This window comes from Fructobacillus parabroussonetiae (assembly GCF_018437265.1).
GTDB lineage: Bacteria > Bacillota > Bacilli > Lactobacillales > Lactobacillaceae > Fructobacillus > Fructobacillus parabroussonetiae.
Genome location: NZ_JAAMFL010000001.1, coordinates 1 through 112,971 on the forward strand (window position 1 = coordinate 1; position 112,971 = coordinate 112,971).

Here is a 112,971-nt window from a genome sequence, read left to right on the forward strand (position 1 = left end):
CAGTCCCTCGCAAGGAACAATAATTAGTATACTGACTTTGCAGGGGCAGGTCAATGGTTTTTTTGCTTTTTTTATTGGACTTTTTGATTTATTTTCTTTAATCCTTTTTTATTATACTTTTTACTTTATTTTATTTAATATTTTTATTATTTTTCTCTATTTATTGATTTTTTTAAATAATTATCCACTTTTCGACCATTTCTTTCGTATAATGTAGGTAGTTTATTTCGTTTGAAAGGAGCTCGCCTATGCCTTGCTACATTCTGTCGGACAATGGCAATGCCCGTCGTCTATTAAAGAAAGTTTTGAATCAACCAATCTTTTTTGAAACACCTTCCGCCCTCCTTCATGCCCTTGGCCGAGTGAAGAAAGGACAGGTTGTTCTTTTGGATTCTGCCATTCGCGGTTACGAGTCAGCTGGTTTGCAGACGGCACAATTGATTCGTCAACAAGATCCCGATGCTCAGCTCATCATGATGTCAGATAACGCGGCGATGGCCGCACGTTGCTTTGAGGCCCAAGTCGGCCTGATCGACTTTATTATCAAACAGGATTTTAACGCTCGTTTCTTTGATCGGCTTTTACGTGCGATTTCAAAGGCGAATTCAAATCTTCGCCGAATTCTCAATTTACGTCCAGTGCCGATTCGTCTGCCAGATGGTCGGAGCACTCGACTCTTTGATTTAACACGAATCGTTTATTTCACAACGGACAGTGGCAGCCATCATCTGATCATCCACGAAGTCGACCATCAATCGCGCATTCGTGCCTCGATGCGTGATTTAGCTGCCTACCACCAAAATCTATACCGCGTTCATTCTTCTTACGTGATCAACATTGCCTACCTCCATCTCTATCAGCCAAGTAAACATTCTCTGACAATGGTGACTGGCCATCAGATTCCAGTTTCGCGTCACTATGCTGGAGCACTTCGACAGGCACTACGCTGGCCGACTAACAAACAAGGGCTAGCAGAACCGGTTAATATTCACTAAAAAAGTCGTTGGGACAATGTCCCAACGACTTTTACTTTGATCGTTTATTCTTCTGTTGTTTCGTCAGAAGCCGTTTCATTTTCTTCGGCTTCCATTGGTTCCAACTTAGTAAATGTTGCAACCTTCGCATCATCTTCTAGGCGAATCAAACGAACACCCTGCGTTGAACGACCCGTGTTCGAAACATCGGCGATGGCAAAGCGAATCATCACACCATAGTTTGTTGTCACCATGATGTCTTCGTCACCATCCACCGTGACCATGCCGGCCAACGGTCCGTTCTTTTCAGTGATTGTCGCGGTCTTGATACCCTTACCGCCACGACCCTTCACTGGGTATTCACTCGCTGCGGTCTGCTTTCCGTATCCCTTTTCGGTGATGACCAAAACGTTTTGATCATTCATCAAGATGTCAGCTCCGACCACTTCATCACCTTCACGGAGGTTGATACCACGAACACCTGCTGCAGCACGTCCCATCAAACGAACGGCTTCTTCAGCAAAGGTGACGGAATAACCATTATGTGTGGCAATAATAATGTTTTGCTGACCATCCGTTTCCAAAACCTTCAAGATTTCATCGTCTTCACGAAGTGTCAACGCCTTTAATCCTGAAGTTCGAATGTTGGCAAAGTCTTGCACCTTCGTTCGCTTGACCACACCCTTACGTGTGACAAAGAATAGGTTATCTTCACTCTCCGCCGGGTTTCCGTGAACCGTCAAGAGACTCTGGATGCCTTCATCCTGATCAAAGTTCAACAGGTTAATCACCGGAATTCCCTTGGCCGAACGACCGTACTCAGGGATTTCATACCCCTTCATCCGGTAAACCTTCCCCTTATTTGTAAAGAAGAAGAGTGAGTCGTGCGTCGACAAGTTGGCTAATTGCGCAACAAAGTCTTCATCGTTCAAGTTCATCCCTTGCACACCACGACCACCGCGGTTTTGCGCTTTGAATTCAGAAGCAGCAACGCGCTTAATGTATCCATTGTGCGTTAACGTGACGATAACGTCTTCTTCTTCAATCAAATCTTCGTCTTCGATGCTTGTCACATCACCGACCTGCAATTCGGTACGACGAGCATCACCAAAACGGTTTTGAATTTCAAGCAATTCATCATAAATCACTTGATCAATTCGTTCTTGGTGAGCCAAAATATCCTTCAAATCGGCAATCAAGGCGATTAATTTCTGATACTCGTCTTCGATCTTGTCACGTTCCAGTCCGGTTAAGCGAACCAAACGCATATCCAAAATCGCTTGTGACTGCTTGTCTGATAAGTCGTAACCGTCGATCAAACGGCCCTTCGCTTCGTCTGACGTCTTCGAAGAACGAATAATATGAATAATTTCATCAATGTGATCAAGGGCAATTCGCAACCCTTCCAAGATGTGCGCGCGGGCTTCCGCCTTCTTTAAGTCGAACTGTGTTCGACGACGCACAACGGAACGTTGGTGCTCTAAGTAAGCTTCCAAGATTTCTTTCAAGGAAAGAGTCTTTGGCGCTCCGTGGCTAATGGCCAACATGTTGAATGAAAAACCAGTCTGCAAAAGCGTTTGCTTGTAAAGGTTATTCAAGATCACGGAAGCCGAAGCATCCCGTCGAACATCAATGGAAATCCGCAGACCATCACGATCTGATTCATCACGAATTGCCGTAATCCCATCGATTTTCTTGTCACGAACCAATTCGGAAATACGTTCGATCAGGCGCGCCTTGTTAACGGCGTAGGGCAGTTCGGTCACAATAATCTGTTCGCGACCTGTCTTTGTTTGTTCGATATCGACTTTGGCACGAACGGTAATCGTTCCACGACCCGTTTCGTAAGCCTTTCGAATACCGGCCTTTCCCATGACGATACCACCGGTAGGAAAGTCAGGACCAGGCAATGCTTCCATCAAATCAGCCGTCGTGGCTTCCGGATTCCCCATCAAAATGTGGAGGGCCGAAATCACTTCGCCCAAGTTGTGGGTTGGGATGTTGGTCGTCATTCCGACCGCGATTCCCGTTGCACCGTTGACCAGAAGGTTTGGAATACGAGCCGGCAAAACTTCCGGTTCACGTTCTTCACCATCGTAGTTCGGTACAAAGTCAACCGTATCCTTATTGAGGTCACGAACCATTTCCATGGCGACTTTGGACAAACGGGCCTCGGTATAACGCATGGCGGCAGCGGAATCACCGTCGACCGAACCAAAGTTTCCGTGTCCATCCGCTAGCATGTAACGGTAAGAAAAGTCCTGTGCCATTCGGACCATTGATTCATAGATGGCAGAATCACCGTGGGGGTGATACTTACCCATTACGTCACCAACAATACGGGCAGACTTCTTGTGGGGTTTATCAGGAGTGTTTCCCTGTTCAATCATCGAATACAAAATTCGACGGTGAACGGGCTTCATTCCATCACGCACATCGGGCAGTGCACGAGCAACGATAACAGACATCGCATAAGACAAGAAGGATGTCTTCATCTGCTCCGATAGGTGGGTGTTTTTAATACGACTATCTTGTTCTTCTGGCATTTCTTACTCCGAATCAAGCAGTAGCTTAAATATCAAGATCTTGGACATAGACCGCGTTATCTTCGATAAATTGACGGCGTGGTGGTACATCACCACCCATTAACATATCGATAACAGAATCCGCTTCTTCCGCATCGGCAGGATCAACCCGCAGCAAGCGACGGTTGGCAGGATCCATGGTCGTGTCGGCCAACTGATCGTAATCCATTTCACCAAGACCCTTATAACGCTGAACCTTTGGTTTAGCGTTCGATGGCAGCTGTGCCAAGTAATCGGTCAATTCCTCATCGGAATCCAAATAGGTCATGTTCTTCGAATTTCCGAGGGAAACACCGTAAAGAGGCGGCTGGGCAATGTAAATATAGCCAGCATCGACCATTGGGCGCATGTAGCGATAAAAGAGCGTCAGCAACAGTGTCCGAATGTGGGCACCGTCAACATCGGCATCGGTCATGATGATGATTTTGTGATAGTTTGCCTTGGAAACGTCAAAGTCTTTTCCAAAGCCGGCACCAAGCGCCGTAAAGAGGGAACGGATTTCTTCGTTCGCCAAAACACGGTCAAGCGAGGCTTTTCCAACGTTCAAAATTTTTCCACGAATTGGCAAAATCGCCTGTGTCAAACGGTTACGCCCTTGCTTTGCAGAACCACCGGCCGAGTCACCCTCGACAATGAAAAGTTCTGAAATTTCAGGTTCCTTTGACGTATTATCAGCCAACTTACCCGGCAGGTTGGAAATTTCCAAACCGGACTGCTTCCGCGTCATCTCACGGGCACGCTTGGCGGACAAACGGGCCTTTTGCGCAAGTGATCCTTTTTCAACGATTTGCTTGGCAACCGTTGGGTTTTCCATCATAAAGCGGGCAAAGGTTTCAGAGAACATCCGGTCAACCGCTTGACGGGCGTCGGAGTTTCCTAATTTCGTCTTTGTCTGGCCCTCGAACTGTGGGTCGGGGTGCTTAATGGAAACGATGGCCGTCATTCCTTCACGGACATCTTCACCGGTCAAGGAATCACCGTTTTCTTTGATCATGTTCTTCTTACGAGCATAATCGTTAATCACACGAGTCAAAGCGGTTTTAAAGCCGGTTTCGTGCGTTCCACCTTCATAGGTGTTGATGTTGTTCGTGAAGGTCTTCAAGTTTTCCTTCACTTCCGTGGTGTATTGCAAGGCCACTTCAACAACAATGCCGTTTTCTTCGCCTTCCACGTAAACCGGTTGGTCAAAGAGAACTTGTTTGCCTTCATCCAAATAGGAAACGTATTCTTTAATTCCACCTTCAAAATGGAAAGATTCGGACAAAGGTTCATCCGGACGCTTATCCGTAATTGAAATTCGCAAGCCCTTGTTCAAAAAGGCCAATTCACGAACACGAGACAAGAGTGTTTGGTAATTATAAACCGTGGTTTCTTGGAAAATATCAGGATCTGGCTTGAAGTGGACAATCGTTCCACGTTCAATTGGGAGATCGCCGGACTTTTTCGTCATGGCCGTTTTAACACGACCCGTTTCAAAGTCCATGTAATAAAGCTGTCCGTCACGGACAACCTGCACATCCAAATTCGTCGAAAGGGCATTCACGACAGAGGCCCCAACACCGTGGAGACCACCGGAAACCTTATAACCGCCGCCACCGAACTTTCCACCGGCGTGCAAGATGGTAAAGACCGTTTCAAGTGCGGGCTTGCCAGTCTTTGTTTGAATATCAACCGGGATTCCACGCCCATCATCGGTCACCGTAATGGAATTATCTTTTTCAATCGTCACGGTGATGTGTGAGGCAAAACCTGCGAGGGCTTCATCAATTCCGTTATCGACAATTTCCCAAACCAAGTGGTGGAGGCCCTGTGCCGTCGTTGTTCCAATGTACATTCCAGGGCGCTTACGGACGGCTTCCAAACCTTCCAAAACCTGGATCTGATCAGCATTATAAGCGTCAGCATCGGTGGTCATTTTACTTGCGTTTTCGATATCTTCAGCCGAAACCGCTTCGATTGCTTTGTTTTCTTCTTCAGCCATGATTCTCCTCTTGCCTCCTAGTGCTGTTCTTCCTCAATGGTTCCGTCTTTGACCAAAAAAACTTTTGGCTCTTTGATCAATGACCGAGCGACTTCGGAAAGGGAGGGTGCGGTAATAAAGGTTTGTACTTTGTTTTCAATGGTCATCAGTAGATGGGTCTGCCTGGAGGCATCCAGCTCTGATAGCACATCATCTAGTAATAGGACCGGGTATTCCCCGGTTTCTTGGTGCATCAGGTCAATTTCACCAAGTTTCAAAGCGAGGGCCGCCGTTCGTTGCTGCCCCTGTGACCCAAAGTTCGACACGTCAACACCATTGACCTCAATGACAAAGTCATCCCGGTGTGGCCCGACCAAAGTCGTTCCCTGCTTTTTTTCACGGTCGGCCTGCTTTTTAAAAACAGCGTCCAGCGCCTGCTTGACCGTTTCTAAGTCGGTCAACTGAGACCGGTCAACCGCGGTCTTGTAAGACAGGACCAGCGCTTCTTTTTGATTCGCCACTTCGCCATGAATCCGGGCGGCAGCCTGCCCAAGCTCCGTCAAAAACCGCTTTTTTAAGAGCATTAACTTGGCAGCTAATTCAATTAGTTGCGCCGTTAAAACATCCAAAAATACCTGATCTTTCTTGCCCCCGAAGGACCAAGCCTTTAAATAGGCATTACGATCTTTGAGAACTTTTTTGTATTGAGTCGATAACTGAAGGTAGGTTCGGTTCATCTGGCCGAACTCAATATCAATAAATCGACGTCGTACAGCGGGCGGGCCCTTGACCAAGTCGAGGTCCTCTGGGGCGAAGAGGATGACGTTTAACTGACCAATATAGGTTGATAAACGAGACTGGTCGAGGTGATTGACCCGCGCTTGCTTCCCTTTATTCGACCATGACAATGAAAGGTGAAGTTTCCCAAAGCGATTTTCAACCATTCCGGCAATTCGAGCCTGATCTTGTCCCCACTGGACTAAGTCTCGATCGACCTTTGTTCGGTGCGAACGGGCAAGGGCCAAAGCGTAAATACTTTCAAGCAAGTTCGTCTTTCCCTGGGCATTTTGTCCTAAAAAGACGTTAACACCTGATTGAAACTTTAGGTCAGCCTGATCATAATTGCGAAAATGGTTGAGCTTAAGCTCTTTTAGCTCCACGAAGCGGGACCAGTTGGGCGATTTTTCGAAGTCTTTTTCTGCCCCGACTTCTTTTTAGTCTGTCCAGTTTTTTTAGCTGGCTTTTTGTTTTGCTGGAAACGGGCGAGGATGGCGGCCTTTTCAGCCCGTTCTTTCATCTCTTCATCCGATTCCTCTGCAATTTCAAAAACTTGCCCAGCCGTTTTAATCTGATCACCAGGATACAGCTTCTTGCCCCGGCGGTTTTCAGGTTCACCATTCAAATAAACCTCCGCTTCTGCTAGATAGGCTTTTGCCTGTCCACCAGAAGGGATGATGTTTTCAATTTTCAGCAATTGCTGAAGGGTGATGTACTCTGTTGTAATCGCCAAGCGCTCGGCCATATTTTTCCCCTAATTTCTTACAGACTTACCTTGTTATTATACCATACTTATCCTTATTTACCCCTAGGAGGCTTTTTTAGCTCATTTTGTTCTTTTTGGGGACTTTCTCCTCTTTTAGTAAAAATTTGTCAATTGCTTTATAGCACAAAAAAAGACCCTTTCAGGTCTTTTTCTTAAAATGTTCGAACAGGCGTGACCAGCTGAAGTTGCTTATTATCCGTTTCACCTTCAGGAATGATGATAAATGGTCGTAAGTTTGTCGTGAACTTCAGTTCAACCGTCTTTCCTTGTAGAACACGGAGGGCGTCACGGACATAATCAGGGTTAAAGGAAATTTCCAAGTCGTCGCCACTAATTTTGTCAGCCGAAAGTGCTTCCTTGACCTGACCAACTTCTTGGGAGTTTCCAGACAGTTCCGCCTGCTGATCCTTAATGGTCAACAAAACCACGTTATTTCGTGATTCGTGAGACAAAAGTGAGGCACGGTCAATGGCACCGGACAAAACACCAGCATCGATTTCAATTTCCGTGTTGGCTTCGGATGGAATCAGCCGGTCCGTTTCAGGATAGTTTCCTTCAAGGAGGCGTGAGTAGAAGGTCGTATTACCAAAGGTAAAGACTGCCTGGTTAGCAGAGAGCTTAACCTCGACGACGTTTTGCCCTTCCAAAAGCGATTGTAATTCGTTAAAGGCCTTGGCTGGAATGATCACGGAAGCCTCATCAACACTTTCCGCACCAACTAGGGTAATAATTCGTTGTGACAAACGGTGGGAATCTGTCGTGACGGCTTTGATTTGATTACCAGACAGGGACAAGTGGATACCCGTTAAGATTGGCCGACTCTCTTGAGTAGAAGCAGAAATCTTCGTTTGGGCAATCAATTCGATTAGCTGTGCTGCGGATAGCTTTAAGGACTTCGTTTCGTTTAGTTCTGGTAATTTTGGATAGGCCGAACTTGGTTGGCCATTAATTTTAAAGGAGGCGGAACCAGAAGTAATTAAGGCTTGTAGCCCCTCAATTGACAAAGTCATGTTTGCTGCTGGCAAATGCTTGACGATGTTAATGAAAAAAGTTGCTGGTAAAGTAATCCCACCAGTTGATTCAATTGTTAATTCATTAGCGGTATCAGCCGCTGTCAAAGTCATTTGAATCGAGATGTCAGCATTTGATCCGGTTAGGACTAATTGATCATCTTGAAGGTCCAATTTTAAGTTGGTCAAAATTGGAATCGTCGTTTTCGATGAAATTGCTCGAGAGACATCGTTTAGGGCTTTGATAAAAGCTTGTCGATTAATCGTAAATTTCATAGCACATGGCCTCCTTTGTGGCAGGTGCAGTTAATAAATAAATAGAGTAATAAATAACTAGTAATAGTAATAAGGGCTGCGGATTCCGGGGATTAGCGAAGAAGGCCCGGAATGGTCGCCTTTTGCCTGTGGATAAGTCCGTGTAAAAGTGCTGCTCAAACGAGCAAGTTATCCACAGCCTTATTGGCCGTTTCGTATGTCTTCGGCCAAGGCTTGGATCATTTCCTTCATGCGTGCCTCTTTTTCGACTTGCTCTTCGATTTTGGTAAAGGCGTGTGAAATGGAAGAGTGATCACGATCACCAAAGGCGTGGCCAATTTGCGGCAAGGACATGTCGGTCATCGTTCGCGTGAGGTAGATGGCAACGTGTCTTGCCATGACCAAGTCTGATTGGCGGCGACTTGACTTCATGTCATCAACCGTCTGCATGTAGTAGGCGGCAACGACCTGTTGAATACGATCAACCGTTACCACCGTTTTTTTGTTGGCGTTGATCTCATCCAGAATGCTTTTAGCGGTTTCAATGGTTGCTGGTTTGTTCATGAAGCGAATCTTTGCTTCGAACTTGTGAAAGGCACCTTCCAATGTTCGAACGTTGTCGTCGACGGATTCACCAATTAATTGAAGAACGTCGTTTGGAATGTCCAAATCATTTTGGTCCTGAAGATTTCTTAGAATGGCCACTCGGGTTTGGACATCGGGCTTTTGAATGTCCGATGTAATCCCTTGTTCAAAGCGGGACTTCAGTCGGTCTTGCAAATCGGGAATATCGTTTGGATAACGATCCGAGGTCATGACAATCTGTTTGTTGGCTTTTGTTAAGGCATTGAAGGTATTAAAGAACTCTTCTTGCACTTGTGGTTTGCCGGCCCAGAACTGGATATCGTCGACAAGTAACATGTCGAGCGAACGGTAGGTCTTTTTGAAGAGGGCGGTGGCATTGGTATCGCCACCCTTACGAAGCGAGTTCGTAAAATCGTTTAGGAAGTCTTCGGCAGTTGCGTACTTAATCCGCGCGTTGGGATTGTCTTTGGCGTACTTGTTTCCGATGGCTTGCATTAAGTGGGTCTTACCAAGTCCGACACCACCGTAGATGAGGTAGGGGTTATAGACTTTTCCAGGACCTTCGGCCACTGCTTGGGCAATGGCCCGTGCATTTTCGTTACCTGAACCAATAACGAAATGGTCAAAGGTAAAGTCGGGGTTTAACCCGGCATCTTGTGAGAAGGGAATGTGTTGTTCACTTTCTTCTAAAGGTTTTGCAGCCGATGTTGCTGGGCTTTCTTGCAAGTTGTTACTGTCATCGGTCTTTTGGAATTCTGGTCGAATGAACTTACCAGTTTCTTTGTTAGCGTACTCAACAAATTTCATGGCAATTTCCGTGTTCCACTGATCGATAATCTTATCTGCAAATTCGCCTGGTACCTTTAAAATGAAACGGTTACTTTCAATACCAACGGGGGTCAGGGGATCGACGAAGGAGCCGAAGCTAATGGCGCCAAGGTCCTGGTAGAGTGAAAAACTGACTTTGTCCCATAATTCGGTTGAGTTGAGGTTGTCAGACATGAAAATCTCCAAAAATGTGATATGAGGAAGGGTTGTTTCGTTAAAAATAGTATAGCAAAAAAAAGAGACCAAGCCTAGTTTTCCACAGAAATGAAAAGAAAAGGAAAGAAATCCCCAGAAGTGGGTAAAAAAAGAGGGCTTTGTGGATAGAAAAGGGAACAAAAATTCGGTTTATCCACAAATCCCAAGACTTTTCCACAGGAAGAATGGCGACTTTATCCACTTTCTTCTCCTTATCAACGTTTTCCACAGAAAAACATCCACAGCCTGTGGATATGTGGATAAGTTGTGTAAAAGAGCGGGATAACGCGATTTTTTCCGCCCCTTATGCAAGCCCTTTGGATTGAACTTGCATAAGTCCGTGGATAAGTTTTTTCCTTTATATAGGATTTCTTTTTGAACTTCGCTTGCTTTGCTTGTCAGGCTGGGCCATCCATGGTATGATTAATCTCGAATTGCAAAGAAATTTGCAGACAAATAGTTAATGGAGGTAAATCCTAATGAAGCGTACATTCCAACCAAAGAAGCGTCATCGCGCACGCGTACACGGTTTCCGTAAGCGTATGTTAACGAGCAACGGTCGTAAGGTTTTGGCTCGCCGCCGCGCGAAGGGCCGCAAGGTATTATCTGCCTAAACAGGTCGCTGCTTGCAGTGGCCTTTTTATTTTCATTGATTCATGCAGGACTTCCTGCGTACATAAGAATTTAGGTGGAAACTTATGCGTAAGTCATTTCGGATTAAAAAGCCAGAAGAATTCCAACAAGTCTTTGATCACCACCAATCCGTGGCAAATAAGTACTTTGTTGTTTACCGTTTGAAAAAAGAAAACCAAAAACATTTCCGTCTCGGCTTATCCGTTGGGAAAAAAATTGGGAAGGCCCACGACCGGGTGCACGTCAAACGGCGAATTCGGCAGTCAATGCTTGAGCTAAAACCGTTACTTGATCAACAAAGCGATATTCTTGTGATTGCACGGCCAAGTGTTGCTGGCGAATCGCAGGCCTTTATCAAAAAACAACTCACCCATGTTTTGGGATTAGCAAAACTACTGAAGGATGAATCACATGGCAAAGATTAACAAATGGGTTAAAACAATTGGCTGGTTGCCACTACTCTTAGCGGGACTGGCAATCGTCGGAATTATTGCAGCTGATCTGTCGTACGATGGGCACGTTCCTGGCACTGGTCTTTGGGGCGGCTTTGTTGCTTTCTTTATTCGATCGATTCTTGGTGTTTCTTCCTGGTTTTCGGCATCTTATGGGATGGGAATCGTTCTCTTTACGATTTTCATCCGTTTCTTTATTCTGCCATTGATGGTTTACCAAATGGACTCCATGAAGAAGATGCAGGTTTTGCAACCGCAGTTAAAAGTCCTTCAGGAAAAGTACGCTGGTCGCGACACTGAGACGCGCACGCTCCTTGCACAAGAGCAACAGGCTCTTTATAAGGAACACGGCGTTTCACCTTTTGCATCCATGTTACCTTTGCTCGTGCAGATGCCTGTCTTGATTGCCCTCTACCAGGGAATTCATAACTCATCTGTCTTGCGTTCGGGTTCATTTCTTTGGTTGAACCTTGGGAACCAGGATCCATATTTTGTTTTGCCAGTTTTGGCTGCCTTGTTTACCTTTGGGTCTTCTTGGTTGTCGACACAGGCCAACCCACAACAAAACGCCATGACGAAGATTCTTCCCTTCGTCTTTCCATTCATTATCTTCTTTACTTCTTTGGCTGTGCCTTCCGCCGTTTCGCTTTATTGGGTAGTTGGTAACCTTTTCCAGATGATTCAAACTTTCTTCTTGCAAAATCCTTTCAAGTTGAAAAAGGAAAGAGAAGCCGCGCGTGAAAAGGAGAAGGCCCGTGCACGTAAGTTGCGTAAGGCAACCCGTTCAAAGAAGCGTTAAGGGCGACTTTTCTTGATATTTTAAAAGGGGTGGGGCACCATGATTGAAATGTTAAAAGAAAACCCCAACTTCCGTTGGTACCATGTGACGAACATGTCTGAAGATTACCGTGAGCAACTACTGCAAAAGCATGGCTTAACGGAGCAAATGTTGGGCTATGCGACGGATCATAACGAATCGGTTCGGATGGAATTTGATCCGGATGCGGACGAGGCGTTGATTATTTTGGACATCATTTCTGCCGAACCCGAACCCGTGCTCACTCGTCCAATTGGCATTGTTTTGGTCCATGGTGATTTATACACCTTTGCGCACCGGCCAACCGATTATATGAAAAAAGAGATGCTGTCGGGTAAAATCGATGGGCATCGGCCGGATGACGAGCATCTGTCTGTTTTCGAATTTCTGATTACTGGTATCTATCCATTGATGACCATGTACGGAGAAGAAATTACGGAAATCAACCGTCAGCGGCGTGCCATTCAGGCCCAGTTTGGTAATCGAAAGCAGTTGACCAAGCAAACCAACGATTTGCTCCATCTACAAATTCAAATGATTTATCTCCAAAACTCGCTGGCCAACAACTTGATTATGCTGGATCAGATTCGGCGCTCTTATCAGAGTCACGTGTCAGAAGATGATCTTGATCTGTTGGATGCCGTTCGCGTTGAGGTTGAGCAGGCTCGTGATATGGCGGGGTTGGCCATGGAAGTGATTAACGCTGTGACCAAGGCCACTGGGACGCTTGGAAACCGCGACTTGAACTGGACGATGAAAGTCTTGACCGTTTATTCGATCGTCTTTACGATACCAACTGTGGTATCGGGCTTCTATGGTGAAAACGTCGATTACCTGCCCTTTGCCAACCATGCATCCGGCTGGTGGGTGACGATCATTATTATGATTTTACTGATGGTGGCGGCTACTTATGCCTTCCATCGTTACGGTTTTTTGAAAAAATAAGGACAGTCTGCTTCGGCGGGCTTTTTTATTTGAAAGTCTTGGCCTCAGGCTTTTTAAAGTGTGTCATCTGACGTATAATAGTCATGAACGTAATATTAGAATCAATGGAGGCATTATGCGATTTAGAGCTCGACAAAGCGAAGAGTTCCAGGAACAAAAGGAACGCTTCCTTAAAAAGTCATCGGAGGGAATGATTTCCTTTCGCCGTTTTCTTTTTGCGCCGAACTTGCTGACTTTTGTGATTTCTGTTGTGGTTGGTAACGCCTTTGGCTCGTCAGTGAAGGAATTGGTTAGTACACTTTTCCATTTCTTTTCGGCCATTTGGCGTTGGCTCGTCCAGCCCAGTCATCCGATTAACTTTACCAGTACCTGGAATGCGTTATCGGATTTCTTAACTTCAGCGTTAACACTTTTAGCCATCGCCCTGGCGGTCTTTTACTTTATTGAGTTTATCAATAACTGGTTAATTGGATCGGAACAGGAAAAATGGGGTTATGATGAACCCCATCAAGATGCGCTCGACATGCAGGCACTTCAAAAGCAAAACAATGCGTTAGTGAAAAAAAACATTGCCTTGCAAGAAGAAATGATTCAGTTGTTAAAGAATGGAAAAGAAGGGAAGTAACTGATGAAAGTCACGACGGTATATACTGCGATCGCAGCACTTGTTTTATTATTTATTTCAATCGCCTCATGGGTGTTCAAGGCGGAAGATGTTGCTTTGGTCGCTGCAAACCTGGCAACGATTATGTTGTTGGTCGTTTATCTCTTTGATAATCGGAAGAATGGAAAAGATTAAGCAATCCTTAAGAAGGTTGTTAATTACTTAAGCTAAACCGTCGGTTTAGCTTTTTCTTTAAAAATGTTTCACGTGAAACACTAGTGCGCTTTGTTTCACGTGAAACAAAAAGGAACACAAAATGCTATTTAAAGACCAAAAAGTCACTTTTGCCGGTGTTTTCGTCCTAGAAAGTGTTGGGAAAATCCTTAAAGACCGCCCGTATGGGCCGAGAAACTTCGAAAAGTACGATCTCTACTTTCCTAAGAAACAGACTGATAAAATGCCCATCTTACTTGATTTACAGGGTGGGGGACTCGTGCGCGGACGAAAGTCATCGGAAAAGTTGAGCCCGATGCTGCGGTTGACCGAGCAAGGAATTGCCATCACAACAATGAATTATTGTCTGATTTCTGAAAAAGACTATGCCTTTCCAAAACAGGTCGCAGAAGTCCGTGCGGTGCTCATTGATTTAAAAAAGCATGCGCAAGAGTGGGGACTTGATTTAAATCGTATTTATTTAACGGGTGAGTCGTCTGGTGCGCAATTGGCAGTCCTAACCGCTGCCACCGTTTCTGCTGGCGTTAAGCTTGGCTATGCTGACGGGTTGGAGGATGACGTCGGTCAAGTGCCGACGATCCAAAAGGTCATCGCCTCTTATGGTCCATATGAGTTTGACCAGTTTAAAGAAGAATTTCAGCAAGCAGGGATTCAACCGAAATACAAAGAGTCGGGCGAGCCTAATTCATTTGAAGGCTTAGCGTTGGGTGGTCATCAAGTGACAGAAAATCCAATTGGTGTTAGTCAGGGGAACCCCGCAAACTACTTCACCAAAGAAATGCCAGCACTTTTTGCAATGGCAGGGACAGCAGACCAAGTCGTGCCATTTCAACAGAGTGTTGAAATGGTCAAGCGTTATGAAGCCCTGACTGGTAAGCAAGCAAAAACCTACTGGCTAACAGGCGGTCATCATGGCATCGCAGACTTTGATAATGAACAGGTCGATCAAATGAAAATCGCCTTTCTCAAGGCATAAAAAAAGGACTGAAATTTTTCAGTCCTTTTTTGTTAGGAGACGATGAATATGTGGATGCCGTGCTAAGAGAGCGTTCACCAAACGTTTCGACTCTTCAAAAATCAATGTATTGACATAGGGACGCGGAATTTCTGTGTTAAACCAGCGCTCACCTTCAAGTGGAATACCAGAAACAAAGAACCCGTTGACAGGATCATTATGATTATCGAGAACCGTTAAGGTATCTAAGTCGACTTTGATCGTGTTTGGCAGAAGAGGGGTACCGTCCGCTTTATGCAAACGATCATTGGATCGAATCAACCCTTGTTTTGCAAGCGATCGAATTAATGGCGATCTAGCGATTGTGAAATCGATTTCAGATAGACGGGCCTCAATCAGCACGTTTCCCTCAAAGTGTTCCTTATACCGGTCGGTTGCAACAAATTTTCCGTGACCAAAACCAGTCTTAAAGTCAGGTCCTGCGATATGAACAATGCCGGCCTCCATCAAAGCATAGAGCTGCTGCATCCGAACAAGTGGAGGGCCAGCCGATAACTGGTTATCAAAGGCCCGGAAGGTTGTAAGCATCTGTTCATAGCCAGACGTGTAGAAGTAATTCTCGTTGTAGAGAGTTCGGATGGTATCGCGCATGTCGCGCAAAAGGTAGTAAGCACCGGTTAATGGCGACCAATCATTTCCGAGTTGGGCAGAAAGAATATCATCATGAATATGTTTTTTGATATTTTTATTAAATTCTTCATCCGTTTGCCAGCTAAAGGCTGGAAAGACAAGCTCATCCCAATCGAGGTCAGTATCGAGTTGCAGATGGTATTTCTGATTAATCGTTGACCAGTTGGACGGATCCAAGAGGAAATGCATAATCTCTGCTTTGGAGACATTGCTTGGCAATGCGAGCTGCTGGACCTGATTATACAGGTACTTATAGGTCAGCTCTTCCTTTAAAATCCGCATAAAGACATCGTAAGGAATCTTACCAAGGTTATCGTTGGCCTCTGCCTTTAAGCGATCAAGGGTAAAGAAATGGGGTTGGTAAACCTGTGAGGCTTCTTTTTGATTGGCTCCCTTGGTTCGCGGTGGCAAGCCATTAAATGCACCGGCTACGATGGCCGGCTCATGGCCGGAAGGGCGGTAAGAGAGTGATCCGTCGTTGTTTGTGACGAAACTGCCGCCTTTTCCACCAGTCAACGATAATAAGACATCGAAGAAGGAAAGGCCTAAGCCTTCAATCAGCACCGTATCCTTCTCGCTAATCTTTGAAAAGTCGTTTTCGGCAGGGTGCGAAGCTGGATAGTAGGCATAGTGATGCTTTTTGGCAAAGTCAGCCAGGGCCCGCTGTTTTTCATTCAAACGATTATCAAGATGGCCAGGCGCCAAAACAACGCGATCATATTTACCTTCAAAGCCGTACCGCCCCGTCAAGCTAAAGCGACGGGGGCCTTTCTTCATGTCCGTAATCTCGGTTTGGTGAAAGCGAATCGTGATATTTTTTGGACATGCGGATTGCAATTCTCCAAAATACCAAGCGGCATAGACACCAAAAAGGCCACGAGAGGCAAAGGTGTTGGATGAAATCAGCGTTAACACTTCATCGCGATAGGCTTTTGGGTATTCTGGATGGTCATCCAGGTAGTCAAAGGCAACGGTCTGAGCCCAGGTTAAGAGACTGGGGCGGGCAATTGGCACCTCGTGATCAAGTAATTGGTAGTCGTCAAACAAGGTGACTTGGTTGGCGAAAGAATTCATTAAATAGGCGTGGTTATTTTTGAGGTAAGGGTCCCAAACACGACCACCGATGGGGCTGGGATCGAAAAGGTCGATTTCATAAGTTGCTTTTGTGTTAACGGTAAAAAGTAACCGTCCAAGAATGGCTAGATTACGTGGTCCAGCACCGATCAGTGCAATTTTCATCGTGATTGGCTCCTGCTATTCAAACAAAAACGCCAACAAAGAATGTTAGCAAGGCGAATCAAACAAATACCATACCCTGTAATTTTGTATCCGAAAAATGTTAAGTACTACCTATATTGTAAGGAAAAACATGTTCTATGTCAAAAATTACAAAATAGACCAATTAAAGTCGCGAGAACGCTGGAGAGGCTTTATGCTATAATGTAGCTATCATTGTTGCAGAGCGAAAAGGCACTGGTAAAAAGAGAGCTGACGGGAGCTGTGAGTCAGTCCAACCTTTTCAGGTACACAACGAAACGAAATGACGTAAGCGCCGCGTTAAGGCCATTTAAAGCGACCCCAGTAGGGGGTAAATTAGGTGGTACCGCGGTCAGAGTCGTCCTAATCCAAGTGGATTAGGACGACTTTTTTTAGTTGTTTTAATAAAAAAGCAAAGGGGAATGACATGAATTTTATTGAAGATTTGAAATGGCGTGGTGCTTTAAACCAGGTCACGGACGAGGATGGCTTGTTAAAGGCAATGGCGGAGGGGCAAATTGGTGCCTACGTTGGAACCGATCCAACCGCTGATTCCCTTCACCTGGGTCACTTGATTCCCTTCATGGTCTTGAAGCGTTTTCAAAATGCGGGTGGTAAGGCAGTCATTATCGTCGGTGGCGCAACTGGTTCAATTGGGGACCCCCGCCCAACCACGGAACGGCAGCTCTTATCAGAAGAACAGCTAAAGGCAAACGAGAAAGGGATTGCCGAGCAGGTCACCAAGCTCTTTGGACAAAACGGGACAAAGATTGTCAACAATGCCGACTGGCTGAACACGATGTCTTTGCCAAGTTTCCTGCGCGACTACGGTAAGCTTTTCTCGATTAACGTGATGTTGAAAAAGGACGTGGTGGCATCGCGTTTGGAGACAGGGATTTCGTATACTGAATTCACTTACCAAATTTTGCAAGCCATTGACTTTTTGCACCTTTGGCAAGAAGAAAACGTTCGACTGCAAATCGGTGGTTCGGATCAGTGGGGAAACATTACCTCTGGTGTGGACTTAATTCATACGATCGAAGGAAATGATGCGCCTGCTTTCGGGTTGACCATTCCGTTGATGACGGATTCAACGGGCAAGAAGTTTGGTAAGTCCGAAGGAAACGCGATTTGGTTGAACGCCGAAAAAACGTCACCTTATACGTTCTACCAATTCTGGTACAACCAAGCGGATGCTGACGTTGTGAAGTACTTGAAGTACTTTACCTTCCTATCAAAGGAAGAAATCGAAGAATTAGAAAAAGAAGTCGCCGAAAACCCAGGTGCTCGTTTGGGTCAGAAACGCTTGGCCGAAGAGGTGACGGCCTTCGTTCACGGACAAGCTGCCGTTGATGAAGCCGAGGCACTTTCAAAGGCCCTTTTCTCAGGTGATGTTGCCGAACTGAGTGTTCAGCAAATTCAAGATGTCTTTTCCGGTGTTCCAGGCTTTGAAACGTCAAGTGCCGAACAAAACATTGTCGACTTTTTGGTGACTGCTGGAATTGAAAAGTCAAAGCGCCAGGCGCGAGAAGACGTAACGAACGGGGCCATTCGGATTAATGGCGAAAAGGTAACCGACACGGACGCCGTAGTGAAGCCCGAAAGTGCCTATGAAGGGCAGTATGTGCTCGTACGCCGTGGTAAGAAGAAGTATTTCTTGGGAAGTGTTAAGTAGTTCATCCATTGATTTGGAGCTTTTTACTAAAATTTAAAAAAATCAGCAGATGTTTTAACTTGAATTTAATCTCTAAGAACCATAATGAGAAACATGATATAGCAATATATCAAGAAACCAGGTTCCTAGTCACTATAAATACTTCTCTCTAAACCTAATTTATACCTTCTCTCCCGTACTAGGGACCTGGTGATTGAATTGCTCCCCGAAAGGGGAGTTTTTTTATGGAAAGTTTAAGCTTGGGTGAATTTACCATCAAGTCGTCTGCCTTTGTTATAATAGGACCAACTCAAAAGACGTTAAAGCCCATCTGATGGGCAGAGGGCGTTTACAAAAGGAGACCGAACATATGTCACTATTAGAACTCCGACACGTGTCAAAGCACTTTGGTTCTTATAAGGCTTTAGACAACGTATCATTTTCTGTTGAACCCGGACGAATTGTTGGTTTGATTGGTCCTAACGGGGCTGGTAAGTCCACGGCCATGCGCGCAATGACCGGATTGATGCGCTTTGATTCCGGCGAGGTAAGCTTTGACGACCAGCCAGTCAAGTTTTCAAAGACAAAGGCCTTGGCCAAGATGGGAAACTTAATTGAATACCCTGCCATCTACCCAAACTTCACGGCAGAAGATCACATGAAGTACTATGCGATGGATGCAAAGGAATCAGAAGACATTCATGAATTAATGAAGTTGACAGGGATTGACGGTCCAAACTTCGGGAAGCGTAAGGCCAAGCATTTCTCACTTGGAATGAAGCAACGCTTAGGCATCGCCATTGCCTTGGTTCGCAAGCCAAAGCTGGTCGTCTTGGATGAGCCAATGAATGGTTTGGATCCACAGTCGGTCCGAGAAATTCGCGCCTTAATTCAAAAGTTATCGGATCAAGGAATCGCCTTCCTCATTTCTTCTCATTTGTTAGATGAATTGCAACGGTTGGCTGATGACGTGGTCATTATTAACAAAGGAAAAGTCATTCGTAAAACATCCATGGCTGACTTTCTTTCAGAAGACAAGGCCCAGGTTAAGGTGAAGACTTCCGATAACCAGGCGATGGTGGCAGCCGCCGAAGAAGCGGGTTGGTCAGTTAAGGAAAATGATCAAGACGAAGTGTTGATCACGGCTGACGATGGCGTGAACGCTCAAGCTGTCTTAGCAAAGGCCACCGCAATCAATGTGGACGTCTTAGATATCCAGACGGCAACGGTTAATTTGGAAGATCACTTAATGGAAGTTCTTTCCGACAGCGATCGCGACCGTGCCTAAGTGTTGATTTAAGGAGAAACTATGCATACTTTATTAAAACAGGAATGGATGAAAGCCGTGAAGCAAAACCGCTTCTATGTCTGGGCATTGATCGCTTTTATCTTACCAATTATTGTCTTAACTACCTTAGTGCCGACGGACCAACAGCTGGTCGGCTACTATAGCTTGGGTGGTGCGGGCATTGTCGTGGCCATTGCCGCTTCCGTTATTTCAGCTTTGACTTTTACACAAGAGTTTAATTACGGGACAATTCGCCCATTGTTATCTCGTCAGTATTCCCGCTTAGAAATCTTCGTTTCGAAAATAATCATGATTGTTTTTGAATACATCTTGGTTTTGACTTCGGCGGTTCTTGGAACACTTGCTGGTCGTTTGATTTTCCAAATGATTAATGGTTCAACGGGCACGAGCATTGATTGGCAGCCCTTCTTGTTCAATCAAGTCATGGACGTGATTATGACGCTCTTCTTCTTCGCCATTGTTTTGTTGGTTTCCAACTTGGTTAAGTCAACGGCAGCGGCCGTTTCAATTGGGATTGTCCTCTCCGTAGCAACGTCAATTATTGCTGCCATTACGACTTTCTTAGTGCAGTTCTGGGAACCTTTGCGTTGGAACCCCTTGACGGTGGAAGCCTTCTTGTCACAGTTTAATGGCCGACAGGTCCAAAACGAATACATGATGAACTTCTTTGGAACCGATGTCTGGGTTGTTTGGGCAGTTTACATCTTCTACTTAGTTGTACTTTACCTGTTCACTTATCTGATTTTCCAACGTCGCTCCGTTTAAATGAAAACAGGCCATTTGGCCTGTTTTTTCTTTGAATAAAATGACTAGGTCTCCAGGTCTTTTTTTGCTACAATAAGCAAAGGAGTAAACCATGTCACGAGAAAAGAATGCTTTTAACGACAAGCAACGCATTTTGCGTTTATATTCAATTTTGATTTCCAAGCAGGCCATGTCGGTCGAACAGATTGAAGATCTTTTCTTTATTGGGCAGAAAACGGTGCAGCGCGACATCGCGGCCATTCGGGAGTTTTTGACTGATTTGCAGCAGGGGGAGCCGGTGCAATCCGAAGTGGTCTATGATCGCAAAATCAAAAAGTATAAAATTACCGAACGGGATCATCTTTTTGAGGTCTTTGATAAGATTAACTCAGAGGAAAATCCCTTTGATTTCTAACAACCAAAAGTCCCGCTGGAACAATATGCGTTCCAGCGGGACTTTTTTAGTGCGTTTAGTTTAATGAACGAAATAAGTTAATAAATCGGCTTCGGATAGCTGATCTTTTTCTTCGTCTTTGACGTCGAGAACGATTTTTCCAGCGTTTAACACAATCAGACGGTTGCCATAGGTGAGGGCATCTTTCAAATTGTGCGTAATCATCAAAGCCGTCAAGTGATTATCTTTCACCTGATGATTCGTTGCGGCCATCAGTTGGTCCGAAGTCTTCGGATCAAGTGCGGCCGTATGCTCATCCAAGAGAAGCAAGCCGGGCTTGACGCGCGTTGCCATTAAAAAGGAAAGGGCTTGACGCTGTCCACCAGAAAGTGAGCCAGTGGCGGTTTGAAGGCGGTCTTCGAGGTTATTTCCCATGGTCTTGGTTAAGTTAAAGTAGGTGGTCAATTTTTCGTTGGTTAATTGACGGTTTTTTAACGTCCGCTTGCTGCCTCGCTTTTCAGCTAGCAGTAAGTTTTCGGCGACGGTCATTCGCGGTGCGGTCCCGAGCTTGGGATCTTGAAAAACACGGGCCAGAAAGGAAGTTCGCTTGACCGCAGGCATCTGCGTAATATCTTGTCCCTCGTGTTCGACCGAACCGGCAGTTAATGGTAGGTCGCCGGAAATGACGTTAAAGAGTGTCGACTTTCCAGCACCGTTTGTCCCAAGAACCGTAATAAAGTCTCCGGGGTAGATGTCGAGATTTAAATCGTTTAAAATCGTGGTGCCATTTGGAACAGTGACGGTGGCGTCCTTTAATGAAAAAACAGCTTTAGTCATTTGTCTTACCTCCCAAGTGAAGGACTTTGTCCAGTTTTAGATACTTTCGAACCTGTGGCAGCATCATCGCGATGGCCAAGATAATGGATGAAATGAGGTTTAGATCGTTCGTTGAGAAACCAAGTTGCAAAACGGCTAGCAAAACCAAACGATAGATAATGGAACCAATCACAACCGCAATGAGTCGTTGATTCAAGGAAAGATTACCGAAAACGACTTCACCAATGATGATGGAGGCCAAGGCGATCACAATGATACCGATTCCCATGTTAATGTCGGCAAAGCCGTTGTTTTGTGCAATAACCGCACCACCAAAGGCGATGAGGGCGTTGGAAACCATGAGGCCCATAATGGTCATCCGGTCGGTTTTAATACCAAAGGCAGCGGCCATCACAGGGTTATCGCCAGTCGCGATAAAGGCTTGGCCGAGTTCGGTTTGTAAGAACCAGATGAGAAAACCTAAAATGAGCGAAATGACGATTAACCCGAGGACAACGCCATCAAAATACTTCGGCAAATCGGATAAGAAAGGAACGGAGAAAATCGTTTTTTGGTCCAAGAGTGAAATGTTGGCCGATCCCATGATCCGCAGGTTAATGGAAAGGCAGGCGGTCATGACTAAGATACCGGCCAAAAGAATTGGAATCTTCCCCTTTGTATAAAGAATACCGGTAATAAAACCAGCGACTGCACCGACAAAGAGGGCGGCCAAAGTCGCTAAGAAGGGATTGACGCCGTGTGCGATTAAGGAAACGGCAGTCGAGGCGCCAAGTGGGAAGGAGCCTTCCACCGTCATGTCGGCAAAGTTAAGAATCCGAAAAGTCAGGTACAAGGCAACCCCAAGGACGGCCCAGAGGATTCCTTGAGAGATGGACGAAACAATAATTGACATTAGTAGGCCTCCTTATTTGCTTTTGCATCAGCGACGATGTGTTCGGGTAAGGTAATCCCTAAATCAGCAGCCGTTTGCTTGTTAATGGCGTAATTTCCCTTGTTAACCGTCTGAACAGCCATCGAGGAAGCTTTCTCACCCTTTAACAGACGAGCGGTCATTTGACCTGCTTGGTAACCGACCTGATACTGTGATTGCGAATAGGTCACAAGTCCACCGTCGGCGACCATCGTATCATTGGATGGGATAACCGGAACGTTGCGTGCTTTTGCGGCAGAAACTAGCGTCTTCATCGCCGTTGCAACGGAGTTATCTTGTGGGGCATAAATGGCATCGACTTCACCTGCCATTGTCGTTGCGACTTGGAGCATGTCGTTGGTTGACGAAATGGTATAGGATTTAACGGTGTAGCCGGACTTTTGAAGCGTTTTCTTCATTTGAGCAGCGTTATAGGTGCCACCGGAATCCGAGGTTGTGGAGATGATACCAATGGTCTTCGCCTTTGGCAGCACTTCCTTAATAACAGCGGCTTGCTGTTGGTATGGCGAGTCACCAGCCACACCGGTCACGTTTTTGCCAGGGTGTGACAGTGAGTTGACCAATTTAGAACCAACGGGGTTGGTAATTCCAGCCAAGACAACGGGTGATTGATTCTTCGCAGCTTGTGCAAGTGACAAGGCGGCAGGGGTTGCGATGCCGACAGTCAGATCATCTTCTTTATTAATAAAGTCCTGTGCCATCGTTTTTAGATTGGCTTGGTTGGCCTGTGCGTTTTGATAAGCAATCTTCACGTTTTTACCATCCGTGTAACCGCCGGCTTTTAAGCCGGCCACGACACCCTCGTGAATTTGATCGAGGGCGGGATGGGTGACTAATTGAAGAATCCCAACAGTTGGCATTTTAGTCGTTTTCTTTCCGCTGGTCTGGCCTTCGGTAAAGAAGGCAAAAACCAAGAAAGCAAGAATAACCGATGTGACGGTTAATAGACGTTTATTCATCATTCTCTCCCTTAAATTGCATGCCCAGGCAGGTTTTTGGGCATAAAAAAAGTCTGCCTGGGTGTTGTGTTATACCCAAACAGACTTTTAACCATTACGAAGAAGCCGGTTGGGACAATACTGTCGTCACAGCTTGTCCGTTAACCGAAAAGCTGCTTTCCTACCGGCGCCACCATTGGCGATTTACTTGTGATTGGAATGCAGTCATGAAATACTCCTAAAGTATTAAAAGTTAACATAAGCATACAAGAGCCAAGAACTCCTGTCAAGAAAAATGAAAAAAAGAAAAGAAAACCCGGCGGTTTTCTCAGAAAAATTAATTAAATTGCTTGAAACGTGCATCATCTGGCAAAAACGTCTTGCCGTCGGCAGGGGCTTCAATTGAGCCAAAGGGCATTTCACCACGCAAGACCCAGTGATCAGGAAGATTAAAGGCTTCCTTTACTGCCTGGTCAATCAAGGGGTTGTAATGCTGCAGGGAAGCGCCGACGCCTTCTTCTGCCAATGCTAGCCAAACGGCATAAAGGGCAATTCCAACGGATTCTTCTGCCCAGTCGTCAAAGTTGTCCGCATAAAGTGGGGCCTGTTCCTTTAACCCCTGGACAATGTTTTGGTCCGTAAAGTAAAGAACGGTTCCGTAGCCAGATTGGAAGGCACCCTTAATTTTTGCCGTCGTGGCTTGGAAGGCCTCTTCCGATGCGGCAACCTTCTTTAATTCAGCCAAAGTCATTTCCCAGAGTTTTTCATGGGCATCACCAGTCAAAACAACCGCTTGAACGGACTGTGAATTGAAGGGGGAAGGACTGTTCTTGATGCTCTTTTTTACTAAGTCAAAAAGTTCTTGGTCGGTTTGCTTTACTTCTTTACCTAGTGCGTAAATGGAGCGACGCTTTTCTTGCAGTTCGTTAAAAGTTGTCATTGGCTGTTCCTCACTTATGTATTTCTTAAAAGTACAATTAGTATGTTATACTAGACAGGATAAAAATACAAGGGGTTTTTCAAAATGAAGCCATCTTTAAAATTAACGAATGCCATCCATATTCTGATTTATATTGCCCGGGCGGATAAGCAAACGAGTTTCTCGTCCAAGGCCATTGCCGAATCGGTGAACACGAATCCATCGCGAATTCGTGCGCTGATGGCCGACATGCAAGCCGCATCGATCATTAAGCGAGAGGGTGACCACTTTTCACGGCCAATCTTGGCTAAGCCCGCAAAGGATATTTCAATGGCCGCCATTTTAAAAGCCGTCGATCCCGATTCATCGGTTTTCCCACTCGATAACAAGGTCAATGACGACTGCCCAATCGCACAACAAGTCAATCCGGTTCTTTCTTCCTATTATGAGGAACTTGACCAAAATCTCTTGAAAAAGATGGCGGGCATTTCATTTGAAGCCATTTTAGAGGACGTCAACCAAAAAGCCGGTGCCCGACTTTGTTGTACCGGCGAGGTGCAAAATGCCTGAGGAAAAGCCACAGTTGATCCTATTGGTGGTCTTTCTGGGTGGCTGTCTAGGTGGGGCGCTGCGCTACTTACTTAGCCTGTTACCGGGGATTGGTGCCTGGCCGGCCATGACGGTTTTCATTAACACGGTCGGCACCGGCTGCTTAGCGTGTTTAGCCGCTTACATGAAGCAAAAGAGCCAGCAACCGGCTTATGTGCAGTCCTTTATTGGAACGGGGCTGCTCGGTGGCTTTACGACCTTTGGCGCTCTGATTCTTGAAGCCTATCAATTTCTTTTGCTCAATCAACCCTGGCTTTTTGTTGCCCTCATTGCTTGCTCCTTGCTCCTGGCCTTCTTGGCCTTGTGGCTTGGTCAAAAGATTGGCGTAAAGTTAGCTCAAAAGGGTGAGACGGGGGCGAAAGCATGTGGGTAAAACTGCTTTTCATCATGCTTGCCACGGGCCTGGGTGCCAGTCTTCGTTACCTGATGTTAATGGCTTGGTCATCGCGCAACCGGTATTTAACGGGTGTTTTTGCCATTAATCTACTGGGATCGCTTTTACTAGGATTTGTGACGGGCCTACATTTGAATCATTTATTGACGCTAGTGCTAGGGACGAGCTTGCTTGGTGGTTTTACGACTTTTTCATCGATGATGACCGAAAGTGGTCAGTACGTTGGTTGGCGGCAAAAAACGATTTATCTTGCTGGACAATTCGTCGGCGGATTGCTGGCATTTGTCCTCGGTATTGCTTTGTTGAGCAAACTGTTTTAACTTTATAGAAGTGTAAAAAAAGATTTAGGAGAAAAACGATGGCGAAAATTGCAGTAATTGTTGATTCCTCAGCAGTTTTACCCCAGGAAATTCGCAATTCCTACAACATTATCGAAGTTTCAATTCCAATTTTGTTTGGTCAGGAAACGTATCTAGGTGGTCAAGACATCACGTCGGTTGCCCAACTCGTTTCAATGATGGACGAAAAAAAGGACCTGCCAACGACTTCACAACCTTCACCCGCACAATGGGAAAAGGCGTTGACGGAAGCAAAGGACGCCGGATTCAACGAGGCGATGATTATCACGCTCTCATCGGGTATCTCCGGTGCCTTCCAGACGGCAACAATCGTGGCGTCGGAATATGAGGGCTTGGATCGTGTGGAAGTGGTCGATTCCAAGTTGGTAAACATGGCGGAAGGTGCCCAGGCACTTTTGGCGGCTAAGTTGGCCAAGGAAGACAAGAGCATGGATGACATCCTGGCTGCCTTAACAGACTTCCGCTCTCGCCTAGGCGTGCGTTTTGTCGTGAATGATATTTCACACTTGAAGCGAACGGGCCGCCTTTCACGTGGCCAAGCATTAATTGGTGGTTTGTTAAACATTAAGCCCCTGCTTGACTTTGATATTGCCGGCGACGGCAAGATTGGTGCGGTTGGTAAGGTTCGCAAGATGTCGGGCGCAAAGGACTTGATTCAAGAGGCCTTTGAAGATTATTTGTCCAAAGTCGACTTTCCAGTCCGTGCCTACATTATTGATGCAAACAATCAAAAGCTTGGTGACAAGTGGCTGAAGGACTTTTCAGCAAAGTATCCAGCGGTTTCCTTCGAGCGAGCTGCAATGGACGCTGTGATTGCGGTTCACACAGGGGATGGGGCCATGGCGGTTATCTGGACCCGTGACTATCAATCATACGGCGATCAAGCATAAAAAAAGCAAGTCCTTTCGGACTTGCTTTTTTATTGTTGAAAATTACAAGGACTTAATGCCAAGGGCTGGATCCAAAACACCGTTTCGTCCTGAAAGCGTGTAACGAAGGTACTTTTCGTTAACATCAACCTTCATTTCGTCATCCATTTGATCAAGTGAGTATGGTTTAGCGTATACCGTTCCCATGTTTGAGTCGATGGTAGCACCAAATTCTTTCAAATCGGTATCCTTTGGAACGAAGAGGAGGTTGAAGGACAATGCCAACGTGCAATTGGCTTCATCGGAAAATGGACCAACGCCATCGTCAAAATCCAAAACAATCTTCTTGTCTGTCCCAGCAAGCTTTTCCAAACGAGCCTTGGCAGTATCAGTAAATGTTAACTTCATATTACGACCTCCTGTGCATTCATTTTCGAATTAAGATTACAAATAAATTATAGGACGAATGACTAACAAAGTCAATTGGTATAGTTTTAATTTTGTTATTTTAAAAGCGTTTTTGCTAAAAAGAAGGAACTGGTATAAACTGTTAGAAAGGCATTTCACCCCTGTTGAAGAGGAGCAAAAATGAAAAAAAGGACAAAAGCGTATCAAATTGTCTATGAAGTGTTGAATGCAGCGACCCATGGCCTGGGTTTCGTGCTCGCCCTGATTGCTGCTTGTTTTTTAATTGTGAAACTGAGCAAGCATGACATGACGCCAATCGAAATCGGTGCGATTAGTATTTATTTGCTGTCCATCTCACTCTTTTTACTGGCTTCGACACTTTTTCACGCCCTCGTCTTTACACGGGCGGCCAAGATTTTTCAATTCATGGACCATGCCGGCATTTACCTGGTTATTCTTGGTTCATACACGCCTTACACCTGGTTAGTTCTCGGTGGTACAGTCGGTTGGAGTATTTGGATTGCCATCTTATTGATGGCCTGTGCGGGCTTGGTATATGACATCTTCTTCGTTGGCCGTTGGCCATGGGTGGCGGTGACCATCTACTTGGTGATGGGCTGGCTCATTATTTTAGTGATGCCGGTTATGTGGTCTTCTTTGACTCCTTCCGCCTTCTGGCTATTATTGGCTGGTGGTGTGGTCTACTCGCTAGGTACCATTTTTTATTTGGTGCCGGCCATTCCAATGGGTCACGTCTATTGGCATCTTTTTGTCATTGCCGGTGCTGGCCTGATGTATTTTTCAATTTATCAAACAATTTAAGAAAGCTGTTTCAAACCCCAAGGTAACCAGAAAAAGAAAACGAAAAAAAGATGAATAAACTCGACTACCACTATCAGGACGTCTGGCGCTTTACGACCATGGCCACCTGCCAATCACCAATTGATGTAGTGGCTGCCAAGCTTCAAACGGGCCCAGCAATGGTGCTTGATTGTTCCGGCTTGCAGACAACTGCCCTCGAACGAAAAAAACAGGTCATCGGTGACCAGTTTTTTTGTCAAGGTCTATTAAGAATCGACCAACAAGCCTATTCGCTCATTCGCTTTCATGTTCATGACGGTGCCGAACACCTTTTTGATGGGCAGGCCGCCGATGCTGAGTTACATTTTGTCTTTCAACGGCCGGATGGCGGGACGCTCGTATTAGCCATTTTTTACGAAGAAGAGGCAGAAGCACCGCTTCGTTTTCAGAAAATCTACCACAATCAAGGACAAAGGGTGCAACTACAAAGTCTGTTGCCAGCGGATGTGTCATCCGTTATTACTTACCGAGGTAGCCTCACCACACCGCCTTTAAAAAAGGACGTGGACTGGATTTTGGTAAAGGAAAAACTGGGGATAAACCCGGTTGACTTGGCGACTTTTAAACAGGATTATCCCGATAACCACCGAGCCGTTCAACCGCTAAACGGGCGGCCCGTTCAGCAACGACCGGTTAAAATGCTGCCAAAGTCTTGACCCTTTGAATGGGTAAAGAGTAGAGTAAAGTGAATGATGAAAGGAACAGGACAACCTTTGTTGACCCTGTTTTTATTTTGTAAAGGAAGTTTTCGAATGAAAGAAGCAACGTTAAAGAAGGCAGCCCTTGTCGTGGCTGCCGCACTCTTCATGCAGATGCTGGACTCGACGATTGTGACGACCGCGCTGCCACAGATTGCGACTGATCTTTCAGTCAATCAATCGTCAGCCTCACTTTTAGTATCCGTTTACATGCTTTTTGCGGCCATCTTTATTCCGCTTTCCGGCTGGCTAGCCAAGAGAATGAGCCGGAAAATCCTTTTTCTCTTAGCGGTCATTGTTTTCACCCTGTCGTCGGTTGCCGTGGGGTTGATTAATAATCTGTCCTACATCTTGGTCATGCGGGCCATTCAGGGGATGGCGGGGGCCATGATGATTCCCGTGGGTAAATTGATTATTTTGGAAAACGTGGCTTCGAAAAACCTCTTGCAGATTCTTTCCTTTTTAGTTTGGCCAGCCCTGATTGCACCGGCCATTGCGCCCTTACTTGGGGGGTACATTGTCTCCTCCCTTTCCTGGCACTGGATCTTCTTTTTGAACTTTCCAATCGGCTTGGGCATCTTACTTGCCGGGTATTTCTTAATTCATGATGAAAACCAGCGGGAAAAAACGCCCTTTGACTTGAAGGGCTTTCTGCTGGTTGCCACAGCGGCAGGTGCCATTTTGATTGCCGCTGAGTTGCTCTCACACGGTTTGAAAACAATGTTTGCCGGCGCCGTCTTGTTACTTCTTGGCTTATCCCTTTCTTTCTTTGCTTTCCGTCACCTGCAAAAGACAGAAAGCCCACTTTTTGCTTTGGATGCATTAAAAGTCAAATCCTTCCGAATTTACCAGACGGGTGGTTCCATCTTTTGGATGACGATTGGGGCCTTGCCTTACCTGTTGACTTTGCTTCTCCAAGTGCCTTTCCACTGGACAGCCGTGGAATCGGGCGCCTATGTGATTTTCATTTTCTTGGGGAACCTGGCAATCAAGCCGTTCACAACTCCCATTATTCGACGAATGGGTTATAAGTATGCGTTGATGCTCGCTTTGGGGCTTGCGACAATGGCGACTTTCTTAATGGCTGCTTTCAATCAAGAAACCGTCAAGATGTGGATTGCCACCGTGGCCTTCCTATCTGGTGTCGGTCGTTCACTTGCACTGACGGCCTATAATTCGCTGGCCTTTGCCGAACTATCAAAGGAAGAAAAGAACGCCGCGAATACCTTGCAGTCCGTGATGCAAATGCTTTCTCAAGCATTTGGTGTGGGCTTTGTGGCGACCCTGGTGGCCCTTTTCTCCCAGATTTTTGCCATTAGCCTGGCTTACCAAGTGACCTTGTTCTTAGTTGGCCTCTTGTCGCTTTACCCATTGCTTGAAGTGCTGACTTTGCCGGAAAACGTGGGTGAAAAAACCTTATAAAAAGTCTTAAAAGTCCGCGATGCGGACTTTTTTATTGCAAAAAAATGAGGATTACAGGATAATGGCGGTAACGAATCCGAATTAGGGGAGGCAACATGACAAAGACAGACTATCGCGATGATTTTTATCAGGCAGTCAATGGCGCTTGGATCGAACAGGCAACCATTCCGGCCGACCGTCCAGTGACGGGTGGCTTCTATGATTTAGTGGAAGGCATCGAAAAAGAGGAACGCCGGGTTCTGGCCGCCATTGAAGCAGGGGAGATGAAAACGCCTGCTGACCTCGCCGAATTTGTGAAATTCCATCAATTAACAAAGGACTGGGATCGTCGCGCAGCCGGTGAAAAAGAAGCCGTGCAAGAGTTTTTGAAGCCGCTGCTGGCGCTTGGTTCATGGGATGACTATCAAAAACAAGAAGCCGCTTTGATTCAAGCGGGCTATACCACGATTCTAGCGCCTACCATTGCGCCAGATTCGAAAAACACGAGCCGAAACGAACTTTGGTTGGCTAGCCCGGATCTGATTTTTCCTGACACAACGTCTTACCAAGATAAGGAAGGAAAAGAAGCGCTTTTGGCAAACTGGTCAGAAATGGTTCAGCGCTTGTTGGAAAAATTAGGCTTTGAAAAAGAAGGGGCTGCCTGGATTCAGCAGGCAGTGAACTTTGACCAAATTTTGGCTGATCGGCAATCCTCTTCTGAAGAATTATCCGACTCTTGGAAGAACTACTACCCAATGACACTTGCTGAGGCTTCACAAAAGGTGCCGAATGTTTTGTTGACTAAGACGTTGACGACTTTGCTTGGGCAAGAACCTGACAAAGTCATCATCTATGATGGTCGATTCTTTGACCAAGCCCACGAAGTGTATGTGGAAGAAAACTTTGACGCGGTAAAGGGCTGGTTGATTATTCAGAATCTGCTAGACATTGCTGGCTTTTTGGGGGATGACACCCGGGTGCTTGCCGGAACCTTTGGTCGCTTCCTGTCAGGTACAAAGGAAGCGGTGAAACCTGAAAAGTCCGCTTTCCGACAGGCCCGTGCCTTCTTTAGTCAAGCCGTTGGAAAATGGTATGGGGAAACGTACTTTGGGCCAAAGGCCAAGCAAGATGTCGAGGCCATGGTGCACGAGCTGATTCAGGTCTATGAGCACCGCTTTGATCAGATTGACTGGCTATCGGATGAGACCAGACAAAAGGCCAAGGTGAAATTGGCGGCATTAGCTGTCAAAGTCGGCTACCCAGACAGCCTGCCAGAAGACATCGCCAATCGCCGAGTAGATGAACAGGCAACGCTTCTAGAAAACGTCCAACGTTTTTCACGAGAAGCGGTTGCCAAGCACTTTAAAAAGTGGGGGCAAGCGCCTGATAAATCCCGTTGGGGTATGTCAGCCGATACGGTTAATGCCTATTACTCGCCAGACTTTAACCAGATTGTCTTCCCGGCGGCGATTCTGCAAGCGCCATTCTATGACCTGAAGCAATCGGCTAGTCAAAATTTCGGGGGAATCGGAACGGTCATTGCCCATGAAATTACGCACGCTTTTGATACCAACGGAGCGCGCTACGACGAGCAAGGAAACTTAAAAGAATGGTGGACGAAGGAGGACTTTGCCCACTTCGAGAAAAAGACGGAAGCGGTTGTGCAAGCCTTTGACGGCTTGGATTCTGCCGGTGCCAAAGTCAACGGACACCTCACGGTTTCAGAAAACGTGGCCGATCTCGGTGGTGTATCAGCCACTTTGACTGCAGCAAAGGCCGGCGAAGCGACCGACATCCGGGCTTTCTTTGAAAATTTTGCGACTTTGTGGCGGCAAAAAGCAGAGCCGAAGTATCTCGCACTCTTGGCAACAATTGACGTTCATGCACCAGCTAAGTTGCGCACGAACGTAACCGTGAAGAATTTTGATGATTTTGCGGCGACTTTTGATGTCCAGGAGGGGGATGGCATGTACCTCGCACCAGAAAAACGGATTCAAATCTGGTAAAAATCTTTTGAAATACCTTGTCAGAAAACGGCTTTCTTGTTAATATAGAGAAGTTGTTTAAGACATGGGAGTGTAGCGAAGTCTGGCTAAACGCGACGGACTGTAACTCCGTTCCTTCGGGTTCGTAGGTTCGAATCCTACCGCTCCCATTGCCTCGCTTCAGGCAAATTTGAAGCATTGCCCCTTGGCCAAGTGGTAAGGCAGAGGTTTTTGGTACCTCCATGCGCTGGTTCGATCCCAGCAGGGGCAATCATTGAAAAAGCAGTCCGTTCGGGCTGCTTTTTTTGTGGGCTGAAACTCATTTGGATTTTTTTGAACAACTTGTTAGACAGCTCGTTCAATTTCGTTCAACATCGTCAAATTCCCTATCCAAAGGCGTTTTAAGGGTGTAAGATAAGGGTCAATTAAAGGGGAAATTGGAAACTCCCCCGCAAAATTTTCCTGAATAAAGCGTTGGAAGAGTGCTTTATCATTTTCGTCTGAGAGGATCAAAATGAGGTGAATAATGATTATTAATGGACGCGAAGTTAAGGGGGTTATGTTGGGACCAGTTGACAAAGAGATGGTCCGAGAAAAACTAACCCCAAAAGTTCGCCAGGAGTGGTTGGAATTACTAGAAGAACAGGATCGCCGCATTGAGCAGTGGGAAAAAGAGCATAACTTCTAAAATATAATCCTGCTAACCTTAATTACTGGTCATGCAAGAGACTCTTGCTTGGCATGTGACAGCATGTTTCGTATGCTATAGAAAATAAATTAGCGGAGGTGGCGTGATGGAATTTGGTAAACGGCTACAAAAATTACGGCAAGAAAAAGGGATAACTCAAGAACAGCTAGCGAAGCAATTTTATACGAGTCGACAAAACATCTCCTCTTGGGAGAATGGCAAGACTTACCCAAATATGAAGGACTTGATTTATTTGTCTGATTTCTTTGGTGTCAGCCTGGATGTCTTTTTAAAGGAAGATGGACAAGTGCAAGAGAGTTTGGAGAAGGCGACGGTGAAAAAGTTATTAACGCGTGTTTACGTTAAGCTAACAATCAGTCTTTTACTATTATTATTTAGTGATGTGGCGCAAGACTTTCTCAAGGTGCCTTTGCAAGCAGAAGTTTGGCTGATTGTTTTCTTTATCATTGTTAGTGCAGCTAATAACATTGAAGAATTTAACAAAGAGTTTGGTATTAAAGTAATCTATCCCTGGCAACGGCACCTGCGCAAGTAAGGAAATGTACAAATTTAGCAGACCATGCAGACATTTGCTAATATTTGCTTTATAATTGGTCTTGTTAAATAAAGTAATCATTTGGGAGGCAAATATGGCAAAATTAACTGTTCAAAATTTGAAGAATTTGGCCGGTAAGAAAGTACTGATGCGAGTGGACTTTAACGTCCCAATTAAGGATGGCGTTATTGGAAACGATAACCGTATCGTGGCTGCTTTGCCAACCATCAAGCACGTATTGAAGGAAAACGGTCGTGCCGTTTTGTTCTCACACTTGGGTCGTATCAAGAAGGAAGAGGACAAGAAGGAATTGTCATTGGCACCTGTTGCCAAGCGTTTGGGCGAATTGCTTGGACAAGAAGTCATCTTCGTTCCTGAAACTCGTGGCGCTAAGTTGGAAGCCGCTATCAACGACTTGCAAGATGGTCAAGTATTGATGGTTGAAAACACTCGTTTTGAAGACGTGAAGAACGGCGAAGTCGTTAAGTTGGAATCTGGTAACGATCCTGAATTGGGTAAGTACTGGGCTTCACTTGGTGATGACCTCTTCATTAACGATGCCTTTGGAACGGCCCACCGTTCACACGCTTCAAACGTTGGAATCGCTTCAAACGTTGACCAAGCGGCAGCCGGTTACTTGATGGAGAAGGAAATCAAGTTCTTGGGTGATGCGGTTGATACGCCAAAGCGTCCATTTGTTGCCATCATTGGTGGTGCCAAGGTTTCTGACAAGATCGAAGTTGTCCAGTCTTTGTTGAAGAAGGCGGACAAGGTAATCGTTGGTGGTGGAATGGCTTACACATTCGACGCTGCAAAGGGAAACAAGATCGGAAACTCCTTGTTTGAAGAAGACAAGGTACAGACGGCCAAGGATTTGATGGCAGAAGCTGGCGACAAGTTGGTTTTGCCTGTCGATTCAGTTGCAGCCGATGCCTTTTCAAACGATGCCAAGACAGAAGTTGTTGATGCTGAAGCTGGCATTCCTGATGGCTACATGGGCTTGGACATTGGTCCAAAGTCTGTTAAGTTGTTCCAAGATGTTTTGAACGATGCCAAGACGGTTGTTTGGAACGGTCCAATGGGTGTCTTCGAAATGGAAAACTTTGCCAAGGGAACTTTGGCTATTGGTGAAGAACTCGTTAAGGTAACGGAAAAGGGTGGTACAACCATCGTTGGTGGTGGTGATTCAACTGCCGCTGTTCAAGCCTTGGGTGTTGCGGACAAGTTGTCGCACATCTCAACGGGTGGTGGTGCATCACTTGAATACCTTGAAGGTAAGGAATTACCTGGTATCGCTTCATTGACGAACAAGTAATCACAAATTTTAAAAGTCGACTTCGGTCGACTTTTTTCTATTTAAAGAGGGTTATTTTGCAAAAGTCGGGTGGTATCTTTCTAAATTGGATAGGCGTATAATGGATACAACGTAAATGAAGAAGGGGTGTACTGTGGTAAACGAGCAAAAAGTCCGCGAACAAGAATACCTAGATCAAACGCTGAAGCAAATTGACTTGGCCCAATTGGAGGCACAGGAAGAAATTAAAAAGTCCAAGGGCTCGCTCTCGGATGTTGCTTCTGGTTGGGACGATGTCCGTGTTAAGACATCGACCTACTCGGGTATTGTCGAAACCGCTATGTCAATCCGACAGCAGCAACAGGCGATTGCCGAACGACAGTCAGCCAAGTCCCGAGCTGAGGACCGTTACCAAACGCTGGCCAAGCAAAAGCAAAAGCCTTATTTTGCCCGCATCGACTTTTTAGATGATGCAGAAGAAAACCGTGAAAAAGAAACGGTTTACATTGGCTTGGCCTCCTTTGCCGACGATGATGGTCGCTTCTGGGTTTATGACTGGCGAACGCCCGTTGCTTCAATCTATTACGATGGTGGCCTTGGCCGTGTGGACTACATGACACCGGCTGGAAAGCAACAGGCGGATGTGACGCTGAAACGGCAGTTCGAAATTGAAAAGGGCGTTATTGTGACGCTTTTTGATACTGAGGAAGCCATTGGTGATGCGATGTTGCTCAATGCGCTTTCGGGCGAATCGACGACGAAAATGAAGTCGATTGTGACGACCATCCAAAAGGAACAGAATAAGATCATTCGTAACACGGATGCTGACTTACTCTTTGTTCAGGGAGCAGCGGGATCTGGTAAAACGGCAGCCATCATGCAACGTGTGGCGTATTTGCTTTACCGTTACCGCGGAAAGTTGAGCTCTGGCCAGGTCGTCATGTTTTCACCGAACCAGTTGTTCAATGACTATGTCGACCAAGTCTTACCAGAACTTGGCGAGCAAAATCTGGTTCAGTTGACCTTCTACCAATACGCTTCCCACCGTCTACCACGCTTTGAGGTGCAGACGTTAGAGGACCGCTTTGAGCATAATAATCAAAATGAAAAAATTGAACGATTGCTGGGATCTTTGGACATGTTCAAAGCCGTTCAGGCCTATGCGGAAGATCTCAACCAGACGGGATTAAAGGTGCGTAATCTCAACTTCCGCGGCAATGTGTTGCTTTCGAAGGAAAAAATTCAGTCGGTTTACTACCAATATAATGAAAACTACAAGCTTTCTCAGCGTTTGGAAGCCACGCAGGAGAGCCTGATTCGTTCGCTTCGCTCACAGGTTGGTGTCCAGATGAAACAAGACTGGGTCGAAATGGCGATTGAAAATCTGTCAAAGCAAGAATATGACGAAATGGTCGGTGCTGGGCAGGTCCGCCTGGGGGATGACCAGGTCAACGATGCTGGTGACATGACCCGTTTGCACCAGTTAGGTGAGGGGCCAAAGGAACGGACTTTTGCATCCGACAAGCAGGAGCGAAACTTCCTGGCGAAAAAGATTGTCACGCAAGCCCTCCGCCCATTGGCAAAGCGTGTTCGCCGTGCGGGCTTCATCAACATCAACGCCCAATTTGTCGACCTTTTGCGGAACTTACCAAATTACTTGAATTTGGCGGATTATCAAATTAGCGAGACGGAGTGGTCGGACTATGTGGCCGATTTCTTGGCGAACTTGAAGGAAAAGAAGCTCTCCTTGCCGGCAACAACCATCTACCTCTATTTGTACGATTTAATTACTGGAAAACACGGTCAGCGTGAGATCCGCTATCTTTTCATTGATGAAATTCAGGATTACACGCCTTTCCAGTTGGCCTTCTTGAAGTTCTCATTCCCAAATGCAAAGTTTACTGTTCTTGGTGACTTGAACCAGGCCATCTTTACACAAGATTGGGCCAACACGTTGGAAAACGATTTTGCGTCGCTTTTTGAAGCGGACAAAGTCGACTTTGTCGAATTAACGCAAACCTACCGGTCAACCAAGCAGATCACCGATTTTTCGAAGGGCTTGTTGACAGACGGTAAGACCATCGAAGCCTTCAACCGTTCGGGTGATTTACCCGTCATGAAGTTAGCCAAAAATGATGATCAAGCGGTGCAAGACGTTAAGGCTCAGTTAATCCAAAACGCGCAAGATGGTGAACAGACAGCCATTATTACCCAAACGCTTGCGGAAGCAACCCGTCTAGCCAAGCAATTGGAAGACGAAAAGATCACCCTGATTCGATCAGAAAACCAGCGTTTGGCGCCGGGGGCCGTGATCTTGCCTTCTTATTTGGCAAAGGGATTGGAATTCGACGCCGTCATTGTTTGGAAGGCGGATGCGGCACACTATCAGCATGATGATGTTCGTCGCTTGCTCTACACGGTAACCTCTCGTGCGATGCACCGCCTGACCTTGATTGGGGCCGGCCAGTTATCACCAATGATTGCCGCCCTACCAAAAAACCTTTATCAATTGGAGGACAGTCATGCTAACTGAACTTCTTGAAACGATTAAAAAAGCCCAGACTGGGGCTTTTTTTACCGTCGGATTAACGGGGTCGGTTGCCGTTGGTAAATCAACGATGGCCGAGCGCCTCCAGAGTGGTCTGGAAAAGGCGGGCTACCGCGTGGCGGTTTTATCGACGGACGCCTTTTTAAAAAGTAATGACAACTTGCACCAAGCCGGTATTTTTGATGAAAAAGGTTTTCCAAAAAGCTATGATCTAAAAGCCCTGGCTGATTTTATAAGGGGCTTTCGAGCGGGGGAAACGTCCCAGGTTACCCGGGTTTATTCACAGACCTTGGCCGACCTTGTTCCTGGAGAAAGTCGGCTGATTGAGCGACCGGATATTTTGATTCTTGAAGGGGTTGTCGCGCTCCAATTACCGAGTGAACTCCTGGATTGCACACTCTTTATTGAAGCCGAGATGGAAGATGTCAAAGATTGGTATTTGGCCCGTAATTTATTGGCAACGGTCAAGTCGATTGACAGGCCGGACTCCTGGCGTTCCCAGTATGCGCATCTACCGCTGGCCGACTTTTACCAGTTGGCGATGGCCGTTTGGGAAAAGACCAACCAAAAAAACTACGACGACTATATCGTCAAAACAAAAGAAGCGGCGGATTGGTTGCTGAGCTTTGATCACTACCACCAACTCGTGGCGGTTCATCAAGGTCCTCGACAGCTGAAAGGCTAAACTTTGTGCACTTTTTCGACTAGTTGACTTTGTGTTTTTTTAGAAGTAACATACTTATCTGGATTATTTCTTGATAAATTGGAGGAAGAAATGGCAAATTCAAATGAACAAGTCACCGGGAAACCGATGAACAAAATTGCCATGATGGCCTTGCTGATGATTGGTTCTTTCGTGATCATCTTGATGCAGACCTCATTGGGAACTGCGCTGCCTGCTTTGATGACAGCATTTAACGTCGACTCTGCAACCGTTCAGTGGTTGACGACCATCTTTTTGATGGTTAACGGAATTATGGTGCCGGTTTCGGCTTTCATGACGACACGAATTCCAACCAAGTATCTTTACTTAACGGCTTTGGCAATCTACATTGCCGGAACGTTCATGGCTTGGACTGCACCAACGTCAGCCTTCTGGGTCATGATGTTGGCCCGTGCCTTTCAAGCAATGGCGGCTGGAATCGTGATGCCGCTGATGCAGGTGGTGGCCTTGACGCTCTTTTCTGAAAATTCTCGTGGAAAGGCCATGGGATCAATCGGATTGGTTATCGGAATGGCCCCAGCCATTGGCCCAACGCTTTCTGGTTGGATCTTGGATAGCAAGCACGACTTTCTCGGGATGACCTGGGGTGGTGACTGGCGTTCAATCTTCGGATTAGTTTTGCCTTTGGCCATTATCGTCTTCATTCTTTCAATCTTCTACTTTAAGAACGTATTGGAAACCAAGAAGGTGACATTAGACGTTCGTTCATTGATCGAATCGACCGTTGGTTTTGGTTTCTTACTCTTTGGTTTTGCCATGGTTTCAAACCACGGTTGGGGCTCCTTCACCTACGTGATTGCCCCAATCATCGTTGGAATTTTGGTCACGGCCGAATTCACGCGCCATCAGTTGCACATGGAAAAGCCTTTCCTTGATGTCAAAGTCTTGATGAACAAGCAGTTCGCCTTGACGACGACCATGGTTTCCTTGACTTTCATCGCCATGCTTGGTGTTGAAATGGTTTTGCCAACTTACATGCAGACGGTCCGCGGATTGTCAGCATTGGATTCCGGCTTGACGCTGTTGCCTGGTGCTTTGATGATGGGCTTGATTTCACCGATTGCTGGTTCCTTCTATGATAAGTACGGTGCGAAGCGCTTAGCCATCTTCGGCTTTGCCTTGGTTACGATGGCAACCCTTCCTTACTACTATTTGACTGCGGAAACGCCAACGATTTACATCACAGCGCTTTACATGGTTCGAATGGCCGGAATTGCCTTTACGATGATGCCATTGACTTCATCAGCGATGGGCGCTTTGCCAAAGGAAGACAACGCACAGGGAACGGCTGTTAACAACACGGCTCGTCAAATTGCGGCGTCACTTGGTACTGCTGTTTTGGCTTCGGTTATGCAATCCGTTGCAAACGACAACATGCCAGCCGATTCATTAAAGGCAGCCGATCCATTGGCTTATGGTTCAAAGGCACTGACGGCAACGTTGGATGGCTTCCATACCTCATTCTTCGTGGCGGCATGTTTCGCCATGGCTGCCTTTGTACTCGCGTTCTTCTTACATCGTGGTAAGGTGAACCAACCGGAAGGAAAGGAGAATTAACATGATTATCATTCTATTAATTTTGTTTGTTATTCTGGCCTTTCTGTCGATTATGTTAATCAAAGAAACCAAGGTTCGCTGGGTAGCAACGATTGCTTCCTTTATCGCAGTGGCCCTTTGCCTTGTCTTCATTACAGGAAATGCCCATGATCACTGGGGCATGAAGGTTAAGACCGTCACTAAGAAGGCCCAGATTTATTCAGCCCAAGATCAAAACACCTATGGTGTTTTGGCCTACCAACCGGTTGGAACATCTGGTAAGGAAAAAGCCTTTGTTTACAAAGCCACGGCTGCTGCAAAAGACGCCACGGTTGCCAAGCCTGATTTGAAGACAACGACGGCAATTCAAGACATTGATGGTAATCAAGCTTTCCAAGTCACGACGACAAAAGAATACGTATACGACAATGGTTTCTACCAATTCCTCTTTGGATGGGCTGGAAACAATCACGACGTTAAGTCAAAGTTGGTTACCTACCAGGTACCAGCAACTTGGATTGCTTTGTCAACACAAGACGGCGCTAAGTTGAAAGCGATTTTGGCACAAAAGATGGGCGACGCTGACTTTATTTCTTGGATTCAAGAAAATAAGCAAACGGCGGCAGATGACCCTGACCAAGCGGCTAAGGACGCGGTTTCTTATTATAAGAACGTCTTGGCCAACAGCTAAAGTTATTTGACATTTCATTCGTTTTTGTAATGTTTGAAATCTTTTACCTGCTCCTTCGTTGTAAAGTTTGAATGAGTGTGCTACACTTAGTGTGTAATTAAGTTTGAATTTTGATTTTGATTTGTTTTTTTCGGAAGGCGTCATACCAAAAGCATCATATTTATTTACATGACACAGATGGGATGATCCCAAAGGAGAAACAATCATGGAAAAAGGCACTGTAAAGTGGTTTAACGGCGAAAAGGGCTACGGCTTCATTACTCGCGAAAACGGTGAAGATGTGTTCGCACACTTCTCAGCTATCCAAGGCGAAGGCTTCAAGACTTTGGAAGATGGCCAAAACGTAACGTTTGATGTTGAAAACTCAGACCGCGGTTTGCAAGCTGTAAACATCGTTAAAGACTAATTTCGACAATTAGTTTTAAAAGCTCGGACATTTGTCCGGGCTTTTTCTTTTGTTGAAACGATGCAAAGAACGCCTGGAATGTTGTATAATAAACAAGAATTATTCAAGCAAACAAAGGAGCTAGAACATGGCAAAATTAGTTTTGATCCGTCACGGACAAAGTGAATGGAACGCATTGAACTTGTTTAACGGTTGGGTGGACACAAAGTTGTCTGAACAAGGAATTGAACAAGCCAAGCACGCGGGTGAATTGTTGAAGCAAGAAGGGATTGCTTTTGACCAGGCTTACACGTCAGTCTTGACTCGTGCCATCACGACTTTGCACTACGCTTTGGAAGAAGCTGGTCAGCTTTATGTACCAGAAGAAAAGTCATGGCGTTTGAACGAACGTCACTACGGTGCATTGCAGGGCCAAAACAAGGCCGACGCTGCCAAGAAGTGGGGCGACGAACAGGTCCACATCTGGCGTCGTTCTTACGATGTTTTGCCTCCATTGCTTGATAACTATGAAGAGACTGTTGAAGTACAGGGTAAGACTTACCCTGCTTTTGATGCTCGTTACGCTGATGTTCCTTACGGTGAATTGCCATTGGGTGAAAACTTGAAGGTAACCTTGGAACGCGTTTTGCCATTCTTCGAAGCAAAGATTAAGAAGGACTTGGAAGCTGGCAAGGACGTTGTCATCGCTGCTCACGGTAACTCACTCCGTGCTTTGGTTAAGCACTTGGAAAACATTTCAGACGATGATATTTTGAACGTTGAAATTGCTAACGGACAACCAATTGTTTATGACTTGAACGCTGATTTGTCAATTAACGACAAGAAGACGTTGAAGTAATTGATAAAAGCCTGCTAAAACGACATGTTTTGGTGGGCTTTTTCTGCAGGTAAAAAAGGAGCTGTGAAGGCAATGACAGAAAAACAAAACCAAGAAAGCGTGCGCTATCAATTATATGAACGGCCGCCTTTTGCTACCTTGCTGGGGCTTTCTTTGCAACATCTCTTTTCGATGTTTGGCGCCACCATTCTCGTTCCCTTACTTGCCGGGTTGAGCCCGAGCGTTGCCCTTTTCTCTTCGGGAATCGGGACGTTAATCCACCTCCTGGTCACAAGGGGACGCGTGCCGGCATACATGGGCTCGTCTTTTGCCTTTATCATTCCAATGGCCTCTTTGTTGAAGACATTTGGTTATCCAGCCGTCGGTCAAGGGGTGGTTGCCGTTGGGCTCTGCTACCTTGTGATTGCGCTTTTGGTTGCCAAAGTCGGGACTGATTGGATGGATAAAATTTTTCCACCAGAGGTGGTTGGCCCCGTGATTATGGTAATTGGCCTTTCTTTGGCTCAAACAGCCGCTCAATCCGGGACTGAAATCAACGGTCATTACGATTGGCGAGCTTTCCTGGTTGCTGGCCTGACACTTTTGGTTATGATCTTAAGCAACCAATTCTTAAAGGGCTTCCTTGGGATGATTCCGGTTCTGATTGGGATTGCCTTCGGCTATTTGCTGGCGATGCTGTTAGGCCTTGTTGATTTATCCGGGGTACAATCAGCGGCCTGGTTCTCTTTGCCGAAGTTTGACTTTCTCTTTATGAATAAGGGGCATTTTGATAGCGCTTTTTATCCTTTGGCAATGTTGACGATGGTGCCTCTCGTCTTGGTCACCTTATCCGAGCATTTAGGCCACTTACTCGTGTTAAAAAAGATAACGGGACACGACTTTTTTAAAGACCCGGGTCTAAATAAAACCTTAGCAGGGGACGGGCTGGCTTCTGTTTTTGCTGGTCTAATTGGAGGACCAGCGGTCACTTCATATGGTGAAAACATTGGGGTTATGCAGCTGTCAAAGGTTTATTCGGTTTGGGTGATCGCTGGTGCAGCGGTTTTGGCTGCTTTCTTTGCCTTTATTGGAAAGTTGACGGCGATTATTCAATCCGTACCTGCTGCTGTAACGGGTGGTGTTGGCCTGATGCTGTATGGGGTCATTGCCGCCGCGGGTCTTCAAGTCTTGGTTGATCACCGAGTTGACTACAGCGAAAAACGAAACTTGCTCATTGCTGGGCCGATTCTTGTGATTGGGATTGGTAATTTTCACTGGGCCCTCACTTCTCAAATTGATTTTTCCGGTGTTGCCCTGGCGACGGTTCTTGGGGTGTGCTTAAACGTTCTCTTGCCAAAGGCGGAAAAGGGGAAGGATAGTCGATTGCGGGACTAACATATGATTTTTTCGTCATGATTTGGTTATCATTTCACAAAAAGCGAAAAAATCCGCTGTTGACTACGAGAAATTTGTAAAATATAAATCCCGTGTTTTTTAATAAAATTGTTATTAAAGGCTGAGTAATGCCCTTTTAGCGCATTTCTACAACAGAATTTATTTTTTGTCCCATAAAAAAGATGGACTGGACCATTTCAATAATTTGTTGTGAAATAAGCACAAAATCACTTGTATTTAGAAAACAGTGGGCGTATTATTGGGGGTATATTTTGAGGTAGAAGATGATGTCTTGCGTCAAAATAGAAACAAGCAGAAAGGAGAAAACCGATGGATGAACCGACATCAACCTTTTCTTTCCTTGGGCTGACTTTCACCTGGACAACAGTGCTATCAACCTTATTAGCGATGACCGTTGTTGTCTTGATGGCAGTCTTTTTAACAAGGAAAGTAGCCATCCGGCCGAGTCGTGGTCAAAACGTCATTGAATACGTTTTGGACTTTGTTAAGGGAATTCTGGGCGACCAGTTGCCGAATAATCTGGCTCGTCAGTTTGGCCTTTATAGCTTCACCTTGTTCTTGTTCTTACTCGTTTCAAACGAAATGGGTCTGTTACTCCAAGTGAAGAATGCCTCTGACGTCACTTTGATTAAATCGCCAACGGCCGATCCTTTAATTGCCTTTAGTTTGGCAATCATGTCCTTAACCTTAGCGCACGCAACCGGAATTAAAACACTGGGTATGGGTGGCTATCTGAAGAACATGTTCTTAAAGCCATACGCCGCTTTGTTCCCATTAAACGTTGTGGAACAAGTGACCAACTTCTTAACATTGGCCTTGCGATTGTTTGGAAACATTTTCGCTGGTGAATTGATGTTAAACTTGCTGGCAAGTATGGCCTTTTCGCTACATGGATTTGGCTGGATTGCGGCTTTGCCGCTTGAGATGGCCTGGCAGGCCTTCTCATTATTGATCGGTGGTATCCAGGCCTACGTCTTCGTCATGTTGACGGCCGTCTTTACGGCGCAACTGTCTGGCGAAGAGTAGGAGCTGACTGCTGATCTTGCAGACGCGGGGGACCGTTATCATCCAATAGTAAAGAAGAAAGCTCTTTCGTATTTAAAGGAGAAAGCAAATGGATTTACAGAACTTAGGTGTTATCGCAGCTGGAATCGCCTTCGCCGGAGCCGCCATTGGTGGTGGTATCGGTGTTGGTGTGATGTTCTCACAGTTTTTGGCTGGAATGTCTCGTCAACCTGAATTGGCGGGAAAGCTTTTGTCACGTGCCTTCCTTGGATTGGCCTTGGCCGAAGCCTTGCCAATCATCGTTGTTGGTATGGCCTTTACTTTGATCAACAAGTAAGAGGACCCTTTAGAGGAGATAGAAGATGGCGCAAACAATCATTATGACAAAGGCAATGCCACTTGGTGATATGGTCTTTATTATCGTCGCCTTCCTCCTGCTGATGGCTATTCTAAAGAAGGTGGCCTACGGACCTTTGACAAAGGTCTTAGACCAGCGAGCAGATAAGATTAACAAGGATTTGGATGAGGCTTTGCAAAAGAGCCAAGAAGCTGCATCCTTAGTTGACCAGCGAGTTAAGGAATTAGCAGAGTCGAAAGACCAAGCGAGTCAACTGATTGCCACGGCAAAAAAGTCTGCCAAGGAACAATCAGAATCCATGATTCAAGCAGCCAACACACAGGTAACTGGTATGCGCCAGTCAGCTGAAGAAGATGCTGCGCAGATGAAGGATGACGCGATGAACACGGCTAAAAAAGACGTGGCGGACTTGTCCGTACAAATCGCTTCCAAGTTAATTCAAAAGGAATTATCTGCGGATGACCAGCGGGCCCTAATCGATGCCTATTTGGCAGAGTTAGGACAGCAGTAAGGAGGACCGATGGCTAATAAGAAGGAAAAAGTGATCAATCAGTACGCTGAGGCACTCTTGGCATACGGTGATGATCAAGATTCTTTTGACAGCCTTCTGGCTGACTTGAAAACCGTTTCGGACGTGGTCGCAAATGAGCCAAAACTAACGGCTTTGCTATCCGCCCAAACGATTTCAGAAGAAGACCAAGTCTCCTTATTGGACACATTGACAAAGGGTGCCAACCAGGCAGTGGCCAACTTAACGAAAATTTTGTTGAGTCACCACCACTTCGCACTTTTGGGCGCGGTTGCTGATCGATTTTTTGACCTTTATCAACAACGTCAAGGCATTCAAACCGTGACGATTACCTCTGCGGTAGCCGTTGATGATGATCAAAAAGAACGGTTGGTGCAAGCCTTCCAAAAGCAAAGTGGCGCTAAAAAAGTCGAAGCAAGCTACCGGGTTGATCCCGACTTGTTGGCTGGTGTGTCCATGCAATCCAAGTCAATCTTAATTGACGGATCGCTGAAGACAAAGATTGCCAAATTACAGGCAGAGTTACTAGGTTAGTGAGGAAAAGACATGGCGATTCAAGCTGAAGAAATTTCTGCTTTAATTAAGCAGCAGCTCGAAAAGTTTGACACAAAGCTGACTGTAGAAGAAATTGGAACCGTTACCTACATCGGTGATGGGGTTGCTCGTGCAACCGGATTGGCAAATGCCCTTTCCGGCGAATTGGTTACCTTCAACAACGGTGCATACGGAATGGTCCAAAACCTGGAAGAATCCGAAGTTGGAATCATTATCTTAGGTTCCTCAGAAGGAATTCGTGAAGGGGATACAGTAAAGCGAACTGGTCACGTGATGGAAGTGCCAGTTGGTGACGAATTGATCGGGCGTGTCGTCAACGCTTTGGGACAACCCATTGATGGATTAGGCGACTTAAATACAACAAAGACACGACCTGTCGAAGCCAAGGCACCAGGTGTCATGGCTCGTAAGTCAGTGTCTGAACCAGTGCAAACTGGTATCAAAGCTATTGATGCCCTTGTTCCAATCGGTCGTGGTCAGCGTGAGTTGATCATTGGTGACCGTAAGACTGGTAAGACATCAATTGCCATTGACACAATTTTGAACCAAAAGGATCAAGACATGATCGTCATTTACGTGGCGGTTGGTCAAAAAGATTCAACGGTTCGTGAACAAGTTGAAACTTTGAAGCGCTTAGGCGCAATGGATTACACCATTGTCGTAAACGCAGGACCAGCTGAAGCAGCTGCCTTGCTTTACTTGGCACCATATGCTGGTGCTGCAATGGGTGAGGAGTTCATGTACAGCGGCAAGCACGTCTTGATTGTCTTTGATGATTTGTCAAAGCAAGCAACGGCATACCGTGAGATATCCTTGATTCTCCGTCGTCCGCCTGGTCGTGAAGCCTATCCTGGTGATGTCTTCTACTTGCACTCACGTTTGCTTGAACGTGCAGCCAAGTTGTCAGACGAATTAGGTGGTGGATCAATGACGGCTTTGCCAATTATTGAAACGCAGGCCGGCGATGTTTCCGCTTATATTCCTACCAACGTGATCTCAATCACCGATGGACAGATTTTCTTGGATGCTGATCAGTTCTACGCTGGTGTTCGTCCAGCCATCGATGCCGGAACTTCTGTTTCCCGTGTTGGTGGTGATGCCCAAATCAAGGCCATGAAGAAAGTTTCTGGAACTCTGCGTCTGGATCTGGCTTCATACCGTGAATTGGAATCATTTGCTCAGTTCGGTTCTGACTTGGATGCCTCCACGCAGGCGAAGTTGAACCGTGGTAAGCGAACGGTGGAAGTTTTGAAGCAACCATTGCACAAGCCAATGGCTGTTCAACACCAAGTCTTTGTTCTCTATGCCTTGACGCATGGATACTTGGATGACGTGGCAGTTGACGATATCCAACACTTCCAAGATGAATTCATTGCTTATTTGAACGCCAGCCAAAAGGCTTTGTTAGACGAAATCGTTTCAACGAAGCAATTGCCTGATACGGATAAGATGGATGCAGCAGTGAAGGCCTTTAAGGATAGTTACACCGGTTCTTCTGCTGACCAATAAAAGGAGGCAAAATGGCTTCTTTACAAGACATTAAGCGGCGTATTGCCTCGACCAAAAAGACCCGTCAGATCACCTCTGCCATGCAAATGGTATCGACGGCCAAGTTGAGTCAAATTCAACGTTCCACGACTGGTTATCATGAGTATGCCTACCGTTTGAAGGCGGTGGTATCCCACTTGATTGAAGCCCATGTCTTGGATAACGTCGATTCCTCACACTTACCAATGGTGGCCAAGCGGCCAATCAAGAAGACTGGTTTGCTTTTGGTTACTTCTGATCGTGGTTTGGTCGGCTCATATAACGCCAACATCATCAAGAAGACAAACGCCTTGATGAAAGAACAGAACTTAACACCAGACAACACCGTAATCTTGGCAATCGGTGGAAACGGCGCCGACTTTTATAAAAAGCGTGGCTTTACCGTTGCCTTGGATCACCGCGGAATTTCCGACGTTCCAACCTTTAACGAGGTACGTCAGGTTTTGAAAACGGTGATTTCCCTTTATGAATCTGAAGCTTTTGATTCACTTCACTTGGTTTATAACCACTTTGTTAACCGCTTGCAGGCTGACCAACGCAATGTTCAGTTGCTGCCATTAACAAAAGAAGTTGTTGAAGAAGCCAAGGAGCAAGAGGGCGAGGACGGACGTGAACAGTCATTCCAGACGATGTCCGCCTACGATGCCGAACCCGATACGACGGCTGTTTTGAATGTGGTTTTGCCACAATACATCCAGTCGCTGGTCTTTGAAGCACTGCTCGACGCCAAAACGGCTGAGCACGCTGCCTCATCGACGGCTATGTCTTCTGCGACCGATTCTGCTGATGATTTGATCTCAACACTTGGTTTGCAGTATAACCGGGCACGACAGTCACAGATTACGACCGAAATCACCGAAATTACCGGTGGTATGGTTGCCTTGGAATAATGAAATGAAGGCGGTGCCAAGCACCGTTTACACAGAAAGGAAACAAGCATGACTACTGGAAAAGTCGTACAAGTGATCGGTCCAGTCGTTGATGTGGCCTTTGATGAAGGCGTGGAAATTCCTGAAATTAACAACGCTTTGTTGGTTGATTTGGGCAATGATCAAACGCTGACCGTTGAAGTTTCATTGGCATTGGGAAACGGTGTTGTCCGTACCATTGCCATGGACGGAACGGACGGGTTGCAACGCGGTATGGAAGTGACAGACACTGGTAAGCCAATCGAAGTTCCCGTTGGGGATGCCACTTTGGGCCGTGTGTTTAACGTCTTGGGTCAACCCGTTGACAATGCCGGTGCCATCGATGATTCAGTGGAACGTCACCCAATTCACCGGGCGGCACCTGAATATGATGAATTGACAACGTCACGTGAAGTGTTGGAAACCGGAATCAAGGTCATTGATTTGCTGGCCCCATACATCCGTGGTGGAAAGATTGGACTCTTCGGTGGTGCCGGTGTTGGTAAGACCGTCTTGATTCAAGAGTTGATTCACAACATCGCGCAGGGTCACAATGGTATTTCTGTCTTTACTGGTGTCGGGGAACGTACCCGTGAAGGTAACGACATGTACCACGAAATGAAGGAATCAGGAGTTTTGAAGCAAACCGCCATGGTTTATGGTCAGATGAACGAGCCACCAGGTGCACGTATGCGTGTCGCTTTGACTGGTTTGACGATGGCCGAATCATTCCGTGATAACGAAGGAAAAGATGTTTTGCTTTTTATCGATAACATCTACCGTTTCACGCAAGCTGGATCAGAAGTTTCCGCCTTGCTTGGACGTATTCCTTCTGCCGTTGGTTACCAGCCAACGCTGGCTTCTGAAATGGGTAAGTTGCAAGAACGAATCACCTCGACGAAGAAGGGTGCCGTTACGTCAATTCAGGCCGTTTATGTTCCTGCCGATGACTATACCGACCCTGCTCCTGCAACGACTTTTGCCCACTTGGATGCCACGACGAACTTGGAACGTTCTTTGACTCAGCAAGGAATTTATCCCGCTGTTGATCCATTGGCCTCAACGTCATCCGCATTGGATCCAGAAGTTGTTGGACAAGATCACTACGAAGTTGCAACAGAAGTACAACGAACGTTGCAACGATACCGTGAATTGCAAGACATCATCGCCATCTTGGGAATGGATGAATTGTCAGATGAAGAGAAGATCACGGTTAACCGTGCTCGTCGTATTCAATTCTTCCTCTCACAACCATTCTCAGTTGCCGAAACCTTTACGGGTGTGAAGGGTGAATATGTCCCAATCGCTGAAACTGTTCGTTCCTTTAAGGAAATCTTGGCCGGTAAGTATGATGACCTGCCAGAAGATGCCTTCCGAAACGTTGGTCCAATCGAACAAGTGGTGGACAAGGCGAAGTCGATGGCCCAATAAGGGGGTAATCCATGGCTGAACAAACACAAGAAAAGTCTGGCATTACTGTCAAGATCGTCACACCGGAAGGTCAAATCTATGATCAAAGCGGTGCCGAGATTGCAGTGATTAACACCAAGGGTGGCCAGTTAGGAATTATGGCAGGACACGAGCCAATTTTGGCCGCTCTGTCAATTGATGAACTGGTCGTTAAAAAAGACGATCAGAAACGTTCCTTGGCGGTTAACGGTGGGGTTGCGGAATTTTCTAACAACCTCTTGACCGTTATTGCTGATTCAGCTGAAATTGCTGATGACATCGATATCGACCGTGCCCAAAATGCAAAGAACCGTGCGCAAGCCCGTTTGGAGCATGCACAAGAAGTCAAGAATCAACGAGAAATTGATATGGCACACGTCGCTTTGATGCGTGCGATTAATCGAATTCACGTCGGTTCCGTTCAAGGAAAACGTTAAATAAAAGGCGATGAGCAGTGATGCTCGTCGCCTTTTTTCGTTAGCTTTAGACTTTCTTATCCATTATTTAATTCGGGCTTAATCTTTAGAAGCGTATGATTAAACTAATAGTAATTTCGGGAAATAGCGCATTTTTCGAAATGAGTCATAGAAAAGGAGAAGAATATCATATGACAATGAAAAATAAGTTGTTATTTGCGGCAGGTTTAGCCGGTTCGGTTGCTCTTGGGCACCAAGCGGCTTCTGCTGACCAAGTACAACAGCACACGATTAAATCAGGTGAAACGTTGACTGCGATTGCCAAGCAATACAACACAACGGTTGCACAGATTGCCTCGGATAATCATATCCAAAACATTGATCAGATTTATGCCGGTAAAAATTTGGTTATTGGCCAAACGGCATCAAACGATCAAAAGGATCAATCACAACAAGGCACGGCAACATCGGAGGGGACGGATCAATCCGGTTCTTATACGGTCAAAGCCGGTGACAACCTTTGGACTTTGGCCCAACGCTTTAACACCTCTGTTGCGAACTTGGCATCATTGAATAACATTCAAAATGCCAACCAGCTCTCAGTTGGCCAAGTATTGAAGACGACGGGTTCAGCCGCACAAGCGACGACCAACAGTCAATCAAACCCGGATGACTCACAGAGCATGGCTGATTCACAAGCACAAGCTGACTCAGCTTCTGCTCAAAGCCAAGCGGACTCACAAGCTGCAGCCGATGCAGCGGCTGCTAGCCAAGCACAAAGCGACCAGGCAGCTCAGCAAAAGGCCCAAGCAGACGCGCAAGCGGCAGCTGATGCACAGGCTGCAGCCAAGGCGCAAGCAGATGCCCAAGCCGCCGCACAGACACAAGCCGATGCCCAAGCGCAAGCAAACGCTAGCCAGGCCAACGATGATAATGCTGAGCATGATGCTTTGCAAACCATCATCATGTTGGAATCGGGTGGTAACGTCAATGCCCGAAACGGTATCTACTTTGGTATTGGACAACTGTCGCCAAGCTTACGTGCAGCCTATGGTGTCGGTGATAGTACCGATTACCAGGCACAATTGCACGCAATGCAGCAATACATTGCGGACCGTTATGGTTCAGCACAAGCTGCATTGGCCCATCACCGTCAGTACCACTGGTATTAAAAAAAGAATTTTTTATTTTTCTATTGACGAGGGTAGCGTCGGCTTGCTATACTAACATAGTTGTTTGATAGCGATATCAAATAACAACTGACCATGGCCCGTTGGTCAAGTGGCTAAGACGCTGCCCTTTCACGGCGGAATCGAGAGTTCGATTCTCTCACGGGCTACTAAAAAGGTTTCACATCACTCGTTGATGTGAGGCCTTTTTTGTTTATCATTGAAGCAAATAAAAAAGCCCGAAGGGGCTTTTTATGGTTGAGCAAGTTTGTTAACAGGCGGGTTGAACTGCCGCATGGATTCGGCCAGATGAACAAGATTGGTGATAAACCGTTGGGTTGGCGCAGAAACACCATGTTCTTCAGCTAAATCGGCAATCCAACCATTGATGTAGTCGACCTCAGTTGGTCGTCCTTTGACAAAGTCCTGGTACATGGAAGGGAAGTGGAGGGGGACGACGTTCCTTGCCACATGATCCATCTGTTCGAGCATCTCTTCTCGTGTTTCCAACAGCGTGATGCCAGCGGCATCAGCAGCATCGTAAGCTTCGTTGACCATTGGCTTGGCAATGCTTTCTAAGAATTGATCATAGGCCAATAATTCCCCGACCCGGGCTTGGAACATGGTGGCAATCGAGTTTTCAACGGCATTAAAGAAGACTTTTGTCAGCAGGGTTCCCATGAAGTTATCGGAGTAACTTGGGTTTAAGTGGGCTGCCTGAAAGTCTGACATGACCGCCTTTGTCTCTGGGGTAGCCACTCCACTTTGATTCGAGTAGGCCGAAGTACCAGTGTTTTCCTTTCCGATAAAGTCGACATCGCCGTAGTCATTCAAAATTGTGGCAATCATCGCCGTCCCACCGATAATCTGATCGTCTTCGAAATATTCCTGGAGCTTTTCAATGTGGCCCATGCCGTTCATGGCACCGACCGCCAGTTGGCCTTTTTTAAAATGTGGGGCCACTCGTTTCAAGGTGTCTGCCAGCTGCATTTGCTTCATGAAGAAGACCCACACATCAGGCTCTCCTTGATATTCTTCAGGTGAATAAATGCTAACGGGAACGGCGTGGCGGTTTTGGTGATCGCGCGATTGGTAAACAACGTTCCCCTGCGCTTTGATTTTGGCAACGGAATCAGCGTTTGGTTCGACAAAGTCGACCGGTTGATGCGCGACCTCTTGGAGAAGCAAACCATAGCGCAAGCCCATGGCACCCGCTCCTACTATTACGTATTTCATCTGTCGAACCTCACTTTCATTAAATATTTATCATTTGTTTTTAATAATATACCAAGGATCAAGGAAGTCTGCAAGTTAGCTGACAATTCGCTATAATGGAGAAGTTAGAAAATAAAGGAAACAACGTCGACATGGAAAAAGAAATTTATTTGACTGGTGACCGCCCCACTGGGAAATTACACATTGGGCATTACATTGGTTCATTGAAGAACCGGGTGGCAATGCAAAACGAAGGAATCTACGATCCTTACATCATGATTGCCGATACCCAAGCTTTTACGGACAACGCACGGGACCCGGAAAAGATTCAACGCTCCCTTGCTGAAGTGGCGCTTGATTACTTGGCCGTTGGGATCGATCCTAAGAAGTCGACGATTTTCGTTCAATCACAAATTCCGGCTTTGGCCGAGTTAACCATGTTTTACATGAACTTGGTTTCCTTGGGTCGTTTGGAACGGAATCCGACGGTAAAAACTGAAATCAAGCAAAAGGGCTTTGGTGACGGTATTCCGGCCGGCTTTTTGACTTATCCAGTGTCACAAGCAGCCGATATCACGCTTTTTAAAGCGACAAAGGTGCCGGTTGGGGATGATCAGCAGCCAATGATCGAACAAACACGTGAATTGGTTCGGTCATTTAACCACGCTTACAACACGGATATTTTGGTCGAGCCAGAAGGCGTCTTCCCACCAAAGGGCCAAGGCCGTTTACCTGGTATCGACGGCAACGCCAAGATGTCCAAGTCCTTGAATAACGGTATCTACCTTTCGGATGATGCCGAGACTTTGGCTAAAAAAGTCAAATCCATGTACACCGATCCAACCCACGTTCGGGTTGAGGATCCTGGTCACGTGGAAGGAAACGTGGTCTTTACCTATCTGGACATATTTGATCCAGACAAAAAACGAGTGCAAGAATTAAAGGATCATTATCAACGCGGTGGTCTGGGCGACATGAAGCTCAAAAAACACTTGCTTGAGGTGATGGAAGCTGAACTGGCACCAATTCGCGAACGTCGTGCTGAGTATGCCAAAGACATGGATGCTGTGATGGCCATGTTGCAAGAAGGCTCAAAGAAGGCCAATCAAAAAGCGGAAGCTACCATGCAAGAAGTTCGCCAAGCCATGGGCATTAACTATTTCGGTTAATGCCATTGGCGGACGAGCATAACTAAAGGAAAGGTCGTAAATTCATTGATTTACCCACTGAAAAAAAGACGGTTCTTACCATTCTTATCTCTGATACTTTTTGTGGTTTTGTCGATTATGCTGCGCTTTAACAGCTCTGTTTTAACGTTGCTCGACGCCTTTTCATCGATTATTATCCAAACGGTTGCTAGCTCAAAACTAGGGATTTTACTACAGCCCTCTTATTTTTTGAAGAGTTTCTGGGTTGCTTGGGTTTGCTTGATTATTTGGGCCTTGTTCTTACGTGCTCTGAATTTCAAAGTCGGGTTCTGGTGGACGCTTGCTTCTTCTTCGGTTTTGATTATCGTGTCATGGGGATGGTCCTTGCTGACTTTCTTCTACTGGGATAACGGACCGGTGATGTTGCAGATGATGCCACCGGTTGCCAACGTGCTTTGGGCGTTTTTGCTCTTCCAGATTCAGCAAATTATGGTTGTTCGCTTGCCGTTGGCCCATTGGTTCAAAAAAACCTTGGGTGTCTTACTCGTAATTTTTTGGCTATTTTTGACGGCCGCTTCGATTGTCGACCATGACCTGTCGACAACGACTTTGGTGGGTGCTGCACTTTTTGCTTACGTTTTCTTCCGCCTAGCGGCGGGCCTTTATATTCACAACGGCAAACGTTGGCAGCAATTTTTTGGTGTTGACGGTAAAATTTAGTTGTGCTATTCTTTACTCAACAAACAAAGAGGTTGCGACCAAGATCAGTCGCACCGGTGAGTCTACCCAAGACGATGACCCGGTGTTAAAGGTGCGGTTGCCGAAAGTGCTTGCTCTGGGCGAGAAGGTGCTTGGGACATGGGATAAGATGCCATGGACTGTCGTTTTTTAAACGGTGCGCTTTGCTATCATTTATCAAATGTGATGACAGATCGACTCTTTGTATTGGCAGAGAGTCGATTTTTTTGTTTGTGAAAAACAAATGGAGGTTTTTGCTCATGGCAGAAACAAGTGGTAATACAATTCAGCACCAGCTCCAGACCCGGCACGTCTCAATGATTGCGCTGGGCGGATCAATTGGAACTGGGCTTTTCTTAACATCGGGTGCCTCGGTCTCACAGGCCGGGCCCTTCGGAGCCATTGCGGCTTACATCGCCATCGGAATCATGGTTTACTTCCTGATGACTTCGCTTGGTGAAATGGCGACTTTTGCCCCAACGTCCGGCTCCTTTGCCGAATACGGGAATCGTTTCGTTGATCCGGCCTTTGGTTTTGCTCTTGGCTGGAATTACTGGTTTAACTGGGCCATTACTCTGGCGGTCGATACTGTTACCGTTGGCTTAGTTGCACAGTTCTGGTTGCCTCAAGTGCCATCTTGGATTTTTTCGGCCATCGCCTTGGTGTTGATTTTCTTAATCAACCTCTTCTCCGTTCGGACCTTTGGTGAAACGGAATTCTGGCTGTCCTTAATTAAGGTTGTGACGATTTGCTTCTTCCTCTTTATCGGGGTCTTAGCAATCTTTGGCATTATCCACTCGGACACGAACGTCATGAAGAACTTGTCAGTTGGCCAGCACGGCTTTGTTGGTGGTTGGCAGGGGGTCCTATCAGTCTTCGTGGTCGCCGGCTTTTCATTCCAAGGAACGGAATTGATCGGCATTACGGCCGGTGAAGCAAAGGACCCTAGCAAGTCCGTCCCAAAGGCCATCCACTCGGTCTTTTGGCGAATCCTTCTGTTTTACATTGGGGCCATCTTCGTGATTTCTGCCTTGGTTTACTACCAAGACCCACGTTTGATGTCAGCGGCTGATTCGGGTAACGTCTTGATGTCACCCTTCACGATTGTCTTTAAGAATGCCGGCATTGCCTTTGCCGCTTCACTGATGAACGCGGTGATCTTGACGTCAGTGCTTTCCGCCGCGAATTCGGGAACCTATGCCTCGACTCGTACGCTTTATTCGCTGGCTAAAAAGGGACAAGCGCCTAAGATCTTCGGCCGTTTGACTAAAAACGGGGTGCCATTGGCTTCCTTGCTCTTGACGATGGCCGTCGGCTTGGTCGCCTTTACTTCTGAAATGAAGGGGGGCAACATCGTCTACGGTTGGCTGGTGTCTGCTTCTGGTTTGACTGGTTTCTTAGCATGGATGGGGATTGCCATTGCCCACTTACGCTTCCGCCGCGCTTATGTCGCACAGGGAAACGATGTCAATGACTTGGTCTACAAGGCAAAGTGGTTCCCCTTCGGGCCAATCTTTGCTTTGGTTATGTCCTTGTTAGTGGTCTGCTTGCAAGATCCCGCTTCCTTTGCTCACTGGCAGTGGGATAAGATTGCAGTCACTTACTTGTCTGTGCCAATCTTTGTGATTCCATACTTGGGCTACAAGTGGTCGAAGAAGACGAAGGTCATTCCACTAGAAGAAGTGAACCTGTCTGGTAAATAAACAAATGAAAAAGTCGTTTTCGGAAGAATCCGAAAACGACTTTTTGTTTGGTCTAATCTTGCCAATTCGTGACCTGTTTGAAGTAGGTTCTGGAAGTGATCTTGTAAATAATGAAGTAGATGAGGACCATGGCCAAAATGGTCAGCGCCATAATGAGATAAACCGCTTGGCTCATCGGGATGGCGAAGGCTAATAGGAGTTTTTGAATCATTGGGAAGGCAAAGCCAAGGTGGGCAACGGAAACCGCAATCGGAAGGCCGAAGAGCCAAACAATCTGTGAGCGAATCGTCTTTTTGATTTCCTTGGTCGACATGCCGACTTTTTGCAGAATTTCGAATTGTGCTTGGTCGGCTTTTCCTTCTGAGATTTGCTTGTAGTAAATCATCAAACCAGTGGCGAGAATGAAGGAGAGGGAGAAGAGAATGCCGATGAAGAAGAAACCACCATAGAGGGCGTTGGATAGCTTGGCAACAATCGACTTTTCCTGAATGTTGAGGTTATCGTCGGTTTGCTTCGTTAACTCCCCAAGAAAGTCATCCTGGCGACTGTTCTGACCAGTCAAGTTAAAGAAGAATTGCTGCCGTGTTGTTGACTGACGGGCCTCCGATGAGTCGGTGTCATCGGAATTCGCAATGCTTTGCGTCGTCGCGTATGCCTTGGTTAAATCCTGATAAGCTTGGCCGTTGGCCGTGACGATGATCAGATTTGGATAAATGCTGTTACTTGCCTTTGGATAATTCTTCAACGTGGAAACAGTGTCTTTTACAGTATAAGTTTCTTGATTGAGCGTTAGTTTTTTCTTGGCTAGGATTTTGCTATCGCTTTTGTTTTTGCCGGCTCCCTGGTAGACAAGCACTTCCTTGTCCTTTAAATGCAGGGTAGTGCCGGTTAGCTTTTGATAGTTTTCTTCGTCCATCAAGCGAACTTCTCGTAGGGAAGTCGAGTCGTTTGGAACCGTTGCCGTTAGGCTCCCCTTTTGATTGATGGTGGCGTAAAAGGCCGCCGAGGTTTCGGTTGAATATAACTTTGAAACGTGAACCTTTGTTTTGTCAGCAGCCGACTGAATGCTTTTGGCTGACAACTTCTGCGTCTGTGTCGTCACAATCGTGTTGCGTGGGAACATGTCTTGTGTCAGATTGGCCTTTCCAAAGAACATGGAAGCCGTCGTTAAAGCCACAACCAAAGTCATGGTCGCCAGCAGTGTAATCGAGGCCAAGCCAACGGCGTTTTGCTTCATACGAAAGAGCATGTTGGAAACGGAGATGAAGTGCTGACTCTGGTAATAGTAGCGTTCTCTTTTTTGGAGCCCCTTTAAAATTAAGGTTGAGGCGGCCATAAAGAGCAGGTAGGTCGCCTCAATAATGAGAAGGGCAGCGACGAAGAACTGCTTAACGGCTTTGACAGGGGTTGGAACGGTTAATGAAAGACCATAGCCAATGAAAAGGGCGACAAGACCTAGCAAGAAGAGTAACCAACGATTCTTGGGTTGCTGAGCGACTTTTTTATCGGCTTTCATCAAGTCCACGGTTTTGCTACGATAGACAGCCGTTGCGTCGACAATCGTCAACACGAGAAAGGCGGCGGCAAAGAAAAGAATGGTAAAGACCAGGGCTGGTGTGGCCAGGGTCATCTTAAAGGATGCGCCGTGAATCAATTTCATCAAGAGTAAAATCATGCCTTTGGCAAAGACAAAACCGGAAAGTAGGCCGGCGATTAAGCTGATGATAAAGGTTAAAAGCTGCTGAATAAAGGAAATCTTCAGTAAATCCTTCTTGGTCATGCCCAAAATACTGTAGAGACCAAACTCTTTTTGCTTTCCTTTCCTTAAAAAGGAGTAGGAATAAATTAAGATGACAAGTGATAAAAGGCCGATGACCACTTGACCGAGAACCAGGAGTAAACGGACGACGTCGGCCATCATTAAGTCCTTCACGCCGGGTGCGTAAATCAGCAGCTGCAATAAGAAATTCATCGCAATGGCAGCGGTTGAAGCGAGCAGGAAGGGAAGGTAACTTTCCTTGTTTTTTCGAAGGGAATCGAAGGCGAGCTTGAAGTAGAACATCTTAAGACTGACCTCCTAAGAGATTGGTCATTGCGTCGTTAATGGCAACGAGCATCTCTTGCTCACTCTTTTCACCCCGGTAGATTTGATGGAAGACGACGCCGTCTTTAATGAAAAGCACGCGTCCTGCATGGGAGGCGGATAAGGAAGAGTGGGTGACCATTAGAATTGTTTGGCCCGCCTGGTGGCAATCACCGAAGAGGTTCAAAATATCGGCGGCATTCTTAGAATCCAAGGCGCCAGTTGGTTCGTCACAAAGGAGTAGCTCTGGCTTTGTAATCAACGCCCGCCCAATGGCCACACGTTGTTGTTGACCACCCGAGAGCTCGTAAGGGTATTTTTCGAGTAGTTCTTCGATGCCAAGTTGCTTGGCAAGGTTCGCTAATTTTTCTTCTTTTTCCGTGGTGTTTTTTGACAGCACTAAGGGAAGGTAAATGTTATCTTTTACGGTCAAAGTGTCTAATAAATTAAAGTTTTGAAAGACAAAACCAATGTGATCGCGACGGAAGGCAGCTAAGTCCTTGTCCTTTAGATTGGCTAAATCTTCGCCATTCAATAAAATATGGCCGGCCGTTGGTTTGTCCAGGGTAGCGATACAGTTTAAAAGCGTTGATTTCCCGGAACCGGATTCGCCCATGATGGCGATAAATTCACCGTCTTCGACTTGAAAGTCAACGTCTTTTAACGCTAGAACCTTTTGGCTTGACCGCTTCGATTTGTACTGTTTTTTTAAATGTGTCACGTTTAGTTGTGTCATGACTGACTCCTCTTTTTACTTGATAAAGCAAGTGTAACGGAAAAAGGATGACCGCCGTACTAACAGGCTGGGCGGTCATCCTTACATTTTTGTAAGCTTAAGAAAGAAAACGTTGTGAACAGTCGATGGTGACTTTGGTTCCGCTGCCAACGGTTGATTCGATTTGAATCGTGTGTCCTAGGCGGTCGAGAATCTCTTTGACCAAGTACAGACCTAGGCCAGAGGCGTTATCCTCTACGCGACCGTTGTAGCCCGTGTAGCCATGCTGAAAGACGCGGGGCAGATCGGCGGGGTCGATGCCAATGCCGCTATCTTCAATAATGATTTGCCGACTCTCTGTACAGGTGAGTCGTAAGCCGCCTTCTTTGGTGTATTTAATGGCATTATAGATGATTTGTTGGAGGACAAAGAGGAGCCATTTCCGATCAGTAATCAGTTCAAAGTCGCCTTCATCAACGGTCAGGGAAAGATCCTTTTGGATGAAGAAGACTTTGTATTCCTTTGATACGGTCAACAGCAAGGACCTGGCCGAGAGTTTTTCAAAGGACAGATCGTTTTTCATGTCCTGTAGGCGGATGAAGGAAAGGAGCATTTCCAAGTACTGATTGACAAGGAAGAGTTGCTCGGTCGTCTGCTTTTGGTCAACAGTCTGTGTTTGATTCATCAAATCGAGGACCGAGAGCGGGACTTTGATTTGATGGGCCCAGAGGGCGTAATAGTCTTTTAGTTGCTGCTTATCTTCTGCCTGCTCGTCTGCTTGGCGGTTCTTTTCATCCAAAGCTTTTTGAACCAATTCCCTGAGCAACTTTTCCTGGCTGCTATGACCAAGCGGCTCTTCGATGGTTTCCAGCTGTTCTTCTTTTAAAAGTCGTCGAGCGAAGCGGCGCTTGCGCTGCCAATAAAAGGCCAGAAAAGCCGTCAAAATCAACAAAGCATAACTTTCAGGCAAGAGGAGATTGAAAAAAATAGCCAAGCCATCCGTCTGTAGGCCAGTTACCCACAGTTGAAGAAAAAAGACGATGAAAGAAAAAAGATAAAGGGCGCCATAGTCTTTTATAAAGTGGCCGATTTCTTTGAAAAAGTCTTTAAACATTTAAGCGCAGCCCCTTCCCTTTGACCGTTTCGAGTGCCTGATCAAAATCGATGGCTTTCGTCTTGGTGCGGATTCGATTCACCATGACCGATAACGTGTTGCGGTCAATGAATAAGTCGTCATCCCAGAGATCTTCCATGATGCTTTCACGACTCACGGTCCTCTTTGCTGCTTTGAAGAGCGGATAGAGTAACTTGACTTCGTTTTTGCTGAGGGGGATGTGGGCTCTTTCTTTCGATAGTTGGTTTTCTAATAGATTGAGCGTGTATGGCCCGGCCGAAAGGCTTGCCGTTGCCTGTGCTGGTTGATCTTTTGTCCGCCGTAACAGCGCTTTGATTTTGACAATCAGTAGATCGAGGTTAAAGGGCTTGGTCATGTAATCATCTGCGCCAAGATTCATCGCCATGATTTGATCGGCGTCTTCGATCCGCGAGGATAAAAAGATAATGGGCAGGGCGGATTCTTGACGAATGGCCTGGGTCCAATAGAAACCGTTAAAAAAGGGAAGGTTCACATCCATGAGCACAAGATCCGGTTGAAAAGCCAGCAGCTCGTCTTTGACCTGGTGGAAATCCTGACAGGATGCTGTGGAAAAGCCCCAGCTTAAAAGACCTTTTTCCAAAAGGTGTACAATTTCTTGATTGTCTTCCACGATAAAAATGCGTGATGTCATCATCTTTTTCTCGGTTTCTTCTATATAAAGGCGTGTTCTCCTTATCTTAACATAGGTAGAATGGCGGGCATTGATTGAAAAAAGAGTTTTTGCTACCCTTTGTATAGCAAAAAGAGAGGGGAAGAACCATGAAAAAAATTCTGACGAGAGAAAATAACAAACAAGCGCTGAGTAGCGGACTAATTGCCGTGTTGGTTTTCCTGCCGGTTATTCTGGTTATCAAAGTCGTGACTGGTACGTCGATTGATAGCTGGCCATGGTGGGGACAGTTCTTCCTGTACTTTGCCTTTGGGATGGTAACGGTACAAGTTGTTCAAAGCCGTGCTAAAAAGCAGGCCGGAAAATAGAAGTTAAAGGATCAATTGTCGCTCTTTCGAGCGACTTTTTTATTGGTCCGTACCTCTTACCCCTTTCCAATAAATTTGTCAAGAATTTTCCTTGTATTTTTTGAAAAGACCCGTATAATAGTATTCAGTAACACTGTAAATAAATATGGCGGCTGGTGATCTATTGTCCATCAGAGCCCTTATAGCAGGCAAGGTCCGCGACTTTTTGAGTTGTGAGACTTGCTTTTTTTGTGCCTTACGGAGCAAAAATCGGGGCGAATTCGTCAATTTTTTCGAAAATTTTTATATTTATTTTGCATGAACAGTGAATTTTAGATGAGGTGATAAGTGTGGCAGGACATTTAGTAAAATACGGTAAATATCGTACCCGTCGGTCTTATTCGAAAATCAAGGAAGTCCTTGATCTTCCCAATTTGATCGAAGTGCAAACAGCATCTTACAAGTGGTTCCTTGATGAAGGAATCAAAGAGATGTTTAACGATATCATGCCAATTGAGGACTTCCAAGGAAACTTGTCTTTGGAGTACGTTGACTACCAATTGATGGAGCCAAAGTACAACATTGATGAAGCCCGTGAGCATGATGCAAACTATTCAGCACCGTTGCACGTGACGTTGCGCTTGACGAACAAGGAAACTGGTGAAATCAAGTCGCAAGACGTCTTCTTTGGCGATTTCCCATTGATGACGGAACAAGGTACCTTCATTATTAATGGTGCCGAACGTGTTATCGTTTCACAACTTGTCCGTTCACCTGGTATCTACTACAACCAGGAAGCGGATAAGAACGGTCGCCCACACTTTGGTACAACGGTTATTCCTAACCGTGGTGCTTGGTTGGAATACGAAACGGATGCCAAGGGTATCGCCAACGTTCGAATCGATCGTACGCGTAAGTTGTTGATGACGGAATTGGTTCGTGCCCTCGGATTCGGTTCAGACTCTGATATCTTGGATATCTTCTCTGATCAATACGATGCCTTGAACATGACTTTGGAAAAAGACGTGCACAAGAACATGTCCGACTCCCGTGTTGAAGAATCATTGAAGGACATCTACGAACGTTTGCGTCCAGGTGAACCTAAGACGGCCGACTCATCTCGTGCCCTCTTGGTTGCCCGCTTCTTTGATCCAAAGCGTTACGATTTGGCACCGGTTGGTCGTTACAAGATCAACAAGAAGTTGTCATTGAAGAACCGTTTGTTAAACCAGACCTTGGCTGAAACATTGGCTGATCCTGATTCTGGTGAAATCATTGCGGAAAAGGGAGCGGTTGTTGACAAGGCTGTGATGGCAAAGTTGGCACCATTCTTGGATAACCCTGACTTTAAGACGGTTTCGTACACACCATCTGGCGATGCCGTTTTGCAAGACGAAGTTGTCTTGCAAAAGATTAAGATTGAATCACCTGAAAACCCTGACAAGACGTTGCTTTTGATTGGTAACGGTCACTTGCCTGAAAACGAACACAACGTACGCCCAGCCGATATCATTGCCGGCATGAACTACTTCATGAACTTGCAAGAAAGTGTTGGTCAAGTGGACGATATCGATCACTTGGGTAACCGTCGTATTCGTTCAGTTGGCGAATTGTTGCAAAACCAGTTCCGGATTGGTTTGACTCGTATGGAACGTGTCGTTCGCGAACGGATGTCCATCCAAGACGCCGCAACCGTTACGCCACAGCAATTGATCAACATCCGTCCGGTTGTTGCGTCAATTAAGGAATTCTTTGGTTCATCACAGCTTTCACAGTTCATGGATCAGACCAACCCACTTGGCGAAATGAACCACAAGCGTCGTTTGTCAGCCTTGGGACCTGGTGGTTTGACTCGTGACCGTGCCGGCGTTGAAGTTCGAGACGTTCACTATACCCACTATGGCCGTATTGACCCAATCGAAACGCCCGAAGGTCCAAACATTGGTTTGATTAACTCCCTGGCCACTTATGGTCGTATCAACAAGTATGGTTTCATTGAAACACCATACCGCCGTGTTGATTGGGGAACACACAAGGTAACCGACAAGATTGATTACTTGACGGCCGATGAAGAAGATAACTACATCGTTGCCCAGGCCAACACGGAACTGGAAGATGATGGTTCCTTCGTTCACAACACGGCCATGGCCCGTTACGGTGAAGAAAACATCGAAACGCCAGTCGAAAAGATTGACTACGTCGACGTTTCGCCTAAGCAGGTTGTTTCGGTCGGAACTTCCGTTATTCCTTTCTTGGAAAACGATGATTCCAACCGTGCTTTGATGGGTGCCAACATGCAGCGTCAGGCCGTGCCTTTGCTCGACCCACACGCACCAATCGTTGGTACCGGTGTTGAATATAAGGCTGCCCACGATTCTGGTGCCGCCGTTATTTCAACGGCTGCTGGAGAAGTGGAATACGTTGATGCGAAGGAAATCCGCGTGCGTCGTGAAGACGGTCAGTTGGATACTTACGAATTGATGAAGTTCCGTCGTTCAAACGGTGGTAAAAACTATAACCAAAAGCCAATTGTCAAAGTCGGTGAACAAATCGATAACGATCAAGTTTTGGCCGATGGTCCATCAATGGAAAAGGGCGAATTAGCCCTTGGACAAAACCCTGTCATTGCCTTCATGACTTGGCATGGTTACAACTTCGAAGATGCCATCGTTTTGAACGAACGATTGGTCCGTGAAGACGTTTATACGTCAATTCACATCGAAGAATATGATTCAGAGGCCCGTGATACAAAGCTTGGCCCTGAAGAAATCACCCGTGAAATTCCAAACACTGGAGAAGAACAGCTCAAGGATTTGGATGAAAACGGTATTATCCGCGTCGGTGCGGAAGTAAAGGATGGCGACATCCTGGTTGGTAAGGTAACGCCGAAGGGTGTGACTGATCTATCAGCCGAAGAACGACTTTTGCACGCGATCTTTGGTGAAAAGGCTCGCGAAGTTCGCGATACGTCATTGAAGGTACCACACGGTGGTGGTGGTGTTGTGCAATCCGTTCGCGTCTTTACGCCTGAAAACGGTGATGAATTAGCCCCTGGTGTTAACCAGATGGTTCGTGTTTACATCGCTCAAAAGCGTAAGATTCAAGTCGGTGACAAGATGGCCGGTCGTCACGGAAACAAGGGTACTGTTTCAGTCGTTGTTCCTGAAGAAGACATGCCATACTTGCCAGATGGAACACCAATTGACATCTGTTTGTCACCCATGGGTGTGCCATCTCGTATGAACATTGGACAGGTTTTGGAATTGCACTTGGGTTACGCCGCTAAGAAGCTGGGTATCCACGTTGCTTCCCCTGTCTTCGATGGTGCTACTGATGATGAAATCGAAGAAGCTTTGGCCGAAGCTGGTTTGCCAGCTGATGGTAAGTCTGTCGTTTATGACGGTCAAACGGGTGAAGCCTTCGATAAGCGTGTTGCCGTTGGTGTCATGCACTACTTGAAGTTGGCCCACATGGTCGATGACAAGATCCACGCTCGTTCAATCGGTCCTTACTCCCTTGTTACGCAACAGCCTCTTGGTGGAAAAGCCCAGTTCGGTGGACAGCGTTTCGGAGAAATGGAAGTTTGGGCACTGGAAGCATATGGTGCTGCCTATACCTTGCAAGAAATCTTGACTTACAAGTCAGATGACGTTGCAGGTCGTGTCAAGGTTTATGAATCAATCATTAAGGGTGAAGCAATCCCTAAGCCAGGTGTACCGGAATCATTCCGTGTCTTGGTCAAGGAATTGCAGGCACTTGGATTGGACATGCGCGTCTTGAACCAAGAAGGTGAAGCCGTTCAATTGAAGCAAATGGATGAAGATGATTCCGTTTTGCCAGTGGACGCTTTGGAAAAGTTGGCTCGTACGAACCCCGACTTGTTAAACCGCGACGATGAAGAAGTCAAGGTTGCCTTTGATAAGGTGGATGGTCAACAAGAGACCCAAGAACAAAGCACCTTTAGCGACGAAGAACAATAATTTTAGAAAGGTGACCGAATAGATGGCAATCGATGTTAATAAGTTCGAATCTATGCAAATCGGTCTTGCTTCTCCTGATCAAATCCATGACTGGTCTCATGGTGAGGTTAAGAAGCCAGAAACGATTAACTATCGAACGTTAAAGCCTGAAAAAGACGGCTTGTTTGATGAACGAATCTTTGGGCCTACCAAGGATTACGAATGTGCCTGTGGAAAGTACAAGCGGATTCGTTATAAGGGAATCGTCTGTGACCGCTGTGGTGTTGAAGTTACTTCTGCCAAGGTTCGTCGCGAACGGATGGGTCACATTGAGTTGGCCGCTCCCGTTACTCACATCTGGTACTTCAAGGGTATCCCATCACGAATGGGCTTGGTCTTGGACATGTCACCACGATCATTGGAAGAAATCATTTACTTTGCTTCTTATGTAGTGGTTGACCCAGGTGATGCCCCCGTTGAAAAGAAGCGCCTTTTGACAGAACGCGAATACCGCGACTTGAAGAAGGAATACGGGGCAAACTTTAAGGCAGGAATGGGTGCCGAAGCCATCAAGGAATTGTTGGCCGACGTTGACTTGGCTGGTGAAGCCGCTGCCTTGAAGGCTGAATTACAAGAAGCAACTGGTCAAAAGCGTGTTCGTGCGGTTCGCCGTTTGGACATCATCGAGGCCTTCTTGCAATCTGACAACAAGCCAGAATGGATGGTCATGGATGTTATTCCAGTTATCCCACCTGACTTGCGTCCAATGGTTCAGTTGGAAGGTGGCCGTTTTGCCACTTCCGACTTGAACGACTTGTACCGTCGTGTGATTAACCGTAACAACCGTTTGAAGCGTTTGTTCGACTTGCATGCTCCTGGCATCATCGTTCAAAACGAAAAGCGTATGCTTCAAGAAGCCGTTGATGCTTTGATGGATAACGGTCGTCGCGGCCGTCCGGTTGCCGGACCTGGTAACCGTCCATTGAAGTCCCTTTCACACATGTTGAAGGGTAAGCAGGGACGTTTCCGTCAAAACTTGCTTGGTAAGCGTGTCGACTACTCTGGTCGTTCGGTTATCGATGTTGGCCCATTCTTGAAGATGAACCAAATGGGATTGCCACGTCCAATGGCAATCGAATTGTTCCGTCCGTTCATCATGAAGGAATTGACGGCCCGTGGTCTTGCTGGCAACGTGAAGTCTGCTAAGCGCAAGATCGACAAGGCTGACGAAGACGTTATGGACGTATTGGAAGACGTGATCAAGGAACACCCAGTTCTTTTGAACCGAGCACCTACCTTGCATCGTCTTGGAATTCAGGCCTTTGAACCCGTTTTGGTTTCAGGTAAGGCCATGCGTCTGCACCCATTGATCTGTGAAGCGTATAACGCCGATTTCGATGGTGATCAGATGGCCATTCACGTGCCTTTGTCTGATGAAGCACAGGCGGAAGCCCGTTTGCTGATGTTGGCCGCCGGCCACATCTTGGCACCAAAGGATGGAAAGCCAATCGTTGCCCCTTCTCAGGATATGGTGATCGGAAACTATTACCTGACGACTGAAGAAGCTGGCCGCGAAGGGGAAGGCATGATCTTCTCCTCTGTTGACGAAGCCCGTTTGGCCTTCGAAAACAAGTTGGTTCACTACCACACACGTGTTGGTATCCAAACTTCTTCATTCCCAGCAGAAAAGCCATTTACCGACGAACAACGCGGTAAGATTATGGTGACATCAGTTGGTAAGCTCTTCTTTAACGAAATCTTGCCAGTTGATTTCCCATACATTAACGAACCTTCTGATGAAAACTTTGAAGGCATTTCGGACGACTTCTTCATGGAAGCCGGCGAAAACATCCACGACTTCTTGGATGAAAAAGACGTAATTAAGCCATTTAAGAAGGGCTTCTTGTCTGACATCATCGCTGCGGTTTACAAGCAATACAAGGTAACGGAAACGTCCTTGCTCTTGGACCGTATGAAGGATATCGGTTATGACATCTCAACCAAGTCTGGTTTGACGGTTGCCATGACCGACGTAACGGAATTGGCCGACAAGCCAGAAATCTTGGAAAACGCCCACAAGGAAGTGGCAACGGTAACCAAGCAATTCCGTCGTGGTTTGATTACAGACGCTGAACGTTACCAGCGTGTGATCGAAATCTGGTCAAAGGCCAAGGATGTTATCCAAGACGAATTGATCCAGACCTTTGATCTCCGTAACCCAATCTACATGATGCAGGATTCCGGAGCTCGTGGTAACATTTCGAACTTCGTTCAGTTGGCTGGAATGCGTGGTTTGATGGCCGGACCTGGTGGTAAGATTATCGAATTGCCAGTTACATCGAACTTCCGTGACGGCTTGACGGTTATGGAAATGTTTATCTCAACCCACGGTGCCCGTAAAGGTATGTCCGATACGGCCTTGAAGACGGCCAACTCAGGTTACTTGACCCGTCGTTTGGTCGATGTTGCCCAGGACGTTATCGTGCGTGAGTATGACAATGGTTCTGACCGCGGTGTCCAAGTCGCAGCCATTACCGATGGTTCATCAATCGTTGAACCATTGTACGACCGTATCCTCGGTCGTTACGCGATGAAGACGGTCTTTGATCCGGAAACTGGTGAAAAGATTGTTTCTCGTAACGAGATGATTGATGAAATCGCTGCTAAGAAGATTGATGCAGCGGGTATTGAAGAAGTCACGATTCGCTCTGTCTTCACTTCAACGACGGAACACGGTGTTTCGGTTCTTGACTATGGTCGTAACTTGGCTACTGGTGAAGAAGTTGAAGTTGGTGAAGCCGTTGGTACGGTTGCTGCCCAGTCAATCGGTGAACCTGGTACTCAGTTGACCATGCGTAACTTCCACACGGGTGGTGTTGCCGGTGGAAACGATATCACGCAAGGTTTGCCTCGTGTGCAAGAAATTGTTGAAGCACGTATCCCGAAGGGACGCGCTGAAATTTCTGAAGTAACGGGTAAGATTACATCAATCGAAGAAAACCCAGCCGAACGGACAAAGGACGTCACGATTGAAGGCGAGACTGACACTCGGACTTACACGTTGCCTTTGACTGCTCGTATGCGCTTTGGTGAAGGCGACTTTATCAAGCGTGGTGAAGCGATTAACGAAGGACCAATTGATCCTAAGGAATTGCTGGCCGTGACGGATACATTGACGACAGAATCTTACATGCTGTCTGAAATTCAAAAGGTTTACCGTTTGCAGGGTATCGAAGTTTCCGATAAGCACATCGAAGTAATGATTCGTCAGATGCTTCGTAAGGTGCGTGTCATGGATCCAGGTCAAACGGACTTGCTTCCAGGAACACTTTTGGATATTGCTGACTTTAAGCGGGCAAACGAACCAGCACTCTTTGCTGGTAAGGTTCCTGCCACAGCACGTCCTGTCTTGCTTGGAATTACAAAGGCTGCCTTGGAGACGAACTCCTTCTTGTCAGCCGCTTCCTTCCAGGAAACGACTCGTGTCTTGACGGATGCCGCTATCCGCGGAAAGAACGACCCATTGGTCGGACTTAAGGAAAATGTTATCATTGGTAAGATTATTCCTGCCGGAACGGGTATGACGGAATACCGGAAGATCAAGCCTGAAGTTGTTGGCGAAGTCGTGGCAAAGCCCGACGAACCAGCCACTGAAATTGAATCATTAGACGACGTGGCCCAGAAGATGGACCAAGAAGACTAATCTAAATGGCCAGTTGGCGCATCGAAGGGTGTGCGAACTGGCTTTTTTATTGAGGCAATGAGCAAAATAGAGTAGACTAGAGAGTAGATAGTAAAGGAGGCTAGTATGGCACAAGTGAAAATTGACTGGGTCGATTGGGTAAAGAAGTGCTCGAAAAAGCAACTTTGGAGCATTGCCATCGGACCAGCTATTCTCGTCCTTATCTTATTCATCTGGCGAATTAAGTCTGGTAGTTCGGAATACGAAACGAATTGGTTTGCCTACGCCTTGGCCATCTACTATGCCTTGGCATTCAGCCCCGCAGGGGAGCAAATCCAGTACCGGCTCTTTCCTAAGGCCATTCCGCACAACCAATATCAAGTAACCAACTGGTCGCAGTGGACGCAAGCCCTGATGGCGAGCGTGGTGCTGTTGATTTTGGCCCTGTTGATTTGGCCACCACAAAACCAAGGTGAGATTGCGGTTCACGTCATTTCAGCCGTTGTCTTAGGATTCGTGGCGATGTGGTCATGGCGCTGGTTTAACGGGATTAAAGCCCAACGACAGTCGAAAAAATAAAGGTTAAAAGGCCCAGTCTGGCGCGTTTTTCAGACTTGGGTTCTTTTTACGTCACGGAGAACTTTTTTATTAGGCATAACTCATGAAAAAGTCTTAAAACGGTCAGTTATGACAAAAAAACCAATCTTTTGAACGCACGGCTGGGTAATCGACCATTTTGGCATTACACTAAGGGCGTTCGAAGAGTTGATGATTGAAGAGAAAAAATGGAAAAACTCGATTACGAACAAATGAATGGGTTGTCTCTTGCTTACATTGGTGATGCCATCTATGAAATCAAAGTCCGCACCCACCTGCTCCACACTGGCTTAACGAAGGTCAACGACCTCCAAAAAAAGTCCCGCCACTACGTTTCTGCCAAAGCCCACGCTGCCATCTTTGACCAGATGAAAAAAGCGGCTTACCTGACAGAAGAGGAGTTGCACTACTTTAAGCGGGGGCGTAACGCTAAGTCGTATACGAAGGCCAAGAACACGAATGTTGTGGCCTATCGGATTTCCACCGGTGTTGAAGCGATGGTGGGCTATCTTTACCTATCTGGGCAAAGCGAGCGGCTAGAAGAAATGATGCAATGGATTTATCAACAAGTGGAAAACGGGAGTGCAGACGATGCCAAAACAAAGTGAACAGGCTTTTATTTACGGACACCACGCGGTAATTGAGGCCTTAAAGGGCGATCAGAGTTTGAACAAACTCTGGATCCAAACGGGACTCAACCCACGCTTGGCACAAGAAGCAACCAAGTTGGCGAAGGACCGTGGTTTGGTCATTACTCAGGGGCCAAAGGGGAAACTAGATGAATTAGCCGATCGCGGAAATCATCAAGGCTTGGTGCTTTCGGTTGCCGCCTATGATTATGCAGAGTTAGACGACTTGTTTGACAAGGCAGAAGCAGCAGGTGAAGCGCCCTTTTTCCTCATTTTAGATGAGATTGAAGACCCTCATAACTTGGGCTCCATTATGCGAACGGCCGATGCTGCCGGCGTACACGGTATCATTATTCCCAAGCGTCGATCCGTGCAGTTGACTGGAACAGTTGCCAAGGCCTCAACCGGGGCCATTGAACACGTGCCGGTTTGTCGGGTAACCAACCTGGTTCAGACGGTTAAGACACTGAAAGACCGGGGATTATGGGTTTTTGGCACGGATATGAACGGCCAGGATTACCGAACGTGGGATGCGAAGGGCGCCACCGCCTTGATTATTGGAAACGAGGGGAAGGGAATCTCACCCTTACTCAAGAAGCAGGTTGATGCCATGTTGACGATTCCAATGATTGGCCATGTTCAGTCCTTGAATGCGTCGGTTGCGGCTTCACTGTTGATTTACCAAGCCTTTGGTACGAGACATCCTAAAAATTAGGTAGGCCCTCGTTGCCTACCGAAATTCGGGAGGTAACCATGGGGAAGGATTTTTTGCTGCCGGCAGTTGTGGCAGCACAACGGGGGCACGAATGTGCCTATTGGCTGTTAAAAAGCGCGACGGTGGGGTTGGTCAAACGATTGTATGAAGAACGAATCGCTGGCCTGCTTCCGTACGATGATTGGGAATCGGAATCGTTGGTCGTGTTATTAAACGCCGTTCGTTGCTTTAGCGTCAACGATCAAAGGGCGCGTTTTTCAACCTATTACACGCAGGCTTTGATCAATCGGGCAACGGATTTAAAACGAAAAGAGAGTAGCCAAAAGGAGCACTTTCGAGGACAAATGATTCCCTATGAAACCGTGGGGAGCACACAAGAAAACATTCAAATTAGTGGGGAAAATCCCGAAGAGTTGTTCCTATTAAAAGACACGCTTGAACGTCTTGTTCTGAGAAAGGGCCAGACTTATGCCATCGGTGTTGCGCGTTTGAGTGGCCATGCGCCTTTGAAAAAACGGCTGACAGGCCAAGAAAAGCGGCAGCTGGAACAAGTTCAGTATCATTTCAAAAAAGTCTTGCAGGATGCCCTTTTGACAGACAGGCCTGAGATTGATTCGCTGAAGGACTGAGCTTGCTTGTTCTCCTATGGGAATCGTGCTATGATAACAGGAAGTGAGGTTTACTATGCCTAGTCAAAAAGCATCGTTAGCCTGTGACGTTTGTGGTTCGAGAAACTACACGGTGACTTTGTCAAAGGGCCGTACAGAACGTCTGGGTGTTAATAAATTCTGTCCGCACTGCGGAAAACATACCTTCCATCGGGAAACTAAGTGAGGTTTTTTCATGATTACTTATTTTAAAAACGTGGCTTCAGAAATGAAGAAAGTGACCTGGTTATCATGGGCACAAACGAATCGTGAAACGATCGCTGTGATTGCAATGTCAATTCTTTTCGGAGTGTTGATTGGGGCCTTTGATTGGGTCTTGAAGCAAGGTGTTAATTTCTTGGTGGCACACTAAGAAAAGCTGTAGTATACTAAAAACAGCCGAAAAAGAGTCGTTTGACTCTTTTTTATTTACCAATCATTCAAAGGAGGGCGGGCTAGAGCTCGCGGCATTATGACGGATTCAATCGAAAAAGCATGGTTTGTTGTGCACACTTACTCAGGATATGAACACAAGGTTCAAGCAAACTTGGAATCACGTACACAAACGATGGGGATGGCGGACCAAATTTTCCGCATCTTGGTACCGGAACAAGAAGTTGCGACCGTACAAGACGGTGAAGTGAAGACTTCGATTGAAAACGACTTTCCTGGTTATGTTTTGGTCGAAATGGCCACGCCACAAGATGGCAACATGACGGATGAAGCTTGGTACGTTGTTCGTAACACGCCAGGCGTTACTGGATTCCTTGGTTCGCACGGTGCCGGTTCAAAGCCCAACTCATTGTTGCCTGAAGAAGTTGATTTGCTGATGAAGCGAATGGGCATGACGGGTGAAAAAGTCGTGGACTTAGACGTTGAAGTTGGCCAAACCATCAAGATTGTTGCCGGACCATTCAACGGAATGGAAGGGGTTATCCGCTCCATCGATCCCGAAAAGCAAGAAGTCGAAGCAACCGTTGAAGTCTTCGGACGCGAAACACCAACGGAACTTGGCTTTAACGATATCGACACCAATATCTAATCAAAAAAGGCCCTTTACGAGAGGGCCTTTTTTTGTTAAAATAATAGGGCATGTCAAAGACATGTGTGGAAGTAGCACTGAAGCTACGCGATACCACAACACGAGGAGGAAAATATCGTGGCTAAAAAAGTTATCAATGTTGTGAAACTGCAAATTGCCGCTGCTAAAGCAACGCCAGCTCCACCAGTTGGACCTGCTTTGGGACAAGCCGGTATTAACATTGCACAGTTTACTAAGGAATTTAACGCACGGACTGCTGACCAAGCTGGTTCAACAATCCCTGTTGAAATTTCTGTTTTCGACGATCGTTCATTCGAATTCGTTACGAAGACGCCACCAGCAGCCGACCAATTGCGTAAGATCGTTGGTAAGGGTTCTGGTGAACCAAACAAGACCAAGTGTGGTAATGTTACCCTTGATCAAATCCGTGCCATTGCGGAAAACAAGATGGCCGATTTGAACGCAAACGACATCACAGCTGCCATGAAGATGATCGAAGGTACTGCCCGTTCAATGGGTGTTACAGTCGACGGTGTGGACTTGACTGTTGATGGAACAGCAATCAAGGAGGAAGCATAATGACTACTAAGCATGGAAAGAAGTATTTAGAAGCCGCAGCCAAGGTTGAAGCCGAAAAGGCCTACAACTTGACTGAAGGTGTTTCCTTGTTGAAGGAAGTTTCATACGCAAACTTCGACGCTTCTGTCGAATTGACGTTCAAGTTGAACGTTGATACTCGTCAAGCTGACCAACAACTCCGTGGCGCCGTGGTTTTGCCAAACGGTTCTGGTAAGGATAAGAAGGTTGTTGTCTTCGCACAAGGTGACAAGGCAAAGGAAGCCGAAGCCGCTGGTGCTGACTTTGTTGGCGCTGCTGACTTGGTTCAAAAGATCCAAGACGGTTGGTTGGACTTCGACGTTGCCATTGCAACGCCTGACATGATGGCCCAAGTTGGTCGCGTGGGTCGTGCATTGGGTCCTAAGGGATTGATGCCAAACCCTAAGACTGGTACGGTTACCATGGATGTTAAGAAGGCCGTTTCTGACGCCAAGGGTGGTCAAGTGACCTACCGTACTGATCGTGACGGAAACGTTGCGGTTACTGTTGGCCGTGTATCATTTGATGATGCAAAGTTGGCAGAAAACATCAAGGCAATCGCTTCTGTTATCTTGAAGGCTCGTCCAGCCGCCGTTAAGGGAACTTACGTTTCAAACGTGGCTTTGGCCTCAACGATGTCACCAGCCGTTACCTTGGATGTTACTTCTCTTTAATTGACAGCCGTCAATTAACCTGTTAGACTAACAAAGTAAATAAAATCAATTTTGCCTAAGACTCAGGTGGTGCTTGCACCTTAATCTCCTGCCGAGGAAGTTATGAAATTAACTGACCCGTCTGTCTTTTGGCAGGCGGGTTTCTTTTGCAAAAAAATCTTGAGGAAGGAGAATTTCACATGAGTGAACAAGCTATTGCTTTAAAGGCGCAAAAGGTTGCTGAGATCGCTGACCAGTTCAAGAACTCAACTTCTGCCGTTGTTGTTAACCCCCGTGGTTTGACCGTTGCGGAATCAACTGACTTGCGTCACCAATTACGTCAAGAAGGTGTCGTATTGGAAGTTATCAAGAACAAGGTTCTTGTTCGTGCTTCTAAGGACGCTGGCTTTGAAGAATTGAACGATTTGTTTGCTGGTCCTACGGCCGTTGCCTTCTCTGAAGATGACGCCGTTGCCCCTGCACGCATTTTGAAGAAGTACGCCGACGCTAACGAAAAGCTCGTTATCAAGGGTGGTGTGATCGATGGATCTGTTGTATCAATCGAAGACATCAACAAGTACGCTTCATTGCCTTCACGTGAAGGTTTGCTTGGTCAATTGATGGCCGAGTTCCAGTTCCCAGTCCGGAGCTTTGCTTATGCTGTTAAGGCATTGCAAGAAAAGAAGGAAGCGGAAGGCGAAACTGCCGAAGCTGCCGAATAAGTTTGACTTATTACTAAACATTTATAAATTGGAGGAAATTAATCATGGCTTTTGATAAAGACGCGATTATCGCATCATTGAAGGATGCAACGATTTTGGACTTGGCTGACTTGGTTTCAGCTATCGAAGAAGAATTTGACGTTTCAGCTGCTGCTCCTGTAGCCGCTGCTGGTGCTGCTGGTGCCGACGGTGCCGCTGCAAAGTCAGACTTCGACGTTGAATTGACTTCTGCAGGTACTGCAAAGGTTAAGGTTATCAAGGCAGTTCGCGAAGCAACTGGTCTTGGTTTGAAGGAAGCAAAGGACTTGGTTGACAACGCACCTTCTGTCATCAAGGAAGCTGTTCCTGAAGCAGATGCCAACGCAATGAAGGAAGCTTTGGAAGAAACTGGTGCCTCAGTTACTTTGAAGTAATTCATAAAAGAAGAGCACTTCGTGCTCTTTTTTTGTACATAAATGCAACTTTTGTATATTAAGGAGAAAAACATGGGCGAAAAAGTAGGCGGGCAGCAGTATTTCACGGCCGATCCAACGGCGGAACACGATTACCAAAACTTTGACTTTGAATTGTTAGGTCAAAAGCTCCATTTTCAAACCGATGCCGGTGTCTTTTCAAAGAAAACGATTGATTTTGGTACACGAGTGATGCTTGACGCTGCCGCTGATCAGGAATTTGTTGCTGGAAAAGTCTTAGATTTAGGCTGTGGTTACGGACCAGTTGGCAATGCTGTCGCGAAGGCTTGGCGGCGTCAAGTCGACATGGTCGATGTTAACGATCGTGCGCTGGATTTGGCGAAGAAGAACTGTGAACGAAACGGCCTTGCAGATAAAACCCAGGTATTTCAATCGTCGATTTACGATCAAGTTGTGGATAAGTACGCGCTAATCCTGGTTAATCCCCCAATTCGCGCCGGGAAAACCGTCGTCACCGCCATGCTTCAAGACGCAACAAAGCATCTGCTTCCAGGCGGGGCCATCGTTGCGGTTTTGCAGAAAAAGCAGGGGGCGCCATCGGCACAAAAGAACCTCGAAGCCGTTTTCGATGATGTGTCGGTCATTGGTAAGAAGAAGGGCTACTTTGTCTTAATGGCAAAGTCACCCAAGGAGGATTGAGATGGCTTCGGTTCCGACTTTGTCATCGACTGACATAAAAACCTTCATGACCGCTGCCTTAGAAGAGGCGAAAAAGGCTGGTGCGCGAGGAGAAGTGCCCATTGGAGCAGTTATCGTCAAAGATGGTGAGATCATCGCTTCGACCGGTAACCGGCGGGAAGAAGATCAGAAGACGGATGCCCACGCCGAGATGCACGCCATTTTGGCGGCAAACGAAAAGCTTGGCAGTTGGCGCCTGGAAGATACCGCGCTCTTCGTTACGTTGGAGCCCTGCCTGATGTGTGCGGGAGCGATTTTGAACGCGCGGATCCCCCTCGTTTACTTCGGGGCCCAAGATAAGAAGGCCGGTGCGGTGACTTCACTTTACTCGGTTTTTGATGACGACCGACTAAATCACCAGGTCAAAGTCATACCGGGTGTTCTGAAGGATGAATCAGCAGCACTTTTGAAGGACTTTTTCCGAGGTTTGCGCGCCAAACAGAAGGCGAAGAAGCGGGCGGCAAAAGAGAACGAACACTTGTCTTAAAAGGGGCATTTTTACGATAAAAATCGTCGTAGAAGTTTGCGCAGGGTCGTAAACTTCGATATAATAAAGAAGCAGGCAAAGGTTTTCTTTCGAACCGAGTCAGGACAGAGATGTAGCAGCTCTAAGATTGCTTGACCTTGTGCTTGTGTACATAGCAAAACCGCCTTGGGGCGGCTTTTTTTGTAAGGGAGAAACGATGGCTTATCAAGCACTGTACCGGGTATACCGGCCAAAGACTTTTTCAGAAATGGTTGGCCAAGAGGTCATTACCAAAACACTGCAAAACGCCATTGATAAGAAACAGACTGGCCACGCCTACTTGTTTGCAGGACCGCGAGGAACTGGAAAGACGTCGGCAGCCAAAATTTTTGCGCGCGAAGTCAACGGTATTCCAGCCGACCAGGCCGGACAGTCGCAGCCCGACATCATCGAAATCGATGCCGCTTCGAACAACGGTGTGGATGAAATTCGGTCGATTCGCGATTCAGCCAACTACGCCCCCATCGAGTCGCCCTATAAAATTTACATCATTGATGAAGCGCACATGCTGTCAACCGGTGCCTTTAACGCCTTGTTAAAGACCTTGGAAGAGCCGCCAGCACAGGTGAAGTTCATTTTAGCAACCACCGAAATTCAAAAGATGCCGGCAACGATTTTGTCTCGAACGCAGCGTTTTGAGTTTAAGCGTCTATCGAACCAAACGATTAAAGGCCGTCTTGAAGAAATTTTGAAGACTGAAAAGCAAGCATACGAAGAGGCGGCTTTGGACGTGGTGGCGACGGCGGCCGAAGGTGGAATGCGTGACGCCTTATCCATCATGGATCAAGTCATTGCCTTCGGACCCGAAAAGGTGACGGTTCAAAACGCCCTAACCGTAACGGGTTCTGTCGATATCGAGCAGGTGTTAACTTACTTGCACCAAGTGTTGGCGGGCCAAACCGCCCAGGCACTCGAAACCTTGTCGGAGATTCTCCTTTCGGGTAAGGATGCCAACCGCTTCCTGTCGGATTTAATTGCGACTTTACGTGATGTGATGCTGGTTGATTTGGCACCTGATTTGGTCAAAGCAAAGGCCAAAGAGGATGAACTAAAGGCTTTTTTGGCTGAAACGAGTCAGCAACAGATTCAAGAAATGCTACAGGTCATTGATCGTATCAAAACCGCTTTGACACAGTCACTGCAGTCAGATATCTATCTGGAGATTTTGACCGTCCAATTGGCCGAAAAGAATTCGGATCAAGTTGAAAAAGCCTCGACTGAAAAGGTGAATGCAAAAGCTGCACCAGTTAGCGATCAAGAAAGTTCATCAACAAAGCAAGAGCCAAAGACAAAACCAATCCCAACAGTTTCTTCGGCCGAACAAAAGGGCGAAGGAGTAGCCGCTTCAAATCTGTCAGATGTACCAGACGTAGAAGAGTCGACTGATCAAGCAACTGTTGAAGAAGGTCCTGATGATGCCGCTGCTTTGTCGAACGAACAGGCAGCTAGCCCACAATCAACAACGACAGCAGAGCCAGTATCAACAGCCGCTGCCGCCCCAGTCGCTGCCGCTGTAGAAACAGCTGAAGAGAAAGCCGTTGCCAAAGCACCGGCGGCTGAAGAATCAGTAACGACTGCTGCAACAGCTGCCTCAAATTCGACGCCTTCTGATCGAAGCCAAACTTCGCCGGTTGCCGATTGGCAGTTGACGATTTATACGGGTAACGAACCCGTACAGGCAGTTTTGGCCAAGGCGAAGCGCGATCAACTGAACAAGATTCAATCGGATTGGAAGCGCGTGGTTGCTGAAATGCCCGTCAAGGATCAGGCGGTCTTGCAAACGGCAGAACCAGTGGCTGCCTCAATGGAGGCGACTGTTTTGGCCTTTGATTATCCTGCTTTGCAGGATAAGGCTGAAAAGGATAATGCTTTGCAGGGACAACTGGCCAATGCCCTTCATCAGATGGGCTTGCCCACGACTTTGGTCATGCGAAGCCAGGATCAGTGGCAAAGTGATCGAGCGGATTATGTGAAGGCGTTGAAGGCAGGCCAAGTCGTCAAAATTGCCCTTTCGGATTTGACCGCCACAACGGTGGTTCAGGCAGCAGCCGGTGAGCAAAAGAGTCCAGAAAGAAAAGTTGAAAAAAGCGCGCAAGACGATGTCGTTTCAGCTGCAAAGGCGCTTTTCGGGGATGACCTTGTTCAAGTGAAAGAAGACTAAACAAAGGAAGTATCATGCAGTATCCAGAACCAATTGCAAAACTAATTGATTCCTATTCAAAGTTACCTGGAATTGGTGCGAAAACGGCGTCCCGGTTGGCCTTTTATACCCTGTCCATGGACCAAGACGACGTGCTGAACTTTTCGAAAAACCTGGCATCTGCCAAAGAGTCGATTACTTTTTGTGAAATTTGCGGTAATATTACCAGTAAGGACGAAAATCCTTGTGCGATCTGCACGGATCCATCAAGAGACCGGTCAACCGTTTTAGTTTTGCAAAATCCAAAAGACGTCATGGCCATGGAACAGACGCAGGAGTACCACGGCCTTTACCACGTGCTAAACGGTGTGATTTCGCCGGCCGCGGGAACGGGCCCGGAGGATATTAATCTGCCTTCTTTAATCCGTCGTTTATCAAAGGATGATGAAATTAAAGAAGTGATTGTGGGGACCAACGCCAATACCGATGGTGAGGCAACGGCCATGTACATTGCCCGGTTAGTGAAACCAGCCAATATCAAAGTCACCCGCTTGGCCTCCGGCCTGGCGGTTGGATCAGACATTGACTACGCTGACCAACTCACCTTGATTAAGTCAATTGAAGGTAGGAATGAACTGTGATCTTTAAGAAAAAACCAGTGAAACACCAAAATATTAAGGCGGAGTACGACAAGATTCTCTTAGATGAAGTCAACCACGCCCGCACCGACTTTCACCAAGCCCAGGACTCGGAAACGGCCCTGGTTGATTCCCGTGTGAACGGGCACATGGTGCAGGCCCAAACGGCCCTGAAGAAGGTCCGCTTTACCTACTTGTACCGGGAGGCCAAGCGGCGTAAGACCGTTGCGTCGGATTTGCGCCTTTACCACCCGGTGGATGATTAAGGGGGAGCCATGACAACGCCAAACTTTATTTCATTTGAAGGGCCAGAGGGTGCCGGGAAGACAACGGTGATTCAAGCAGCCCTGCCCGAAATCGAGCGGATTAGCCAAAAGAAGGTTTTATTGACTCGCGAACCGGGTGGAAACAAGATGGCCGAGGCGATTCGTGACCTGTTGAAGGCACAGACCAATCCGGCGATTGATCCCTGGACAGAGGTCTTCTTACTGGCTGCTTCACGACGTGAGCACGTGGTGCAAACTATTTTACCGGCCCTTTCGAAAGACCAGGTTGTGGTTTCCGACCGTTACCTTGATTCGTCTCTTGCTTATCAAGGCGGTGGCCGTGGTTTGGGTCAGTCGGCCGTACAAGAGATTAATGACTTCGCCATTGCTGACCCGAAAACAAAACAACCGGTGCTACCGGCACTGACCATTTACTTAGACTTACCGGTTGAGATCGGTTTGGAGCGGATTTTTCAAAACCGTACGGACAAGATTGATCGAATGGACAAAGAAGACGTGCTTTTCCACCAAAAAGTGCGCGCAACCTACCTGGATTTGGCAAAGGAGAACCCGGAGAGAATCAAGGTGGTTGATGCCAGTCAATCAAAGGCTGACGTATTAAAAGACGTCAAAGCGATAATTGCTGAATATTGGAGGTAGACATGAAACTGATTAATGCCATTGTACAAGATAAAGATGCCACGAAGTTAGCCAACGCACTCGTTAAGGCGAAGATTCAGGCGACCCGCCTATCAACGTCGGGTGGTTTCCTGCGTTCTGGGAACACGACTTTTCTAGTGGCCATTGATGACGAACGAGTACAAGAAGTGCTTGATATCATCAAGGAAGTTTCGCAAAAACGTAAGCAGTTCATGGTCCCACCAATGGGCGTTGAAGGCGAACGTGCGGCGGCCTTTCCAGTTGAAATCGAAGTTGGTGGAGCCACGGTCTTCACGCAAACGATCGATGACTTTTACCAGTTCTAATGGCGGCTTCTAAAAAGTCCGCTGACAAGCAGGGGAGTGAGTCGGCTGTTTTTGAAATGGCCGATTTTTTCGACCAGGCAAAGGCGGCGTATCCGGATAATTTTGCTCAGTTAGCACAGGCTGTCGAAGAAGATCGCCGCTCCCACCTTTATTTGTTGGCGGGTCCTGGGGATGAAGAAAAGTTAGCCCTAGCGCTGAGTTTTGCCCAGCTTGCTTTTGGCCAAAACGATGAGGCTAGTCAGGCCCGCATTGGGAAGCTGGATCACCCTGATTTGGTGACGGTTTTACCCGAAAAGAAGGGCGCGGCCATTAAAATTAGTCAGATCCGGGCCATTGTGCCTGAATTGACGACCACGTCCTTGGAAGCGCCGGTCAAAGTCTTCATTATTGATCGAACGGAAACGCTGACAACGGCGGCAGCCAACGCGCTTTTGAAGTTTATTGAGGAACCGGCTGGCCCCCAGCTAATCATCTTGTTGGCGGATAAAGCCGAAGATGTCTTACCAACCATCGTTTCCAGAGCCCAGGTTGTCCACCTGCAGCCTAGTCCCGCAGTCGCTGAAAAGGCGGCGGCGAGCTTGGCCGCCTTTCAAGACGAGGTGCAACCCTTGGTTTTTAAGTGGTTTGAAAAAGTCGTTGCCAGAGACGTGTCGTCCATGGCTTACTTGCAAACCACACTCATTAAAAAGATTAGTGAAAAGGACCGGGAAGAGGCCGTCTTACTTTGGCTGCAGCAGTTGAGTCGGGACCTTTTAATGGCAAAGACCTTGCCGGAACCAACCCTTTATTTTAAGCAGTTAACCGGTTTTTACCAACAGGCCAATAGCCGCTATAGTCGCGAGCAACTCCAGCAACTACTGACGACTTTTTTGGCCGTTGACCAACTAAAAAAGGTGCAAATCGCCTTTCAATCAAAATTAGAAAAGTTGGCACTTGAAAGTGCCATTCTCTTGGGATAAGCATGCAAAGACAACAGTCCTTTACAACTCATGAAAGCGGCACGCTCTACTTGGTCGGGACGCCGATTGGCAATTTGTCCGACATGACGAACCGTGCCATTGAGGTATTGTCCTCCGTTGATCTGATTGCTGCAGAGGATACGCGGCACACGCAACTTCTGCTCAACTACTTTGAAATCAAAAACGAGAAGACCTCCTTACATGAACATAACTGGCAGGAAAAGGCGCCAGAGCTAGTGGCAAAACTGCTGGCCGGGCAATCGATTGCCCAGGTTTCAGACGCTGGTCTACCCTCGATTTCTGATCCAGGGAAAGAGCTGGTCGCTCAGGCAATTGCGGCGGGCATTCCCGTTGTGCCGGTTCCCGGTGCTTCGGCAGGGATTACGGCGCTCATCGCCTCTGGCTTAGTCCCACAGCCCTTTTACTTTCACGGGTTCTTACCGCGAAAGAAGCAAGAGCAGCAAGAAGCACTCGAAGCGCTTTCCTGGCGACCTGAAACCATGATTTTTTACGAGGCACCCCACCGGCTGAAGAAGACGCTGGCAAACATTGTGGCGGTCTACGGTGAAAAGAAACGACTGGTGCTGGCTCGCGAGTTGACGAAGCGCTACGAGGAATTTCTGCGGGGAACGGCCCAAGAGGCGCTCGACTGGGCAGAGCAAGAAGAGGTTCGCGGTGAATTTGTCTTGTTAATTGAAGGGAACGCGAACGGTAGCGGCTTGCCGGTACAGGCGGCAGACAGCAGCGCGCTTCTCCAGGCCGAAGAGGACCCGGAAGCAGCGGTCCAATCCTTGATCGATCAGGGCTTGAAACCAAATGCCGCCATTAAGCAAGTTGCTAAAGACAGCGGCAAAAGTCGCCAAGAAATCTACAAAATTTATCATCATATCGAGGAAGAAAATGGCTGATATTTATTCCATAGAACGACCCGTTGAATACTATCAAGTGGACTTAACACGAAAACTGTCCCTGGCAATGATGCTCAACCTCGCCATTTTGTGTTCAAGAATGCAGGGCGAGCATCTCAAGGTCGGCTATCGCGAAACCGACCGTCGCGGCCTTGGCTGGGTGATTCTCCAATATGACGTCAAGATTTTGCGTCGACCAAAACTGGGGGAACAGATCACCATTGAAACGAAGGCGGGCGAATGGGGTTCCTACTTTGCCAAGCGTGGCTTCTACTTTAAGGATGCGGCTGGTGAAGTCATTGTTGACATGGACTCCCTTTGGGCCCTGATTGACTTGGATAGCCGTCGCATGATTAAGTTGCCGCTTGACCTGGTGCAGCCATACGGCGGCGAGGAAAAGAAGCGCTTGGAAAAGATGGTGCGAATTCCAAAGATTAAGGACGAACCCGTCGAAATGGATAAGCCATATCAAGTTCGCTTCTTAGACATCGATGGCAATCGTCACGTCAATAATTCCAAGTACCTGGAATGGATGGTCGATGTCTTGCCCCTCGACTTTTTGAAGGGACACGAGCCCACCGGCTTTTCCATTCGTTATGAAAACGAAGTGCACTATGGCCACCAAGTTGATTCTCAGGTCATAATGGGCGATAATGAAACAAAGCACCGCGTCTTAAACGGTGATAAAACGGCAGCAGAGGCCATTATTCACTGGGCCGACGCGCAGGATAAATAAGCGAGGACAGACATGTCAGTATTAGTTTTGGGTGGTGCCGGCTACATCGGTTCCCACATGGTTCGTCAATTGTTGGCTAATGGCCAAGATGTGGTCGTGGTTGATAATTTGGTCAAGGGGCACCGTGCGGCGGTAGCACCAGAAGCCAAGTTCTACGAAGTGGATATTCGTGATAAAAAGGCCCTTTCCGAAGTCTTTGATAAGGAAGATATCGAGGCCGTTGTGCACTTTGCGGCTTTTTCAATCGTGCCCGAATCCGTTGCGGAACCATTGAAGTATTTTGATAACAACACGGCCGGCATGGTGACCTTGCTCGAAGTGATGAAGGAACACGACGTGAAGAAAATCGTCTTCTCATCAACGGCAGCCACCTATGGGAACCCGGTCAACATTCCAATTAAGGAAACGGACCCACAAAACCCCATCAATCCCTATGGTGAATCCAAGTTGATGATGGAAAAGATGATGGCTTGGGCTGATTCTGCTTATGACATTAAGTGGGTCGCCTTGCGCTACTTTAACGTGGCGGGGGCCATGCCGGATGGTTCGATTGGGGAAGACCACGGACCAGAAACGCACTTGGTTCCAATCATTTTGCAGGCCGCTTCCGGTCAGCGTGATTACATTGAAATGTTCGGGGATGATTACAATACGCCGGACGGCTTTAACGTCCGTGACTATGTCCACGTTGTTGACTTGGCCGATGCCCACATCTTGGCTTTGAATTATTTGAAGGCTGGCAAGCCATCTGCCCAGTTCAACCTTGGTTCAGCCACTGGCTTCTCCGTTAAGGAGATGGTCGAAGCGGCGCGTAAGGCAACGGGTGTTAACATCGAGGCCAAAGTTGGCCCACGTCGTGCGGGGGATCCTGATATCCTGGTTGCTGACTCAACGGCTGCACGTGAAGTGCTTGGCTGGAAGCCAAAGTACGATAACGTCGAAGACATTATCAAGACGGCCTGGAAATGGGTTGAAAAGCACCCAAAGGGCTATGACGATAAGAAGTAATAAAAAACCAGCTGCGGCTGGTTTTTTATTTGCTTCAGCGGGCGACTTTGAGAGGTAATAGACCAAAAATAGTCGAATTGTCCTTTTTCTTGGTTTTATCTGACTTTATGGCCTAGACCAGTTTGTAAAATCAAGCCTTTCCACTATTGTTTGCGCTTCAAAAAGACTTTATAATATGTAGTGCAAATACGAGAGGAAAGGGCGTCACTATGTCATTATTAGGCGCAATTGAAGCGGGCGGCACGAAGTTCATCTTAGCCGTCTGCGATGAAGATTTTAAGATAATTGATCGAACGGTTTTAAAAACCGAGGATGGACCAGCAACCTTAGCCAAGGTCACCGTTTACTTCGATCGTTTTCCAGACATCGCGGCGGTCGGTGTTGCCGCCTTTGGACCGATTGATCTGAACCCACAGTCGACGTCCTATGGTTACGTGCTCGACACGCCAAAGGCCGGCTGGGCAAATTTTGATTTTTTGGGCTATCTAAAAAAATGGCGCGACATTCCTTACTATTGGACGACGGATGTGAATGGCTCGGCTTGGGCCGAATATCGTCACGGGGCCAACTCCGAAGTGAAGTCACTGCTTTATTTGACGGTTGGAACGGGTGTCGGAGCGGGAATCATCGTTAACGGCCAATTACTGTCAGGTTTTGGCCATCCGGAAGCAGGGCATATCATGATTCAAAAGAATCCAGAGGATCACTATGCCGGACATTGTCCATTTCATCAGGACCGTTGTTTAGAGGGCCTGGCCTCCGGACCAGCCATGGAAGACCGCTGGGGCCTTTCCGCCAAGGAGTTGGTTGACGACCATCCGGCCTGGCGAATCGAAGCCGATTATCTAGCCCAGGCAGCCATGACCTATACGACGATTTTGCGGCCCGACCGGATTGTCTTTGGTGGTGGTGTTAACCACCGTGAGGTATTACTCCCCCTTGTCCGAAAGCGTTTCTCGGAGTTGATGGCGGGTTATCTCGCGACGCCGAATGTCGACGATTACCTTGTTCCCGTTGCTAACGGGGATGACGCGGGGATTCTTGGTTGCTTTTACTTAGCAAAGTCCGCATTGACAAGGGCTTGAAAGATGAAAAAAGGGTCGAAATCAACGAAAAAACCTTGTCAGTCTAATCAAGCTATGGTATGATATCTTTTGTTGATATAGACACCATGGTCAGTTAGCTCAGTTGGTAGAGCAACGGACTCTTAATCCGTGGGTCCAGGGTTCGAGCCCCTGACTGACCATCCCAAGGACCGGCTATGCCGGTCCTTTTTTTGTACATAGGAGGAAGACATGTCTAAGAAAAGAAATTGGCTGATTGGCCTTGTGGCGATCGTGATTATTGTTTTCGGCGCTAGTCTCTTTTATTTTAAAGAAGCGAATAAAAGTCAAAGTACTGGGCAAAAGACCAGCAGTTCGTCCAAAACAAAGTTGACTAACCTGCCCAAGGGCGTGAAGTCAACGGACTGGGATTTAGTGCTCGTGAATAAGTGGCACCCCCTTTCTTCTGAAATGAACTTCGAGAAGGCAACGGTATCGGGGGCAACGGTTGATGCACGAATCAAGCAGGCCGTACTTGATATGCAAAACGGCGCACGAGCAGCAGGCTATCTGACGAACCTCATTTCTGGTTACCGATCCATTCAATACCAACAAGAGGTCTTTGCGAACGTGAAGAAGAACAATCTGGCTCAGGGGATGACCGACGAACAGGCGCAAAAGGCGACGGCGGCGGTTGTACAGGAGCCGGGCTCTTCCGAACACCATACGGGTCTGGCCATTGATATTGCCGGTAGCGATGCCTTTGAAAAGTATCCAAACCTGGAAGCCAACATGGATCAGTTTGCTTCCCAGCAGTGGCTGATTAATCATGCAGCCGATTACGGCTTTGTCTTGCGTTATCCGAAGGAAAAAAGCCAGATTAAGCAAACGGGAATCGATTATGAATCCTGGCACTTCCGCTACGTTGGGGTTGCCAACGCGAATTATATGAAAGCACACAACCTGACGCTCGAGGCCTACGTGAAGGCTTTGAAGGCAGCTGGCCGATAAGAGAAAGCGGGATCGAGAGGTCCTGCTTTTTTCTTTTGTCATGCTTTTGTAAAAGTCAAGGAGGACCAATCACCTCTTTTCAACTAGACCAATAAAAGAATGCCTGTTCGGTTGTTTTAGGCGGATGCTTGTGTATCATTTCTTTACAAAATGACCCGTTCGTCTTTTTTGTTTTCCTTTAACCTTCGTTTAACCTAAATTAGCGCTTTCGACTCTCAAAAAGGGAGTAAAAACCGAAGGATTGAAAGGGAAAAACGACCGAACAAATGTGCTTATCAACAGCTGTGGATAAGTCTGTGGATAAAATCCGCCAATCGGGGATAAATGGCTTAAATAGGCGTTTTTTGACTTTTGAAAACTTCTTGGCAAAAAGAGGGTGAAAAAGAATAAAATTGTGGATAACTAGAAGAAAATGCGACGGTAAGCGGCCTTTTTCCCAGAATTTCTTGAGATAACTGTGGATAAGTCGGTGGATAAGTATTGTTTTCGGGGATAACTTTTGGGCTTAGACCAAAAAGAAAGTGGAGAATTTAATGAAAATTAAAGTTGTAACAGTGGGGAAATTAAAGGAAAAGTACCTCAAAGATGGGATTGCTGAATACGCGAAACGGCTCCAACGTTTTGCCAAAGTCGAATTAATCGAACTCGCTGATGAGAAGACGCCCGAAAAGGCTTCTGATGCGGAAAATCAAGAAATTATGGCCAAGGAAGGGGAGCGCATTTGGGCCAAGATTGGTGAACGTGACTACGTCGTTGTTTTGGCCATTGAGGGTAAGCAACTCCCATCCGAAAAGTTATCCCAAACGTTGGAGGCGGCCAAACTTTCCGGACACGGTACGCTAACCTTTGTTATTGGTGGATCGCTCGGATTAACAGCAAAAATTAAAAAACGGGCCGATCTCTTGTTATCCTTTGGTCTGTTGACCCTACCCCACCAATTGATGCGCTTAGTCTTGATGGAACAAATTTATCGAGCTCAGATGATTGCGGTCGGATCGCCTTATCACAAATAAAAAAAGCCAGACGTTGTCTGGCTGTTGCTTGAGTAATTATTGGATTGAGAAGGCAAAGTCATCGGCAGTGATCAGGCCAATGTTTTGTGTGATGACCCGGCCGGCCATCTTTTTTCCTTGACCGCGCTGGCAACCGGCTTTTGGATAACCGAAGGCGATGGTTGCCTTGGCTTTCAAAGCCGCCCCACGAACTTCGCCAGAATCGGCGTCGATACCGGTTGGCATATCGAGGGCGACAACGGTGTTGTCGATATGGTTGGCCGCCTTTAACATCTTTTGGAGACCGTCGGGCAGATCCTTGTTCAGGCCGATTCCAAAAATGGCATCGATGATTAAGGAAGGCTCCTTAAAGTCGGACTTTTCAGCTCGCGGAACACCGCAGGCATTGGCGGCCTTCAGTTGGTTCTTGACGGCCTGACTGGCCCGGTTGACATTGCCAACAAACTGGAGTGTGACTGGAATCTTTGCCTGATGGAGCAATCGGGCAAGGGCAACGCCATCGGCCCCGTTACCGCCCAAACCGGCTAATACTAAGACCTTTGACAGGTCGAAGCGGCCGGCGGCCAAGACATTCAGCGTCGCCATGGCTGCACGTTCCGTCAAAACAGCAGTGGATAAGCCGCTTTCTTCCATTGTGTAAGCTTCGATTTGTTGCATCTCATCGACCGTTACGAGTTGTGTCATGTTTTCCACCTTAGTATAATAGATATAGTTATTATAGTATAGAAACGTATAAAACGCAGTGAAAAGGAGACCGGCAATGGATAATCTTGAAGTCGCCGATGACTATCAACAAGTAAAAGACCAGGTGGCCATCTTGAATGCCCGTGGTGAAAAGGTGACGGAAAATCAGGTGATCAAGCGGACCTTGAAGCGCAGTTTAGAGCAGATTTTAGATTACCGAATGGACGGTACTTTTTACACGGTGGCCTGGGATGATGAAGGCAACCTGGCGTTGACCGATGTTTATGACAAGCCTGCGGGCGTGATCCGTCCAATTGGCGATTCCTTGATTGAAGACTTTAAAAAAGACGACCAGGGTGTTTGGGATCACTTTAACTTGGCCATCATGAAATCCATCGCCCGCTAAGGAATCGACGGGCCGTTCCGGCCTTCTTAGCTTGTCGACAGGCAGATAATCTGGTATAGTATTATCTGTTATTGGAGAAGTACTCAAGAGGCTGAAGAGGCGCCCTTGCTAAGGGTGTAGACGTGTTAAAGCGTGCGAGGGTTCGAATCCCTTCTTCTCCACTATCGATAATAAAGGCTGGCATCGGTAGTCAAAATGACTGGTGTTCAGCCTTTTTTTATTATTTGAAAACAAGGGAAAATCAGCGATTATTTCGCAGGAATTAGAAGAAAATGGGGGCTATGGGGATGGATTCGAGTCAACTGATTGCATATTTAGAAAAGCAGTATGAAAATAATAACAAGTGGCTCGGCCTGTATAAGTTATCGAGGAACATTTTGATTTTTTGTTTCGTTTTTCTGGTTTTATCCTTGTTCATTAACTTTGCCCCCTTTGTCCTGTTAATTGCATTCCTGGGTATCTGTGGTGTCTTTTTCATCGTGCGTCAGATTCGGTTTGTCACTGAGATTAATCTGTATTTACAAGATTTAATCGATCATACGAATATCAGAACTTTAAACTTGCGAGAACGCCCAAAGCAGTCGATAAAAAATTTTTTTGCTCGACACAGCCTGATCTACTGTATCTTTCTCAGACCACCTTACTATTTATACGGCATCATCAATAAGAAAGAAACCTATGAACTGATTGTCTTCCCCTTTAAAGAAAATGAAGAGGTAGCGATCATAACTGTTCCAAAAGATGATCAACGGTACGACAAGATGCTTGGTGAACTATGGGTGAAAAGGAATAAGCTCTTGGCCATGCCAACGCCTCTGATTCGTCATTTTTAAAAACAATTCATGTTGGCGTTGGACTTTTCAGAAGATGAATAATTCAGTGATGGGTCTGATTGATGACCAACATTTGCAATTAACTGCTGGTCATCGTCTAAATTCGAAACGCAAACAGGTGCGTTTTTGGCATACATGGCGGCGGAGCCAAATCGCGCGCGGTAGTGCGCAAGAAAAATGGGGCCGACGGGAATTGGAAAAAGTGTGCCCCTTCCCCTTCGACTATTAAAAAGCGCCACGGTTGTTGGCAAAAGGCTTACAATAGACAGAGAAGATTCGTTTTGAAAGGACGTCATAATGAAAGTTGCCATATTAGTTGGATCGAATCGGCAGGTGTCGGTGTCTCGAAAAGTCGCCCGCTGGCTCCGGCCTTTGTTAGAGATGAAGGGATTTGATGCCGAAATTCTGGACTTAGCCGAAATTAATTTACCCTGGTTGGATGAGCCAGAGCTCCCTGCTTCAGGACTTTATCAACTGGAGGCAACGAAAACCTGGTCCGAAATGGTCAAGGGGTTCGATGCCATGGTGATTGTCTTTCCCCAATATAATTGGGGTTATCCAGCGGTGCTGAAGAACGCCTTGGATACGCTCTACCAGGAATGGCAGGGGCTGCCGGTTGCGACGATGGCGATTGGCTCACACGGTGGTTTTCAAGGGGAATTGGCACTGTCGCTCGTCTTGCAAGGCTTAAAGATGAAACGTTTAGCCGTGAATCCACGGCTGTCCATTAAGCCGGATGAGATTGCACGTGATGCCGAGGAAGCAGAAATCGCTGCCTTCTTAGCACCTTATCTCGATCAAGTTGACTTGTTGGCACAGGCATTAAATGCTGAAGGAGCGAAAAAATGATGCTATTGACTAAAATTTTTGCCGTCTTAGTGGCCTTGGAGTTTTTCTATATCTTATATTTGGAGACTTTTGCCACCCAATCAGAAGCGACGGGGCGGGTCTTTTCCATGACGGAAGCAGACTTGGCCAATGAAAAGGTCCAATTGCTTTTCAAAAACCAAGGCGTTTATAACGGCTTGATTGCCCTCGGGGTCTTGTACGCCGCCTTTTTCCAGCAGTCACTCTTGCTGCCCTGCCTGCTCTACATCTTACTGGTAGCGGCCTACGGTGCTTATTCGGCTCGAAAAGTCGGCCTCTTTTTCAAGCAGGGGGCGCTGGCCTTGGTGACCGTGCTGTTACTATTGTTGGTCTAAGACGATGGCAGCAACGATCATTCACGGATTGGGTCTTGGACCTGAGGGCACCTGTCAGCACTATCATTCCGACCTTGATGTCGTGGCGCTGTTATGTGGGACTTGTCAGGCTTACTTTGCCTGCTACCACTGCCACGATGCCTTGCAATCACACGCCTTTACGGCAGTTGACGAAGGGGTGGGCAAACCGGTTTTGTGCGGGCGTTGCCGAACAAAGTTAAGTTATCAAGCTTATCAAAAGGGCTTTTGCCCGAATTGCCAGGCTGCCTTTAATCCGGCCTGTGCGCGCCATCATGATTTTTATTTTAAAAGCTAGTCAGGGAAACCTGGCTTTTTTATTTAAATGAGTAAATTTTAATAAAATCATTGACATTCCGCTTTAATAAACTTATTCTTGATTAAAAGAAAGTGGGGATGCCGTCATGCGAAAAGTTGGAATTATTGGAATGGGCCACGTGGGTTCTGCTGTTGCACACGCCATGGTGCAGGAGGGGGACTTTGACGAGTATGTCTTGATTGACAAAAAGGAAGAAAAAGTTCGGGCGGAAGCCTTGGATTTGGAAGATGCGGCGGCCAACCAGGACAGCGCTTATCGAATCATCATGAACGATTATGGTGCGCTGTCGGATGCTGACGTCGTCATTTCAGCAGTCGGCAATATCCAGTTGCAGCACAATAACCCAACAAAGGATCGCTTTATCGAGTTACCCTACAACGTTGATCAAGTGCGCCAGGTATCTGCTCAGTTGAAGCAGACAGACTTTGCTGGGGTCTTGATTGTGATCACAAATCCCTGCGATGCCATTGCGGCCCTTTATCAGCAAGAAACCGGTTACCCTACTGAAAAAGTCATTGGAACCGGAACCTTACTGGACACCGCCCGCATGCGTCGTGCCACCGGTGCGGCTTTCCAGGTTTCGCCAAAGTCGGTCAGCGGGTATAACCTTGGTGAGCACGGTAATACGCAGTTCACCGCATGGTCAACCGTTGCTGTAGCCGGGCAACCAGTCGAGAAGCTGGCGAAAGCGAAAGGCTTGGATCTGGCAGCCATCGAAAAGGATTCGATTGTGGGCGGTTACACGGTCTTTTCTGGTAAGGGCTTTACCTCCTATGGCATTGCCTCAGCTGCCATCGTTTTGGCTAAGGCTGTCGTGTCGGACGCCCATCAGGAATTGCCGGTCTCCCATTATCAGGCCCGCTTTAACACCTATCTGTCCACACCGGCGGTTGTCGGCCGACAGGGGATTGTGACGGAGTCGGCGTTATCTCTAACGGCGGAGGAAGAGAAAAAGCTTTCCCAATCAGCCGATTCGATTGCGCAGAAGTTTAACGAAGTTGTTGGAAAGTAGATTGATTCATCAACCTTCCTTTTTTAATGTTCGTGTTTTATTAAAAATAATCGGTATTAGTTAATAATAAAGTTATTATTGACTTTTATAACCGAACAATATAAGATATAGTTATTGAAGCGATGAAGAGATAAGTAAAAAGAGTGGACAGCTCAGAGAGCCGGTGTTTGGTGAGAACCGGCCTGTCAGTATTTTGAAAATGGTCTTGGAGCTTTTGTTGGGGTGAGCCTTTGTGAGCCCTGGCCGGGAATCGCCCGTTATAGCGAAGGCTTTTCCAACGAATTGGAGAAGTTAATGAGGGTGTTTTCGCAAGGAAACGCCAAACACACCAGGTGGTAACGCGAACTTTCGTCCCGGGTAGGTCTTTTGACCTATCCGGGTTTTTATTTGCCATCAAAGACAGCGGGCTCAATGAGCAGGAGGAAGAAGATGAAAGCAGCACTTGTATTGCAGACGGATTTTGGTTTGAATGATGGCGCCGTGTCGACCATGTACGGCGTTGCCCGCCAGGTCGACCCAGGGGTGACGGTTGCGGATTTGACGCACGGCATCACGCCCTTTAATATCTTTGAAGGATCCTTTCGACTCTCCCAAACGGTGAAGTATTGGCCGGCGGGAACGGTTTTTGTTTCTGTGGTTGATCCGGGGGTCGGATCAAAGCGCTTGTCGTTGGTGGCCAAGTTGAAGACTGGCCATTACGTGGTCACACCGGATAACGGAACGTTGACGCACTTGGACAAACTCTATGGCATCGAAGCGGTTCGAGTGATTGACGAAAGTATTGACCGCTTGCCTGGCTCTGAAAAGTCCGCGACTTTCCACGGTCGAGACATCTATGTCTACAATGGCGCTCGCTTAGCCGGTGGGGAAGTCACTTTTGAAAATATCGGAAAGCCATTGCCGGTCGAAGATATCGCTCGGTTGCCTTTGAATCCGGCTCGGATTGAAGGAAATAAGGTTGTTGGAAACGTCGACATCACCGACGTCAACTTCGGTTCGCTTTGGACAAACATTGAACAGGACCGCTTCGACCAGGAATTTGGCGCTCGCTATGGGGATGTTTTCTTGGTGTCGGTCTTCTACGAAGGAAAGCGAGTATACCAGGCCAAGCTACCTTACTACAAGACTTTTGCTGATGTTAAAAACGGCGAAACGCTGATTTACATGAACTCGGTTTACACGGTTGGAATTGCCATTCGAATGGGCTCGATGGCTGCAGAAAACCACTTGTCGGCCGGACAAAACTGGACAATTGAGATTGAAAAGGTGCAATAAAATGAAGAAAAAAGGGTTAGCAACAAAGGATGTGGTGGCGATTGGTATCGGGGCGGCCGTCTTCTTGATTCTCTTCAAATTCATCGCCATCCCAACGGGGATTCCGAACACGCAGATAAATGTCGCGCAGTCTTGGTTATCCTTGTTATCGATTATTTTCTCGCCAATTGTGGGCTTTTTCGTTGCCCTTTTGGGCCACAGTTTGAACGACGCCGTTTCATACGGGTCGATCTGGTGGTCCTGGGTCATTGCCGATGGGCTTTACGCCTTCATTTTTGCCTTGTTGGTAAAGCGTGCCCACCTGCTTCGAGGGAAACTGACGACTTGGAAGCTGCTTTGGTTCAATGTTAGCCAGGCGATTGCCAACGTTGTTGCCTGGTTGGTGATTGCGCCGACTTTGGATATTTTGATCTATGCCGAACCCGCTAACAAAGTCTTTTTGCAGGGTGGCTTGTCCGTTGTTGTCAACATTATTTCGACGGCGATCATCGGGTCGACTTTGTTATCCCTGTACGTGAAAAACAAGGGGCAGCAAGAATTACTTCGTAAAGAAGATTAAGAAAGAGAGACTGGAATGGTTGAGACAGCCATACAATTAAAAGACCTTTCCTTTCGTTATCACAGCCAGGCGGAAGAAACGCTGAAAAATCTGAATACCACCATTAAAAAAGGCAGCAAAACCTTAGTTTTGGGTCCTTCGGGTTCTGGGAAATCGACTTTGATTTCTTTAATCAACGGCTTGGTGACGGATAAAGACGGTGAAATTTCGGGAACGCTGACAATCGATGGGCAAGATCAACAGGCAGGGGATGCCTTTGAACGCTCCCTGGCCGTCGGGACGATTTTGCAAGATACGGATCGACAGTTCGTCGGCTTAACGGTGGCAGAAGACATCGGTTTCGTTTTAGAAAACGAAGCGGTTCCGGTTCGACAATTACGGGCGGCTGTCAAGCGGATGGCCGAGCGCTTAGAGTTAACGGCCTTGTTGCCGCTTGGACCAGAATCCCTGTCGGGTGGACAAAAGCAGCGGGTTGCGATGGCCGGCGTTTTGGTTGGGGATAGCCCAATCCTCGTATTGGACGAACCTTTGGCTAGTCTTGATCCGAAGACGGGCCAGCAAATTTTGGAGACGATTGACCAGCTGCACCAAGAGGGCATTACGATTATCATGGTTGAACACCGTTTGGACGAAGTGCTGCGCCAGGGTGTTGATCAAGTGCTCGTGCTACAGGATGGCGAATTCGTTTTCGATGGGCAGACCGCTGACTTACTGAAGGAACCGGCCTTTCATGATTGGCAGTTGGCCCAACCGGCCTATCTTTCGTGGATTGAAAACAGTGGCTACCCACTGGCACAGCTGGAAAACCGGCAAGATGTTGACCGAGTGACGGGGCCGGGCTTGGCTGAGGCGCTTGAAAAGCTGGGGCAGTCAGAAGCGGCCACTTCGATTGCCAAAGTCGGAGACGACGAAGCTTTGTCTGTCAGCAATCTTTCCTATGCCTATGGGGACCGACAAATACTGAAAAATTTGTCCTTTCGCATCGAACGCAATCGTTGGCTGGCGCTGATTGGGGAGAATGGCTCAGGTAAGTCAACGTTGGCCAGAATCCTGGCCGGCTTCTTACCGATTCAAACGGGCTCGATCCTGGCGACTGATGCTGGATCGCCCGCTGGTGAACGGATTGATTTTGCCGACTTAACGCTTTCGGAACAGGCACAGTACGTTGGCTACGTCTCACAGAATCCGAATGAAATGTTGATTGGCCTGTCGGTTTTCGATGAGGTCGCGACGGGATTGCGACTGCGCAACGTCCCAGAGCAAATCATTGAAGAAAAAGTCTTCTTCGCTTTGAAAAAGGCCAACTTGTATCCCTACCGGAACTGGCAGAGTCAGTCGCTTTCCTTTGGTCAAAAGCGTCGACTTTCAGTTTTGGCGGTGGCAATTTTGGAACCAGCCGTTTTGATTTTAGATGAACCAACGGCCGGTCAAGACGATGTTTCAGCAAAGGGTTTGCTGGAGTATTTGTCGATATTGCGTCAAGATGGCATCGCACTTGTGACCGTGACCCATGACATGGCTTTGATTGAGAAGTGGGCGGATCAGGTGCTTTCGTTTGTCGACGGTCAGCTATCCGAAAAGATGCGGCCGGCTGAACTTTTTCAGTCAAAGTCCTTACTGAAGGAGACGGCCTTGATTACACCATCGGACCAGATTTTAAGAGAGCGTTTGTTGAAGGGGGTGTCCCATGACTGATTTTCTTGGCTATCAAGAACGTGATTCCATTGTTCATCGGTTAAACGCGACCAGCAAGTTGCTGGCCTTTCTCTTGTTAACCGTCGCAGGGATTCTTTCCTTTGATATTCGCTTCCTGCTTTTGCTGACGGCTTTTGCCGGACTGCTGCTCGTTCTTTCAAAAATTTCCTGGCAATCGATTCGAATTTTGGTCTACTTAACGGTTGTCTTTGCCCTACTGAACTTAATCCTGATTTACGTCTTCGCACCGCAGTATGGGGTGGAACTTTACCAGACGAAAACGGTTTTGATTGGTTCTGGGGACTACGCACTGACGAGCCAGCAATTGTTTTATGAACTGTTGGTCTTGCTGAAGTATTGTTTTTCAGTCCCTCTTTCGCTAGCCTTCTTGCTGACCACGCAGCCCTCCCAATTGGCGGCTGGCTTAAACCGGATTGGCGTTTCCTACAAAGTCGCCTATGCCTTTTCGCTGACTTTGCGTTATCTACCAACGGTACAAAACGAATTCCAAACGACCCGAAAGGTTCAGGAAGCGCGCGGCTTTGCCTTGGGGAAGAAAGCATCGTTGGCGAAAAAAGTCGTCGCCTCCACGCGACTTTTGTTAGCGCTCGCCTTTTCAACGTTGGAAAAGGTGGAGACGATTTCAGACGCCATGGCCTTACGTCGTTTTGGTAAAAAGAAGAAGCGGACTTGGTATTATAGTCAACCATGGCGAGTGGGCGACTGGTTTACCTTAGCTGTGGCCATTCTGCTCTTACTGCTGGCTCTTTTCCTGGTTTCTGTTGATGGAGGGCGTTTTTGGAACCCTTTTGTTTAACATTAAAGGAAAAGAGAATCTTTTAAGAAATGATCATTATTTCTTTTATCATGTGGTAAAGGATTGTGGCATCATGACCCATTGCCTTGTCGTTCGGTTGGTCGAACATCGCACTGTTAATGCGAAGGTCGCTGGTTCGAGCCCAGCCGGGACAGTCCATCTAAAAAGCACCCACCGAAAAACGGTGAGTGCTTTTTTCTTAGTTTTTTGATTTTTGATACCAGTACCAAACACCGTATAAAGCATTGACCAGCATGACAATTTGCAAGACGAGCATGGAAACGGCGTAGGAACCATCGAGAACAAAGATGTTTCGGGCCCAGACCGTTACCTGGACAACGTCGACTAAAATCCAGGCAAGCCATTGGGAACGGTAACCGTAGGTCATGAGTACCTGGCCAACAATGTTTAAGGGAAGAACGGCGGAATCGAGATAGATTTGCAGGCCGTGTAGGTGTTTGGAGATTGACAGCACGACCAGGTAGGTTGCAATCGTTAGGATGAAAACGGTCAAAGCCAAAGGCTTTGATAAGGCTTTGGCCTTTAATTCACCCTGATCATCCCGCGCCCTTGCCCAAAGTCTTATGCCGAAGAACTGCATGACGAAGGCAAAACCCTGAGCGAAAACATCGCCGAAGGTACGGGAGTGGAAGGCGACGATTAGCCAAGCGGCTGTGCAAAGAAGCCCCCAGAAGAAGTTGCTTTGCTTGCCCTGGTCGACGAGGGCGAGGTTAATCACGGCTGCCAGACCGGTCCAAAGCGTCAACCAGGCAAGACCTGAGCGATCGGCTGACAGTGAAAAAGTCAGCACTTGTGCGCCAATCATCAGGGCGAGCAGTCCCTTTGTTGCTTGCTTCAAGGTGACCAAGTCCTGCCAGATGGCTTTGGGGCTAAAAGTCAGTCGAAGACTTTCGTTGATTTGTTTCATATTCTTTCTCCTATTGTTTTTTAGGTGCCGTCATCGGAAGCAACGCACCGGATTGAATGTTTCACCAGATGGTGAAACATTCCGATTATAGCACAGTGTGCTCGAAGGAGAGCAATGGTCGAATAGTCGGGAATTCGATTGTCGCTTGAGTAAATGATACTTTTTAATTGAAAATATACGTTATTTCCGAACAATTTTATTGTTTTAATTGAAATATTCGGATTTATTTACTGTTTTTTTAGGCAAAACACTCGTCCTTTTATTTTCTGATGGTATAATTAGGATGTTTATGCAAACTGTCGGAATTACACAGGGGGTAACGACATGTATTTATTGGTTAACGCGATAGGACTGCTAATCTTCATTGGTTTAGCAGTCCTATTTTCGAAGAATCGGTCCAAGATTAACTGGCGTTCGATTGCGACGATGGTCGTCGTCAACTTAGCTTTGGCCTGGTTCTTTACGTCCTTTTCCATCGGACGGGACATGGTTGATGGTGCGGCAACTGGCTTTAACGAATTAATCTCGGTGGCTCGCGAGGGAATTGACTTTGCCTTGAAGCCAACGGGCATGGCCTTGCCAAGTAACTTCTTTATCTCAGTGTTGCTGCCAATTCTGTTGGTTGTGCCACTCTTTGATATTTTGACTTACTTCGGTATCTTGCCATTTGTGATTAAATGGCTTGGAAAGGGCTTGTCAAAGCTCTTCGGACAGCCAAAGTTCGAATCGTTTTTCTCCATTGAAATGATGTTTCTTGGCAATACCGAGGCCTTGGCGGTTTCGGCTTTGCAGTTGAAGAAGATGAAGGCTGATCGCATGCTGACCTTGGCCATGATGTCCATGTCTTGTGTGACGGCTTCCGTGATTGGTTCTTACACGCAAATGATGCCGGGCCGTTACATTTTGACGGCCGTGCCAATCAACGTCATCAACGCTTTGATTGTCACAGCCATCTTGAATCCGGTTGAGGTAACGCCAGAAGAAGATACGATTGCTAAAATCGGCGCTGCGCCAGCTGCTGCCGAAGACATTGATTCCGGCTCAGAGAAGCTGGCAACCAAGGAAGTTGAGAATGCGGTTCATGAAGAACGCGAACCATTCTTCTCCTTCTTGGGTGACTCAATCCTTGGTGCCGGAAAGTTGATTTTGATCATCGCAGCAAACGTTATTGCCTTTGTTGCTTTGGCGGCCATGGTTGATAAGCTGCTTGGTTTGGTCAACCCTTGGTTGTCACTTGAACACATTCTAGGTATTATTATGTACCCATTTGCCTGGTTGCTTGGTGTCGGATCACACGCCTTTGATCTCGCCCAACTCATGGGAACGAAGTTGGTTACCAACGAATTCGTTGTCATGGGGACCGTAACCAATAAGATTAGTCATTTCCCAGATCACTACGCAGCGGTCTTGACGGTCTTCTTAACTTCCTTTGCGAACTTCTCGACAGTTGGCATGATTGTTGGTTGCTTCAAGGGAATGGTTTCAGACGATAAGAGTAAAGTCATTGCCAAAAACGTTGGCTACCTGCTCTTGTCTGGTATCTTGGTTTCGCTTTTCTCAGCGGCCATGGTCGGACTCTTCGTCTGGTAAAAAGTGAATAAAAAGGCGGCCTCCGGGCCGTTTTTTGCGTTTTCAAAAGTCAGCCACCCCCGGGCTGACTTTTAATGTTATTGGCTCTTTTACCAGAAGCCTGCTAAAATGAAAGATGAAGCTTTCGTTGTTTTGGAAAGGACTTTGGCAAATGGCAGAAGAACAAAACGAGTCAGTTAAGAAGAATCAAGACGTGCAAGAAAAGGTCGATGACAAGCAGTCGAACGATCAATTGGAACAGGCAAAGGCCGAAGCCCAAAAGGGCGCCCAAGCCGCCGTTGATTCCGCAAAAGATGTGGTCGACCGTGTGAAGAACCGCTCCGAGTGGTCAAATCCGATCATTGTCGTGCTGGCGGTGATTGTGCTACTCGTGTTGATTCGCCTGCTGTTTGGCTCACTTTTCAACGCCCTCTTTACTTATTTGGGTGAATTGCTCATGGCTGTTTTGACGAAGAGCCTGTGGCCGATTGTCTTTGCTGCCGTTATTTTCTATTACCGGCACGAGATTCGCGATTTGTTGAATCGTCTGGGTCGCTAATTGATTTCAAGTTTTATAATTGAAAGGAAATAAATATGTTATCACGTTCAAAGCGTCGTCAAACCGATAAGCGCGGCTTGACCTTTTATAAAAAATGGTGGTTTTGGTTGCTAATCGTTTTGGTTGTTGGTGGAATCGCCCTTTACATGGTTGGTGCTGCCTCATCAAAATCTGATGATGACTCCCCAACACCTGACATTTCATACTCTTCAACTAAGCACCACTCAAGTACCTCAACGTCTTCATCAAACGATGATGAGGACACGGATGCTGCAAACGATGAAGCGGCAGCCAAGGCTAGCTCGGAAGCAGCTGCTGCCAAGTCTGCACAAAACGCTAAGGCTGCAGCCGATGCTGCTGCAGCGGCTCAATCATCTAAGAACGCCGCGGCTTATTCTTCAGAATCCGCAGCTAAGCAATCGGCCGCTGATGCTGCTTCAAAGGCAAGTGCGGAGGCAGCTTCAAAGGCTTCTGCTGATACTGCTAATAATAACAACAATAATCAACAAAACCACCAGTAATTTTTAATAAAGAATTAAATCTGGTAAAAATGTTTAAGAACAGCCTAAGAAGGCTGTTTTTTTGTATACAAATGATCGTCAAAAGGTATACTTATTTCTGTTGAAAATAGGGATAGGATGAAGATGATGACGATAACGCGTAAAAAGATTCTTTGGACGGTTTTGCTGCTAGTGGTTGCGACAGCTGCAACAACAGCGGTTTTAATTCAGCACGGGCGTGAAGAAAGTAAACGTGCCGCAGCGGCGAAGTCTGAGTCGATTAAAAATCGGAAGGCTGTGCAGCCTCTGTTGAACATTAAGAGTGGTCAGACGAAGGCTGTTAATGGTTTGAAGATTCAAGTGGAGTCGATTGCCAAAACGGACTACAAGGCTTATGGCACGCGCAGCGTTGCCAAGTTTAAGCTGAAGATGACGAATACGACCAAGTCGAATCTCTATATCGTTGCCGCAGCGCCACACGGTGCCTTTGATGCCGGCTTTGCCGATTCGGAAAACTGGAATTTAACGGGGGTGGCGACGGATAACATCTCAGCCAAGTATTGGACGCCAAGCATTTCCTTGTTTACCAATGACAAGGGTGATCTGAAGGATAAAAACCTGATTAGTGACCAGCTGCGGAAAAAGTCCGGCGTAACACTTGGTGTCGGTGCCAATTATAAGTACCTTTGCTGGAAGTTGAAGCCTGGCCAGACAATCGCAGGAAACGCCTACGGGGTTTACGATGCCAATCCAGATAAACCGGATCAATTACCGGTTTTGAAGGTGAATAGCGATCAGATTGGTGTGCCAAAATCGACGGTCGACCTTTATCGCGATGAGTATAAGCGCGAAGTCAAAGAAGGAACGGAACGCGAAAAGGCCATCAAGGAAGAGCAAGAAGCCGAAGCAAACAGTGAACAACAAGCAACAGATGATAATGCTGAATGATTGGCGGGTCGGTCTAAGTGACCGGCTTTTTTTCTTATAGCAATAAAAACTTGACTAAGTTCTGGAAGCTTTGTAAACTTAAAACTACCTAGAGGAGTATGCAGGCGCTGCTAGAAAGAGACTCGTTGTTTGCTGGAAAACGGGAGAGTTAATGCGGAAGGTTGCTAGGGCTAACAATTAAGTTGAATGAAGTGGTGCTTTCAATGTTATTGAAAGCGCAATTTAGGTGGTACCACGTGCAAGCGTCCTAATCGAATGATTAGGGCGCTTTTTTATGGCAATCAATCTAAAAAGCTCCGATAAAAGTGAGGAAAAACCAATGCGTGAAGTCAACATGTCAACCAAATACGACCCAACGGCGGTCGAAGCCGGTCGCTACCAAGACTGGTTGGATAACAAGCTCTTTGCCCCTGAAGCCAACAAGGCGATTCAGGGCAACGAACCCGAACCTTATTCCGTGGTGATTCCACCACCAAACGTGACGGGAAAGTTGCACTTGGGCCACGCCTGGGACACGACTTTGCAAGACATGTTAATCCGTCAAAAGCGGATGCAGGGCTTCGATACACTCTGGTTGCCGGGAATGGACCATGCCGGTATCGCCACCCAGGCAAAGGTTGAACAGCGCTTGCGTGCAGAAGGCGTTTCCCGTTATGATCTGGGTCGCGAAAAGTTCGTCGAACAGGTTTGGGATTGGAAGAACGAGTACGCCTCAACCATCAAAAAGCAGTGGGGAAAGATGGGGCTGGCCCTCGATTACTCCCGCGAACGCTTTACCTTGGACAAGGGCTTGAATGAAGCGGTTAACAAAGTCTTTATCGATCTTTACAACAAGGGCTTGATCTACCGTGGTGAATACATCATTAACTGGGATCCCCAGGCCCGGACGGCTTTATCAGATATCGAAGTGATTTACCAGGACGACGAAGGGGCCTTCTACCACGTTAAGTACCCATTTACCGATGGGACGACGCTGGATGGCAAGGACTATATCGAAATCGCCACGACCCGTCCCGAAACGATTTTTGGGGATGTGGCCGTTGCCGTGAACCCTTCAGACGAACGTTACAAGGACATCGTTGGCAAGACGGTCAAGGTGCCTTTGGTTGGCCGTGAAATTCCAATCATCGCCGACGAGTACGTGGAAAAGGACTTTGGAACGGGGATGGTCAAGATTACACCAGCCCACGATCCAAATGATTTCCAGGTCGGAAACCGTCACGATTTGGAACGCATCAACACGATGACCGAAGATGCGCACATGAACGCCAATGCTGGCAAGTACGAAGGCTTGGACCGTTTTGAAGCCCGTAAGGCCATGGTCAAGGACATGGAAGCCGCTGGTGACATGCTAAAGATTGAGCCATACGTTCACTCGGTTGGCCATTCAGAACGAACCGGTGTGGCCATTGAATCACGCCTATCAACGCAGTGGTTCGTTAAGATGGAGCCCTTGGCTAAGCAGATTTTGGCCATGCAGCAAAATGCAGATGAAAAAGTCAACTTCGTACCCGGTCGCTTTGAAGATACCTTTACTCGTTGGATGGAAAACATCCGTGATTGGGTGATTTCTCGTCAACTCTGGTGGGGACACCAAATTCCAGCTTGGTACAAGAATAAGGGAACGGATCAAGAAGAAATCTACGTCGGTGAAGAAGCACCAGGCGCTGACTGGGAACGTGATCAAGACGTTTTGGATACCTGGTTCTCTTCTGCTCTCTGGCCATTTTCAACGATGGGTTGGCCAAACAACTTGGACGAGGACTTTGCCCGCTACTACCCAACGAATACGTTGGTAACGGGTTACGACATCATCTTCTTCTGGGTTGCCCGGATGATGTTCCAAGGAAAAGAATTTACCGGGGAACGACCATTTAAGAACGTGTTGATTCACGGTTTGATTCGTGATGGCGAGGGACGAAAGATGTCTAAGTCCCTTGGTAACGGGGTTGATCCAATGGATGTCATTGAAAAGTACGGAGCTGACGCCCTGCGCTGGTTCTTGGCAACCGGTTCAACGCCAGGTCAAGACGTTCGCTTTACTTACGAAAAGATGGACGCGGCCTGGAACTTCATTAATAAGATTTGGAACGCTTCCCGCTATGTCATCATGAACTTGGAAGACGACACCGTTGCCCGTATTCCGGATGCCGATAAATTGTCCTTGGCGGACAAGTGGATTCTTGACCGCTTGAACAAGACGGTCAAGGAAGTGACGGATAACTTCGACAAGTTTGAATTCGGTGAAGCTGGTCGTGACCTCTACAACTTCATCTGGTCGGACTTTGCTGACTGGTACATCGAAATGACCAAGGAATCACTGAACGGTGATGGTGATAAGACGGCGGTCCAAGAAACATTGGCCTACGTTTTGGACCAGACTTTGCGTTTGTTGCAACCAATCATGCCGTTCATGGCCGAAGCCATTTGGCAGGAAATGCCTGCACAGGCTGGCAAGGATGCTCACCTTGGCATTCAGGCTTACCCAATTTATAAGAAGGAATTGGAAAACGAAGAAGCGGCCGCTTCCTTTAAGTCCTTGCAAGATTTGATTGTGGCGGTCCGGACCATTCGTGCCGAAGCCAAAGCACCAATGTCAAAGGAAATCGACGTGATGATCAAGGTCAAAGACGAGCAGTTGGTTGCCATCTTTAACGATAACGCCGATTACATCCAACGCTTTGTCAAGCCAAAGTCTCTGACGATTGCAGCCGATGTTCAAGTGCCAGACTTGGCCATGTCACAAGTCATCTCGGGTGCTGAGATTTACGTACCACTTGCTGGTTTGATCGATATTGACGCTGAAATTGAACGATTGGAAGGCGAATTGGCGAAGTTTGACAAAGAAGTGAAACGTGGCCAAGGGAAGCTTTCAAATGAAAAGTTCGTTTCTTCCGCACCTGAAGCCGTTGTGGCAAAGGAAAAGGAAAAGTTGGCCGACTGGCAGGAAAAGGCTGCCTCAACCAAGAAGCGTTTGACTGATTTGAAGAAAGCCTAAGCTTTATTTATTGACAGCACATAAAAAAATCCTCACCTTTGGTGGGGTTTTTATGTTAATTTAGTATAGATTCGTTAATCTGATGTTGAGCTGAGGAAGCCGTCGAATGGTTTTCTTGCTCGAATACAAAATAGGGATGATTATGATTGGAAGTAAGATACTGGCCACTGGCCATTATGTGCCAGAAGACATCGTAACCAATGACGACTTGGCAAAAGTGGTCGACACTTCGGACGAGTGGATTGTTGCTCACACGGGGATCAAGTCACGCCGGGTTTCCCTGCGAGGTGAAAATACCTCGGACTTGGCCACCAAGGCGGCAGAAATTGCGCTTGAACGAGCGGGGGTTGCAGCAGATGAACTTGGCTTTATCATTGTGACCACCTTTACGCCGGATGGCCTAGCGCCGTCAACGGCCGCCTTGGTTCAACGCAACCTTGGCGCTAAAAACGCCTGGGGATTCGATCTTTCGACGGCCTGTGCCGGTTTTGTCTTTGGACTGTCAACGGCGGATAAGTTCATCAAAAGTGGTGCCTATCAGTACGGACTGGTGATTGCCGCCGAAGTGAATTCGAAGATGATGGACTTTTCAGACCGGACGTCAACGGTTTTCTTCGGGGATGGCGCTGGTGCTGCCATTATTGCGCCCAGTGAAGAAGGTGTGATTGCTGCCGAAGAGATGCATACGGTGGGGGATGAACGAGTCGTTCACTCAGGCCGTATTGCGCCCCTGGAGAAATTAGCGGCGAACAATTATCCCAAGATTGATGCCTTTGCCCAGGAAGGACGTGCTGTGTACAATGAAGTAACGACCAAGATTCCTGATCACATCGTGACTTTTCTAGCCAAAGAAGGGCTGACGGTTGATGATATCGATTACTTTGTCTTACACCAGGCTAATCTGAAAATGATTGAGAAGGTAGCTGAAACACTTGGGCAACCGATGACAAAATTTGTCACGAATGTCCAAGAATATGGAAACGCCTCATCTGCAGGTATCGCGATGGCCTTTGACCAGTTGAATAGCCAAGTTGATCTGACCGGAAAGAAGGTGTTACTGACCGGCTTTGGTGCTGGTTTCACATATGGTTCCTTATTACTCACCATTTAAGTTGCAATGGTGGTTGATTTATTGTAATATAAATGTAACCTATGGGATATTCTGCAGTAACGCGGAGCGTCTACAATAGGCATATAGATTGAACGCATCGGTTTGATGCGCGAAATATCCAAAAAATAAGTACAAAATATGGAGAGTCTCTCATGAAGAATAACGTAACTAAGACAATCTTGGCTGCATTAGCGTCTGCTACTGCCTTTGCCGCAGCAGGTGCCCATGCTTCTGCTAACGAAATCACTATCCAAGATGGTGACACTTTGTCACAAATCGCCGCTAACAACAACGTTACGGTTGATGAATTGGTAGCCAAGAACAACATTGCCAACCCTGACTTGATCATCGCTGGTAACACGATTTCAACTGACGGCATTGCCGGTGCAAGCGCATCATCTGATGTACAAGCTTCAGCTGATGAAAACGTAACGGCATCAGCTTCTGATGACACAAACACGCAAGCAACGACGAACACGAACACGCAAGCACAAGCTGCAACGACGTCATCTGTTGATTACTCAACGTACTCAGCTGGCGCAAACGGTTCTGTTCAAACGATCATCAACGCGATGAACGCTAAGCGTGCAGCCGCTGGTTTGGCACCTGTATCATACGATGCTTCATTGGCAGCAACGGCTGCTTCACGTGCCGCTAACGCCGAAGCAAACGGTGGTTTGCCTACTGGTCACTTCCAACAAGTTGCTGGACCTGAAGTTGTTGCCATCGACTGGTCACCATCAGCTGTTGTTGATGCATGGTACAACGAAACTGGTATGGTTGCAGCACCTGCACACCGTAACTGGTTGATGAACGCTTCATTCACTAAGGTTGGTTTCGCCATCGTTGGTGACACGATCGTTGGTATCGCTGGCTAATTTATAAATAAATTTCCGAGACGGCTAGGTTTTCCTAGTCGTCTTTTTCTTTATAATTTTATACAATGGTAAAGCTTTTCCTAAGAAAAGGGTCGGAACAGGCGTTTTAACTTCTGTTTAACATGCTCTGTGATAGAATAGTAGAAATTAAGAAAAAGTCTAAAAAATTGTTAGAAAGCAGAGCACATTTTTATGCAACAGGAACCAAACCAGTTTTCGCGTAAAGCACGTTATGATGGTGTTCGACAAAAAAATAAGAAGCGAAGCCGCCTTCGTAAGTGGCTCTTGTCCATCTTCGTTATCATTGTTCTTACCATCGCCGGTTGGGGAACTTATCTATACGCCCAGTACAAGGGATCGATTGATGACATTCAAAAGTCCGCTAAGATTAATAAGATGCGGAATGTTTCCAACTTGATTGCTCGCGGAAAGCCTTTCTCGGTTTTGCTGCTTGGAACCGATGTTGGTGAATTGAATCGAAACGATCGTTCAGGTTTGACGGATTCGATGATGTTGGTTACCATCAATCCTAAGCAGAATAAGGTGACGATGGTTTCCATCCCACGTGATATCATGACGGCCATTCCTGGTTATGAAGATTCCTTCCCACAGAAGTTAAACGCCGCTTATGCTTATGGTGGTGTTGGGGCAACGATGGAAGCCGTTCAAAACTATTTGAACGTTCCGGTTGACTCCTATGCACTGGTTAATATGAAGGGCCTGACGACCTTGGTTGACAAAGTCGGTGGCGTTTCCGTGAAGTCACCAATGGACTTCCAATATAGTCAAGATACGGCTCACGCTTATGGTGCCAACTTGTATCGTTTCCACAAGGGATCGACAAAGTGGGAATACTCGGATGACAACGGGGAGACTTGGACGTCATCAAAGACAAAGCTGACTGGTGATGCTGCTTTGGCCTTCTCACGAATGCGTTATGATGATCCGCAAGGCGACTATGGCCGTCAGCAACGACAACGGTTGGTTCTTGAAGCATTGATCAAGAAGTCTGTGAATGCGGAGACTTTGCTGAACGCTTCCTTCATCAAGTCCTTGTCGAAGTATGCGCAAACCGATCTTTCCTTTAACAACATCATTAAGATTGCACAGAAGTATCGTTCGGCTGCAAAGAACCAGGACTCTGACCACATGCAGGGAACGGGTGTCATGTCGGCTGGTGTTTCTTATCAGGCAGTCACGACGAAGGAAAAGCAACGGATTACCGATAAGCTTCGTGCCCAACTTGGCCTAGCTGAGAAGGAAACGGGTTCTCAATTCGGTGGTGATGTACCATCGTCTGGTACAAGCATTGCGTCAACTTATCTTGCACAAATTGGGGAAACCCTTGAAGAGTAAATCAAAAGCATCGGATTGTGATCCGGTGCTTTTTCTTTGCCCTCCATTCCATGTTATACTGGAGCATAACCCCTAAATGAGGCAGCTGATGCAAGAGAAGACAATTGCAATAATTGATTTGGGCAGTAATTCGGCCCGTTTGGTCGTTGAAAAGCTGAAAAGCGACGGCTCTTACCGGGAACTTTACCGGGTGAAAGAGGATACTCGTTTGTCGAAGGGCATGGGTGAGTCTTTGCTTTTACAAGAAGAGCAAATCGACAAGACGCTGGCCGTGTTAAAGGACTACCAGGAAAAAATCCGTCTTTACTCAGTCGATGCGACTTATGGCATCACAACGGCCGCGGTTCGAACGGCGAAGAATCAGGCGGACTTTTTAAAACGGGTCAAAGAAGAAGTGGGCTTGAACTTGCGCGTTTTAACTGGTGAGGAAGAGGCACACTATGACTTCTTAGGTGTTTTAGCTTCGTTACCAGATGAGTCATCGGCCGTTATTTTAGATACCGGCGGTGCTTCCGTTGAATTGATTCCATACCGCAACCGCCAGGCCGAGGTGGAACTCTCACTGCCTTTTGGTGCAGTCAACCTTTCGGAGAAGTACCAATTGGCTGATAAAGTGGCAAAAGAAGCTGTCCAAGCAGCCTGCCAGCAGATTACCGCTGCCTACGAGAAACAGCCTTTTATTAAAAATAACCAGGGGCAGCCTGTGATCTTGCTTGGTGGCGCCAACCGGTCACTGGCTAAAATGGCCGAGAAAAAAGGGTGGACGAAACAGGGACAAAAGAGCCTCCATGGTCTTTTCCTATCCGGCTCTCGGGTGGAACAAATCTTTTCTGAAATCGCGCAAATGGATCGAAAGGAACGCGAACACCTGGCTGGACTAGAAAAAAGTCGAGCAGACATCATCGTTTCCGGTCTTTTGCCCGTCTTGAATTTGGTCCGGGCCATTCAATCACCAAAGGTCATCTTTTCAGAATCCGGTGTGCGCGAAGGGCTGATTTTTGAATTGATCCAAAAGGAATTTAAGTTGTCATGACCAAGAAATTTTATCAATTAACAGCGGAAGAACGGTTAAATCAGCTGAACTTATCAGCGGAAGACCGGGCCTTCTTTTTTGAGCACCAAGGGAAAGAAAGTGCGCATTTGATTGAGAATTATCTAGCTGACTTTGCCTTACCCGAAGGGCTCTTGCCAGCATTGCTCTTAGATGGTCAAAAAAGTATGATTCCAATGGTCACAGAAGAGCCATCCGTTGTGGCGGCTGCTAGTAATGGCGCACGAATGGCTGCTTTGGGTTCGGGTTTTTTTAGTGAAAAGGCGAGTCAGGCACGATTGACTGGCCAAATTCTCTTCCACGATGTTGACCAAAAGCTTTTGGCCAAGCGAATTGAAGAAAGCAAGTCCCGGCTATTTGCCATTGCAAAGGCGGCCAAGCCATCGATGGTGGCGCGGGGGAATGGCCTTAAATCCGTAGCATATCGCGTCCTTGACGTCCGTCACAGTGTCTTAGAGCTTTCGGTTGATACTGGAAAGGCCATGGGCGCCAACGCGGTGAATACGATTTTAGAGGCGGTTAAGGGCGACTTTGACGATTTAAAAGAACAGATTGCTGGCGCGATTTTGTCAAATGCCGGCCAAGAGGCGCTTGTTTCCGTTTCCACCAAAGTCCCCGTTGATGCTGTGGGGGGGCTGAAACAGGCCGAAAAGATTGTCGCTTTGGCTGAATTTGGCCAAGTGGATGTCGATCGGGCGGTGACCGAGAATAAGGGAATCTTTAACGGAATTTCTTCGGTCGTTCTCGCCACGGGAAATGATTTTCGCGCTGTTGAAGCCGCCGGGCACGCCTACGCTGCTCGTCATGGTGCCTACCGCTCCCTATCATCTTGGGCCTTGACCGATGACCAAAAATACCTGGCTGGTCAACTGACCATGCCATTAAACATCGGCCTCTTGGGCGGCGCCATGGCGGCCTTGCCAATGGCCTCGAAGAATTTATTGTTGATGGGCCAGCCGGATCTGGATCGTTTGAAAAAACTAATTTTGGCCACCGGCTTAGCCAACAACTTAGCCGCGTTGAAAGCAGTATCCGGCAAGGGTATTCAGGCCGGTCATATGAAAATGCAGGCCCGAACACTGGCTATCCAGGCGGGTGCACAAGAAGATGAAATTGCCAAAGTCGCCAGTCGATTGGCGCACGAAACGACTTTTGATCAGGCAAAGGCAGAAAGAATTTTAGGAGAAATACGAACTCATGACGCCTAAATTAACGACATTATTAGAACAAGTCAATCAAACTTATCCCGGAACGGTGATGGTTCGAACTGGTGAAGAAGAGAGCGGCCGACTGCGAATGGATCGCAGCCAACAATCGTTTTTGGCAGACCGCTTGTTAATTGAGATTCCTGACAAGACCGAAGCGGACTTTGTCATCGGAACGGAATTGCTGCAATTGCTCCTTTCTTTGAATGGCATTGTGCCACAAATCTTTTTTGGCCTCACTTTTGAAGATGAAGCACTGGATCAACAGCTAGTGACAATCGCTAGCCGCCTTCACAAGATGGTCATGCATGGTATCAGCTATCGTGAAATGGCCAAGCAGGGCTTCTTGACTGCTGAAACGGCGACTGCCTTTCAGGCGGGAATCGAAGACGAATTGACGCCAGAGGAAAAAGACATTGATGGGCAACACCTCTTCCGTTTGCTGTCCCTTGTTGACGCTCAGATTTTTAACAAAGTCTTAGCTGAAAACAAGTTGGCGGAGGCAGCGAAGCAAGCCGATGCGCAGTACAAGACTTTGTATCCAAAAGCCAATGCGGCGGCCAAGTCCCTGTCTGAGCTCATTGTGACAGCGGACCTGAAGGATTCGCGCACGATTCGCAAAACCATTGTTCGTGTCTTTGCTGGGCTGGATGAACTATTGGAAAAGGCTGATTTACCAACGGTCAACGCCAAGCAGTACGTAACGCTGGCACCGGTCTTGTCTGAACGGCAGTTGAATGGACCGGTCAAAAACCTCTTTGAAATCTTCCATTCCGAGATGACGGACTTTGCTTCAAAGGAAAAGGCCTACGTCGGATTGGGTAAGCAGGACCAGCAGAATACTTTCGTCATTGCACCGCCCAAAAACCCGGCTGATCGACCAAAGTTCTTTACGGAACTGTACGCACTATCGGTGCGCGAACTCTTAGAGAAACTGGCGCTGCCATACATCTTACGTTCGTAATTTTGACGGAGGAGGGCGAAATTGGGACTCGTTCAACAAGATATTCAACAGGCCTTTGATCAGGCCAAACACATTGTTTTTCTAACTGGAGCTGGCGTTTCCACCGCTTCGGGAATTCCGGATTACCGCTCGAAAAACGGGGTCTATCAAAATCTGGCTTACACACCGGAATACCTGTTATCCGACCAAGCCTTTGCCGAGATTCCTGAGGTTCAGTATGCCTTTATGCAGGAAAACCTTTATTTTCCGGAGGCAAAACCCAACGTGATTCACCAAAAGATGGCCGCCTTTGTCCAAGAGGGCCGTGCCAAAGTCATTACGCAAAACATCGATGATTTGGATGTGCGAGCTGGACTGAGTGATTCCGATTTGATTCGTTTTCACGGCTCGCTTTATGATCTCTATACACCAAAAGACGGCGCTTCGGCGACTTTGGCAGCCTACCAACAGTCCTTGTACCGCGAGGGGGACGGCGCTAAGATTCGCCCAAGAATTACCTTTTACGGTGAGGTGCCTTTTCGAGTGGAAGAGGCGGTTGATTGGGTGAGTCAGGCGGATTTAATCTGCCTTGTCGGGACTTCTTTTAAAGTCTATCCCTTTGCTGGCTTGCTGAATGCGGCCAAGGCCAATGTGCCAATTTTTGCCGTTAATTTAACACCTCTACCTGCAATGGCTGGTGTCAAACAAGTGATTGGCGATGCCAGTGAATTTTTCAAAGAATTAAAAAACTAAGCCGAAGGGCTTTTTTTTTATGCAAAAAACGGTATGATACAAAAAGGAGGAAGCATATATGTCTCAAAAAAATGAAGGACTGGCTAGAGAAGGAGCCAGTTCCGTTGTTGCTCACCAAAAGGAAAATCATCTTCACCATCACGAAGGACAGGACGCACAGCCTTCACAGCTACCATACCTGATTGGCATTTCGTTGAATTTGATTTTCGTTTTGTCCGAGCTTGTTTTTGCTAAGTTGGCCCATTCGACTGCCCTTTTTGCCGATGCCTTTCACAATTTATCCGATGTCTTAGCTTTGGTCATCGCCTGGTTGGCGGTTTTGGTTTTTGGTATTAAGGCAACCAGGAGTAAAACCTACGGCTGGCACAATGTCTCCATCTTGGCCTCGATTTTTAATACCGTTCTCTTACTTTTTGCAGTGGGAACGATTTTTGTCGAAGGGGTTAGCGACTTATTGAATCCGGGTAGTATTCATACGAACGGGATGATTATCACGGTGGTGGCCGCCATCGGAATCGTTGTTAACCTGTCCACGGCCATGCTTTTCAAAGCCTCTGGAGTCCCAGACGAACACGGTCACAGCCATGCGGGAGCCGATCAGGATTTGAATGCCAAAACGGCTTACATCCACTTGCTGTCCGATGCCGGGGTGTCCATTGGGGTGATTTTGGCCGGTTGGTTGATCAAAGTCACGGGCTGGCAGTTAATCGATCCCGTTGTTTCTTTGCTGATTGGCGTGATTATTTTAGTGACGGCCTGGCCCGTTATGAAAGAAACCGTGAACTTGGCTATTAATGGGGTTCCTGACGAAGTTGACGCTGATGCGATTTACGATTACCTCGTTCAAAAAGAAGGGGTGATTGGCTTGCATGATTTGCACATCTGGCCACTGTCGACAACGGAAACGGCTTTGACCGTCCATTTGTCATTATCGGACAGCTGTTTGCAAGACGAACATGGCTTGAAAACACTGAATACGATTGAAAATGAGCTGAAGGATCGTTTCGGCATTAGCCACGTGACGATTCAAATGGAAGGGCAGCAGAAGGAAGAAAATTGTAACGTGATTTAGAATGATAAAAGCGTACAAAATCCCTTTAAAATTCTAATAAATAAGAACCGTTCTCGAGTAAATGAGAATGATTCAAGGTTTACTTAAATTAAGAAGTAATCATAAAAAGAGCCTGAACCTTAGTTTCAGGCTCTTTTTTCGACTTTTTAGTCAAAAGCGTTTAAAAAGTTACAAAAATTTCGCTTGACCTCTCGTCTTTCCCGTGTAATATTAAATCTAGACTTAGGAAAAGTCATTGAGTTAAGTAGCTTTCATAAGCTTTCAACAACCAAGTTGAATGAAATCCTTTATGAAAATTATTTAGCGTTTTAAAAATAATAAGTCCGGCATCATTTATTAATTTAGAATGATTGCATAATTGGCAAGGGGATTTTCCGGCCTTTTTTGCTTTTGCGCGCTTTTAAAAACGTTTCGATGGCCTTCCTGAGGAGAAATCCAAAGGAGACAATTATGGACAATTCCGTAAATAAAAAGCCTCATCACTCATTGATTGAGCACACTGGTGAAAAATCACTGGCTGAAGTTAACGGATCCATTGAAGTACCAAAGAATGGATCTTTCTGGCGTCGTTTGCTCGCCTTTTCTGGACCAGGGGCCTTGGTTGCCGTTGGTTATATGGATCCAGGTAACTGGGTGACATCAATTGCCGGTGGTGCCGCATACCACTACTTGCTTTTGTCTGTTGTCTTGATTTCATCTTTAATTGCCATGCTCTTGCAGTATATGGCGGGAAAGCTTGGAATCGTTAAGCAAGAAGACTTGGCCCAGGCAACGGGTAACCGTACCAACAAGTTTGGTCGTTACGCCCTCTGGATCATGACTGAATTAGCCCTGGTCGCAACGGATATCGCCGAAGTTGTCGGTGGTGCCATTGCCTTATCACTGCTTTTTGGTTGGCCACTTTTGGTCACGGTCTTCATGACGGCCTTCGATGTTATCATCTTGTTGTTGTTGATGAAGTTCGGATTCCGTAAGATTGAAGCGATTGTCATGACCTTGATCTTGACGATTTTGGCAGTCTTTGTTTACTTGACAATCTTGTCACGTCCTGACTGGATGGCCATCATGGGGAACTATGTGCCTCGTCCTAAGACAATGTCAATGCACGCCCTTCAGGGACTTGATAGCCCACTTTACATGACGGCTGGTATCATTGGTGCCACGGTTATGCCCCACAACCTTTACTTGCACTCATCAATTTCACAGACTCGTAAGGTCAACCACGATGATCCAGCAGAAGTGAAGGAAGCCGTTCGTTTGATGACTTGGGATTCCAACATCCAATTGACTTTGGCCTTCTTCATCAACTCAATGCTCTTGATTGTTGGTGCCGCCTTGTTCTTCGGTCACGCCCAAGAATTGTCCGGCTTCCACCAATTGTACGACGCCTTGAATGATCACAACATTGCCGGAGCCATCGCTTCGCCAGTGTTGTCAACACTCTTTGCCTTGGCCCTCTTGGCTTCTGGACAGAACTCCACGATTACTGGTACCTTGACTGGTGAAATCATCATGGAAGGATTCTTGCACTTCCGAATCCCAATGTGGCTTCGTCGTGTCATTACGCGTGGTATTGCCATTACGCCAGTTTTGATTATCGCCCTCATGTATGGCGGTAACGAAGCAAAGATGGATGATTTGATTGAGTCAACTCAGGTCTTCTTGTCAATTGCCTTGCCATTCTCAATGGCACCATTGATTTACTTCACTTCATCGAAGAAGATCATGGGCGAGTACGCGAACTCAGCGTGGGTTAAGTGGACTGGTTGGTTCTGCTTCGCTTCGTTAACGTTGATTAACGTGTTCCTTGTTTACCAAATTTTCGCCGGCTAAGTTGAACAAATAGGAGGCTACCATGGCTGAATTACAATTGAACATTGAACCAAAACATTTTAAAAACATCTTGGTTGGTGTTGATGAATCCGAACAAGGTTACAACGCCTTGGCCAACGCGATTCACCAGGCGCGCGAAGATGATGCACACTTGATTATCGCTTCGGTTTTGGAAATGGGTGACCTGTCAGCCGTTTCCGCCTTGCACTTGGATGTGATTAAGGAAAAGCGCGAAGAAATCGAAAAGAACTTGGAAAAGTACCGTGCCTATGCTGAAAAGCAAGGTGTCCAATCCGTTGATACGGTCTTTGATGACGGTGTTAAATTTGGCGAAATCCTTGTCGAAGACATTTCGCCACGTGTCAATGCTGATTTGGTTGTTGTTGGGGCGCACTCACGTGAAGGTTTCTGGGGATCAATTGGTTCACAGGCAGCTTACATTGCTCGCAACTCAAAAACTTCGGTTTTGATTGTCCAAAACTAAAATTTCTTGAAAAGCAGCTGACATGTCAGCTGCTTTTTTATTGGTTAAAAAGGCGCATTTGATGGATTCCTTGCTATAATAATTATATGAAAACAGAAATCCAACGTGAATTGAGTCATATCTTTAAATTACTGGCATCGGAGAAACGCTTGGCCATTCTCATGCTTTTAGAAGA

General features: G+C 46.9%; 115 protein-coding genes, 6 tRNA genes, 1 other RNA gene, 1 riboswitch and 2 other annotated features (1 of these 125 only partly in view). Of the genes, 103 read left to right on the plus strand and 19 right to left on the minus strand.

All coding sequences use genetic code 11. The features are described 5' to 3' along the window. The first annotated feature begins 248 nt into the window (after nucleotides 1-248). Nucleotides 249-995, plus strand: a complete 747-nt coding sequence (locus G6R30_RS00005) for a LytR/AlgR family response regulator transcription factor (protein ID WP_213820242.1) — start codon at nucleotides 249-251, stop codon at nucleotides 993-995. A 44-nt stretch (nucleotides 996-1,039) separates the two neighbouring features. Here the strand turns inward: G6R30_RS00005 and gyrA are convergent, their stop codons facing one another. From gyrA to dnaA, 6 genes are all read right to left on the minus strand, one after another. After that, nucleotides 1,040-3,520: a DNA gyrase subunit A gene (gene gyrA, locus G6R30_RS00010; protein WP_213820244.1), complete on the minus strand. Its 2,481-nt coding sequence runs from the start codon at nucleotides 3,518-3,520 to the stop codon at nucleotides 1,040-1,042. A gap of 25 nt (nucleotides 3,521-3,545) precedes the next feature. Next, the gene (gyrB, locus tag G6R30_RS00015; protein ID WP_213820246.1) at nucleotides 3,546-5,540 is read right to left on the minus strand and encodes a DNA topoisomerase (ATP-hydrolyzing) subunit B; all 1,995 of its coding nucleotides are present in this window, start codon (nucleotides 5,538-5,540) and stop codon (nucleotides 3,546-3,548) included. 17 nt (nucleotides 5,541-5,557) lie between these two features. Beyond that, nucleotides 5,558-6,679 carry a DNA replication/repair protein RecF gene (gene recF / locus G6R30_RS00020; RefSeq protein WP_213820248.1) on the minus strand — a complete coding sequence of 374 codons (1,122 nt, stop codon included), beginning with the start codon at nucleotides 6,677-6,679 and terminating at the stop codon, nucleotides 5,558-5,560. After that, nucleotides 6,670-7,041 carry a S4 domain-containing protein YaaA gene (gene yaaA / locus G6R30_RS00025; RefSeq protein ID WP_213820250.1) on the minus strand — a complete coding sequence of 124 codons (372 nt, stop codon included), beginning with the start codon at nucleotides 7,039-7,041 and terminating at the stop codon, nucleotides 6,670-6,672. Before yaaA ends, recF begins: the two co-directional genes overlap by 10 nt. A 173-nt stretch (nucleotides 7,042-7,214) precedes the next feature. After that, nucleotides 7,215-8,348, minus strand: a complete 1,134-nt coding sequence (gene dnaN, locus G6R30_RS00030) for a DNA polymerase III subunit beta (RefSeq protein WP_213820252.1) — start codon at nucleotides 8,346-8,348, stop codon at nucleotides 7,215-7,217. A 180-nt stretch (nucleotides 8,349-8,528) separates the two neighbouring features. Beyond that, entirely contained in the window at nucleotides 8,529-9,914 is a 1,386-nt protein-coding gene (gene dnaA, locus G6R30_RS00035; RefSeq protein WP_213820254.1) for a chromosomal replication initiator protein DnaA, read from the minus strand. 494 nt (nucleotides 9,915-10,408) lie between these two features. On the opposite strand from dnaA, the gene rpmH reads away from it, so the two are divergent. The 7 genes from rpmH (at nucleotide 10,409) to G6R30_RS00070 (ending at nucleotide 14,596) form a co-directional block, all read left to right on the plus strand. After that, nucleotides 10,409-10,549, plus strand: a complete 141-nt coding sequence (rpmH, locus tag G6R30_RS00040) for a 50S ribosomal protein L34 (RefSeq protein ID WP_213793221.1) — start codon at nucleotides 10,409-10,411, stop codon at nucleotides 10,547-10,549. An 84-nt stretch (nucleotides 10,550-10,633) separates the two neighbouring features. Then, a complete protein-coding gene (gene rnpA, locus G6R30_RS00045; RefSeq protein WP_213820256.1) occupies nucleotides 10,634-10,993 on the plus strand; it encodes a ribonuclease P protein component in 360 nt (119 codons plus the stop codon). After that, the gene (locus G6R30_RS00050; protein WP_213820258.1) at nucleotides 10,980-11,819 is read left to right on the plus strand and encodes a membrane protein insertase YidC; all 840 of its coding nucleotides are present in this window, start codon (nucleotides 10,980-10,982) and stop codon (nucleotides 11,817-11,819) included. Before rnpA ends, G6R30_RS00050 begins: the two co-directional genes overlap by 14 nt. Before the next feature lie 39 nt (nucleotides 11,820-11,858). After that, nucleotides 11,859-12,782: a magnesium transporter CorA family protein gene (locus G6R30_RS00055; protein ID WP_213820260.1), complete on the plus strand. Its 924-nt coding sequence runs from the start codon at nucleotides 11,859-11,861 to the stop codon at nucleotides 12,780-12,782. 115 nt (nucleotides 12,783-12,897) lie between these two features. Further along, on the plus strand, nucleotides 12,898-13,407 hold the full coding sequence (locus tag G6R30_RS00060) for an MscL family protein (protein ID WP_213820261.1): 510 nt from the start codon (nucleotides 12,898-12,900) through the stop codon (nucleotides 13,405-13,407). Nucleotides 13,408-13,410: 3 nt separating this feature from the next. After that, complete coding sequence (locus G6R30_RS00065; RefSeq protein ID WP_213820263.1) at nucleotides 13,411-13,581, plus strand: hypothetical protein; 171 nt, start codon at nucleotides 13,411-13,413, stop codon at nucleotides 13,579-13,581. 121 nt (nucleotides 13,582-13,702) lie between these two features. Continuing rightward, nucleotides 13,703-14,596 carry an alpha/beta hydrolase gene (locus G6R30_RS00070; RefSeq protein ID WP_213820265.1) on the plus strand — a complete coding sequence of 298 codons (894 nt, stop codon included), beginning with the start codon at nucleotides 13,703-13,705 and terminating at the stop codon, nucleotides 14,594-14,596. An 18-nt stretch (nucleotides 14,597-14,614) separates the two neighbouring features. Here G6R30_RS00070 and G6R30_RS00075 read toward each other — a convergent pair whose 3' ends face one another. After that, on the minus strand, nucleotides 14,615-16,504 hold the full coding sequence (locus tag G6R30_RS00075; RefSeq protein ID WP_213820267.1) for an FAD/NAD(P)-binding protein: 1,890 nt from the start codon (nucleotides 16,502-16,504) through the stop codon (nucleotides 14,615-14,617). Nucleotides 16,505-16,949: 445 nt separating this feature from the next. Here G6R30_RS00075 and tyrS point away from each other — a divergent pair, with 445 nt between their 5' ends. From tyrS to G6R30_RS00095, 4 genes are all read left to right on the plus strand, one after another. Then, entirely contained in the window at nucleotides 16,950-18,197 is a 1,248-nt protein-coding gene (tyrS, locus tag G6R30_RS00080) for a tyrosine--tRNA ligase (RefSeq protein WP_213820269.1), read from the plus strand. A gap of 349 nt (nucleotides 18,198-18,546) precedes the next feature. Then, nucleotides 18,547-19,464 (plus strand): ABC transporter ATP-binding protein, encoded by a 918-nt coding sequence (locus G6R30_RS00085; RefSeq protein WP_213820271.1) that lies wholly within the window; start codon nucleotides 18,547-18,549, stop codon nucleotides 19,462-19,464. A gap of 21 nt (nucleotides 19,465-19,485) precedes the next feature. Then, complete coding sequence (locus tag G6R30_RS00090; protein WP_213820273.1) at nucleotides 19,486-20,250, plus strand: ABC transporter permease; 765 nt, start codon at nucleotides 19,486-19,488, stop codon at nucleotides 20,248-20,250. A gap of 91 nt (nucleotides 20,251-20,341) precedes the next feature. Further along, nucleotides 20,342-20,644, plus strand: coding sequence for a kinase (locus tag G6R30_RS00095; protein ID WP_213820275.1), 303 nt, complete (start codon nucleotides 20,342-20,344; stop codon nucleotides 20,642-20,644). A gap of 60 nt (nucleotides 20,645-20,704) precedes the next feature. On the opposite strand, the gene G6R30_RS00100 is transcribed toward G6R30_RS00095, so the two are convergent. The 4 genes from G6R30_RS00100 to G6R30_RS00115 all read right to left on the minus strand — a co-directional run bounded on the left by G6R30_RS00100 (nucleotide 20,705) and on the right by G6R30_RS00115 (nucleotide 24,269). Next, nucleotides 20,705-21,460: an ABC transporter ATP-binding protein gene (locus tag G6R30_RS00100; protein ID WP_213820277.1), complete on the minus strand. Its 756-nt coding sequence runs from the start codon at nucleotides 21,458-21,460 to the stop codon at nucleotides 20,705-20,707. Beyond that, entirely contained in the window at nucleotides 21,453-22,352 is a 900-nt protein-coding gene (locus tag G6R30_RS00105) for an ABC transporter permease (RefSeq protein ID WP_213820279.1), read from the minus strand. The genes G6R30_RS00100 and G6R30_RS00105 overlap by 8 nt, the downstream gene beginning before the upstream one ends. After that, nucleotides 22,352-23,350: a tryptophan ABC transporter substrate-binding protein gene (trpX, locus tag G6R30_RS00110; RefSeq protein WP_213820281.1), complete on the minus strand. Its 999-nt coding sequence runs from the start codon at nucleotides 23,348-23,350 to the stop codon at nucleotides 22,352-22,354. The genes G6R30_RS00105 and trpX overlap by 1 nt, the downstream gene beginning before the upstream one ends. Nucleotides 23,351-23,666: 316 nt before the next feature. After that, nucleotides 23,667-24,269, minus strand: coding sequence for a nitroreductase family protein (locus tag G6R30_RS00115; protein WP_213820283.1), 603 nt, complete (start codon nucleotides 24,267-24,269; stop codon nucleotides 23,667-23,669). Between the two features lie 84 nt (nucleotides 24,270-24,353). Here G6R30_RS00115 and G6R30_RS00120 point away from each other — a divergent pair, with 84 nt between their 5' ends. From G6R30_RS00120 to G6R30_RS00135, 4 genes are read left to right on the plus strand one after another with little or no spacing between them, the layout of a single operon-like run. Further along, the gene (locus tag G6R30_RS00120; protein WP_213820285.1) at nucleotides 24,354-24,818 is read left to right on the plus strand and encodes an Rrf2 family transcriptional regulator; all 465 of its coding nucleotides are present in this window, start codon (nucleotides 24,354-24,356) and stop codon (nucleotides 24,816-24,818) included. Next, entirely contained in the window at nucleotides 24,811-25,230 is a 420-nt protein-coding gene (locus G6R30_RS00125) for a fluoride efflux transporter FluC (RefSeq protein WP_213820287.1), read from the plus strand. Before G6R30_RS00120 ends, G6R30_RS00125 begins: the two co-directional genes overlap by 8 nt. Further along, nucleotides 25,221-25,571 (plus strand): fluoride efflux transporter FluC, encoded by a 351-nt coding sequence (locus G6R30_RS00130; protein WP_213820289.1) that lies wholly within the window; start codon nucleotides 25,221-25,223, stop codon nucleotides 25,569-25,571. Before G6R30_RS00125 ends, G6R30_RS00130 begins: the two co-directional genes overlap by 10 nt. 38 nt (nucleotides 25,572-25,609) lie before the next feature. Beyond that, a complete protein-coding gene (locus tag G6R30_RS00135) occupies nucleotides 25,610-26,500 on the plus strand; it encodes a DegV family protein (protein ID WP_213820291.1) in 891 nt (296 codons plus the stop codon). Between the two features lie 42 nt (nucleotides 26,501-26,542). On the opposite strand, the gene G6R30_RS00140 is transcribed toward G6R30_RS00135, so the two are convergent. Continuing rightward, nucleotides 26,543-26,887 carry an iron-sulfur cluster biosynthesis family protein gene (locus tag G6R30_RS00140; RefSeq protein WP_213820293.1) on the minus strand — a complete coding sequence of 115 codons (345 nt, stop codon included), beginning with the start codon at nucleotides 26,885-26,887 and terminating at the stop codon, nucleotides 26,543-26,545. A 180-nt stretch (nucleotides 26,888-27,067) separates the two neighbouring features. Here G6R30_RS00140 and trhA point away from each other — a divergent pair, with 180 nt between their 5' ends. The 26 genes from trhA (at nucleotide 27,068) to G6R30_RS00270 (ending at nucleotide 50,615) form a co-directional block, all read left to right on the plus strand. After that, a complete protein-coding gene (gene trhA, locus G6R30_RS00145) occupies nucleotides 27,068-27,709 on the plus strand; it encodes a PAQR family membrane homeostasis protein TrhA (RefSeq protein ID WP_213820295.1) in 642 nt (213 codons plus the stop codon). Nucleotides 27,710-27,759: 50 nt separating this feature from the next. Then, on the plus strand, nucleotides 27,760-28,404 hold the full coding sequence (locus G6R30_RS00150) for a carbonic anhydrase family protein (protein WP_213820297.1): 645 nt from the start codon (nucleotides 27,760-27,762) through the stop codon (nucleotides 28,402-28,404). Between the two features lie 96 nt (nucleotides 28,405-28,500). Beyond that, a complete protein-coding gene (locus G6R30_RS00155) occupies nucleotides 28,501-29,868 on the plus strand; it encodes an MFS transporter (RefSeq protein ID WP_213820299.1) in 1,368 nt (455 codons plus the stop codon). 95 nt (nucleotides 29,869-29,963) lie between these two features. Further along, entirely contained in the window at nucleotides 29,964-31,853 is a 1,890-nt protein-coding gene (locus G6R30_RS00160) for a M13-type metalloendopeptidase (RefSeq protein WP_213820301.1), read from the plus strand. 66 nt (nucleotides 31,854-31,919) lie between these two features. Continuing rightward, nucleotides 31,920-32,002: transfer RNA gene (locus G6R30_RS00165), tRNA-Tyr, on the plus strand. A 29-nt stretch (nucleotides 32,003-32,031) separates the two neighbouring features. Further along, nucleotides 32,032-32,103, plus strand: a tRNA-Gln gene (locus G6R30_RS00170). Between the two features lie 255 nt (nucleotides 32,104-32,358). After that, the gene (locus G6R30_RS00175; RefSeq protein WP_213820303.1) at nucleotides 32,359-32,520 is read left to right on the plus strand and encodes a hypothetical protein; all 162 of its coding nucleotides are present in this window, start codon (nucleotides 32,359-32,361) and stop codon (nucleotides 32,518-32,520) included. Nucleotides 32,521-32,626: 106 nt separating this feature from the next. Further along, the gene (locus tag G6R30_RS00180; RefSeq protein ID WP_213820305.1) at nucleotides 32,627-33,076 is read left to right on the plus strand and encodes a helix-turn-helix domain-containing protein; all 450 of its coding nucleotides are present in this window, start codon (nucleotides 32,627-32,629) and stop codon (nucleotides 33,074-33,076) included. A 94-nt stretch (nucleotides 33,077-33,170) separates the two neighbouring features. Continuing rightward, nucleotides 33,171-34,391 (plus strand): phosphoglycerate kinase, encoded by a 1,221-nt coding sequence (locus tag G6R30_RS00185; RefSeq protein WP_213820307.1) that lies wholly within the window; start codon nucleotides 33,171-33,173, stop codon nucleotides 34,389-34,391. A gap of 133 nt (nucleotides 34,392-34,524) precedes the next feature. After that, on the plus strand, nucleotides 34,525-36,903 hold the full coding sequence (gene helD / locus G6R30_RS00190; RefSeq protein WP_213820309.1) for an RNA polymerase recycling motor HelD: 2,379 nt from the start codon (nucleotides 34,525-34,527) through the stop codon (nucleotides 36,901-36,903). Next, nucleotides 36,893-37,603, plus strand: a complete 711-nt coding sequence (locus tag G6R30_RS00195) for a nucleoside/nucleotide kinase family protein (RefSeq protein WP_213820311.1) — start codon at nucleotides 36,893-36,895, stop codon at nucleotides 37,601-37,603. The genes helD and G6R30_RS00195 overlap by 11 nt, the downstream gene beginning before the upstream one ends. Nucleotides 37,604-37,693: 90 nt before the next feature. Then, the gene (locus tag G6R30_RS00200) at nucleotides 37,694-39,199 is read left to right on the plus strand and encodes an MDR family MFS transporter (RefSeq protein WP_213820314.1); all 1,506 of its coding nucleotides are present in this window, start codon (nucleotides 37,694-37,696) and stop codon (nucleotides 39,197-39,199) included. 1 nt (nucleotide 39,200) lies between these two features. Next, the gene (locus tag G6R30_RS00205) at nucleotides 39,201-39,869 is read left to right on the plus strand and encodes a DUF4811 domain-containing protein (protein ID WP_213820316.1); all 669 of its coding nucleotides are present in this window, start codon (nucleotides 39,201-39,203) and stop codon (nucleotides 39,867-39,869) included. 205 nt (nucleotides 39,870-40,074) lie between these two features. Next, entirely contained in the window at nucleotides 40,075-40,275 is a 201-nt protein-coding gene (locus G6R30_RS00210; RefSeq protein ID WP_213793171.1) for a cold-shock protein, read from the plus strand. A gap of 127 nt (nucleotides 40,276-40,402) precedes the next feature. Next, nucleotides 40,403-41,113, plus strand: coding sequence for a 2,3-diphosphoglycerate-dependent phosphoglycerate mutase (gene gpmA / locus G6R30_RS00215; protein WP_213820318.1), 711 nt, complete (start codon nucleotides 40,403-40,405; stop codon nucleotides 41,111-41,113). Nucleotides 41,114-41,185: 72 nt separating this feature from the next. Beyond that, nucleotides 41,186-42,487, plus strand: a complete 1,302-nt coding sequence (locus G6R30_RS00220; RefSeq protein WP_213820320.1) for a uracil-xanthine permease family protein — start codon at nucleotides 41,186-41,188, stop codon at nucleotides 42,485-42,487. Between the two features lie 330 nt (nucleotides 42,488-42,817). Further along, a complete protein-coding gene (atpB, locus tag G6R30_RS00225; protein WP_213820321.1) occupies nucleotides 42,818-43,534 on the plus strand; it encodes a F0F1 ATP synthase subunit A in 717 nt (238 codons plus the stop codon). Nucleotides 43,535-43,622: 88 nt separating this feature from the next. Next, on the plus strand, nucleotides 43,623-43,850 hold the full coding sequence (gene atpE, locus G6R30_RS00230; protein WP_213808963.1) for an ATP synthase F0 subunit C: 228 nt from the start codon (nucleotides 43,623-43,625) through the stop codon (nucleotides 43,848-43,850). 25 nt (nucleotides 43,851-43,875) lie between these two features. Continuing rightward, nucleotides 43,876-44,382 carry a F0F1 ATP synthase subunit B gene (gene atpF / locus G6R30_RS00235; protein WP_213820323.1) on the plus strand — a complete coding sequence of 169 codons (507 nt, stop codon included), beginning with the start codon at nucleotides 43,876-43,878 and terminating at the stop codon, nucleotides 44,380-44,382. 9 nt (nucleotides 44,383-44,391) lie between these two features. Beyond that, a complete protein-coding gene (gene atpH / locus G6R30_RS00240; RefSeq protein WP_213820325.1) occupies nucleotides 44,392-44,934 on the plus strand; it encodes an ATP synthase F1 subunit delta in 543 nt (180 codons plus the stop codon). A 12-nt stretch (nucleotides 44,935-44,946) separates the two neighbouring features. Then, entirely contained in the window at nucleotides 44,947-46,464 is a 1,518-nt protein-coding gene (gene atpA / locus G6R30_RS00245; protein ID WP_213820327.1) for a F0F1 ATP synthase subunit alpha, read from the plus strand. Between the two features lie 11 nt (nucleotides 46,465-46,475). Continuing rightward, the gene (locus G6R30_RS00250) at nucleotides 46,476-47,393 is read left to right on the plus strand and encodes a F0F1 ATP synthase subunit gamma (RefSeq protein WP_213820329.1); all 918 of its coding nucleotides are present in this window, start codon (nucleotides 46,476-46,478) and stop codon (nucleotides 47,391-47,393) included. 48 nt (nucleotides 47,394-47,441) lie between these two features. Beyond that, nucleotides 47,442-48,842, plus strand: coding sequence for a F0F1 ATP synthase subunit beta (gene atpD / locus G6R30_RS00255; protein WP_213820331.1), 1,401 nt, complete (start codon nucleotides 47,442-47,444; stop codon nucleotides 48,840-48,842). 11 nt (nucleotides 48,843-48,853) lie between these two features. After that, a complete protein-coding gene (locus G6R30_RS00260; protein ID WP_213820333.1) occupies nucleotides 48,854-49,297 on the plus strand; it encodes a F0F1 ATP synthase subunit epsilon in 444 nt (147 codons plus the stop codon). A gap of 170 nt (nucleotides 49,298-49,467) precedes the next feature. Continuing rightward, entirely contained in the window at nucleotides 49,468-50,448 is a 981-nt protein-coding gene (locus G6R30_RS00265) for an aggregation-promoting factor C-terminal-like domain-containing protein (RefSeq protein WP_213820335.1), read from the plus strand. A gap of 95 nt (nucleotides 50,449-50,543) precedes the next feature. Further along, nucleotides 50,544-50,615: transfer RNA gene (locus G6R30_RS00270), tRNA-Glu, on the plus strand. A gap of 82 nt (nucleotides 50,616-50,697) precedes the next feature. Here the strand turns inward: G6R30_RS00270 and G6R30_RS00275 are convergent. Beyond that, nucleotides 50,698-51,681: a ketopantoate reductase family protein gene (locus tag G6R30_RS00275; protein WP_213820336.1), complete on the minus strand. Its 984-nt coding sequence runs from the start codon at nucleotides 51,679-51,681 to the stop codon at nucleotides 50,698-50,700. A gap of 131 nt (nucleotides 51,682-51,812) precedes the next feature. On the opposite strand from G6R30_RS00275, the gene trpS reads away from it, so the two are divergent. The 3 genes from trpS (at nucleotide 51,813) to G6R30_RS00290 (ending at nucleotide 55,249) form a co-directional block, all read left to right on the plus strand. Further along, nucleotides 51,813-52,829 (plus strand): tryptophan--tRNA ligase, encoded by a 1,017-nt coding sequence (gene trpS / locus G6R30_RS00280; RefSeq protein WP_213820338.1) that lies wholly within the window; start codon nucleotides 51,813-51,815, stop codon nucleotides 52,827-52,829. A 117-nt stretch (nucleotides 52,830-52,946) separates the two neighbouring features. Next, the gene (locus G6R30_RS00285) at nucleotides 52,947-53,528 is read left to right on the plus strand and encodes a hypothetical protein (RefSeq protein ID WP_213820340.1); all 582 of its coding nucleotides are present in this window, start codon (nucleotides 52,947-52,949) and stop codon (nucleotides 53,526-53,528) included. A gap of 18 nt (nucleotides 53,529-53,546) precedes the next feature. After that, a riboswitch (Lysine riboswitch) is annotated at nucleotides 53,547-53,719 on the plus strand. Nucleotides 53,720-53,806: 87 nt separating this feature from the next. Then, nucleotides 53,807-55,249, plus strand: coding sequence for an amino acid permease (locus tag G6R30_RS00290; protein ID WP_213820342.1), 1,443 nt, complete (start codon nucleotides 53,807-53,809; stop codon nucleotides 55,247-55,249). A gap of 52 nt (nucleotides 55,250-55,301) precedes the next feature. On the opposite strand, the gene G6R30_RS00295 is transcribed toward G6R30_RS00290, so the two are convergent. The 4 genes from G6R30_RS00295 to G6R30_RS00310 form a co-directional block, all read right to left on the minus strand. Beyond that, nucleotides 55,302-57,311, minus strand: a complete 2,010-nt coding sequence (locus tag G6R30_RS00295; RefSeq protein WP_213820343.1) for an ABC transporter permease — start codon at nucleotides 57,309-57,311, stop codon at nucleotides 55,302-55,304. Nucleotide 57,312: 1 nt separating this feature from the next. Further along, nucleotides 57,313-58,068 carry an ABC transporter ATP-binding protein gene (locus tag G6R30_RS00300; RefSeq protein ID WP_213820345.1) on the minus strand — a complete coding sequence of 252 codons (756 nt, stop codon included), beginning with the start codon at nucleotides 58,066-58,068 and terminating at the stop codon, nucleotides 57,313-57,315. Between the two features lie 97 nt (nucleotides 58,069-58,165). Then, nucleotides 58,166-59,161, minus strand: coding sequence for a sensor histidine kinase (locus tag G6R30_RS00305; RefSeq protein ID WP_213820347.1), 996 nt, complete (start codon nucleotides 59,159-59,161; stop codon nucleotides 58,166-58,168). After that, nucleotides 59,154-59,834, minus strand: a complete 681-nt coding sequence (locus G6R30_RS00310; RefSeq protein ID WP_213820350.1) for a response regulator transcription factor — start codon at nucleotides 59,832-59,834, stop codon at nucleotides 59,154-59,156. Before G6R30_RS00310 ends, G6R30_RS00305 begins: the two co-directional genes overlap by 8 nt. A 128-nt stretch (nucleotides 59,835-59,962) precedes the next feature. On the opposite strand from G6R30_RS00310, the gene G6R30_RS00315 reads away from it, so the two are divergent. The 30 genes from G6R30_RS00315 to rlmH all read left to right on the plus strand — a co-directional run bounded on the left by G6R30_RS00315 (nucleotide 59,963) and on the right by rlmH (nucleotide 85,788). Further along, nucleotides 59,963-60,181 carry a hypothetical protein gene (locus tag G6R30_RS00315; RefSeq protein WP_213820352.1) on the plus strand — a complete coding sequence of 73 codons (219 nt, stop codon included), beginning with the start codon at nucleotides 59,963-59,965 and terminating at the stop codon, nucleotides 60,179-60,181. Nucleotides 60,182-60,510: 329 nt separating this feature from the next. Continuing rightward, nucleotides 60,511-64,140, plus strand: a complete 3,630-nt coding sequence (rpoB, locus tag G6R30_RS00320; protein WP_213820354.1) for a DNA-directed RNA polymerase subunit beta — start codon at nucleotides 60,511-60,513, stop codon at nucleotides 64,138-64,140. 22 nt (nucleotides 64,141-64,162) lie between these two features. Next, nucleotides 64,163-67,822, plus strand: coding sequence for a DNA-directed RNA polymerase subunit beta' (rpoC, locus tag G6R30_RS00325; RefSeq protein ID WP_213820356.1), 3,660 nt, complete (start codon nucleotides 64,163-64,165; stop codon nucleotides 67,820-67,822). A 105-nt stretch (nucleotides 67,823-67,927) separates the two neighbouring features. Next, complete coding sequence (locus G6R30_RS00330; RefSeq protein ID WP_213820358.1) at nucleotides 67,928-68,380, plus strand: hypothetical protein; 453 nt, start codon at nucleotides 67,928-67,930, stop codon at nucleotides 68,378-68,380. A 206-nt stretch (nucleotides 68,381-68,586) separates the two neighbouring features. Next, nucleotides 68,587-69,006: a Mini-ribonuclease 3 gene (locus G6R30_RS00335; protein WP_213820360.1), complete on the plus strand. Its 420-nt coding sequence runs from the start codon at nucleotides 68,587-68,589 to the stop codon at nucleotides 69,004-69,006. Then, complete coding sequence (gene rlmB / locus G6R30_RS00340; protein ID WP_213820362.1) at nucleotides 68,990-69,742, plus strand: 23S rRNA (guanosine(2251)-2'-O)-methyltransferase RlmB; 753 nt, start codon at nucleotides 68,990-68,992, stop codon at nucleotides 69,740-69,742. The genes G6R30_RS00335 and rlmB overlap by 17 nt, the downstream gene beginning before the upstream one ends. Before the next feature lie 38 nt (nucleotides 69,743-69,780). Then, nucleotides 69,781-70,371 (plus strand): hypothetical protein, encoded by a 591-nt coding sequence (locus G6R30_RS00345; RefSeq protein WP_213820364.1) that lies wholly within the window; start codon nucleotides 69,781-69,783, stop codon nucleotides 70,369-70,371. A gap of 55 nt (nucleotides 70,372-70,426) precedes the next feature. Beyond that, nucleotides 70,427-70,576: a 50S ribosomal protein L33 gene (gene rpmG, locus G6R30_RS00350; protein WP_010691445.1), complete on the plus strand. Its 150-nt coding sequence runs from the start codon at nucleotides 70,427-70,429 to the stop codon at nucleotides 70,574-70,576. Nucleotides 70,577-70,585: 9 nt separating this feature from the next. Beyond that, on the plus strand, nucleotides 70,586-70,762 hold the full coding sequence (gene secE / locus G6R30_RS00355) for a preprotein translocase subunit SecE (RefSeq protein WP_010691446.1): 177 nt from the start codon (nucleotides 70,586-70,588) through the stop codon (nucleotides 70,760-70,762). Nucleotides 70,763-70,861: 99 nt separating this feature from the next. After that, nucleotides 70,862-71,431 (plus strand): transcription termination/antitermination protein NusG, encoded by a 570-nt coding sequence (gene nusG / locus G6R30_RS00360; RefSeq protein ID WP_213820366.1) that lies wholly within the window; start codon nucleotides 70,862-70,864, stop codon nucleotides 71,429-71,431. Nucleotides 71,432-71,548: 117 nt separating this feature from the next. Next, nucleotides 71,549-72,010, plus strand: coding sequence for a 50S ribosomal protein L11 (gene rplK, locus G6R30_RS00365; RefSeq protein WP_213793142.1), 462 nt, complete (start codon nucleotides 71,549-71,551; stop codon nucleotides 72,008-72,010). Continuing rightward, the gene (gene rplA / locus G6R30_RS00370) at nucleotides 72,010-72,702 is read left to right on the plus strand and encodes a 50S ribosomal protein L1 (RefSeq protein WP_213820368.1); all 693 of its coding nucleotides are present in this window, start codon (nucleotides 72,010-72,012) and stop codon (nucleotides 72,700-72,702) included. Before rplK ends, rplA begins: the two co-directional genes overlap by 1 nt. Nucleotides 72,703-72,738: 36 nt before the next feature. Continuing rightward, nucleotides 72,739-72,857, plus strand: a sequence feature (ribosomal protein L10 leader region). Nucleotides 72,858-72,881: 24 nt separating this feature from the next. Continuing rightward, nucleotides 72,882-73,403 (plus strand): 50S ribosomal protein L10, encoded by a 522-nt coding sequence (rplJ, locus tag G6R30_RS00375; protein ID WP_213820370.1) that lies wholly within the window; start codon nucleotides 72,882-72,884, stop codon nucleotides 73,401-73,403. 44 nt (nucleotides 73,404-73,447) lie between these two features. After that, entirely contained in the window at nucleotides 73,448-73,816 is a 369-nt protein-coding gene (gene rplL / locus G6R30_RS00380) for a 50S ribosomal protein L7/L12 (protein ID WP_213793139.1), read from the plus strand. 72 nt (nucleotides 73,817-73,888) lie between these two features. Next, the gene (locus G6R30_RS00385; protein ID WP_213820372.1) at nucleotides 73,889-74,515 is read left to right on the plus strand and encodes a class I SAM-dependent methyltransferase; all 627 of its coding nucleotides are present in this window, start codon (nucleotides 73,889-73,891) and stop codon (nucleotides 74,513-74,515) included. Nucleotide 74,516: 1 nt separating this feature from the next. Next, nucleotides 74,517-75,041 (plus strand): tRNA adenosine(34) deaminase TadA, encoded by a 525-nt coding sequence (gene tadA, locus G6R30_RS00390; RefSeq protein ID WP_420798106.1) that lies wholly within the window; start codon nucleotides 74,517-74,519, stop codon nucleotides 75,039-75,041. 67 nt (nucleotides 75,042-75,108) lie between these two features. After that, an RNA gene (gene ffs / locus G6R30_RS00395) (signal recognition particle sRNA small type) lies at nucleotides 75,109-75,195 on the plus strand. Between the two features lie 42 nt (nucleotides 75,196-75,237). Beyond that, nucleotides 75,238-77,241 carry a DNA polymerase III subunit gamma/tau gene (gene dnaX, locus G6R30_RS00400; RefSeq protein WP_213820374.1) on the plus strand — a complete coding sequence of 668 codons (2,004 nt, stop codon included), beginning with the start codon at nucleotides 75,238-75,240 and terminating at the stop codon, nucleotides 77,239-77,241. Between the two features lie 14 nt (nucleotides 77,242-77,255). After that, entirely contained in the window at nucleotides 77,256-77,861 is a 606-nt protein-coding gene (gene recR / locus G6R30_RS00405; protein ID WP_213820376.1) for a recombination mediator RecR, read from the plus strand. A gap of 17 nt (nucleotides 77,862-77,878) precedes the next feature. Further along, complete coding sequence (locus tag G6R30_RS00410) at nucleotides 77,879-78,124, plus strand: DUF2508 family protein (RefSeq protein WP_338018318.1); 246 nt, start codon at nucleotides 77,879-77,881, stop codon at nucleotides 78,122-78,124. Between the two features lie 9 nt (nucleotides 78,125-78,133). Further along, nucleotides 78,134-78,784 carry a dTMP kinase gene (tmk, locus tag G6R30_RS00415; protein ID WP_213820380.1) on the plus strand — a complete coding sequence of 217 codons (651 nt, stop codon included), beginning with the start codon at nucleotides 78,134-78,136 and terminating at the stop codon, nucleotides 78,782-78,784. Nucleotides 78,785-78,786: 2 nt separating this feature from the next. After that, on the plus strand, nucleotides 78,787-79,110 hold the full coding sequence (locus G6R30_RS00420) for a cyclic-di-AMP receptor (RefSeq protein WP_213820382.1): 324 nt from the start codon (nucleotides 78,787-78,789) through the stop codon (nucleotides 79,108-79,110). Next, nucleotides 79,110-80,069, plus strand: coding sequence for a DNA polymerase III subunit delta (locus G6R30_RS00425; protein ID WP_213820385.1), 960 nt, complete (start codon nucleotides 79,110-79,112; stop codon nucleotides 80,067-80,069). The genes G6R30_RS00420 and G6R30_RS00425 overlap by 1 nt, the downstream gene beginning before the upstream one ends. Nucleotides 80,070-80,071: 2 nt before the next feature. After that, on the plus strand, nucleotides 80,072-80,977 hold the full coding sequence (gene rsmI, locus G6R30_RS00430; protein WP_213820386.1) for a 16S rRNA (cytidine(1402)-2'-O)-methyltransferase: 906 nt from the start codon (nucleotides 80,072-80,074) through the stop codon (nucleotides 80,975-80,977). Further along, nucleotides 80,970-81,713, plus strand: coding sequence for an acyl-[acyl-carrier-protein] thioesterase (locus G6R30_RS00435; RefSeq protein ID WP_213820388.1), 744 nt, complete (start codon nucleotides 80,970-80,972; stop codon nucleotides 81,711-81,713). The genes rsmI and G6R30_RS00435 overlap by 8 nt, the downstream gene beginning before the upstream one ends. A gap of 12 nt (nucleotides 81,714-81,725) precedes the next feature. Then, nucleotides 81,726-82,721 (plus strand): UDP-glucose 4-epimerase GalE, encoded by a 996-nt coding sequence (gene galE / locus G6R30_RS00440; protein WP_213820390.1) that lies wholly within the window; start codon nucleotides 81,726-81,728, stop codon nucleotides 82,719-82,721. Between the two features lie 209 nt (nucleotides 82,722-82,930). Beyond that, nucleotides 82,931-83,806, plus strand: a complete 876-nt coding sequence (locus G6R30_RS00445; protein ID WP_213820392.1) for an ROK family protein — start codon at nucleotides 82,931-82,933, stop codon at nucleotides 83,804-83,806. Between the two features lie 88 nt (nucleotides 83,807-83,894). After that, a tRNA-Lys gene (locus G6R30_RS00450) sits at nucleotides 83,895-83,967 on the plus strand. Between the two features lie 49 nt (nucleotides 83,968-84,016). Further along, the gene (locus G6R30_RS00455; protein WP_213820394.1) at nucleotides 84,017-84,775 is read left to right on the plus strand and encodes a M15 family metallopeptidase; all 759 of its coding nucleotides are present in this window, start codon (nucleotides 84,017-84,019) and stop codon (nucleotides 84,773-84,775) included. A 533-nt stretch (nucleotides 84,776-85,308) separates the two neighbouring features. Continuing rightward, nucleotides 85,309-85,788 (plus strand): 23S rRNA (pseudouridine(1915)-N(3))-methyltransferase RlmH, encoded by a 480-nt coding sequence (gene rlmH / locus G6R30_RS00460; protein WP_213820396.1) that lies wholly within the window; start codon nucleotides 85,309-85,311, stop codon nucleotides 85,786-85,788. A gap of 36 nt (nucleotides 85,789-85,824) precedes the next feature. Here the strand turns inward: rlmH and G6R30_RS00465 are convergent, their stop codons facing one another. Continuing rightward, the gene (locus G6R30_RS00465) at nucleotides 85,825-86,472 is read right to left on the minus strand and encodes an NAD(P)H-hydrate epimerase (RefSeq protein ID WP_213820398.1); all 648 of its coding nucleotides are present in this window, start codon (nucleotides 86,470-86,472) and stop codon (nucleotides 85,825-85,827) included. A gap of 76 nt (nucleotides 86,473-86,548) precedes the next feature. On the opposite strand from G6R30_RS00465, the gene G6R30_RS00470 reads away from it, so the two are divergent. The 12 genes from G6R30_RS00470 (at nucleotide 86,549) to G6R30_RS00525 (ending at nucleotide 94,763) form a co-directional block, all read left to right on the plus strand. Continuing rightward, entirely contained in the window at nucleotides 86,549-86,878 is a 330-nt protein-coding gene (locus G6R30_RS00470) for a hypothetical protein (protein WP_213820400.1), read from the plus strand. Between the two features lie 73 nt (nucleotides 86,879-86,951). After that, nucleotides 86,952-87,039 (plus strand) — tRNA-Ser (locus G6R30_RS00475). 111 nt (nucleotides 87,040-87,150) lie between these two features. Then, nucleotides 87,151-87,711, plus strand: a complete 561-nt coding sequence (locus tag G6R30_RS00480; RefSeq protein ID WP_213820402.1) for a hypothetical protein — start codon at nucleotides 87,151-87,153, stop codon at nucleotides 87,709-87,711. 297 nt (nucleotides 87,712-88,008) lie between these two features. Beyond that, on the plus strand, nucleotides 88,009-88,560 hold the full coding sequence (locus G6R30_RS00485; protein ID WP_213820404.1) for an NADPH-dependent FMN reductase: 552 nt from the start codon (nucleotides 88,009-88,011) through the stop codon (nucleotides 88,558-88,560). Next, nucleotides 88,557-88,913 (plus strand): DUF1304 domain-containing protein, encoded by a 357-nt coding sequence (locus G6R30_RS00490; RefSeq protein WP_213820406.1) that lies wholly within the window; start codon nucleotides 88,557-88,559, stop codon nucleotides 88,911-88,913. The genes G6R30_RS00485 and G6R30_RS00490 overlap by 4 nt, the downstream gene beginning before the upstream one ends. A gap of 4 nt (nucleotides 88,914-88,917) precedes the next feature. After that, nucleotides 88,918-89,229 carry a CHY zinc finger protein gene (locus G6R30_RS00495; protein ID WP_213820408.1) on the plus strand — a complete coding sequence of 104 codons (312 nt, stop codon included), beginning with the start codon at nucleotides 88,918-88,920 and terminating at the stop codon, nucleotides 89,227-89,229. 106 nt (nucleotides 89,230-89,335) lie between these two features. Continuing rightward, nucleotides 89,336-90,262 carry a lactate/malate family dehydrogenase gene (locus G6R30_RS00500; RefSeq protein ID WP_213820410.1) on the plus strand — a complete coding sequence of 309 codons (927 nt, stop codon included), beginning with the start codon at nucleotides 89,336-89,338 and terminating at the stop codon, nucleotides 90,260-90,262. 113 nt (nucleotides 90,263-90,375) lie between these two features. Further along, nucleotides 90,376-90,621: a binding site (T-box leader), on the plus strand. 70 nt (nucleotides 90,622-90,691) lie between these two features. Continuing rightward, nucleotides 90,692-91,537 (plus strand): SAM hydrolase/SAM-dependent halogenase family protein, encoded by an 846-nt coding sequence (locus G6R30_RS00505; RefSeq protein WP_213820412.1) that lies wholly within the window; start codon nucleotides 90,692-90,694, stop codon nucleotides 91,535-91,537. After that, nucleotides 91,521-92,096, plus strand: a complete 576-nt coding sequence (locus G6R30_RS00510) for an ECF-type riboflavin transporter substrate-binding protein (protein WP_420798107.1) — start codon at nucleotides 91,521-91,523, stop codon at nucleotides 92,094-92,096. The genes G6R30_RS00505 and G6R30_RS00510 overlap by 17 nt, the downstream gene beginning before the upstream one ends. A gap of 15 nt (nucleotides 92,097-92,111) precedes the next feature. Next, complete coding sequence (locus G6R30_RS00515; protein WP_213820415.1) at nucleotides 92,112-93,791, plus strand: ABC transporter ATP-binding protein; 1,680 nt, start codon at nucleotides 92,112-92,114, stop codon at nucleotides 93,789-93,791. Then, entirely contained in the window at nucleotides 93,784-94,608 is an 825-nt protein-coding gene (locus G6R30_RS00520; protein WP_213820417.1) for an energy-coupling factor transporter transmembrane component T family protein, read from the plus strand. The genes G6R30_RS00515 and G6R30_RS00520 overlap by 8 nt, the downstream gene beginning before the upstream one ends. Nucleotides 94,609-94,690: 82 nt before the next feature. Next, nucleotides 94,691-94,763 (plus strand) — tRNA-Asn (locus G6R30_RS00525). A 44-nt stretch (nucleotides 94,764-94,807) separates the two neighbouring features. Here the strand turns inward: G6R30_RS00525 and pnuC are convergent. After that, complete coding sequence (gene pnuC / locus G6R30_RS00530) at nucleotides 94,808-95,536, minus strand: nicotinamide riboside transporter PnuC (RefSeq protein ID WP_213820419.1); 729 nt, start codon at nucleotides 95,534-95,536, stop codon at nucleotides 94,808-94,810. Between the two features lie 324 nt (nucleotides 95,537-95,860). On the opposite strand from pnuC, the gene G6R30_RS00535 reads away from it, so the two are divergent. The 16 genes from G6R30_RS00535 to G6R30_RS00610 form a co-directional block, all read left to right on the plus strand. Beyond that, nucleotides 95,861-97,126, plus strand: a complete 1,266-nt coding sequence (locus G6R30_RS00535) for a NupC/NupG family nucleoside CNT transporter (protein ID WP_213820422.1) — start codon at nucleotides 95,861-95,863, stop codon at nucleotides 97,124-97,126. A gap of 151 nt (nucleotides 97,127-97,277) precedes the next feature. Then, nucleotides 97,278-97,664 (plus strand): hypothetical protein, encoded by a 387-nt coding sequence (locus tag G6R30_RS00540; protein ID WP_213820424.1) that lies wholly within the window; start codon nucleotides 97,278-97,280, stop codon nucleotides 97,662-97,664. A gap of 35 nt (nucleotides 97,665-97,699) precedes the next feature. Then, nucleotides 97,700-98,185, plus strand: a complete 486-nt coding sequence (locus tag G6R30_RS00545) for a hypothetical protein (protein ID WP_213820426.1) — start codon at nucleotides 97,700-97,702, stop codon at nucleotides 98,183-98,185. 126 nt (nucleotides 98,186-98,311) lie between these two features. Further along, the gene (locus G6R30_RS00550; RefSeq protein WP_213820428.1) at nucleotides 98,312-99,112 is read left to right on the plus strand and encodes a hypothetical protein; all 801 of its coding nucleotides are present in this window, start codon (nucleotides 98,312-98,314) and stop codon (nucleotides 99,110-99,112) included. Nucleotides 99,113-99,431: 319 nt separating this feature from the next. Further along, nucleotides 99,432-102,110 carry a valine--tRNA ligase gene (locus G6R30_RS00555; protein WP_213820430.1) on the plus strand — a complete coding sequence of 893 codons (2,679 nt, stop codon included), beginning with the start codon at nucleotides 99,432-99,434 and terminating at the stop codon, nucleotides 102,108-102,110. Nucleotides 102,111-102,252: 142 nt separating this feature from the next. Next, the gene (locus tag G6R30_RS00560; RefSeq protein WP_213820432.1) at nucleotides 102,253-103,221 is read left to right on the plus strand and encodes a beta-ketoacyl-ACP synthase III; all 969 of its coding nucleotides are present in this window, start codon (nucleotides 102,253-102,255) and stop codon (nucleotides 103,219-103,221) included. A gap of 152 nt (nucleotides 103,222-103,373) precedes the next feature. Continuing rightward, complete coding sequence (locus G6R30_RS00565) at nucleotides 103,374-104,099, plus strand: CAP domain-containing protein (protein WP_213820434.1); 726 nt, start codon at nucleotides 103,374-103,376, stop codon at nucleotides 104,097-104,099. Between the two features lie 192 nt (nucleotides 104,100-104,291). After that, nucleotides 104,292-105,455, plus strand: a complete 1,164-nt coding sequence (locus tag G6R30_RS00570; protein ID WP_213820436.1) for an LCP family protein — start codon at nucleotides 104,292-104,294, stop codon at nucleotides 105,453-105,455. A gap of 88 nt (nucleotides 105,456-105,543) precedes the next feature. Further along, nucleotides 105,544-106,488 carry a Ppx/GppA phosphatase family protein gene (locus G6R30_RS00575; RefSeq protein WP_213820438.1) on the plus strand — a complete coding sequence of 315 codons (945 nt, stop codon included), beginning with the start codon at nucleotides 105,544-105,546 and terminating at the stop codon, nucleotides 106,486-106,488. Continuing rightward, entirely contained in the window at nucleotides 106,485-107,714 is a 1,230-nt protein-coding gene (locus G6R30_RS00580; protein ID WP_213820440.1) for a hydroxymethylglutaryl-CoA reductase, read from the plus strand. Before G6R30_RS00575 ends, G6R30_RS00580 begins: the two co-directional genes overlap by 4 nt. Beyond that, on the plus strand, nucleotides 107,704-108,675 hold the full coding sequence (locus tag G6R30_RS00585) for a nitrate ABC transporter ATPase (RefSeq protein ID WP_213820442.1): 972 nt from the start codon (nucleotides 107,704-107,706) through the stop codon (nucleotides 108,673-108,675). Before G6R30_RS00580 ends, G6R30_RS00585 begins: the two co-directional genes overlap by 11 nt. Before the next feature lie 21 nt (nucleotides 108,676-108,696). Then, nucleotides 108,697-109,407, plus strand: coding sequence for an NAD-dependent protein deacylase (locus tag G6R30_RS00590; RefSeq protein WP_213820444.1), 711 nt, complete (start codon nucleotides 108,697-108,699; stop codon nucleotides 109,405-109,407). A gap of 58 nt (nucleotides 109,408-109,465) precedes the next feature. Next, the gene (locus tag G6R30_RS00595) at nucleotides 109,466-110,479 is read left to right on the plus strand and encodes a cation diffusion facilitator family transporter (protein ID WP_213820447.1); all 1,014 of its coding nucleotides are present in this window, start codon (nucleotides 109,466-109,468) and stop codon (nucleotides 110,477-110,479) included. A 450-nt stretch (nucleotides 110,480-110,929) separates the two neighbouring features. Next, complete coding sequence (locus tag G6R30_RS00600; RefSeq protein WP_213820449.1) at nucleotides 110,930-112,312, plus strand: Nramp family divalent metal transporter; 1,383 nt, start codon at nucleotides 110,930-110,932, stop codon at nucleotides 112,310-112,312. Nucleotides 112,313-112,334: 22 nt separating this feature from the next. Then, nucleotides 112,335-112,796 (plus strand): universal stress protein, encoded by a 462-nt coding sequence (locus G6R30_RS00605; RefSeq protein ID WP_213820451.1) that lies wholly within the window; start codon nucleotides 112,335-112,337, stop codon nucleotides 112,794-112,796. Nucleotides 112,797-112,882: 86 nt separating this feature from the next. Continuing rightward, on the plus strand, nucleotides 112,883-112,971 hold the 5' end (the start) of the coding sequence (locus tag G6R30_RS00610; protein WP_213820453.1) for an ArsR/SmtB family transcription factor. 241 nt of this gene lie beyond the right edge of the window; 89 of the gene's 330 nt are visible here — the first part of the coding sequence; it begins with the start codon at nucleotides 112,883-112,885; its stop codon lies off the right edge, out of view.

Excerpts from the sequence above, each read along its gene's own strand:
- G6R30_RS00205 (WP_213820316.1), top strand. The coding sequence starts at position 39,201 with ATGATTATCATTCTATTAATTTTGTTTGTTATTCTGGCCTTTCTGTCG.
- G6R30_RS00095 (WP_213820275.1), top strand. The coding sequence starts at position 20,342 with ATGTCACGAGAAAAGAATGCTTTTAACGACAAGCAACGCATTTTGCGT.
- G6R30_RS00195 (WP_213820311.1), top strand. The coding sequence starts at position 36,893 with ATGCTAACTGAACTTCTTGAAACGATTAAAAAAGCCCAGACTGGGGCT.
- rpmG (WP_010691445.1), top strand. The coding sequence starts at position 70,427 with ATGCCTAGTCAAAAAGCATCGTTAGCCTGTGACGTTTGTGGTTCGAGA.
- dnaX (WP_213820374.1), top strand. The coding sequence starts at position 75,238 with ATGGCTTATCAAGCACTGTACCGGGTATACCGGCCAAAGACTTTTTCA.
- G6R30_RS00500 (WP_213820410.1), top strand. The coding sequence starts at position 89,336 with ATGCGAAAAGTTGGAATTATTGGAATGGGCCACGTGGGTTCTGCTGTT.
- G6R30_RS00175 (WP_213820303.1), top strand. The coding sequence starts at position 32,359 with ATGATTATTAATGGACGCGAAGTTAAGGGGGTTATGTTGGGACCAGTT.
- G6R30_RS00065 (WP_213820263.1), top strand. The coding sequence starts at position 13,411 with ATGAAAGTCACGACGGTATATACTGCGATCGCAGCACTTGTTTTATTA.
- G6R30_RS00070 (WP_213820265.1), top strand. The coding sequence starts at position 13,703 with ATGCTATTTAAAGACCAAAAAGTCACTTTTGCCGGTGTTTTCGTCCTA.
- G6R30_RS00315 (WP_213820352.1), top strand. The coding sequence starts at position 59,963 with ATGAAAAAAATTCTGACGAGAGAAAATAACAAACAAGCGCTGAGTAGC.
- G6R30_RS00210 (WP_213793171.1), top strand. The coding sequence starts at position 40,075 with ATGGAAAAAGGCACTGTAAAGTGGTTTAACGGCGAAAAGGGCTACGGC.
- gyrA (WP_213820244.1), bottom strand. The coding sequence starts at position 3,520 with ATGCCAGAAGAACAAGATAGTCGTATTAAAAACACCCACCTATCGGAG.
- G6R30_RS00605 (WP_213820451.1), top strand. The coding sequence starts at position 112,335 with ATGGCTGAATTACAATTGAACATTGAACCAAAACATTTTAAAAACATC.
- G6R30_RS00005 (WP_213820242.1), top strand. The coding sequence starts at position 249 with ATGCCTTGCTACATTCTGTCGGACAATGGCAATGCCCGTCGTCTATTA.
- yaaA (WP_213820250.1), bottom strand. The coding sequence starts at position 7,041 with ATGGCCGAGCGCTTGGCGATTACAACAGAGTACATCACCCTTCAGCAA.
- G6R30_RS00260 (WP_213820333.1), top strand. The coding sequence starts at position 48,854 with ATGGCTGAACAAACACAAGAAAAGTCTGGCATTACTGTCAAGATCGTC.
- G6R30_RS00085 (WP_213820271.1), top strand. The coding sequence starts at position 18,547 with ATGTCACTATTAGAACTCCGACACGTGTCAAAGCACTTTGGTTCTTAT.
- trpX (WP_213820281.1), bottom strand. The coding sequence starts at position 23,350 with ATGAATAAACGTCTATTAACCGTCACATCGGTTATTCTTGCTTTCTTG.
- G6R30_RS00295 (WP_213820343.1), bottom strand. The coding sequence starts at position 57,311 with ATGTTCTACTTCAAGCTCGCCTTCGATTCCCTTCGAAAAAACAAGGAA.
- atpF (WP_213820323.1), top strand. The coding sequence starts at position 43,876 with ATGGCGCAAACAATCATTATGACAAAGGCAATGCCACTTGGTGATATG.
- dnaA (WP_213820254.1), bottom strand. The coding sequence starts at position 9,914 with ATGTCTGACAACCTCAACTCAACCGAATTATGGGACAAAGTCAGTTTT.
- G6R30_RS00575 (WP_213820438.1), top strand. The coding sequence starts at position 105,544 with ATGCAAGAGAAGACAATTGCAATAATTGATTTGGGCAGTAATTCGGCC.
- G6R30_RS00565 (WP_213820434.1), top strand. The coding sequence starts at position 103,374 with ATGAAGAATAACGTAACTAAGACAATCTTGGCTGCATTAGCGTCTGCT.
- secE (WP_010691446.1), top strand. The coding sequence starts at position 70,586 with ATGATTACTTATTTTAAAAACGTGGCTTCAGAAATGAAGAAAGTGACC.
- G6R30_RS00075 (WP_213820267.1), bottom strand. The coding sequence starts at position 16,504 with ATGAAAATTGCACTGATCGGTGCTGGACCACGTAATCTAGCCATTCTT.
- galE (WP_213820390.1), top strand. The coding sequence starts at position 81,726 with ATGTCAGTATTAGTTTTGGGTGGTGCCGGCTACATCGGTTCCCACATG.
- G6R30_RS00520 (WP_213820417.1), top strand. The coding sequence starts at position 93,784 with ATGACTGATTTTCTTGGCTATCAAGAACGTGATTCCATTGTTCATCGG.
- rplL (WP_213793139.1), top strand. The coding sequence starts at position 73,448 with ATGGCTTTTGATAAAGACGCGATTATCGCATCATTGAAGGATGCAACG.
- trpS (WP_213820338.1), top strand. The coding sequence starts at position 51,813 with ATGGAAAAAGAAATTTATTTGACTGGTGACCGCCCCACTGGGAAATTA.
- G6R30_RS00310 (WP_213820350.1), bottom strand. The coding sequence starts at position 59,834 with ATGACATCACGCATTTTTATCGTGGAAGACAATCAAGAAATTGTACAC.
- G6R30_RS00580 (WP_213820440.1), top strand. The coding sequence starts at position 106,485 with ATGACCAAGAAATTTTATCAATTAACAGCGGAAGAACGGTTAAATCAG.
- G6R30_RS00480 (WP_213820402.1), top strand. The coding sequence starts at position 87,151 with ATGGGGGCTATGGGGATGGATTCGAGTCAACTGATTGCATATTTAGAA.
- rlmB (WP_213820362.1), top strand. The coding sequence starts at position 68,990 with ATGCCAAAACAAAGTGAACAGGCTTTTATTTACGGACACCACGCGGTA.
- G6R30_RS00435 (WP_213820388.1), top strand. The coding sequence starts at position 80,970 with ATGGCTGATATTTATTCCATAGAACGACCCGTTGAATACTATCAAGTG.
- G6R30_RS00455 (WP_213820394.1), top strand. The coding sequence starts at position 84,017 with ATGTCTAAGAAAAGAAATTGGCTGATTGGCCTTGTGGCGATCGTGATT.
- G6R30_RS00330 (WP_213820358.1), top strand. The coding sequence starts at position 67,928 with ATGGCACAAGTGAAAATTGACTGGGTCGATTGGGTAAAGAAGTGCTCG.
- rlmH (WP_213820396.1), top strand. The coding sequence starts at position 85,309 with ATGAAAATTAAAGTTGTAACAGTGGGGAAATTAAAGGAAAAGTACCTC.
- G6R30_RS00060 (WP_213820261.1), top strand. The coding sequence starts at position 12,898 with ATGCGATTTAGAGCTCGACAAAGCGAAGAGTTCCAGGAACAAAAGGAA.
- tmk (WP_213820380.1), top strand. The coding sequence starts at position 78,134 with ATGACAACGCCAAACTTTATTTCATTTGAAGGGCCAGAGGGTGCCGGG.
- G6R30_RS00115 (WP_213820283.1), bottom strand. The coding sequence starts at position 24,269 with ATGACAACTTTTAACGAACTGCAAGAAAAGCGTCGCTCCATTTACGCA.
- G6R30_RS00550 (WP_213820428.1), top strand. The coding sequence starts at position 98,312 with ATGACGATAACGCGTAAAAAGATTCTTTGGACGGTTTTGCTGCTAGTG.
- G6R30_RS00300 (WP_213820345.1), bottom strand. The coding sequence starts at position 58,068 with ATGACACAACTAAACGTGACACATTTAAAAAAACAGTACAAATCGAAG.
- atpE (WP_213808963.1), top strand. The coding sequence starts at position 43,623 with ATGGATTTACAGAACTTAGGTGTTATCGCAGCTGGAATCGCCTTCGCC.
- dnaN (WP_213820252.1), bottom strand. The coding sequence starts at position 8,348 with ATGAAATTTACGATTAATCGACAAGCTTTTATCAAAGCCCTAAACGAT.
- tadA (WP_420798106.1), top strand. The coding sequence starts at position 74,517 with ATGGCTTCGGTTCCGACTTTGTCATCGACTGACATAAAAACCTTCATG.
- G6R30_RS00160 (WP_213820301.1), top strand. The coding sequence starts at position 29,964 with ATGACAAAGACAGACTATCGCGATGATTTTTATCAGGCAGTCAATGGC.
- G6R30_RS00290 (WP_213820342.1), top strand. The coding sequence starts at position 53,807 with ATGGCAGAAACAAGTGGTAATACAATTCAGCACCAGCTCCAGACCCGG.
- G6R30_RS00185 (WP_213820307.1), top strand. The coding sequence starts at position 33,171 with ATGGCAAAATTAACTGTTCAAAATTTGAAGAATTTGGCCGGTAAGAAA.
- G6R30_RS00385 (WP_213820372.1), top strand. The coding sequence starts at position 73,889 with ATGGGCGAAAAAGTAGGCGGGCAGCAGTATTTCACGGCCGATCCAACG.
- G6R30_RS00275 (WP_213820336.1), bottom strand. The coding sequence starts at position 51,681 with ATGAAATACGTAATAGTAGGAGCGGGTGCCATGGGCTTGCGCTATGGT.
- nusG (WP_213820366.1), top strand. The coding sequence starts at position 70,862 with ATGACGGATTCAATCGAAAAAGCATGGTTTGTTGTGCACACTTACTCA.
- G6R30_RS00560 (WP_213820432.1), top strand. The coding sequence starts at position 102,253 with ATGATTGGAAGTAAGATACTGGCCACTGGCCATTATGTGCCAGAAGAC.
- atpD (WP_213820331.1), top strand. The coding sequence starts at position 47,442 with ATGACTACTGGAAAAGTCGTACAAGTGATCGGTCCAGTCGTTGATGTG.
- atpB (WP_213820321.1), top strand. The coding sequence starts at position 42,818 with ATGGATGAACCGACATCAACCTTTTCTTTCCTTGGGCTGACTTTCACC.
- G6R30_RS00090 (WP_213820273.1), top strand. The coding sequence starts at position 19,486 with ATGCATACTTTATTAAAACAGGAATGGATGAAAGCCGTGAAGCAAAAC.
- G6R30_RS00100 (WP_213820277.1), bottom strand. The coding sequence starts at position 21,460 with ATGACTAAAGCTGTTTTTTCATTAAAGGACGCCACCGTCACTGTTCCA.
- G6R30_RS00600 (WP_213820449.1), top strand. The coding sequence starts at position 110,930 with ATGGACAATTCCGTAAATAAAAAGCCTCATCACTCATTGATTGAGCAC.
- G6R30_RS00180 (WP_213820305.1), top strand. The coding sequence starts at position 32,627 with ATGGAATTTGGTAAACGGCTACAAAAATTACGGCAAGAAAAAGGGATA.
- atpA (WP_213820327.1), top strand. The coding sequence starts at position 44,947 with ATGGCGATTCAAGCTGAAGAAATTTCTGCTTTAATTAAGCAGCAGCTC.
- G6R30_RS00125 (WP_213820287.1), top strand. The coding sequence starts at position 24,811 with ATGCCTGAGGAAAAGCCACAGTTGATCCTATTGGTGGTCTTTCTGGGT.
- G6R30_RS00335 (WP_213820360.1), top strand. The coding sequence starts at position 68,587 with ATGGAAAAACTCGATTACGAACAAATGAATGGGTTGTCTCTTGCTTAC.
- G6R30_RS00555 (WP_213820430.1), top strand. The coding sequence starts at position 99,432 with ATGCGTGAAGTCAACATGTCAACCAAATACGACCCAACGGCGGTCGAA.
- G6R30_RS00445 (WP_213820392.1), top strand. The coding sequence starts at position 82,931 with ATGTCATTATTAGGCGCAATTGAAGCGGGCGGCACGAAGTTCATCTTA.
- pnuC (WP_213820419.1), bottom strand. The coding sequence starts at position 95,536 with ATGAAACAAATCAACGAAAGTCTTCGACTGACTTTTAGCCCCAAAGCC.
- G6R30_RS00465 (WP_213820398.1), bottom strand. The coding sequence starts at position 86,472 with ATGACACAACTCGTAACGGTCGATGAGATGCAACAAATCGAAGCTTAC.
- G6R30_RS00535 (WP_213820422.1), top strand. The coding sequence starts at position 95,861 with ATGTATTTATTGGTTAACGCGATAGGACTGCTAATCTTCATTGGTTTA.
- G6R30_RS00265 (WP_213820335.1), top strand. The coding sequence starts at position 49,468 with ATGACAATGAAAAATAAGTTGTTATTTGCGGCAGGTTTAGCCGGTTCG.
- G6R30_RS00485 (WP_213820404.1), top strand. The coding sequence starts at position 88,009 with ATGAAAGTTGCCATATTAGTTGGATCGAATCGGCAGGTGTCGGTGTCT.
- trhA (WP_213820295.1), top strand. The coding sequence starts at position 27,068 with ATGAAAAAAAGGACAAAAGCGTATCAAATTGTCTATGAAGTGTTGAAT.
- tyrS (WP_213820269.1), top strand. The coding sequence starts at position 16,950 with ATGAATTTTATTGAAGATTTGAAATGGCGTGGTGCTTTAAACCAGGTC.
- G6R30_RS00420 (WP_213820382.1), top strand. The coding sequence starts at position 78,787 with ATGAAACTGATTAATGCCATTGTACAAGATAAAGATGCCACGAAGTTA.
- G6R30_RS00495 (WP_213820408.1), top strand. The coding sequence starts at position 88,918 with ATGGCAGCAACGATCATTCACGGATTGGGTCTTGGACCTGAGGGCACC.
- atpH (WP_213820325.1), top strand. The coding sequence starts at position 44,392 with ATGGCTAATAAGAAGGAAAAAGTGATCAATCAGTACGCTGAGGCACTC.
- rsmI (WP_213820386.1), top strand. The coding sequence starts at position 80,072 with ATGCAAAGACAACAGTCCTTTACAACTCATGAAAGCGGCACGCTCTAC.
- G6R30_RS00540 (WP_213820424.1), top strand. The coding sequence starts at position 97,278 with ATGGCAGAAGAACAAAACGAGTCAGTTAAGAAGAATCAAGACGTGCAA.
- G6R30_RS00305 (WP_213820347.1), bottom strand. The coding sequence starts at position 59,161 with ATGTTTAAAGACTTTTTCAAAGAAATCGGCCACTTTATAAAAGACTAT.
- G6R30_RS00120 (WP_213820285.1), top strand. The coding sequence starts at position 24,354 with ATGAAGCCATCTTTAAAATTAACGAATGCCATCCATATTCTGATTTAT.
- G6R30_RS00595 (WP_213820447.1), top strand. The coding sequence starts at position 109,466 with ATGTCTCAAAAAAATGAAGGACTGGCTAGAGAAGGAGCCAGTTCCGTT.
- G6R30_RS00570 (WP_213820436.1), top strand. The coding sequence starts at position 104,292 with ATGCAACAGGAACCAAACCAGTTTTCGCGTAAAGCACGTTATGATGGT.
- G6R30_RS00055 (WP_213820260.1), top strand. The coding sequence starts at position 11,859 with ATGATTGAAATGTTAAAAGAAAACCCCAACTTCCGTTGGTACCATGTG.
- rplJ (WP_213820370.1), top strand. The coding sequence starts at position 72,882 with ATGAGTGAACAAGCTATTGCTTTAAAGGCGCAAAAGGTTGCTGAGATC.
- rplA (WP_213820368.1), top strand. The coding sequence starts at position 72,010 with ATGACTACTAAGCATGGAAAGAAGTATTTAGAAGCCGCAGCCAAGGTT.
- G6R30_RS00515 (WP_213820415.1), top strand. The coding sequence starts at position 92,112 with ATGGTTGAGACAGCCATACAATTAAAAGACCTTTCCTTTCGTTATCAC.
- G6R30_RS00250 (WP_213820329.1), top strand. The coding sequence starts at position 46,476 with ATGGCTTCTTTACAAGACATTAAGCGGCGTATTGCCTCGACCAAAAAG.
- G6R30_RS00490 (WP_213820406.1), top strand. The coding sequence starts at position 88,557 with ATGATGCTATTGACTAAAATTTTTGCCGTCTTAGTGGCCTTGGAGTTT.
- recR (WP_213820376.1), top strand. The coding sequence starts at position 77,256 with ATGCAGTATCCAGAACCAATTGCAAAACTAATTGATTCCTATTCAAAG.
- gpmA (WP_213820318.1), top strand. The coding sequence starts at position 40,403 with ATGGCAAAATTAGTTTTGATCCGTCACGGACAAAGTGAATGGAACGCA.
- G6R30_RS00505 (WP_213820412.1), top strand. The coding sequence starts at position 90,692 with ATGAAAGCAGCACTTGTATTGCAGACGGATTTTGGTTTGAATGATGGC.
- G6R30_RS00150 (WP_213820297.1), top strand. The coding sequence starts at position 27,760 with ATGAATAAACTCGACTACCACTATCAGGACGTCTGGCGCTTTACGACC.
- G6R30_RS00220 (WP_213820320.1), top strand. The coding sequence starts at position 41,186 with ATGACAGAAAAACAAAACCAAGAAAGCGTGCGCTATCAATTATATGAA.
- G6R30_RS00425 (WP_213820385.1), top strand. The coding sequence starts at position 79,110 with ATGGCGGCTTCTAAAAAGTCCGCTGACAAGCAGGGGAGTGAGTCGGCT.
- G6R30_RS00140 (WP_213820293.1), bottom strand. The coding sequence starts at position 26,887 with ATGAAGTTAACATTTACTGATACTGCCAAGGCTCGTTTGGAAAAGCTT.
- G6R30_RS00135 (WP_213820291.1), top strand. The coding sequence starts at position 25,610 with ATGGCGAAAATTGCAGTAATTGTTGATTCCTCAGCAGTTTTACCCCAG.
- G6R30_RS00285 (WP_213820340.1), top strand. The coding sequence starts at position 52,947 with ATGCTGCGCTTTAACAGCTCTGTTTTAACGTTGCTCGACGCCTTTTCA.
- G6R30_RS00050 (WP_213820258.1), top strand. The coding sequence starts at position 10,980 with ATGGCAAAGATTAACAAATGGGTTAAAACAATTGGCTGGTTGCCACTA.
- G6R30_RS00585 (WP_213820442.1), top strand. The coding sequence starts at position 107,704 with ATGACGCCTAAATTAACGACATTATTAGAACAAGTCAATCAAACTTAT.
- G6R30_RS00155 (WP_213820299.1), top strand. The coding sequence starts at position 28,501 with ATGAAAGAAGCAACGTTAAAGAAGGCAGCCCTTGTCGTGGCTGCCGCA.
- gyrB (WP_213820246.1), bottom strand. The coding sequence starts at position 5,540 with ATGGCTGAAGAAGAAAACAAAGCAATCGAAGCGGTTTCGGCTGAAGAT.
- G6R30_RS00200 (WP_213820314.1), top strand. The coding sequence starts at position 37,694 with ATGGCAAATTCAAATGAACAAGTCACCGGGAAACCGATGAACAAAATT.
- G6R30_RS00105 (WP_213820279.1), bottom strand. The coding sequence starts at position 22,352 with ATGTCAATTATTGTTTCGTCCATCTCTCAAGGAATCCTCTGGGCCGTC.
- G6R30_RS00345 (WP_213820364.1), top strand. The coding sequence starts at position 69,781 with ATGGGGAAGGATTTTTTGCTGCCGGCAGTTGTGGCAGCACAACGGGGG.
- G6R30_RS00545 (WP_213820426.1), top strand. The coding sequence starts at position 97,700 with ATGTTATCACGTTCAAAGCGTCGTCAAACCGATAAGCGCGGCTTGACC.
- rpoC (WP_213820356.1), top strand. The coding sequence starts at position 64,163 with ATGGCAATCGATGTTAATAAGTTCGAATCTATGCAAATCGGTCTTGCT.
- G6R30_RS00130 (WP_213820289.1), top strand. The coding sequence starts at position 25,221 with ATGTGGGTAAAACTGCTTTTCATCATGCTTGCCACGGGCCTGGGTGCC.
- G6R30_RS00470 (WP_213820400.1), top strand. The coding sequence starts at position 86,549 with ATGGATAATCTTGAAGTCGCCGATGACTATCAACAAGTAAAAGACCAG.
- rnpA (WP_213820256.1), top strand. The coding sequence starts at position 10,634 with ATGCGTAAGTCATTTCGGATTAAAAAGCCAGAAGAATTCCAACAAGTC.